Annotated in this window: 83 protein-coding genes, 1 tRNA gene and 9 pseudogenes; 59 read left to right on the top strand and 34 right to left on the bottom strand. The window is 58.9% G+C overall.

Annotated elements, in window-relative coordinates; all coding sequences use genetic code 11:
- From KQH55_RS06875 to KQH55_RS06850, 7 genes and pseudogenes are all read left to right on the top strand, one after another.
- A pseudogene (locus KQH55_RS06875) lies at nt 1-12,136 on the top strand (amino acid adenylation domain-containing protein); the annotation flags it as partial.
- Nucleotides 12,123-12,910 (top strand): annotated as a pseudogene (locus tag KQH55_RS06870) (IS5 family transposase). The pseudogenes KQH55_RS06875 and KQH55_RS06870, both read left to right, overlap by 14 nt.
- Before the next feature lie 6 nt (nt 12,911-12,916).
- Nucleotides 12,917-13,111, top strand: a pseudogene (locus tag KQH55_RS06865) (HU family DNA-binding protein); the annotation flags it as partial.
- 246 nt (nt 13,112-13,357) lie between these two features.
- A pseudogene (locus KQH55_RS16520) lies at nt 13,358-13,420 on the top strand (DUF29 domain-containing protein); the annotation flags it as partial.
- A 59-nt stretch (nt 13,421-13,479) separates the two neighbouring features.
- On the top strand, nt 13,480-13,626 hold the full coding sequence (locus tag KQH55_RS16670; RefSeq protein WP_306666074.1) for a DUF29 family protein: 147 nt from the start codon (nt 13,480-13,482) through the stop codon (nt 13,624-13,626).
- Between the two features lie 474 nt (nt 13,627-14,100).
- Nucleotides 14,101-14,176: transfer RNA gene (locus tag KQH55_RS06855), tRNA-Val, on the top strand.
- A 361-nt stretch (nt 14,177-14,537) separates the two neighbouring features.
- On the top strand, nt 14,538-16,454 hold the full coding sequence (locus tag KQH55_RS06850; RefSeq protein ID WP_235090465.1) for a SurA N-terminal domain-containing protein: 1,917 nt from the start codon (nt 14,538-14,540) through the stop codon (nt 16,452-16,454).
- A gap of 52 nt (nt 16,455-16,506) precedes the next feature.
- Here KQH55_RS06850 and KQH55_RS06845 read toward each other — a convergent pair whose 3' ends face one another.
- A complete protein-coding gene (locus tag KQH55_RS06845) occupies nt 16,507-16,839 on the bottom strand; it encodes a hypothetical protein (RefSeq protein ID WP_076787034.1) in 333 nt (110 codons plus the stop codon).
- Between the two features lie 165 nt (nt 16,840-17,004).
- On the opposite strand from KQH55_RS06845, the pseudogene KQH55_RS06840 reads away from it, so the two are divergent.
- From KQH55_RS06840 to KQH55_RS06830, 3 genes and pseudogenes are all read left to right on the top strand, one after another.
- Nucleotides 17,005-17,461, top strand: a pseudogene (locus KQH55_RS06840) (ABC transporter ATP-binding protein); the annotation flags it as partial.
- A pseudogene (locus tag KQH55_RS06835) lies at nt 17,449-17,727 on the top strand (type II toxin-antitoxin system RelE/ParE family toxin). The pseudogenes KQH55_RS06840 and KQH55_RS06835, both read left to right, overlap by 13 nt.
- An 11-nt stretch (nt 17,728-17,738) precedes the next feature.
- The gene (locus KQH55_RS06830; RefSeq protein ID WP_076795310.1) at nt 17,739-18,050 is read left to right on the top strand and encodes a HigA family addiction module antitoxin; all 312 of its coding nucleotides are present in this window, start codon (nt 17,739-17,741) and stop codon (nt 18,048-18,050) included.
- A gap of 606 nt (nt 18,051-18,656) precedes the next feature.
- Here the strand turns inward: KQH55_RS06830 and pgi are convergent.
- The 3 genes from pgi to KQH55_RS06815 form a co-directional block, all read right to left on the bottom strand.
- The gene (pgi, locus tag KQH55_RS06825) at nt 18,657-20,282 is read right to left on the bottom strand and encodes a glucose-6-phosphate isomerase (protein ID WP_076795307.1); all 1,626 of its coding nucleotides are present in this window, start codon (nt 20,280-20,282) and stop codon (nt 18,657-18,659) included.
- Between the two features lie 146 nt (nt 20,283-20,428).
- Nucleotides 20,429-22,021, bottom strand: a complete 1,593-nt coding sequence (locus KQH55_RS06820; protein WP_076795305.1) for an NAD(P)H-hydrate dehydratase — start codon at nt 22,019-22,021, stop codon at nt 20,429-20,431.
- A gap of 343 nt (nt 22,022-22,364) precedes the next feature.
- Nucleotides 22,365-22,508 (bottom strand): hypothetical protein, encoded by a 144-nt coding sequence (locus tag KQH55_RS06815; protein WP_170872404.1) that lies wholly within the window; start codon nt 22,506-22,508, stop codon nt 22,365-22,367.
- A 236-nt stretch (nt 22,509-22,744) separates the two neighbouring features.
- On the opposite strand from KQH55_RS06815, the gene purL reads away from it, so the two are divergent.
- A complete protein-coding gene (gene purL / locus KQH55_RS06810) occupies nt 22,745-26,800 on the top strand; it encodes a phosphoribosylformylglycinamidine synthase (protein ID WP_076795297.1) in 4,056 nt (1,351 codons plus the stop codon).
- 144 nt (nt 26,801-26,944) lie between these two features.
- On the opposite strand, the gene KQH55_RS06805 is transcribed toward purL, so the two are convergent.
- The 5 genes from KQH55_RS06805 to KQH55_RS06785 all read right to left on the bottom strand — a co-directional run bounded on the left by KQH55_RS06805 (nt 26,945) and on the right by KQH55_RS06785 (nt 30,767).
- The gene (locus KQH55_RS06805; RefSeq protein ID WP_076787049.1) at nt 26,945-27,724 is read right to left on the bottom strand and encodes a peptidylprolyl isomerase; all 780 of its coding nucleotides are present in this window, start codon (nt 27,722-27,724) and stop codon (nt 26,945-26,947) included.
- Between the two features lie 9 nt (nt 27,725-27,733).
- Entirely contained in the window at nt 27,734-28,042 is a 309-nt protein-coding gene (locus KQH55_RS06800) for a BolA family transcriptional regulator (protein WP_076787051.1), read from the bottom strand.
- A gap of 4 nt (nt 28,043-28,046) precedes the next feature.
- The gene (locus KQH55_RS06795) at nt 28,047-28,577 is read right to left on the bottom strand and encodes a septation protein A (RefSeq protein WP_076787053.1); all 531 of its coding nucleotides are present in this window, start codon (nt 28,575-28,577) and stop codon (nt 28,047-28,049) included.
- Between the two features lie 30 nt (nt 28,578-28,607).
- A complete protein-coding gene (gene msrB, locus KQH55_RS06790; RefSeq protein ID WP_235090470.1) occupies nt 28,608-28,949 on the bottom strand; it encodes a peptide-methionine (R)-S-oxide reductase MsrB in 342 nt (113 codons plus the stop codon).
- 267 nt (nt 28,950-29,216) lie between these two features.
- Nucleotides 29,217-30,767 (bottom strand): YdiU family protein, encoded by a 1,551-nt coding sequence (locus KQH55_RS06785; protein WP_076787055.1) that lies wholly within the window; start codon nt 30,765-30,767, stop codon nt 29,217-29,219.
- 440 nt (nt 30,768-31,207) lie between these two features.
- Between KQH55_RS06785 and KQH55_RS06780 the strand changes: the two genes are divergently transcribed.
- From KQH55_RS06780 to KQH55_RS06770, 3 genes and pseudogenes are all read left to right on the top strand, one after another.
- Nucleotides 31,208-31,510: a Dabb family protein gene (locus KQH55_RS06780; protein WP_076787874.1), complete on the top strand. Its 303-nt coding sequence runs from the start codon at nt 31,208-31,210 to the stop codon at nt 31,508-31,510.
- Entirely contained in the window at nt 31,500-32,006 is a 507-nt protein-coding gene (locus KQH55_RS06775) for a PaaI family thioesterase (protein WP_235090464.1), read from the top strand. The genes KQH55_RS06780 and KQH55_RS06775 overlap by 11 nt, the downstream gene beginning before the upstream one ends.
- A 22-nt stretch (nt 32,007-32,028) precedes the next feature.
- A pseudogene (locus tag KQH55_RS06770) lies at nt 32,029-33,040 on the top strand (NADP-dependent oxidoreductase).
- A gap of 99 nt (nt 33,041-33,139) precedes the next feature.
- Here the strand turns inward: KQH55_RS06770 and KQH55_RS06765 are convergent.
- From KQH55_RS06765 to KQH55_RS06735, 7 genes are all read right to left on the bottom strand, one after another.
- On the bottom strand, nt 33,140-34,117 hold the full coding sequence (locus KQH55_RS06765) for a folate-binding protein YgfZ (protein WP_235090469.1): 978 nt from the start codon (nt 34,115-34,117) through the stop codon (nt 33,140-33,142).
- Between the two features lie 234 nt (nt 34,118-34,351).
- Nucleotides 34,352-35,404 carry an integrase gene (locus tag KQH55_RS06760; RefSeq protein WP_170872402.1) on the bottom strand — a complete coding sequence of 351 codons (1,053 nt, stop codon included), beginning with the start codon at nt 35,402-35,404 and terminating at the stop codon, nt 34,352-34,354.
- Nucleotides 35,404-35,664: a DUF4224 domain-containing protein gene (locus KQH55_RS06755; RefSeq protein ID WP_235090463.1), complete on the bottom strand. Its 261-nt coding sequence runs from the start codon at nt 35,662-35,664 to the stop codon at nt 35,404-35,406. The genes KQH55_RS06760 and KQH55_RS06755 overlap by 1 nt, the downstream gene beginning before the upstream one ends.
- The gene (locus KQH55_RS06750; RefSeq protein ID WP_235090462.1) at nt 35,661-35,891 is read right to left on the bottom strand and encodes a hypothetical protein; all 231 of its coding nucleotides are present in this window, start codon (nt 35,889-35,891) and stop codon (nt 35,661-35,663) included. The genes KQH55_RS06755 and KQH55_RS06750 overlap by 4 nt, the downstream gene beginning before the upstream one ends.
- A 59-nt stretch (nt 35,892-35,950) precedes the next feature.
- A complete protein-coding gene (locus KQH55_RS06745) occupies nt 35,951-36,457 on the bottom strand; it encodes a siphovirus Gp157 family protein (RefSeq protein WP_235090461.1) in 507 nt (168 codons plus the stop codon).
- 9 nt (nt 36,458-36,466) lie between these two features.
- On the bottom strand, nt 36,467-37,096 hold the full coding sequence (locus KQH55_RS06740) for a hypothetical protein (RefSeq protein WP_235090460.1): 630 nt from the start codon (nt 37,094-37,096) through the stop codon (nt 36,467-36,469).
- Nucleotides 37,097-37,109: 13 nt separating this feature from the next.
- On the bottom strand, nt 37,110-37,757 hold the full coding sequence (locus tag KQH55_RS06735) for an AAA family ATPase (protein ID WP_235090459.1): 648 nt from the start codon (nt 37,755-37,757) through the stop codon (nt 37,110-37,112).
- Nucleotides 37,758-37,962: 205 nt separating this feature from the next.
- Between KQH55_RS06735 and KQH55_RS06730 the strand changes: the two genes are divergently transcribed.
- Nucleotides 37,963-38,346, top strand: a complete 384-nt coding sequence (locus KQH55_RS06730; RefSeq protein ID WP_076787068.1) for a DUF1640 domain-containing protein — start codon at nt 37,963-37,965, stop codon at nt 38,344-38,346.
- A gap of 225 nt (nt 38,347-38,571) precedes the next feature.
- On the opposite strand, the gene KQH55_RS06725 is transcribed toward KQH55_RS06730, so the two are convergent.
- The 3 genes from KQH55_RS06725 to KQH55_RS06715 form a co-directional block, all read right to left on the bottom strand.
- Nucleotides 38,572-38,916 carry a hypothetical protein gene (locus KQH55_RS06725; RefSeq protein ID WP_235090458.1) on the bottom strand — a complete coding sequence of 115 codons (345 nt, stop codon included), beginning with the start codon at nt 38,914-38,916 and terminating at the stop codon, nt 38,572-38,574.
- A 383-nt stretch (nt 38,917-39,299) separates the two neighbouring features.
- Nucleotides 39,300-39,677: a hypothetical protein gene (locus KQH55_RS06720; protein WP_235090457.1), complete on the bottom strand. Its 378-nt coding sequence runs from the start codon at nt 39,675-39,677 to the stop codon at nt 39,300-39,302.
- Nucleotides 39,678-40,166: 489 nt separating this feature from the next.
- Nucleotides 40,167-40,586: a hypothetical protein gene (locus KQH55_RS06715; RefSeq protein WP_235090456.1), complete on the bottom strand. Its 420-nt coding sequence runs from the start codon at nt 40,584-40,586 to the stop codon at nt 40,167-40,169.
- Nucleotides 40,587-40,753: 167 nt separating this feature from the next.
- Between KQH55_RS06715 and KQH55_RS06710 the strand changes: the two genes are divergently transcribed.
- From KQH55_RS06710 to KQH55_RS16510, 6 genes are all read left to right on the top strand, one after another.
- A complete protein-coding gene (locus KQH55_RS06710; protein ID WP_235090455.1) occupies nt 40,754-41,155 on the top strand; it encodes a hypothetical protein in 402 nt (133 codons plus the stop codon).
- Nucleotides 41,156-41,317: 162 nt separating this feature from the next.
- Nucleotides 41,318-42,196 carry a hypothetical protein gene (locus KQH55_RS06705; protein ID WP_235090454.1) on the top strand — a complete coding sequence of 293 codons (879 nt, stop codon included), beginning with the start codon at nt 41,318-41,320 and terminating at the stop codon, nt 42,194-42,196.
- Nucleotides 42,183-42,845 carry a hypothetical protein gene (locus KQH55_RS06700; RefSeq protein ID WP_235090453.1) on the top strand — a complete coding sequence of 221 codons (663 nt, stop codon included), beginning with the start codon at nt 42,183-42,185 and terminating at the stop codon, nt 42,843-42,845. Before KQH55_RS06705 ends, KQH55_RS06700 begins: the two co-directional genes overlap by 14 nt.
- Before the next feature lie 72 nt (nt 42,846-42,917).
- Nucleotides 42,918-43,352 carry a hypothetical protein gene (locus KQH55_RS06695; RefSeq protein WP_235090452.1) on the top strand — a complete coding sequence of 145 codons (435 nt, stop codon included), beginning with the start codon at nt 42,918-42,920 and terminating at the stop codon, nt 43,350-43,352.
- 15 nt (nt 43,353-43,367) lie between these two features.
- Complete coding sequence (locus KQH55_RS06690; RefSeq protein ID WP_235090451.1) at nt 43,368-44,462, top strand: ImmA/IrrE family metallo-endopeptidase; 1,095 nt, start codon at nt 43,368-43,370, stop codon at nt 44,460-44,462.
- Nucleotides 44,463-44,873: 411 nt separating this feature from the next.
- Nucleotides 44,874-45,008 carry a hypothetical protein gene (locus KQH55_RS16510; protein ID WP_255763089.1) on the top strand — a complete coding sequence of 45 codons (135 nt, stop codon included), beginning with the start codon at nt 44,874-44,876 and terminating at the stop codon, nt 45,006-45,008.
- Between the two features lie 158 nt (nt 45,009-45,166).
- Here KQH55_RS16510 and KQH55_RS06685 read toward each other — a convergent pair whose 3' ends face one another.
- Both KQH55_RS06685 and KQH55_RS06680 read right to left on the bottom strand, forming a co-directional pair.
- On the bottom strand, nt 45,167-45,580 hold the full coding sequence (locus tag KQH55_RS06685) for a type II toxin-antitoxin system HicB family antitoxin (RefSeq protein WP_235090450.1): 414 nt from the start codon (nt 45,578-45,580) through the stop codon (nt 45,167-45,169).
- A gap of 24 nt (nt 45,581-45,604) precedes the next feature.
- Nucleotides 45,605-45,676: a type II toxin-antitoxin system HicA family toxin gene (locus KQH55_RS06680; RefSeq protein ID WP_235090468.1), complete on the bottom strand. Its 72-nt coding sequence runs from the start codon at nt 45,674-45,676 to the stop codon at nt 45,605-45,607.
- Nucleotides 45,677-46,018: 342 nt separating this feature from the next.
- On the opposite strand from KQH55_RS06680, the gene KQH55_RS06675 reads away from it, so the two are divergent.
- Nucleotides 46,019-46,246: a hypothetical protein gene (locus KQH55_RS06675; RefSeq protein ID WP_235090449.1), complete on the top strand. Its 228-nt coding sequence runs from the start codon at nt 46,019-46,021 to the stop codon at nt 46,244-46,246.
- 474 nt (nt 46,247-46,720) lie between these two features.
- Here the strand turns inward: KQH55_RS06675 and KQH55_RS06670 are convergent, their stop codons facing one another.
- Complete coding sequence (locus tag KQH55_RS06670) at nt 46,721-46,822, bottom strand: BrnA antitoxin family protein (protein ID WP_235090448.1); 102 nt, start codon at nt 46,820-46,822, stop codon at nt 46,721-46,723.
- A 144-nt stretch (nt 46,823-46,966) separates the two neighbouring features.
- Here KQH55_RS06670 and KQH55_RS06665 point away from each other — a divergent pair, with 144 nt between their 5' ends.
- The 14 genes from KQH55_RS06665 (at nt 46,967) to KQH55_RS06600 (ending at nt 60,335) form a co-directional block, all read left to right on the top strand.
- A complete protein-coding gene (locus tag KQH55_RS06665; protein WP_235090447.1) occupies nt 46,967-47,290 on the top strand; it encodes a DUF5681 domain-containing protein in 324 nt (107 codons plus the stop codon).
- Nucleotides 47,287-48,537, top strand: a complete 1,251-nt coding sequence (locus KQH55_RS06660) for a PBSX family phage terminase large subunit (protein ID WP_235090446.1) — start codon at nt 47,287-47,289, stop codon at nt 48,535-48,537. The genes KQH55_RS06665 and KQH55_RS06660 overlap by 4 nt, the downstream gene beginning before the upstream one ends.
- Nucleotides 48,537-50,687, top strand: coding sequence for a hypothetical protein (locus KQH55_RS06655; RefSeq protein ID WP_235090445.1), 2,151 nt, complete (start codon nt 48,537-48,539; stop codon nt 50,685-50,687). The genes KQH55_RS06660 and KQH55_RS06655 overlap by 1 nt, the downstream gene beginning before the upstream one ends.
- A gap of 25 nt (nt 50,688-50,712) precedes the next feature.
- A complete protein-coding gene (locus tag KQH55_RS06650; protein ID WP_235090444.1) occupies nt 50,713-50,880 on the top strand; it encodes a hypothetical protein in 168 nt (55 codons plus the stop codon).
- A 96-nt stretch (nt 50,881-50,976) separates the two neighbouring features.
- Nucleotides 50,977-51,870: a hypothetical protein gene (locus KQH55_RS06645; protein ID WP_235090443.1), complete on the top strand. Its 894-nt coding sequence runs from the start codon at nt 50,977-50,979 to the stop codon at nt 51,868-51,870.
- Between the two features lie 18 nt (nt 51,871-51,888).
- On the top strand, nt 51,889-52,839 hold the full coding sequence (locus KQH55_RS06640) for a DUF5309 family protein (protein WP_235090442.1): 951 nt from the start codon (nt 51,889-51,891) through the stop codon (nt 52,837-52,839).
- A 3-nt stretch (nt 52,840-52,842) separates the two neighbouring features.
- Entirely contained in the window at nt 52,843-53,121 is a 279-nt protein-coding gene (locus tag KQH55_RS06635) for a hypothetical protein (RefSeq protein WP_235090441.1), read from the top strand.
- Nucleotides 53,118-53,705: a hypothetical protein gene (locus KQH55_RS06630; protein WP_235090440.1), complete on the top strand. Its 588-nt coding sequence runs from the start codon at nt 53,118-53,120 to the stop codon at nt 53,703-53,705. The genes KQH55_RS06635 and KQH55_RS06630 overlap by 4 nt, the downstream gene beginning before the upstream one ends.
- Before the next feature lies 1 nt (nt 53,706).
- A complete protein-coding gene (locus tag KQH55_RS06625; RefSeq protein ID WP_235090439.1) occupies nt 53,707-55,155 on the top strand; it encodes a hypothetical protein in 1,449 nt (482 codons plus the stop codon).
- A complete protein-coding gene (locus tag KQH55_RS06620; RefSeq protein WP_235090438.1) occupies nt 55,152-55,472 on the top strand; it encodes a hypothetical protein in 321 nt (106 codons plus the stop codon). Before KQH55_RS06625 ends, KQH55_RS06620 begins: the two co-directional genes overlap by 4 nt.
- A complete protein-coding gene (locus KQH55_RS06615) occupies nt 55,454-55,873 on the top strand; it encodes a hypothetical protein (RefSeq protein WP_235090437.1) in 420 nt (139 codons plus the stop codon). The genes KQH55_RS06620 and KQH55_RS06615 overlap by 19 nt, the downstream gene beginning before the upstream one ends.
- The gene (locus KQH55_RS06610) at nt 55,870-56,925 is read left to right on the top strand and encodes a hypothetical protein (RefSeq protein ID WP_235090436.1); all 1,056 of its coding nucleotides are present in this window, start codon (nt 55,870-55,872) and stop codon (nt 56,923-56,925) included. The genes KQH55_RS06615 and KQH55_RS06610 overlap by 4 nt, the downstream gene beginning before the upstream one ends.
- 10 nt (nt 56,926-56,935) lie before the next feature.
- Nucleotides 56,936-58,186 carry a hypothetical protein gene (locus KQH55_RS06605; RefSeq protein WP_235090435.1) on the top strand — a complete coding sequence of 417 codons (1,251 nt, stop codon included), beginning with the start codon at nt 56,936-56,938 and terminating at the stop codon, nt 58,184-58,186.
- Nucleotides 58,176-60,335: a lytic transglycosylase domain-containing protein gene (locus tag KQH55_RS06600; RefSeq protein ID WP_235090434.1), complete on the top strand. Its 2,160-nt coding sequence runs from the start codon at nt 58,176-58,178 to the stop codon at nt 60,333-60,335. Before KQH55_RS06605 ends, KQH55_RS06600 begins: the two co-directional genes overlap by 11 nt.
- On the opposite strand, the gene KQH55_RS06595 is transcribed toward KQH55_RS06600, so the two are convergent.
- A complete protein-coding gene (locus KQH55_RS06595; protein ID WP_235090433.1) occupies nt 60,313-60,549 on the bottom strand; it encodes a hypothetical protein in 237 nt (78 codons plus the stop codon). The genes KQH55_RS06600 and KQH55_RS06595 overlap by 23 nt on opposite strands.
- Nucleotides 60,550-60,599: 50 nt before the next feature.
- On the opposite strand from KQH55_RS06595, the gene KQH55_RS06590 reads away from it, so the two are divergent.
- Complete coding sequence (locus KQH55_RS06590) at nt 60,600-61,457, top strand: phage tail protein (protein WP_235090432.1); 858 nt, start codon at nt 60,600-60,602, stop codon at nt 61,455-61,457.
- A 297-nt stretch (nt 61,458-61,754) separates the two neighbouring features.
- On the opposite strand, the gene KQH55_RS06585 is transcribed toward KQH55_RS06590, so the two are convergent.
- Nucleotides 61,755-62,480 carry a bifunctional 2-polyprenyl-6-hydroxyphenol methylase/3-demethylubiquinol 3-O-methyltransferase UbiG gene (locus KQH55_RS06585; RefSeq protein ID WP_235090431.1) on the bottom strand — a complete coding sequence of 242 codons (726 nt, stop codon included), beginning with the start codon at nt 62,478-62,480 and terminating at the stop codon, nt 61,755-61,757.
- Nucleotides 62,481-62,632: 152 nt separating this feature from the next.
- Here KQH55_RS06585 and KQH55_RS16505 point away from each other — a divergent pair, with 152 nt between their 5' ends.
- Nucleotides 62,633-62,764, top strand: a complete 132-nt coding sequence (locus KQH55_RS16505; protein WP_255763088.1) for a hypothetical protein — start codon at nt 62,633-62,635, stop codon at nt 62,762-62,764.
- Nucleotides 62,765-63,239: 475 nt separating this feature from the next.
- On the opposite strand, the gene KQH55_RS06580 is transcribed toward KQH55_RS16505, so the two are convergent.
- Both KQH55_RS06580 and KQH55_RS06575 read right to left on the bottom strand, forming a co-directional pair.
- On the bottom strand, nt 63,240-63,539 hold the full coding sequence (locus KQH55_RS06580) for an addiction module antidote protein (RefSeq protein ID WP_235090430.1): 300 nt from the start codon (nt 63,537-63,539) through the stop codon (nt 63,240-63,242).
- Nucleotides 63,511-63,780, bottom strand: coding sequence for a type II toxin-antitoxin system RelE/ParE family toxin (locus KQH55_RS06575; protein ID WP_235090467.1), 270 nt, complete (start codon nt 63,778-63,780; stop codon nt 63,511-63,513). Before KQH55_RS06575 ends, KQH55_RS06580 begins: the two co-directional genes overlap by 29 nt.
- Nucleotides 63,781-63,934: 154 nt before the next feature.
- Here KQH55_RS06575 and KQH55_RS06570 point away from each other — a divergent pair, with 154 nt between their 5' ends.
- Together KQH55_RS06570 and KQH55_RS06565 are read left to right on the top strand one after the other, a co-directional pair.
- The gene (locus KQH55_RS06570) at nt 63,935-64,360 is read left to right on the top strand and encodes a glycoside hydrolase family protein (RefSeq protein ID WP_076795191.1); all 426 of its coding nucleotides are present in this window, start codon (nt 63,935-63,937) and stop codon (nt 64,358-64,360) included.
- Nucleotides 64,360-64,671, top strand: coding sequence for a holin (locus KQH55_RS06565; protein ID WP_076795188.1), 312 nt, complete (start codon nt 64,360-64,362; stop codon nt 64,669-64,671). Before KQH55_RS06570 ends, KQH55_RS06565 begins: the two co-directional genes overlap by 1 nt.
- Nucleotides 64,672-64,839: 168 nt before the next feature.
- Here KQH55_RS06565 and KQH55_RS06560 read toward each other — a convergent pair whose 3' ends face one another.
- Nucleotides 64,840-65,235: a type II toxin-antitoxin system death-on-curing family toxin gene (locus KQH55_RS06560; RefSeq protein ID WP_076795185.1), complete on the bottom strand. Its 396-nt coding sequence runs from the start codon at nt 65,233-65,235 to the stop codon at nt 64,840-64,842.
- 3 nt (nt 65,236-65,238) lie between these two features.
- Nucleotides 65,239-65,439 carry a hypothetical protein gene (locus KQH55_RS06555; protein ID WP_076795182.1) on the bottom strand — a complete coding sequence of 67 codons (201 nt, stop codon included), beginning with the start codon at nt 65,437-65,439 and terminating at the stop codon, nt 65,239-65,241.
- Nucleotides 65,440-65,501: 62 nt separating this feature from the next.
- On the opposite strand from KQH55_RS06555, the gene KQH55_RS06550 reads away from it, so the two are divergent.
- Entirely contained in the window at nt 65,502-66,029 is a 528-nt protein-coding gene (locus KQH55_RS06550) for a lysis system i-spanin subunit Rz (protein ID WP_235090429.1), read from the top strand.
- A gap of 6 nt (nt 66,030-66,035) precedes the next feature.
- On the opposite strand, the gene KQH55_RS06545 is transcribed toward KQH55_RS06550, so the two are convergent.
- Nucleotides 66,036-66,326 carry a BrnA antitoxin family protein gene (locus tag KQH55_RS06545; protein ID WP_076795177.1) on the bottom strand — a complete coding sequence of 97 codons (291 nt, stop codon included), beginning with the start codon at nt 66,324-66,326 and terminating at the stop codon, nt 66,036-66,038.
- A complete protein-coding gene (locus tag KQH55_RS06540) occupies nt 66,313-66,582 on the bottom strand; it encodes a BrnT family toxin (RefSeq protein WP_076795174.1) in 270 nt (89 codons plus the stop codon). The genes KQH55_RS06545 and KQH55_RS06540 overlap by 14 nt, the downstream gene beginning before the upstream one ends.
- A 373-nt stretch (nt 66,583-66,955) precedes the next feature.
- Between KQH55_RS06540 and KQH55_RS06535 the strand changes: the two genes are divergently transcribed.
- From KQH55_RS06535 to KQH55_RS06475, 12 genes and pseudogenes are all read left to right on the top strand, one after another.
- Entirely contained in the window at nt 66,956-67,258 is a 303-nt protein-coding gene (locus tag KQH55_RS06535) for a type II toxin-antitoxin system HigB family toxin (RefSeq protein WP_076795172.1), read from the top strand.
- A gap of 4 nt (nt 67,259-67,262) precedes the next feature.
- Complete coding sequence (locus tag KQH55_RS06530) at nt 67,263-67,628, top strand: type II toxin-antitoxin system HigA family antitoxin (RefSeq protein WP_076795169.1); 366 nt, start codon at nt 67,263-67,265, stop codon at nt 67,626-67,628.
- A 652-nt stretch (nt 67,629-68,280) separates the two neighbouring features.
- Nucleotides 68,281-69,369 carry an endolytic transglycosylase MltG gene (gene mltG, locus KQH55_RS06520; protein ID WP_076784851.1) on the top strand — a complete coding sequence of 363 codons (1,089 nt, stop codon included), beginning with the start codon at nt 68,281-68,283 and terminating at the stop codon, nt 69,367-69,369.
- 1 nt (nt 69,370) lies between these two features.
- On the top strand, nt 69,371-70,027 hold the full coding sequence (gene tmk, locus KQH55_RS06515; RefSeq protein WP_083703665.1) for a dTMP kinase: 657 nt from the start codon (nt 69,371-69,373) through the stop codon (nt 70,025-70,027).
- A gap of 10 nt (nt 70,028-70,037) precedes the next feature.
- Nucleotides 70,038-71,117: a DNA polymerase III subunit delta' gene (locus KQH55_RS06510; protein ID WP_235090428.1), complete on the top strand. Its 1,080-nt coding sequence runs from the start codon at nt 70,038-70,040 to the stop codon at nt 71,115-71,117.
- Nucleotides 71,114-71,622: pseudogene (locus KQH55_RS06505) on the top strand (N-acetyltransferase family protein). Before KQH55_RS06510 ends, KQH55_RS06505 begins: the two are co-directional and overlap by 4 nt.
- A 38-nt stretch (nt 71,623-71,660) precedes the next feature.
- On the top strand, nt 71,661-72,443 hold the full coding sequence (locus tag KQH55_RS06500) for a TatD family hydrolase (RefSeq protein ID WP_076784853.1): 783 nt from the start codon (nt 71,661-71,663) through the stop codon (nt 72,441-72,443).
- Nucleotides 72,444-72,492: 49 nt separating this feature from the next.
- On the top strand, nt 72,493-73,302 hold the full coding sequence (locus KQH55_RS06495) for an ankyrin repeat domain-containing protein (RefSeq protein ID WP_370642952.1): 810 nt from the start codon (nt 72,493-72,495) through the stop codon (nt 73,300-73,302).
- 69 nt (nt 73,303-73,371) lie between these two features.
- Nucleotides 73,372-73,725, top strand: coding sequence for a Rap1a/Tai family immunity protein (locus KQH55_RS06490; RefSeq protein ID WP_370642954.1), 354 nt, complete (start codon nt 73,372-73,374; stop codon nt 73,723-73,725).
- A gap of 10 nt (nt 73,726-73,735) precedes the next feature.
- Nucleotides 73,736-74,917: a mechanosensitive ion channel family protein gene (locus KQH55_RS06485; RefSeq protein ID WP_139336936.1), complete on the top strand. Its 1,182-nt coding sequence runs from the start codon at nt 73,736-73,738 to the stop codon at nt 74,915-74,917.
- An 80-nt stretch (nt 74,918-74,997) separates the two neighbouring features.
- Nucleotides 74,998-76,398, top strand: coding sequence for an alpha,alpha-trehalose-phosphate synthase (UDP-forming) (gene otsA / locus KQH55_RS06480; protein WP_076784857.1), 1,401 nt, complete (start codon nt 74,998-75,000; stop codon nt 76,396-76,398).
- 159 nt (nt 76,399-76,557) lie between these two features.
- The gene (locus KQH55_RS06475; protein WP_076797191.1) at nt 76,558-77,658 is read left to right on the top strand and encodes a glycosyltransferase family 4 protein; all 1,101 of its coding nucleotides are present in this window, start codon (nt 76,558-76,560) and stop codon (nt 77,656-77,658) included.
- Between the two features lie 89 nt (nt 77,659-77,747).
- Here the strand turns inward: KQH55_RS06475 and KQH55_RS06470 are convergent, their stop codons facing one another.
- From KQH55_RS06470 to KQH55_RS06460, 3 genes are all read right to left on the bottom strand, one after another.
- Nucleotides 77,748-77,894 (bottom strand): DUF3096 domain-containing protein, encoded by a 147-nt coding sequence (locus KQH55_RS06470; RefSeq protein WP_076784859.1) that lies wholly within the window; start codon nt 77,892-77,894, stop codon nt 77,748-77,750.
- Between the two features lie 13 nt (nt 77,895-77,907).
- Entirely contained in the window at nt 77,908-78,498 is a 591-nt protein-coding gene (locus KQH55_RS06465) for a YSC84-related protein (RefSeq protein WP_076784860.1), read from the bottom strand.
- Nucleotides 78,499-78,632: 134 nt separating this feature from the next.
- Nucleotides 78,633-79,169 (bottom strand): hypothetical protein, encoded by a 537-nt coding sequence (locus KQH55_RS06460; RefSeq protein WP_076795164.1) that lies wholly within the window; start codon nt 79,167-79,169, stop codon nt 78,633-78,635.
- 567 nt (nt 79,170-79,736) lie between these two features.
- Between KQH55_RS06460 and KQH55_RS06455 the strand changes: the two genes are divergently transcribed.
- The 6 genes and pseudogenes from KQH55_RS06455 to KQH55_RS06430 all read left to right on the top strand — a co-directional run.
- On the top strand, nt 79,737-80,207 hold the full coding sequence (locus KQH55_RS06455) for a response regulator (protein ID WP_170872392.1): 471 nt from the start codon (nt 79,737-79,739) through the stop codon (nt 80,205-80,207).
- A gap of 218 nt (nt 80,208-80,425) precedes the next feature.
- The gene (locus KQH55_RS06450; protein ID WP_235090427.1) at nt 80,426-81,415 is read left to right on the top strand and encodes a LacI family DNA-binding transcriptional regulator; all 990 of its coding nucleotides are present in this window, start codon (nt 80,426-80,428) and stop codon (nt 81,413-81,415) included.
- Nucleotides 81,412-81,750 (top strand): PfkB family carbohydrate kinase, encoded by a 339-nt coding sequence (locus KQH55_RS06445; protein ID WP_076784864.1) that lies wholly within the window; start codon nt 81,412-81,414, stop codon nt 81,748-81,750. Before KQH55_RS06450 ends, KQH55_RS06445 begins: the two co-directional genes overlap by 4 nt.
- A 229-nt stretch (nt 81,751-81,979) precedes the next feature.
- Entirely contained in the window at nt 81,980-83,902 is a 1,923-nt protein-coding gene (locus KQH55_RS06440; protein WP_076795161.1) for a PrkA family serine protein kinase, read from the top strand.
- A gap of 146 nt (nt 83,903-84,048) precedes the next feature.
- A complete protein-coding gene (locus KQH55_RS06435) occupies nt 84,049-85,317 on the top strand; it encodes a YeaH/YhbH family protein (protein ID WP_076797189.1) in 1,269 nt (422 codons plus the stop codon).
- A 104-nt stretch (nt 85,318-85,421) separates the two neighbouring features.
- Nucleotides 85,422-86,936, top strand: a pseudogene (locus tag KQH55_RS06430) (SpoVR family protein); the annotation flags it as partial.
- 86 nt (nt 86,937-87,022) lie between these two features.
- On the opposite strand, the gene KQH55_RS06425 reads toward KQH55_RS06430, so the two are convergent.
- Nucleotides 87,023-87,436, bottom strand: a complete 414-nt coding sequence (locus KQH55_RS06425; protein ID WP_139336937.1) for a hypothetical protein — start codon at nt 87,434-87,436, stop codon at nt 87,023-87,025.
- Nucleotides 87,437-87,839 lie beyond the last annotated feature (403 nt).

The following is an 87,839-nucleotide window of genomic DNA, read 5'->3' as shown; positions in this document are numbered from 1 at the left end:
CGAGTGGAATGCGACGCAGCGGGACTACCCGTCGTACTTATGCATCCACCAGTTATTCGAAGCGCAGGTCGAGCGCACGCCCGAGGCAGTGGCACTGGTGTATGAAGATCAAACGTTTAGCTATGCGCAGCTGAATGCCCGGGCCAATCGCCTCGCGCACCAGCTGATCGGGTGGGGCGTCAAGCCGGACACGCGCGTGGCGATCTGCATGCAGCGTAGTGCCGCGCTGGTCGTGGGGCTGTTGGCGATTTTGAAAGCCGGCGGCGCGTATGTGCCGCTCGATCCGAGCTACCCAGGCGAGCGCTTGGCGCATATTCTGGCGGATGCGGCACCCAGCATTGTGCTGGCTGATGCGGCCGGGCGCGCTGCATTGGGCGAGGCGGTGCTCGCGTCCTGCACGGTGCTCGATCCGGCCACCCTGCCGGCATTGCCGGACACGAATCCGTCGGTAGCCGAGCTCACCGCCCAGCATCTGGCGTATGTGATTTATACGTCGGGCTCGACCGGTATACCTAAGGGGGTAATGGTGCCGCATCGTGCGATTGCGCGGCTGGTCATCAACAATGGCTATGTTGACATCCGCACCGATGATCATGTGGCGTTCGCAGCGAACCCGGCCTTCGACGCGAGCACGTTTGAAGTGTGGGCACCGCTGTTAAATGGCGCCACTGTCGTCCTATTCGATAGGGACGCGGTGCTGAATCCCCAACGTCTAGAGGAGACACTGACACGATACAGGGTGACCACACTTTTTCTGACAACGGTGTTATTCAATCAGCTGGTTCCTTTGATGGCCCCGGCTTTGGCGCGATTGAAATATTTGCTCTGTGGTGGAGAACAAGAGAACCCTGAGCGCTTCGCGCAGCTGCTAAAGCATGACGGGCCGAAGCATTTGATCCACTGCTACGGGCCGACCGAGAATACGACTTTTTCAACGACTTATGAGGTCACTGAGCTTGGCGATCGATCTGAACGTTTACCGATTGGCCGGCCGATTGCGAACACGCGCGTTTATCTGCTCGATGCGCACGGCCAGCCGGCGCCACTGGGTGCAGTCGGTGAGTTGTATATTGGTGGCGCCGGGGTGGCACGCGGCTATCTGAATCGCCCGGAGCTAACCGCTGAGCGCTTTGTGCCGGATCCATTCTCAGATGAAGCGGATGCGCGGCTGTATAAGACTGGTGACCTGGCGTGTTATTTACCGGACGGCAATCTGGAGTTTGTGGGGCGCAACGATGAGCAAGTGAAGATTCGCGGCTTTCGCATTGAGCCGGGCGAGATTGCAGCGTGCTTAACGGCGCATCCGCAGGTGCGCGACGCGGTGGTGCTGGCAATCGGTGAAGGCTCGGATAAACGTCTGGTCGCGTATGTGGTGGCTGATCCGGATGAGGGTTTAGCCAGTACCTTGCGCGCACAGGTGGCGGCGAGGCTGCCTGAGTATATGGTGCCCAGTGCGTTTGTGCGGCTCGATGCGTTTCCGCTGACACCGAACGGCAAGCTGGATCGGCGTGCACTGCCTGAGCCGGACGCTGACGCGCTGGTGTATCAAGCATATGAAGCGCCGCAAGGCGAGCTCGAGACGACGCTCGCGGCGATCTGGGCCGAGCTATTGGGTGTCGAACGTGTGGGTCGGTACGACAGCTTCTTTGCGCTCGGGGGTCACTCGCTGCTGGCGGTGCGGTTGATTGAGCGCCTGCGGCGTCGGGGAGTCGGGTTATCCGTGCGCGCGCTGTTCGACACGCCGGTGCTTAGCGCGCTGGCGCAGACGTTGGGTCAGCGCCGTGACGTGGTGGTGCCTGCGAACGCGATCACGCCCGACACCACGGCGATTACGCCGTCGATGCTGCCGCTCATTGAGCTAACGCAAGCGGACATTGATAAGATTGTCGAGCAGGTGCCCGGTGGTGTGGCCAATATCCAGGACATTTATGCACTGTCGCCACTGCAAGACGGGCTGCTGTTTCACCATCTGTTGGCCACCGAGGGTGATCCGTATTTGTTGATCGTGCAGCTGGCGTTTGACACGCGCGAGCGGCTTGACCAGTATCTGCACGCGCTGCAGCAGGTAATCGATCGGCACGATATTTTGCGCACCGCGTTTGTCTGGGAAGGGCTGTCCATGCCCGCGCAAGTGGTATGGCGCCACGCACGGCTGCCGGTCACCGAGCCGACGTTGGACGCCGCGGACGGGCCGATCGCCGAGCAATTGGCGCGGCGCTTTGATCCGCGTCACACACGCTTGGATCTGACGCAAGCGCCGCTGCTGCACGGTGCGATCGCCCAGGATAGTGAAGGTCGCTGGTTGCTCACGCAGCGGCTGCACCATTTGATTGGCGATCATTCAACGCTGAAAGTGATGCACGCGGAGGTGCAGGCGTTCATCGAGGGGCGAGGCGACACATTGCCGCCGGCGCAGCCGTTCCGCCAGCTGGTCGCGCAGGCGCGCCTGGGTGTCAGTCAGGCTGAGCATGAGCGTTTCTTTACTGAGCAGCTCGCGGACATCGACGAGCCGACGTTTCCGTTTGGCCTGACGGACGTGCATCGAGACGGCGCACAGGTTGCCGAAACGCACCGGATGTTGCCGCAAGCGCTAAACGACCGACTACGGAAGCAGGCTAAGCGGCTGGGCGTGAGTCTGGCGAGCCTGTGCCATCTGGCGTGGGCGCAGGTGCTCGCGCGCGCCAGTGGCCAACCACGCGTGGTGTTTGGCACCGTGCTGTTTGGGCGGATGCAAGCGGGAGACGGTGCCGACAGTGCGATGGGCTTGTTTATCAATACACTGCCGCTGCGGGTGGACTTGGCCGATAGTGTGGAAGCGGCGGTGCGCGCCACGCATGCGCGGCTCGCTGCGTTGCTTGAGCATGAGCATGCGTCGCTGGCACTGGCACAGCACTGCAGTGGTGTGCCAGCCGGCACGCCACTGTTTAGCGCGCTGCTAAATTATCGGCACAACGCGCCGGGTTCAAGCGAGCGTGGCATTCTCCCCGGTGTGGAGCTGCTGTACACCGAAGAGCGTGACAATTATCCGATCGGGCTGTCGGTGGAGGACGATGGGCAGTCGTTGGGCCTGACGGCACAAATCGTTGAGCCACAGGAACCTGCCCGACTGTGTGCGTATATGCAGCAGGCGCTGCAAAGCTTAGCCGACGCGCTCAAGGCGACACCTGACACCGCAGTGCAGCAGTTGCAGGTGCTGCCCAAGGCGGAGCGCGAGCTGCTGCTTGATACATGGAATGCGACGCAGCAGGACTATCCGGCACACTGGTGCGTGCATCAGCTATTCGAAGCGCAGGTCGAGCGCACCCCCGAAGCGTCGGCGTTGGTGTTTGAAGATCAGACGTTTAGCTATGCGCAACTGAACGCCCGGGCCAATTGCCTCGCGCATCGGCTCATTGAATTGGGCGTCAAGCCGGATGCTCGAGTGGCGCTCTGTGTTGAGCGCTCGCCGGCGATGGTCGTGGGGCTGTTGGCGATTTTAAAGGCCGGCGGTGCGTATGTGCCGCTCGATCCGAGCTATCCGAGTGAGCGCTTGGCGCATATTCTGGCCGATGCGGCCCCGAGCATTGTGCTCGCCGATGCAGCCGGGCGCGCTGCGTTGGACGAGGCGGCGCTGGCCGAGTGCACGGTGCTCGATCCGGCCACCCTGCCAGCGTTGCCGGACACGAATCCGTCGGTGGTGGACCTGACGGCCCGGCATCTGGCGTATGTGATCTATACGTCCGGCTCGACCGGTACACCCAAGGGCGTAATGGTGGAGCATTGAAGTGTCGTGAACCTTGTTCAAGCTGTGATCGGTTATTTCGATATTGGCCCCTTCAGCCGGATCTTGCAGTTTGCTTCGCTCGGTTTTGATGTCAATGTTTCCGAGACATTCATCGCATTAAATCGTGGGGCAAGCTTATATTTACCGCCCGATACAGCGCGCCATGATCGCACTGAACTGTGGCGTTATTTGGAAAAGCACGCGATCACATACGCGGACATTCCCCCCGCACTGCTGCAGGCAGGCGACGATTTACCTCATTTAAACACCCCTCTGACGCTAATTTTAGGCGGTGAAGCTCCCAGTACGACGCTACTTCGAAATTTGGTCCGTCAAGGCGCGGTGGTTTTCAATGCATACGGCCCAACCGAAACGACTATCTGCTCCACTGTTTGGCGTGGCTCACAAGATTTCAATGGCGAAGTGGTTCCGATTGGCCGGCCATTAGACAACACGCGAATTTATCTACTGGATGCACACGGTCAGCCGGTACCACTGGGTGCAGTCGGTGAGTTATATATTGGTGGCGTAGGGATAGCACGCGGTTATCTAAACCGCCCGGAGTTGACCGCCGAGCGCTTCGTCACAGACCCGTTTTGCGACGTTGAAAACGCCCGCATGTACAAAACTGGCGATGTAGCGCGTTATTTACCGGACGGCAATCTGGAGTTTGTGGGGCGCAACGATGAGCAAGTGAAGATCCGCGGCTTTCGCATTGAGCCGGGCGAGATTGCAGCGTGCTTAACGGCACACCCGCAGGTGCGTGATGCGGTGGTGCTGGCAACCGGTGAGGGCGCGGATAAGCGGCTCGTTGCCTATGTGCAAGCCGAAGCGGACAAGCAACTCGCGAGCACACTGCGCGCGCAGGTGGCGGCGAGCCTGCCCGAGTATATGGTGCCCAATGCTTTTGTGCGGCTCGATGCGTTTCCGCTGACACCGAACGGCAAGCTGGATCGCCGAGCGTTGCCTGCACCGGATGATGCGGCGCTCGCGCATCAAGCGTATGAAGCGCCACAAGGCGAACTCGAGACGACACTCGCGGCGATCTGGGCCGAACTATTGGGTGTCGAACGCGTGGGGCGGCGCGACAGTTTCTTTGCGCTCGGGGGCCACTCGCTACTCGCGGTGCGGTTGATGAACCGGGTCAGAGCGCTGGGCGCTGACGTGCCGCTGGCGACGTTGTTCGCGACGCCCACGTTGGCCGCGTTTGCCGCGGCGCTCGAAGCCCACTTGCAGCAAGGCACCGATGCGCTGCCCGAGATCATGCCGGTGTCGCGTGAAGGCGGTTTGCCGCTGTCGTTCGCGCAGCAGCGGCTGTGGTTCCTCGCGCAGCTCGATGGGGTTAGTGACACATATCATATTCCGCTGGCGCTGCATGTGCGCGGGCCGCTTGATCGGGCCGCATGGCAACAGGCATTAGATGCGCTGTTTGCCCGTCATGAAGCGCTGCGCTCGACGTTTGTGAGCGTTGACTGTCAGCCGCAGGTGCGGCTGCTGCCGGCAGACACGGGCGTGCCGCTGCGCTGGCATGACCTGCGCGGCGTACCAAACGCGCCGGCGAAACTGGCCCGCTTGCGTCACGAAGCCGCGTACGCGCCGTTCGATCTGGCGCGCGGCCCGTTGATTCACGCGTGCGGCATTCAATTGGCCGACGACGAACATGTGGTGCTGCTCACCCAGCACCATATTGTGTCGGATGGCTGGTCGGTCGGGGTGCTCACGCGCGAGTTAAACGCGCTGTACGCGGCGAGCGTCGGGGCGCAAGCCGATCCGTTGCCGCCGCTGGCGGTTCAGTATCCGGACTATGCAGCGTGGCAACGGCAGTGGCTCACGGGCGAGCGGCTGCAGGCGCAAAGCGACTATTGGCGCGCGACGCTGGCCGACGCACCTGTGCTGCTGACACTCCCGACCGACCGGCCGCGCCCGGCACAACAGTTGTTTGCCGGTGCGCAGGTGCCAGTGCACATTGATGCGGCCACGACGCAAGCGCTCAAGCGCTTAAGCGCGGAGCATGGCACGACGCTATTTATGACGGTGCTTGCCGCATGGAGTGCGGTACTCGCGCGCCTGTCGGGTCAATGTGATGTGGTCATCGGCACGCCCAGCGCTAATCGTAACCATCGCCAGATCGAGCCGTTGATTGGTTTTTTTGTCAATACGCTGGCGTTGCGTGTGAATTTGGAGGGCGAGCCGACGACGGCACAACTGCTCGAGCGCGTGCGGCGCACGACGCTGGACGCGCAAGCACACCAGGATTTGCCATTCGAGCAAGTAGTCGAGATCGTGCAGCCGCCGCGTCGGCTCGATCATACGCCGTTGTTCCAGGTGATGTTGGCGTGGCAGAACAATGAGCCAGGCGAGTGGCGCCTACCTGGGCTCACGGCCATGCCGGCTGAGCTGGAGTATGACGCAGTGAGGTTTGATCTCGAACTGAACTTATCTGAGGCAGGCGAGGAGATCATCGGCAGCTTAGGGTATGCGACGGCGTTGTTCGACCGATCCACGATTGAGCGGCACGTTGGGTATCTGCAGACGATGCTGCAGGCGATGGCCACCCATACGCGGCAACCGGTGTCAACGTTTGAGTTGCTGTCACCGGATGAGCGTCAGTTGCTGCTGCAGACATGGAATGCGACGCAGCAGGCGTATCCGTTGCACTGGTGCGTGCACCAGCTCTTCGAAGCGCAGGTCGAGCGCACGCCCGAGGCGACGGCGCTGGTGTTTGAGGACCAAACGTTGAGCTATGCGCAGCTGAATGCACAAGCCAATCGCCTCGCGCATCAGTTGATCGAGCTGGGTGTCAAGCCCGATGCGCGGGTAGCGATCTGCGTTGAGCGTAGTGCCGCGCTGGTCGTGGGGCTGCTGGCGATCTTGAAAGCCGGGGGGGCGTATGTGCCGCTGGACCCGAGCTATCCGAGTGAGCGCTTGGCGCACATCCTCGCCGATGCAGCACCGGCGATTGTGCTCGCCGATGCGGCCGGGTGCGCTGTGTTGGGCGACGCGGCGCTCGCCGAGTGTACGGTGCTCGATCCGACCATCCTGCCGGCGTTGCCGGATACGAATCCGTCGGTGGCGGGCCTAACGGCCAGGCATCTGGCGTATGTGATCTATACGTCCGGCTCCACCGGTACCCCGAAGGGCGTGATGGTCGAGCATCGGAGCGTGATGAACCTTGCTCTAGCGCAGATCGTCTGTTTTGGAGTGCAGCCAACCAGCCGCATTGTGCAGTTTGCCTCGTTCAGCTTTGATGCGAGTGCATTTGAAATCTTGATGGCCTTTGGCAGCGGTGCAGCATTGTATCTGTCACCCGAGATAGCTCGGCAGGATCGGCAGGCTCTGTGGGACTATTTGGCAAGCCATGCGATTACGCACGCAACTTTACCGCCTGCCCTGCTTCAACATGGCGCAGGTTTGCCCAGCCTCGGTCCGTCCTTGACGCTGATTCTGGCAGGCGAAGCGCCCAGTGCAACGTTGGTTCAAGACTTGGCCGAGCAGGGCACGGTCTTGAATGCCTACGGCCCCACGGAGACGACTGTTTGTGCCACAGCATGGCGTGGTACACGTGAGTTCAGCGGCGCGGTCTCGATTGGCCGGCCGATTGCGAACACGCGCGTTTATCTGTTGGACGCGCACGGGCAGCCGGTGCCACTGGGTGCGGTCGGCGAGCTGTATATTGGTGGCGCCGGGGTGGCACGTGGCTATCTAAACCGCCCGGCGCTGACCGCCGAGCGCTTTGTGCCGGATCCGTTCTCAGAGGACGCCGATGCGCGGCTGTATAAGACCGGAGATTTGGCGCGGTATTTACCGGACGGCAACCTAGAATTCTTGGGACGCAACGATGAGCAAGTGAAGATTCGCGGCTTTCGGATTGAACCGGGAGAGATCGAAGCGTGCTTAACGGCGCATCCGCAGGTGCGTGATGCGGTAGTGTTGGCGTTGGGCGAAGGTCAGGATAAACGGCTGGTCGCGTATGTGGTGGCCGATCCCGATGACGCGCTAGCGAGCACGCTGCGCGCGCAGGTGGCGGCAGCATTGCCCGAATATATGGTGCCCAGTGCATTTGTGCGGCTCGACGCGTTTCCGCTGACGCCCAACGGCAAGCTGGATCGGCGTGCACTGCCTGAGCCGGACGCTGACGCGCTCGCGCATCAAGCGTATGAAGCGCCACAAGGCGAATTGGAGACCACGCTCGCGGCGATTTGGACGGAGCTACTCGGGGTAGAGCGTGTGGGTCGGCACGACAGCTTCTTTGTGCTCGGGGGCCACTCGCTGCTGGCGGTGCAACTCATTGAGCGCCTGCGGCGTCGGGGAGTCGGGTTATCCGTGCGCGCGCTATTCGACACGCCGACTCTCAGCGCATTGGCGCAGACGTTGGGCCAGCACCGTGACGTGGCGGTGCCTGCGAACGCAATTACGCCCGACACCACTGCGATTACGCCGTCGATGCTGCCGCTCATTGAGCTGACGCAAGCGGACATTGACCAGATTGTCGAGCAGGTGCCCGGTGGCGTAGCCAATATCCAAGACATTTATGCGCTGTCGCCACTGCAAGACGGGCTGCTGTTTCACCATCTACTCGCGCGCGACGGCGATCCGTATCTGCTGATCGAGCAGCTGGCCTTTGACACGCGCGAGCGGCTTGACCAGTATCTGCACGCGCTGCAGCAGGTGATCGATCGGCACGATATTTTGCGCACCGCGTTCGTGTGGGAAGGCGTGTCCACGCCCGCGCAGGTGGTATGGCGCCACGCGCAGTTGCCGGTCACCGAGCTGACGTTGGACGCCGCTGATGGGCCGATCGAAGAACAATTGGCGCGGCGCTTTGATCCGCGTCACACGCGCTTGGACCTGACGCAAGCGCCGCTGCTGCACTGTGCAATCGCGCAAGATACCGAGGGTCGCTGGCTGCTCACGCAGCGGCTGCACCATTTGATTAGCGATCACTCGACGCTGGAAGTGATGCACGCGGAGGTGTACGCGTTCATCGAAGGTCGAGGCGACACGCTGCCGCCGGCGTGGCCGTTCCGCCATCTAGTCGCGCAAGCCAGGCTAGGCGTGAGTGAAGCCGAGTATACGCGCTTTTTTACCGAGCTGCTCGCTGACGTGGAGCCGACCCTGCCGTTTGGGCTCGCGCAGGTACAGGGCGACGGCAGTGAAGTGAGCGAGTCACACTGGATGCTGCCGTCGGCTTTGAACGATCGGCTGCGTGCGCATGCGCGGCGCCTAGGCGTGAGTTTAGCGAGTCTGTGCCATCTGGCGTGGGCACAGGTGCTCGCCCGCGCGAGCGGCCAACAACGCGTGGTATTTGGCACCGTGCTGTTCGGGCGCATGCAAGCGGGCGACGGCGCAGATCGGGCGCTGGGGTTATTCTTGAATGTCCTACCGCTGCGCGTGGACCTGGATGGTAGCGTGGAGTCGAGTGTATATGCCACGCACGCTCAACTGGCGGCATTGCTCGAACATGAACATACGCCACTGGTGCGCGCGCTGCGTTGTAGTGGCGTGCCCGCCGGCTCGCCACTCTTTAGTGCGTTGTTAAATTACCGTCACAATACTCTCTCGACAGATAGCAGCGAAATATTGGCTGGCGTCCAATTTTTGAGGGCACAAGAGCGAAGCAACTATCCACTGATATTGTCGGTGGAAGATTACGGTACCGCGCTCGGACTGACCGTGCAGATCGTACAACCTGGCAATCCTGATCGAGTTTGCGGTTACATGCAGCAGGTACTCGAGAGCTTGGCCGAGGCACTGGATTGCATGCCCAATCAGCCCGCTCAGCAGTTAAAGTGGCTGCCTAACACCGAGCGCGAACAATTGCTTCGGACATGGAACGCGACACAGCAAGCGTACCCAGCTCACCAGTGCGTTCACCAACTGTTTGAAGTACAGGTAAAGCGTACGCCAGAGGCGACGGCGCTGGTCTATGAAGGCCAGATGCTAAGTTATGCGCAGCTTAATGCACGGGCTAACCGCCTGGCGCACCAACTCATTGAGTTGGGTGTGAGGCCCGATGCGAGGGTGGCGATCTGTGTGGCACGGAGTCCCGCAATGGTGGTGGGGCTGCTGGCGGTCCTGAAAGCGGGCGGCGCGTATGTGCCACTAGATCCAGCCTATCCGAGCGAGCGGCTCGCGCATATCCTATACGATGTGGCACCAGAAATCGTGCTAGCTGACGCGGCGGGCCGGGCCGCTCTAGGTGACGCAGCACTCGCGTCCCACACGGTGCTTGACCCGAACTCATTGGCGGAACAGGCGGACACGAATCCTTTGGTGCCGGAGCTGACGTCCCGTCATCTTGCGTATGTGATCTACACGTCCGGCTCCACCGGCGCTCCGAAGGGCGTAATGGTTGAACATCGCGGCGTGATGAACCTTGTGCACGCGCAGATTGCCCGCTTCGATGTGCGCGCGACCAGCCGCGTATTGCAGTTTGCCTCACTCAGTTTCGATGCGAGTATCTCCGAGATTCTGATGGCGTCTGGCAGCGGTGCGACATTGTATTTGCCGCCCAATACAGCCCGTTGGGATCAGCGCGAGCTTTGGACTTATTTGGCAAGCCACGCGATCACGCACGTGACGTTGCCACCCGCGATGCTTCAACAGGGCAAGGCACTGCCTATCTTAAGTACGCCCTTGACGCTGATTCTCGCGGGTGAAGCTCCTGATGCGGCATTAGTACAGCATTTAAGCCAATACTACACCGTCTTCAATGCGTATGGCCCGACAGAAGCAACCGTTTGCGCCACCGTATGGCGTGGTGCACGTGACTTCAGCGGTGAAGCCTCGATTGGCCGGCCGATTGCGAACACGCGCGTTTATCTGCTCGATGCGCAGAGCCAGCCGGTGCCACTAGGTGCGGTTGGCGAGCTGTATCTTGGTGGTGCGGGGGTCGCGCGCGGTTATTTGAACCGCCCAGAGCTGACGGCCGAGCGCTTTGTGCCGGATCCGTTCTCCGATGACGCGGGTGCACGGCTGTATAAGACTGGGGATTTAGCGCGTTATTTACCGGACGGCAATCTGGAGTTTGTGGGGCGCAACGATGAGCAAGTGAAGATTCGCGGCTTTCGGATTGAACCGAGGGAGATCGAAGCGTGCTTAACGGCGCACCCGCAGGTGCGTGATGCGGTGGTGGTAGCAACCGGTGAGGGCTCGGCTAAGCGGCTGGTGGCGTATGTGCAGGCCGAAGCGGACGAGCCACTGGCGAGCACGCTGCGTGCGCATGTGGCCGCAACATTGCCCGAGTATATGGTGCCCAGCGCATTTGTGCGGCTGGACGCGTTTCCGCTGACGCCCAACGGCAAGCTGGATCGGCGGGCGCTGCCCGCACCGGATGACGACGCGCTGGCGCACCAAGCGTATGAAGCGCCGCAAGGCGAGCTCGAGACGACGCTCGCGGCGATCTGGGCCGAGCTATTGGGCGTCGAACGTGTGGGCCGGCACGACAGCTTCTTTGCACTCGGAGGCCACTCGCTGCTGGCCATGCGCCTGATCAATCGCGTACGCACAGCGTTAGGAGTTGATCTTGCCATTCGCACGCTGTTTGAGGCATCCACCCTCGCAGGCTTAGCACGCCATTTAGTTAAGCATGACGGGATGCAAGGAGACTCGTTTTCCGTTCTACTTCCTCTTAAGCCCACAGGCAGCCGTCCTGCTCTTTTCTGCATTCATCCCGGATTTGGTTTGAGCTGGAGCTATATGGGTCTGTCCAGTTACCTTCCCCCGGATCAGCCCCTTTATGGCTTGCAGGCTCGCGGGTTCGATGGAACAAGCCCGCTTGCATCGACCCTTGACGAGATGGTGTCAGACTATCTTGAACAAATGCGCCGTGTTCAACCCAAAGGGCCTTACTGCTTATTAGGATGGAGCTTCGGCGGCAATGTGGCGCATAGCATGGCTGTTCGACTTGAACACCAAGGCGAAGAAGTAGCGTTGCTGGCGTTACTGGATAGTACCCCTTTTGCGGGAAAAGCTTTCGAAGAGCAAGGAAATCAATTTGACCAGGCGATGGTGAGAGAGGTGTTTGCCGCCCACTATGGCAACGAATTAGTTTCGGCGATGGATAAGCATTTATTGGAAAACACCGAGAAAATTGGAAAGAATAATGGGCGTATCGTAAGAGATTATTCTCCATCGCGGTACGGTGGGGATGCGCTATTGTTTCGAGCCACGGTAGCAGAGGCGGGAGGTGAAACGCTCGTCACGCCTGATGCGTGGAAACCGTATGTTCTCGGGGATATAGAGGTTCATGACGTTTACTGTCGCCACGGAGAAATGCTTAAGCCAGAGTCAACGGCCATTATTGGTTCCATCCTAGAGCGTGTTATGCACTTTCAGCAAGTCTCAGAGTGGAATCGAGATGGAGAAACGTAGAGCCTATCCTAACGACGTGACGGACGAAGAATGGCGCTTCGCTGCTCCGTATTTAACGTTGATGGGGCCAGATGCACCGCAAAGACGGTATGAATTGCGCGAGTTGTTCAACGCGCTGCGTTGGCTAGCTCGTGCGGGCGCTGCGTGGCGTATGCTGCCGACGAACTTTCCGCCATGGGAAGCGGTGTATCAGCAAACTCAACGCTGGCTGCGAACGGGCGGCTTCGAAGCGATAGTTCAGGATTTGCGTTCGGTGCTGCGTGTTGCGCAGGGTCGCCAAGGTCAGCCCAGTGCGGTGGTCCTGGACGGGCGTATGTTGCAGTCGAGCTGCGAGCGTGGCCCACGCGCAGGCTACGATGGTTACAAGCGCAAACGGGCAAGCAACGTGCATATGGCCGTCGATACGCTCGGGCATTGGCTGGCGATTCATGTCACGCCGGTCAATGAGCAAGCGCGCGCGCAGGTTCCGCTGTTGGCACAAGCGGGGCAACTTGTGAGCGGGCAGAGCGTGAAGCTTACCTTTGCCGACCAAGGTTATATAGGAGAAGAGCCTGCGCAAGCCGCGCAGGATGAAGGCATCGAATTGAGGCAAAGAAGGGCTTTATCTTGCTACCGCGCCGATGGGTCGTCGAGCGCAGTTTCGAATGGCTCAATCGCTTTCGAAGGCTCGCTCGCGACGACGAGCGTTTGCCTGAAACGCTCGTCGGCCTGCATTTCGTCGTCTTTGCCATACTCATGCTCGTTCATGCCGCACCTATCCTGCAAAGTGCATAACACGCTCTAAAGAAGGGCGGCAGCGTTACACTCGCTGGCTTCGACGCGTTTGCAGTGGGCAAGCACACCGCTCGCACGGGACGCAATCCCCGCACCGGTGCCGTTATCAACATCAAGGCGACCAAAATGCCCAAATTTCGGCCAGGGAAAGCGCTGAAAGATGCAATTGACCGTGATTTTTTCTTCCTCGCAAGAGTCTAGCGGACATGGGCTCCAATTCTGCTTCGCTAGTCCGCGAGCTTTCTGCGCCGCCGCATGCGTGCTTGGACTCATTAAAGGCCCTATGGCAGGTTGAGAGATAAGAAACTTGATCGACACAACACATCATTCATTGCTCGCTGCCAGAAAGCTTCCTGACGTTGTCGAAGTTGCTTATCTGTGCCGCACTTCTGGAGCGAGCAAGGCAACGAGGGCCAGTGACAACGGTGGACGCCAGCGACCGAAGGTCTGGCTCACCTGCTCAAGTGGCAGTATCAGTCGGGCCGACGGGGTTCAAGCTGGCAACGCACAATCAAGGAGCAACGGCGGGCATTGGACGCCGCGCTAAACGATACTCCTAGCCTTAAGCTTTGTCCAATCACAACTGGATTACTCGGACGTGGGCTGATGCGGTTTCCAAGGCCGTTGAGGAGACCGGCTTGGATGTGTTCCCTGACGCCTGCCCGTGGTCGATGGATCAGGTGCTGTCCGTGTCGTTCTATCCTGATCAACTGTAATAGATAAGTGCGCGCTTGGTGCAACTGCGTCAACGTACGCTCATGCGGCGGACACGGCACATCCGCTGCTGTTCAGGGGAAGGTGTTTCCGCCGGCTTCCAGCGGTCCATTACAGGCCTGACGTGGCCCCTGCACCTGCCGCCCGAACCACGCCACGCGCCCGATGACAGCGAACTTCCACTGATCATTCGCGTTCTCTATCGGCACCTCATACGGCGGGTAGTCCGCGTTCGCGCAGATGACCCGACGATAAGGGCCGTGCAAGCGTTGCAGCTGCTTCACAAGTACCTGGCGTCCGCCCGAATAACGTAATGCCGTCCTGCGGCGACGTAAGCGCAAGATGGATGAGAGCGTCGTGCAGAACAGGATACAAGGAATCGCCGTATCCGTAGCCCCCCTTAAACGCTGCAAAACGCTGGTAAAGCGCTGAAAGATGCGTTAAACTAGCGTACTTTGTTGGACGCGACGTCGAACGGGTGCTTAGCTCAGTTGGTAGAGCGGCGCCCTTACAAGGCGTAGGTCGGGGGTTCGAACCCCTCAGCACCCACCATTCCGTTTCGCAAAGCCGTCCAACTCAGTCCGAGGAAGTCTGCTGTCGTCCTGAAACCCGCATGGCTATGGTTCTGCGGGTTTTTGTTTTCGTATCTGTTGCTGCTAGTGTTGTATCTGCCGGCACGGTAGCGGAATCTGGTGCAATGCGTGACGGCTCACGTGGTTCCTCTCAAGCTTCACACTGTCACTGTCATCGAGCATTGCCCCGCGTGGGTTGTGCCGTACTGCCGCGCCCGTTTCAACGGACGGAGTCAGACGCTTTGCCGCCCACGCGATTTGCCCGCTCGCCGCGGTAAGGTAATATCGAGCGTTTATTGATTGTCGGCCTTGCCGGCTGCGTAACGTACTCAACCGATCTCATGCTCGACTTCTTTCGTAACCACAAGCGCCTGATGATGTTCCTGCTGGTGATCCTCATTGTGCCAGGGCTCGGCTTCGTCGGCGTTCAGGGCTTTCGTAACTTCTTTGACGACAGCGCGGACGTCGCGAGCGTCGCCGGCCGCAAGATTACCCGGGCCGAATACGAGGGCGCCATGCGCGAGCAGCTCGATCGCGCGCGCCAGGTACTGGGCGCAAGCTTTGATGCCAAGGCAATCGATACACCGGAAATACGCCGTGCGATCCTCGACAGTCTGGTGCAGCAGCGCGTGCTGGCCAAAGCGACCGAAGATCTGCATCTGAGCGCGTCTGACCAAGCAGTGCTGCGCGCGGAGCAGAGCATCCCGGCGATTGCCTCGTTGCGCAAGCCCGACGGCACATATGACGTAGACCAGTACAAGCAATTGCTGGCAATGCAGGGCATGACGCCGGAATCGTTCGATGAGCGTGTACGCTACCAATTGGCGAGCCGCCAGTTGCCGGACGGCATCCAAGCAAGCGCGTTCGCGCCCAAGGCCCTCGCGCAGCAGCTGGCGAGCCTGTCGGAACAGAGCCGTGAGGTGCAAGGCCTGGCACTGCATGCGACCGACTATGCAGGCAAGGTGCAACCGAGCGACGTCCAGCTCAAGCAATACTACGATGCGCACCACGATGCGTTCGCGACGCCAGAGCGCGCGACCGTTGAGTATCTGACGCTGTCGGCCGATGCGCTTGCGCAGCGCGCGCAGCCGAGCGAGGCGGACCTGAAGAAGTACTACGATGACAACGCGACAAAGTTTAAGACGCCCGGCGAAGTGCGCGCCAGCCACATCCTGATCGCAGTCGCCGCCAGTGCAAGCAAGGCGGAGCGCGACAAGGCGCGGCAGAAGGCTGAGTCGATTTTCGCTCAGGTTACCGCGCATCCGGAGCAGTTTGCCAAGCTGGCGCAACAGAATTCGGACGACCCCGGTTCCAAGGACAAGGGCGGCGACCTCGGCTTTTTTGGGCCGGGCATGATGGTCAAACCGTTCTCCGACGCCGCCTTCAAGCTGAAAAAGGATCAGGTCAGCGGCATCGTGCAAAGCGATTTTGGCTATCACATCATCAAGGTGACGGACATTAAGCCGGAACAGATCAAGCCGTTTGGCGAAGTCAAGGCGACGATTGCGGCCGAGTTGAAGACCGAACAGGCCACCAAGGCCTATGCGGAACAAGCCGATGCGTTCACGAACATCGTCTACGAGCAAGCTAACAGCCTGAAGCCGGCTGCGGACAAATTCAAGCTGACGATCCAGACCGCGACATTAACGCGGGAAGGTAATCCTGCATTGCCACCGACTAGCCCGCTAAACAATCCAAAGCTGCTCGCCGCCGTGTTCGCTGACGACTCCGTCAAGGCCAAGCACAACACACCGGCGATCGATGTCGGCAACAATACGCTCGTATCGGCGCGCGTGGTGGACTACCAGCCAGCCTCCGTTCAACCGTACGACGCGGTCGCTGCGCAGGTGCGGCAAAAGGTGGTCGCGCAGCTGTCGGCAGACAAGGCTCGCGAGCAAGGTGAAGCGAAACTGGCCGACGTTCGGAAATCGGCATCCACGGCCGGATTCTCGGCAGTCACCAAAGTGACGCGGGCCGATACCCAAGGAGTACCGCCGCAAGCGGTTGCCGCGATATTTAAAGTCGATCCGCAAAAGCTGCCCGCTTACGTCGGCGTTGATCTGGGTGATGCCGGCTACGCGATTTACCGCGTGAACACGGTGAATATGCCGTCCAGCATCGACCCGCAACGCTTAAGCGGCGCGCAGCTGCAAATCGGCCAAGTGCTCGGCGACGCCGAATGGACCAGCTATGTCGATGCGCTGCGCGCCCGCTCGCGGGTGAAGCTGTACGGCACGCCGGTCGCGGCGAATCAGTGACGCCGCGCAGCAGCGACCGCTGCACCAGCGGCTGCTGCTGCATGGCGCGCCGCTACAGGCAGCCGTTCACGTCAGCCGTTGCGCCCGGATAACCGATGCCGCGGATGCCGACCCACGACCCCTTGCCGGACGGGTCGGGTTGGATGACCACCGCGGCGCCTCCAGGACGTTCCCCCGGCAGCAGCACGTCGAACGCCTGATCGTCCGCGAGCCTGTTCTGTAGCGTAACGGGCTGCTGCGACTGATCGGCCCATTTCTGCGACACGCATTGCGCGACTTGTTGAGGCGAGCGGGCACTCTTGCCAACCGGTTGCACGCCCGCCGGCGGTTGAGCCGCACAAGCGGCAACGGCGACCGACACGGCGAGAATCGGCAAGTGTTTCATGTTTACTCCTTATAAAAGCGCTCAGCGTCGGACCATTCGAGGACGGTGGCATCGGATTGAACGGCTGAGCAGTCATCCCGTCCGATCGATGAGCCATGCTTCCCAGCCGGCATGAAGTCACCGCCCCGCGGTGCTATTGCAATCCGCATGCCCGCACTGGCTGACAGTCAGCTTGATGAGGACGCGTGTACCGCACTGCGCAGAGGGCATGCCGGATTTGTGTTCCAGTCGTTCCAGTTGATGCCGCACCTGAGCGCGTCGGAGAACATGATGTTGCCGCTGGAGTTGACCGGCGCCGCGCAACCTCGTGATGTGGCGCGGCGCGCGCATTCGCTATTCGAGCATGTTGGCCTTGCGGCGCGGGTCCACCATTATCCGAAGCACCTGTCGGGCGGGGAGCAGCAGCGCGTCGCGCTGGCGCGCGTTCGTGATCGAACCGGACATCCTGTTCGCCGATGAGCCTACCGGCAGCCTCGACGCGGCCAACGGGCGTGCGGTAATCGACCTGCTGTTCGAGCTGAATCGCGCAAGCGGCGCAACGCTGGTGCTCGTGACACACGATACGGAGCTTGCGCAGCGCTGTGACGCAATCTTGGCACTCGAAGCAGGGTGGCTCGTCTAGATTTGCACAAAGGGTTGCGCGACTTCTTTGAGAAAGGCAGCAAAGCCGGCATCCAGCCGCACCACGCTGCACGGCTCGCCCGTCAGCTACGCCAGCTCGACGATGCAGCCGGACCTGACGACATGAACGTGCCGGGCTGAAAGTTGCATCCGCTGCATGGTGACCTTGAAGGACATTTTTCGGTATGGGTCAATGGCAACTGGCGGATGACGTTTCGCTTCGAAGGTGCCAATGCCGTGCTGGTTGATTACCAGGACTATCATTAGGAGTTGTTTTCATGAGCCGTATGTTCAATCCGCCACACCCCGGCGACACGCTGCGCGAGGACGTGCTGCCGGCGCTTGGCCTGACGGTCACACAGGCTGCGCAGCAGCTCGGCGTCACGCGTTCCGCGCTCTCGCGTGTGCTCAACAAGCACGCTGCGATCTCGCCCGAAATGGCGCTGCGTATCGAGGCATGGCTCGGCGTCGAGCGCGGCGGCCGCGCCGATGTGTGGCTGGCCGGACAGGCCGCCTATGACCTCTGGCAGGCGCGTCATAACAGTGGCAAGCTGCACGTCAAGCATGCCCCGGCCGAACCTACTCGTTGACGGAGAGTGAAACGATAGGGTAGGGGATGTTTTTGGAGGGTATCCAGGTTGGGAAGAGCGTCGTTTCCAGCGTGTTGATGCGCGTTGAAATCGGCGTCGAACACGCGTCCGCGCCTTCACTCAGCCCTATCGGTTGCCGACAGGCCATTTCGGCGTAACGGCGGCACACGAGGCTTGACATCGTTGATCACGGTCGCGATGGCTTGACGCTTCCCGCCTGCGCCGGACAATCCAATGGACGGCACGTGACGATTTGCCAGTTTCGCGAACGGGCTGCTGGCTATGCCGGTGGCAGCGGGTGCAACCAGTTTCGCTGACCGTGGCTGGGCCGGTTCCGTGGCAACGTTAGCCGCCATTTCAGTGCTCCAAAGTAACTTGCCTGAAATACGCCAGTGGTCTATCAGCCCGCTCCTTTTAAGTCCATTGCGTTGATGGTATGCAACGCCCGCCTGCATCGCGGGGACCAGCCGACGCGATTGGTCCCTAAACGAAGCTGTGGGGTGTGTTAATGATAGTCGGATCGCCCAGCAGCGACGCTGATTAATAAGACTTTGGGTCGAAAAGCCTGGATGCCGCACCAGCGCACCGGCATACGATGACGCTTTTTCAGGATCGGAGCTTCGCACGTGCGCGGGCAATCAACGCGCTGGTGGACGAGTCGTGCTTGCGCGGATCGACCGACGACGCGGAGACCAGGTCCGCCTCGACGACCTTGCCGAGCATCTTGCCCAGTTCAACGCCCCATTGGTCGAACGGGTTAATGTTCCACACGGTGGCCTGCACGAGTGTCTTGTGCTCGTACAGCGCGATCAGGGCCCCGAGCGATTGCGGATTCAACTCGTCGAGCAAGATTGTGTTTGTCGGCCGATTGCCCGGGAAAACGATGTGCGGCACGAGTGCTGTCTGATCAGGCCCGGCGATGCGTTCCGCTTCCGACTGCGTGCGCCCCAGCATCAGCGCTTCGCCTTGCGCAAAACAATTCGCCAGCAGTTTTTCGTGATGACCGGGCAGGGGATGCTCGGGCGTGAGCGATACAATGAAGTCGATGGGCACGATCGTTGGCCCTTGGTGCAACATTTGGAAGAACGCGTGCTGGCCGTTCGTGCCAGGTTCGCCCCAGGTCACCGCCGAAGTCGGGTAATCGACGAAATGCCCATCCAGCGTCACGGACTTGCCGTTGCTCTCCATCTCCAATTGCTGCAGGTACGCCGGCAGGAAGTGCAGCGCCTCCGAATAGGGCGCGACAACGTAGCTTTGTGAGCCGAAGAAATTGCGGTACCAGACGCCGAGCAGCCCGAGCAACACCGGCAGGTTGCGCTCCAATGGCGCGTGGCGAAAATGCTCATCCATTAGATGAGCGCCCGCGAGCAATCGATCGAAGTGTTCGGGGCCGATCGCGATCATCACTGACAATCCGACTGCCGACCACAGCGAATAACGTCCGCCGACCCAGTCCCACATCTCGAACACGTTGTCGGGTGCAATGCCAAAACGCACCACTTCCTGCGGGTTCGCCGACACGCCGATAAAATGCCGAGCCAACTGGTCCGGTGCACAGCCGCTACGCAGGAACCAGTCGCGCAGTGAGCGCGCGTTGGTCATCGTCTCCAACGTTGTGAATGTCTTCGATACGACAATCGCCAATGTCTGTTCGGGATCGATCTGTTCCAGCACGCGCTGCAGGTCAACACCGTCGACATTGGACACGTAATGTGTGCGGATTTTCGGTGTTGCGAGGTGATGCAATGCGTGCGCAACCATCTTCGGACCCAGATCCGAGCCTCCGATGCCGATATTGACGACGTGTCGAATCGGCTTGCCGGTGTGGCCCACCCATTGGCCGTTGCGCACCCGCTCAGCAAAAGCCGCCATTTTCGTGCGCTCTGCCTTGATCTGCGCGGCGTACGGCGCATTCGCGTCCGAGGTCCGCAAAGCCGTGTGCAATGCGGCGCGGCGCTCGGTCGGGTTCACGATCTCGCCGACGAACATCGCGTCGCGTCGCGCCTGCACACCCGTTTCGCGAGCGAGCTGGACGAGGAACGCGATCGTCTCGTCGGTCACGCGGTTCTTCGAGAAATCCAGCGTCAGCCCGCCGCCGCTGACGGTAAAGCGCTCCGCCCGCGTGGGCGCCGGATCGTTCGCGGGGGCGAACCAGTCGCGCATATGAGCATCGCGAATCGATTCATAGTGGGCGGCAAGGGCGGACCAGGCGGGAAGCGAATTCAGGCTCATAGACGTTGCTTGTCTCTGTGACGAAAGGAAAGCCGCCGCCGGTGCGCATGGTGGCGCGTGCCGGCGCGGGCGCTTGTGGATCTGACGCGTTGGCACCAAGTATAACGATGCACGACGACATCTTGGAGTCGTCCGTTCGGCCGCGTTCAATGTGTGTAGAAGCGGGTATTGAGCAGCCGTCGTACCCGCGGTGCAAGCTCGCTAGCGGTGCACCCGGCCGGCCCATCGCCGTCCGCGCACAATGATTCGGCCGCTGCGCCGTGCAAGTAAACCGCCGTGAGTGCGGCTTCGTACGGCGGCATGCGTTGCGCGGCAAATGCGCTGATCATCCCGCACAGCACGTCACCGGTGCCCCCGGTCGCCAGCGCAGCATTGCCGGTCGGGTTGATCGCCAGCGGCCGACGGCCCGGACCCCACGCGTCGGCAATTACAGTGCCGTTTCCCTTCAGGACCACCACCGCGTTCAGCCGCTCGGCCAAGCGCCGAGCCGCGCCGAACCGGTCACGCTGCACGCTCGCTGCCTCCACATTGAGCAGTCGCGCTGCCTCCAGCGGATGCGGTGTGATGATCGCCGCCGCCTGCCGCTGTGCGAGCCGGGCCGCCAGGCTAGCGTCGTGGGCGAGCAGATTCAGTGCGTCGGCGTCCACGACGATCGGCACGTTCAATGACAGGACGTCGGCGAGCACGCGCGCCGCGCGTTCGTCCCGCCCCATCCCTGGCCCGACGGCCAGTGCGCTCGCCGCATCCAAAGCCAGCGTGTGGATGGGGCTGAGCATCAGTTCCGGATGGACGGGATCATAGGACGGTACGCCATCACCCAGCAAGCCGACATGGATCTTGCCGGCACCACAATACAGGGCAGCCCGCGCGGCCAGGATGGGGGCGCCGCACATGCCTGTTGCGCCGCCGATCACGGCCAGCGTGCCGAACGTGCCCTTGTGCGACGCCAACGCGCGCTCGGGCAGCCGCGACGCGAACAGCGCCGGTGCGTTGAGCATCGATACGCCTGACGGCGGCATGCCTGCTGGCATCGTGAGCGCGGCGGTCAACTCCAGTGGTGCAATACGCACGCGTCCCGCCAGATCTGGCCCGTGTGCGGTATACAACCCTGGTTTGGCGCCAATGAACGTTAAGGTGTCGGTGGCGCGCACCGCAGTGCCGCCATGGGCCACGTTGCCGGTATCGCTGTCCAACCCGCTCGGCACATCGAGCGCTAGCACACGCACACGTTGGCGCGCATGCTCGGACAGCAACGCGGCGATGCGCGCGAAATCGCCCTCTAACGGCCGGCCCAGGCCGATGCCGAACAACCCGTCGAGCGCCCAATCAAACCCCTGCAGCGTATCCGGAATCGTCGTACTGATCGGCACACCAGCTTCGCGCGCGCGTTGCAACGCCCAGCGCGCGTCGTCCGGGACCACCTCGCACGGCATGCATACCTGCACGCGCACGCCGGCGCGATGCAACTCGCACGCGGTGACCAATGCATCGCCGCCGTTGTTGCCGGGCCCCACTGCAATCCACGCGGCGCGCACCGGCACTTCGTCGTAGAGCAGCACGGACGCGGCTGCATGGCCAGCACGCGCCATCAACGTGTGGGTGGGCAGAGAACGGGTAGCCTGCGCCTCGATTAGGCGCAGCGAAGCCACGTCGTACAGCGGTACCGCGCGCTCGCGCGCATCGATTAACGATGCAGCGCGCACGCTGTGCCCGGCGGCGGGCAGAACAGGATCAGTCATGCGAGGCCTTCAATGAGCGACGAAGGGGGCAGGCGCCGACGCGCGGGCGCACGAGCCGGCCGTCGATGGTGCTAGCCGGCGAGTCGCCCAGGCGAGGGCGCCGCCAGCGACGCAACCGGCAAAGCCGGCGATTCCCCCGACACCAGGTCTGCTATCACTGTAACAGAGCGAGGCGACAGGGCTGTGCGCGCAATCGACGAACACTCGCGGGTGGGCCGTCGCGCCGACCAGCAGCAGTCCGTCGGGCGACAGCAGCACCATATCGCTCCAGTTCAGCGCCGCGCAAATGCGCGCGGCGCTTGGGATCCACCGATGCGCGGCCCTGTTCGAGCAGTGAGATCGCCTATTCCGTGAAGGCCGCGGGTGGCATTGCGTCTGCGTGGCGCCCGCTGCGCAGCAGCAGCGCACCGGCGATCCGCACGCGCTCGCCGAGTCGCATGATCGTGATCTGGCGCGTTACGTCGATGACCGAGACTGGGGCGCGCATTCCGGGTATGCAATCGGCGCAGTCAGCGCGTGGATCCGTGCGCTGGCGGGGCCGGCGCACCGCGCGAAGGCGCGCAATCATAGCATTGGCGCTGCCGGCCGCGAGCGCTGTCGCGGTCGGCGGGCGCAGCGCGGTATAATTGCGGTTTCCCCCAGCGCGTGGCGCCATGCCGCCCGGCATACCGCGCAGCGTGCTTTGGTCGACAAGACGATCAGCAACCTTCGATGCAACGCCCCATGGCTCACTTCTCGTGCTTCCCCGGCGCTTCGGCACTGTCCGATTTCCGTCAGAACCGCCTCTTGCAAACACTGCAGGCCATCGAACCGGCCGTGGTCGGCGTGCGTGCGCGCTACGTTCATTTCGTTTATGCGTCTGCTGGGCTCGGCGATGCCGACACGGCGCGGCTCGCCGCGTTGCTCGAGTACGGCGAGCCGGCGCCGGCTGATGATGGCGGCGAAACCTTCTTGGTGATTCCGCGGCTTGGCACGATTTCGCCATGGGCGTCGAAGGCCACCGATATCGCCCGGCACTGCGGGCTGGACAACGTGCACCGCATCGAGCGCGGCATTGAGTACGCGGTGACGCTCAAGAGCGGCCTGTCCGGGCTGCTCGGCACGAAAAAGACGTTGAGCGGCGCGGCGCGGGCCCAGGTCGCAGCGGTGCTGCATGATCGGATGACCGAAAGCGTGGTGGCCACCCGTGACGAGGCGTGCCAGCTGTTCGACACGCTGCCCGGCAAGCCGCTGCAGTCGGTGGACGTGATCGGTCAGGGACGGGCCGCGCTGGCGGCGGCCAATGCCGAACTCGGACTCGCGCTTGCCAACGACGAGATTGACTATCTAGTCGACGCGTTCACGAAGCTCGCGCGCAACCCAACGGACGTGGAACTGATGATGTTCGCGCAGGCCAACAGCGAGCATTGCCGGCACAAGATCTTCAACGCGCAGTGGACGATCGACGGCCAATCGCAGGACATGTCGCTATTCCAGATGATCAAGAATACGCACCGGCTCAGCGGCCAACGCACGATCGTCGCGTATTCGGACAACGCTGCGGTGATGGAGGGTGGCCTCGCACAGCGCTGGTTCGCCAGCGGCGACACGCAGCGCTATGCGCCAATGGAGGCGCTGACGCACACGCTGATGAAAGTCGAGACGCATAACCACCCGACGGCGATTTCGCCGTTCCCGGGGGCGGCGACGGGCGCCGGCGGCGAGATTCGCGACGAGGGTGCGACCGGACGCGGCGCGCGGCCCAAGGCCGGGCTGACCGGCTTCTCGGTGTCCAATCTGGAGTTGCCGGACGCCATCGAGACATGGGAAAACGCGCGCGACGCCGCGCAGCCGCTCGCCGAGCGTTGTCCCGATGACGCCGCCGGCCGCTATGGCCGGCCCGAGCGCATTGCGTCGCCGCTGCAGATCATGATCGATGGGCCGATCGGCGGCGCCGCGTTCAACAATGAGTTCGGCCGACCCAATCTGGGCGGTTATTTCCGCGTCTACGAGCAGAACATCGGCGGGCGCGTACGCGGCTATCACAAGCCGATCATGATCGCTGGCGGCATCGGCAATATCTCGCACGCGCATACGCACAAGCACGACGTACCGGCCGGCGCGCTGCTGGTGCAGATCGGCGGTCCCGGCATGCGCATCGGCATGGGCGGTGGCGCAGCCAGTTCAATGGCCACCGGGGCCAACACCGCCGAACTCGATTTCGATTCGGTGCAGCGAGGCAACCCGGAGATCCAGCGCCGCGCGCAGGAAGTCATTAACGCGTGCTGGCAACGCGGGGACGACAATCCGATCCTGTCGATTCACGACGTCGGCGCGGGCGGCTTGTCCAATGCGTTTCCGGAAATCGTCGACGGTGCCGGCAAGGGAGCTCGCTTCGAATTGCGACGCGTGCCGCTCGAGGAGAGCGGGTTGTCGCCGCGCGAGATCTGGTCGAACGAGGCGCAGGAGCGGTACGTGCTCGCGATTGCGGCCGATGGTCTGCCCGCGTTCGAGGCGATCTGCCGGCGTGAACGCTGCCCGATGGCGGTGGTCGGTGTTGCGACTGACGAACGTCAGTTGCAATTGATCGACGATGCTGTGGCCGATGCCGCCGACCCGGCGCGCATGCCGGTTGACATGCCAATGGACGTGCTGCTCGGCAAGGCGCCGCGGATGCATCGCGACGTCACGCGCGTGCATCGCACGTTTGCGCCGGTGGAGGTCACCGGCTTGAGCCTGTCGGACGTGGCCGCGCAGGTACTGAGGCATCCGACTGTCGCCAGCAAGTCCTTTCTGATCACGATTGGCGACCGCACGGTTGGCGGCCTGTCCGTGCGCGACCAGATGGTCGGCCCTTGGCAGGTGCCGGTGGCCGACTGTGCGATTACCGCGATGGACTATGCCGGGTTCCGTGGCGAAGCGATGACCATGGCAGAGCGCACGCCGCTCGCGGTGATCGATGCACCGGCCTCGGGACGTATGGCTGTCGGCGAAGCGATCACGAACATTGCTGCCGCGCCAATTGCGTCGCTGGATCGTCTAAAACTGTCGGCGAACTGGATGGCCGCATGCGGCAGTGCCGGCGAGGACGCCGCGTTGTTCGACACCGTCAAGGCGATTGGCATGGAGTTGTGCCCGGCGCTGGGCATCGACATTCCGGTCGGCAAGGACTCGTTGTCAATGCGCACGCAGTGGCGCGAGGACGGCGTCGACAAGGAGGTCGTCGCGCCGGTGTCGCTGATCGTTTCCGCATTCGCGCCCGTGGAGGACGTACGCAGCCATCTGACGCCGCAGTTGCGCAACGTGGCCGATGTCGGCGACTCGGTGCTAATCCTGATTGATCTGGGTCGCGGGCGCAACCGTCTCGGCGGCAGCATCCTCGCACAGGTCACGCAGCAGGTCGGCGACAGTGTGCCGGACGTGGACGATGCACCGGACTTGAAGCGCTTCTTCGACGCGATTCAGTTGCTCAACCGCGACGGCCGGCTGCTCGCGTATCACGACCGCTCCGATGGCGGCCTATTTGCGACGGTGGCGGAGATGGCTTTTGCTGGTCATGTCGGCGTGTCATTGAACGTGGATATGCTCACGCTCGAGCAGGGACACGAGTTCGACTATGGTGATGCAAAGGACTGGGCGCGCCAGACAGCCGGACGCCGCGACGACCTGACGCTGCGCGCGTTGTTCTGCGAAGAGCTAGGCGCGGTGCTGCAGGTGCGCGCCGTCGAGCGCGATGGCGTGCTGGCGACGCTGCGCGAATTCGGTCTATCGGGCGCGAGCCACGTGATTGGCAAGTTGAACGAGCGCGACGTGATTGAGATCTATCGCGACGCGAAGAAGATCTACGAGGCGCCCCGTACCGAACTGCACCGAATCTGGAGCGAAGTCAGTTGGCGCATTTCGCGGCTGCGCGACAATCCCGCGTGCGCGGACGCCGAGTATGAGGCGTTGAGCGATGCGTCGGATCCGGGCATCGTGCCGCACCTGACGTTCGACCCGCAAGAGGACGTCGCGGCGCCGTTCATCTCGAGTGGCAAGCGGCCACGCGTGGCCATCTTGCGCGAACAAGGGGTGAACTCGCATCTGGAAACTGCTTACGCGTTCCACCGCGCCGGCTTCGACGCGCACGACGTGCATATGAGCGATCTGATCGAGGGGCGCGCCGATCTGGCGCAATTTGCCGGTGCGGTAGCGTGCGGCGGGTTCTCATACGGCGACGTACTGGGCGCCGGCGAGGGCTGGGCGAAGACGATTCGCTTCAATGCACGCTTGTCGGACATGTTTGCCGCGTTCTTTGCGCGTCCCGATACGTTTGCGCTCGGCATCTGCAATGGCTGCCAGATGATGAGCAGCCTCGCGTCGATGATTCCTGGCGCGCAAGCATGGCCGCGTTTCGTGCGCAACCGCTCCGAGAAGTTCGAGGCACGCTTTTCGTTTGTGCAAATCGAAAAATCGCCTTCGATTTTCTTCGCCGGGCTCGAGGGCTCCCGCCTGCCTGTCGCTGTGGCGCACGGCGAAGGCTATGCGGACTTTTCGCAACAAGGAGATCTGTCGAGCGTACAGGTCGCGATGCGCTATATTGACCATCACGGCGTGATAACCGAGCGTTACCCGTTCAACCCGAACGGCTCGCCGCAAGGCATTACGTCGGTGACTACGCCGGACGGTCGTTTTACCGTCCTCATGCCGCACACCGAGCGCGTACACCGAACCGTGCAAATGAGCTGGCATCCGCAAGAGTGGGGCGAGGCAAGCCCGTGGCTGCGGCTGTACCGTAATGCGCGGCGCTGGATCGGTTGATTGGACGCGCATCGTGCCGGCCACCTTTATCGCGGCGTTGGATAAGCCAATCGTTGGATAAGCCAATGGCCGCCTGCTGGGCGGCCATTGGTAAGCTGGGACGCGCCACCACCCAGTATGAGGGTGGCGGCAACCTCACTCATACTACTGAATCTTCGCGTGCTGGCGTAGTTCGGCGTTGAATTGCTGCAGCTTTTCCTGTGTCAGTTGCTGCGCCACTTGCGTCTTGACCTGGTCCAGCGGGGGCGGCTGGATCGCCCGCGAGTCGTCGAGCCGGATAATATGCCAGCCAAACTGCGTATGGACGGGGGCCGGCGTCACTTCGCCCTTTTTCAGCTTACCCGCTGCGTCCGCGAACTCGGGAACATAGCTTTGCGGGTTCGCCCAGTCTAAATCTCCACCGTTCTTGGCCGAGCCCGGATCCTTCGAATATTGCTTCGCAAGCTCCTCGAAGCTTGCACCCGCCTTGATTTTGGCGATTAGATCCTTCGCCTGCTGCTCGTCCGGCACCAGGATGTGATGCAAGTGCAGCTCGTTACCACCGGCCTGCTTGATCAACTGCTCATAGCGCGCCTTGATTTCGTCGTCGCTCGGCTTGTTGTTCTTCAGGAAATCCTCAATCAGCGCGCGGATCACGACGCTCTGGTCGGCCAGCGCAATCTGCGCCTTCACGTCGGGCCGGTTCGCGATGCCGCGCCGCAGCGCTTCCTTCATCAGCAACTCGCGATTGACCAGTTCCTCGCGGACCATCACCTGCAGCTGCGGCGAGTCCTGTTGCCCTTGGCGCGTCAGCTCCTTGACCAGCGCGTCGGCGTGCGCCTTCGGTATTGGTGTGCCATTAACTACGGCAATGTTCTGGGCAAATGCGGGTGCCGCTACGCAACCTGCGAGCGCTGCCCACAAGCGGGCTTTTCTCAAGATCATCAGAACGTCCTAACGGGGAGACGAATGGAATTCTTCTGGCGTGTATGCATTGATCGACAGCGCGTGGATACCGCGCTGCATCGCATCAGAGAGCGCATCATACACTAGCCGGTGCCGCGCCACCCGGGTATGGCCGTCGAACGCGGCCGAAACGACGGTCACTGTATAGTGACCGCCGGCAACCGCGCCGGCGTGTCCGGCATGTTGTGCGCTGTCGTCGCGGATCTCCAGTGTAAGCGGCGACAGGGCGGCGCCTAGGCGCGCGCGGATCAGCGCGATGCGCTGCTCGGCCGAGGCGGTCAAGAATACATCGGTCATCAGCTTATTCTTCCTTCATGTGCCGGGCGAGCCACAGACTCTGCGCGACGATGAACACGAGCATCGCGCCAGTCGTGCCAAACAGCTTGAAGTCGACCCAGGTATCGGTCGAGAACCGGTACGCGACAAACAAGTTGGCGGTGCCCAGTGCCGCGAAGAACAGCGCCCAGGCGACGTTGAGTTGGTCCCAGATCGGCGAGGGCAGTTTGATTTGCGCGCTCACTGCTTTCTGAATCAGATTCTTGCGCAGCACAAATTGCGAAAACAGCATCGCCAGCGAAAATGCCCAGTACAGCACGGTCGGTTTCCACTTGATAAACGTGTCGTTATGCAGCACCAGGGTCGCGCCGCCAAATACGACAACGATCGCCAGGCTCACCCACAGCATCGGATCGACGCGCCGATGGCGAAACGCCGACCACGTGACCTGCACTAGCACGGCGGCGATCGCCACGCCGGTTGCGACATAGATGTTCCAAACTTTGAATGCAACGAAAAAAAGCGCGATGGGCAGCAGGTCAAACAGGAGTTTCATGGTGGCGGGATCTGGCAAACGGGCATCGGTTTAGCTGGGATCGAATTGTAACGCAGCCGAGTTGATGCAATAGCGCAACCCGGTCGGCGCGGGGCCATCGTTGAACACGTGCCCGAGGTGCGCGTCGCACACGTTGCAGCGCACCTCGATGCGCAGCATGCCATGCGAGCGGTCCGTCTTCTCGATAATGACCTCGCCATGGATTGGCTTGAAGTAGCTGGGCCAGCCGCAGCCTGCATCGAACTTCGTCGACGATTCGAACAGCGGCGTGCCACAGCAAACGCAATGATAGACGCCGCGTTCCCAGTGATCCCAGTACGCGCCGGTAAACGGGCGCTCGGTCGCCGCGCGGCGGGTGACCTCGAAAGCCATCGGCGCGAGTTGCTCGCGCCACTCGGCATCGGACTTGCGCACCGTATGTTGTGCCGCCGCCGCGAGCGGCTCGCCTGCCGCCGCGCTACACGAGACCGGGTGCGCCGGGTCTGTCGGACCGGAAGGGTTGCGGATATCAGCCATGATGGAATGCCTCCTGCTAATGAACGAGTGTGGACACACTTGTTGGCGACGACCATGCGAATCGTGCCGCCGTCACCCGTGCGGCTGCCGTAGCGATGGTCGTGTGCATCACACGGCAGCCGCTCAGGACGAACAACTCACCGAAAGCGACGCGGCCCAATCCGGCGGCAGGGCCGCGTAGGCTTCATACTCGAGTTGCTCGTCGAACGGGTGCGACAAGACCTGCAATAGCCGCGCAATTTCGGTGAAATCCTTTTCGTTCGCTGCGCGGACCGCCTGTTCAGCCAAATGGTTGCGTAGAACGTATTTCGGATTGACGCGGTTCATCGCCGCGCGACGCGTCGCATCGTCTGCGGGCTCGGTTTTCAGCCGCTGTCGATAAGCGGCTGCCCATGCATCGAACGCAGCACGATCGACGAACAAGTCCCGCACGGGTGCGTCACCGGAAGCATCGTGCCGGCGCACACCGGCCATGCGCCGAAAGGTCAATGTGAAGTCGGCGTGATTCGCGTGCATAAGCGCCAACAGACGATTAATCAATGCGACATCGTCCGGTTCGGCCGTGGTCAGTCCAAGTTTGGCACGGAAACGTGCCTCCAGTGCTGGGCCGAAGTGGGCTTGGTATTCCTGCAGCGCATCGCGTGCATCCACGATCGCACGCTCATCCCCGGCCGTGCCCCGGTGCGCGCCGATCAGTGGCAAGAGCGCCTGCGCCAGACACATCAAATTCCAGCGGCCCACGTGCGGCTGTTGCTGGTACGCATATCGCCCAGACGTGTCGGAGTGGTTGCAGATATGGTTTGCGTCGAAGCCGTCGATGAAGCCGAACGGCCCATAGTCAATCGTTAGTCCAATGATCGACATGTTGTCCGTATTCATTACGCCATGGCAGAAACCCACGGCTTGCCAATGCGCTATCAACGCGGCCGTGCGCTCGCAGACGGCCGCCAGCAATGCGAGGTAGGGATCCTGCACATCGCGGCAGAACGGGAATGCATGCTCGATCACATGGTCTGCGAGCCGACGCAACGCTTCCACTTGCCCAGTCGAATAGAAGTGCTCGAAATGGCCAAACCGAATGAATGTGGGCGCGACACGCGTCGTGACTGCCGCCGTTTCCACCGTCTCGCGATAGACTGGTGCGTCTGAGCCGATCACACACAACGCGCGCGTGGTCGGAACGCCGAGAAAGTGCATCGCCTCCGAGCACAGGAATTCGCGGATCGAAGAGCGCAGCACCGCCCGACCATCGCCCATGCGTGAGTAGGGGGTCCGGCCACCGCCCTTAATCTGTATTTCCTGGGGCTGTCCGCGATGCTCGGTCTCGCCGAGCGTCAACGCGCGTCCGTCGCCGAGTTGGCCGGCCCAGACGCCGAACTGGTGGCCGGAATACACGCTGGCGAAGGGCAACGCCGCGTGCTCCAGGTATCGCGTCAGATTACCGCAGAAGTAGTCAGCGAATGCGGGGTCGGTCAGTGCTGCGGCACTCAGGCCGAGTTCATGCGCGAGGTCGGTGGAAACAGCGACCACATACGGATCGGGCAACGGCGCGGCGCTTTGCCGCGTGAGGAACTGCGTGCCAAGCTGGGAGAACGCGCCGGGCCGATTCGGATCGATTGCGCCCGCGAATGCCGGCTGTTTGTGAACAACGGTGTCACTTTGGGAAAACGCCATGAGCGCTCCGGTGTCGTATCAGCTTCTATTGTAAATCGTCTGTCGTTGGCTTGCCGATCCTTAGCGAGCCGTGTGAGCATGGCAATGCCGTAGTCCACGATTGTACTGATGGACCGAAATGCATCAGAAGACGACACGATGCGCACCTTTACTCGCTAGATGAAGGGTAGTTAGTTCAGGTAGCGGATAATTCGTTGTGGGTCTCGTCGTTGATCGCGCATGCAGTGCGGCATTTCAGCGATGTCAAGATTGTGTTCCAACGCATCGACGGGCCGCCCATGCACGATGGCTGCCACGCGGCCGCCGCATGGCGGCATGCGACAGAATCGCCGATCAGAGGCAAAATGGCGGGCTTGCTGGTTCACCCCACGACGCGATGATCGCCGCGTCGCGATGCAATGCAAGTTCAAATTGTCGGATCAGCGGCCAAGGAGGCAGATGTGCTGAAACATATTGTCATGTGGAAATTGAAGGAGCAAGCCGAAGGTGCGGATCGCGCAACGAACGCAGTCCGACTGAAAGCGATGCTTGAAGGCTGTCGAAACATCGTGTCCGGCATGCGCCGCTTCGAGGTCGGCATCGCGACGCCGGGGCTCGAGGCGACCTATGACGTGGTGCTCGTGTCCGAGTTCGATGACAAGGCCGCGCTTGAGGCCTATGCAGTCCATCCCGAGCACGAGAAAATCAAGGCGTTTGTTGCGAGTGTACGCGACGCGCGGCAGTGCATCGACTATGAAGCCTAATACCGCGCCCGTGGCGAACGATACACCGCCGGCCGCAGTGCAAGCGCTGAGCAGTCCATTCGTCGACCATCTGGGCGTACGGCTCGTCCATGCGGCGCACGGGCACAGCGAGGTGGTGCTGCCACTCACGGCGTTGCACCTGAATACATGGGACGTCGCGCACGGCGGCGTGACGATGACGCTGCTCGACGTGGGCCTGGCACTGGCCGCGCGCTCGTTGAGTAGCGGCGCGGGCGTGGTCACCGTCGAGATGAAGACCAACTTCATGCAACCCGGACGCGGCGAACTTCGGGCCCGGGCGCGGGTGCTGCACCGCTCCGCGACAATGGCTTATTGTGAGGGTGAGGTGCATGATAGCGACGGACGCTTCGTCGCCAAGGCGCTGGGCACGTTCAAGTACCTGAGCGCATTAGCCGTAGGTCGCGAGATCACCCACCAGCGGGTGGTACCGCAACCGGCTGTGCCGGACGCCGACCCGGCGCCGACGCACGACTGACGTTCACCCCCAGGACGGAGATATGAGTGCATCGAATCAAGCAGCAGTGAATCACCAGATTTGGCTAGTGTCGCGTCCGGCCGCAGAGCCGTCGCACGACAATTTCCGGCTCGTGCAAATGCCGCTGGAGCCACTCGCGCCTGGCCAGGTTCGCGTCCGCAATCATTACCCGTCCCTCGATCCGTACATGCGCGGCCGCAGGAGCGACGCGAAATCGTATGCGCCGCCGCAGCCGTTGGAGCAAGTCATGCTCGGCGGCACGGTCGGTGAGGTCGTGGAATCGACCCATCCGCAATGGCACGTCGATGACAAGGGGCTGGCGAAGTTTGGCTGGCAGGAATATGGCACGTCAGATGGCACTGACATGGAAAAGATCGACGACACGCGCGTGCCATTGTCCGCCTATCTCGGCCCGGTCGGCATGCCGGGCGTCACCGCCTGGTACGGGCTGAACCGGATCATTGCGCCCCGGCCGGGCAGCACAGTAGTGGTCAGCGCGGCCAGTGTTGCGGTCGGCAGTGTCCTCGGCCAGTTGGCCAAGCTGAGCGGCGCGCGCGGTCGGCATCGCAGGAGGCGCAGACAAGTGCCGCTACGTCGTCGAGACGCTCGGCTTCGATGCGTGCATTGACTATAAGGCAGCCGATTGGTACCAGGACTTGCAACGCGCGACGCCGGATGGTGTCGATGGCTGCTTTGAAAACGTTGGCGGCGTGGTGTTCGACGCAACGCTTACGCGGATGAATCCATTCGGCCGCATCGCGCTATGCGGGATGATCGCGGGCTACAACGGCGAGTCCGCGCCGCTCAAGCATCCGGCGCTGATCGTCACGCAGCGGCTGTGCGTGCAGGACTTCATCGTCTCGGAGCACCTCGACGTATGGCCGCAGGCGCTGCGCGAACTTGGCGAATGGGTGGCCGCCCAATGCTTACACTATCGCGAAAGCATCGCAGAAGGCCTGGACAGTGCGGTGGATGCCTTCATCGGCTTATTCAAAGGCCGCAATTTTGGCAAGCAGCTGGTTAAGCTGGTCTAAGCGCGCGCCAGGCACGGATACGGCGTGGGCGCGCACGCAGTTGGCGTCTCATTGGCGCCTGACGCGGATCGCAGTCCGTTTGCCTCTGCGTCGGACCGCTCAAGGCGCTTGCGTCGGCAGCGGGTACGGCAGCGGTAAAAACGCCAGCGTTGGGCCGTGCGGAGAGCCGACGTGGATCGAGCCGGTATCGAGTGCGCCAAGCTTAAGCTGGACCAGGCAATCGACACCGCCTTCGGGAGCCGCAGCGGCATTGACTACCATCCCGCACGGCTGGCTAGGGTCCTCCGAATGAAACACCTCGACGCCGGCGTGCGCCTGCGCGGCGTGTGCCAGCACCGTGCGGCGCTTGATCGTGCCGCGATACTGAGAACGGGCGACCACTTCCTGCCCCGGATAGCAGCCCTTGCGGAAGTTGACGCCACCGACTAGTTCGAAATTTATCATCTGCGGCACGAACTGCTCGCTCGTCGCGGCATTCACACGCGGCTCGCCCGCGCGGATGTCAAGCCAGTCCCACAGTGCGGGATCGGCCCGTCGCGCGCGATGCGTCGCATCCAGTGCGGCAAACTTCGCGTCGACCGCGGCCCTCGGCCCGACCCATAGGAAACGTGGCGCGCCGTTCGCATCCGGCACGCGGATCAACTCCCCGCAGGCCGTATCAATCTTTACGTGTACACCGTCGGGCAACGCCTCGAAGTACTGCGATAGCGCGGCACGGGCGTCGCCGGCAAAGCCGACCACGGCGAGACCGTCGGTAGCGTTGATCAGCCGCGCCTTGGCGCGCAGCACGAACATCGACAATCGCTTTTGAAGCGGCACGGCCAGGTCTGCGGAAACCAGCATGCGCACTGCGTCGCCAGCACGCCAGACCAGCAGGGTGGCGAGCAGCCGCCCTTTGGACGAGCAGAAGCCGGCTAGCCGCACACTGCCTGCTTCTAGCGTTTGAATATCGTTGGTCAGTTGGCCGTGCAGGAAACTGGCTGCGTCGTCACCGTGCACGTCTATCACGCTGAACTGGTCGAGCACCATATAAGCGCCTCGTTCAGCGTGAAGCGCGGTAAACGCGTCGGTGTCCATGCGCGCCAGCGCGTCGGCGTCCCGACCGGCATCGCCATCACCTGGCCCAGTAGCTTTAGAGGATGTGTTCATGTTCAAGCTGCGTTGTCAATTCTGACTTTGGCTTAGGCAAGCAAGTATTATATGCTTTCTGGCTATATTGGCGATGCCCGCCAATGGCACACCCGGCAAGGCTTTCAGCCATTCCGGATTAGATGCCTTGTGCCATAGAATAGGCCGTGTGCCATAGATTGATTATCGTAGCGGTCTGACGCGCTCAGGTTTGCGGCGATAAATCCGTTCTGTAACCTTGCCGTCAGCGTGTGCTAACAAGCGGCGGGCGTGCTCTAACGTCTGTGCATCACTGGCGCACTTCGCGCGCAGATCATGTTCAGTGAATCGCTCTTTGATTTTTGTGACCCTGAGGACCTTGTTCATAAAGTTGTGCCACATCCCGTCCCATCCCCTGGCGAGTCCGTTTTCTTCGTTGTAATAGCACGCGCCCCGGCCTGTGCAGAAGAGCCACGGTGCAACATGGACCGGACGCGCGGCCTTGGCTGCGGCAACCGCAGCACGTAGCTCATCGGACCACTCAATGATTAGCTGCTTTCCGGTGGAGCTTTTGGTCTTGCCGGGTGTCACATGAATGCCATCTTCCTTGAGACTGGATTCCGTAATACGCAACAGGTCGCCGCGTCGCAGGCCGGTAAGAAGCTTAATTCGGATATACGCCTGGATCGCACGAACGCTTCCTGATTTCCGGCGCGCAGGCAGCGACAGGCACTCGATGATTTCCCAGTCTTCAATGTACCGGTCACGTGGCTTTTCGCCTTTGAGACGCACTTCGCCCTTGAACGGGTGCCGATCAAGATAGCCCCACTCAACGGCTTTCGTGTACGCGTGCGACAGCACTGCGACTTCGCGCCGGGCAGCGACTTTTGCTATCCGCTTATCGAGATATTGATAGACGTGCCTTGGTTTCAGCGATGCGAGGGGCACGTTGCCCAACACCGCGCGTAGCCGCTTCAGCGCGACAGCATTGTTTGTCTGCGTGGTGACCTTTTTTGTAGGCACGACTTGGAGCGCGTAGCGCTCAAGCAGATCGCCGATCGTTCTGGCATCGTCAATGTGCTTGATGCGTTCCGCCCATGTACGATAGGCTTCGGGTAATGTCTTGCCAAGCTGGAAAGACTGCTTACCATCCCAAGCAGCTTCGTGCCCCGTGGGTACACGGTAATAATATGCACCGTGCAAAAATCGCCAGCGCTTTGGAAGTCCCTTGTTTTCTTTGTTCCTTGGTTTAGGCATTACGCAGCGCTCCAGTTCGCATCAATATCACGGTCGTCGCGGAGCGTGACACATGCGACGCCGAGGATTTGTTCGACGTGAAGGCGCGACACGATGAGGCGTCCGTCTGCTCGAACCTTGTGTTCGATGCCCATCATGCGCAGGGTTGTTTCCTGTGCGGAACGCTTGCTGCGACCGGACAATTCGACCAGTTCGTCCTGGGTGAGAAACATGGGTCTTGGCAGGGTTTGGGGGGTGTGGATGGCATTGCTGTTTTTCATATCACGCTTTTTCTCCAACCCATGCCAGGTTTTTTATCGCCCACTGCCTTTTTTTGTTTCCTCCAGCCGGGCGAGAAGTGGTTTGTCAGATAGCGCCCGCAGACACATGCGAACGAGATAAGCACACGAATGCGCAAGAGTTTCACGCCAGGCTCTTCAATAAATTGATCATTGATAAGTTCGAATTTCTTGACAATGGTCATGCCTTCACCGTTTGGGCTGTTCATGGTGCCAATTCTCCTTGGGTAGACGGACGGTTGTTTCACCAAAGCATGAGACATCTGCGTTACGGCTTGATTTCGAGGCGTTGGCTGTATTCGATCCGACAGCCCGGCACGTCGCCCCCGTCTTTGATTGCTCGTGCGATCAACTTCTTGTCTGGCTTTGGCGGTGGAGGTGGCGGATCTGTCATGTACGCCATTGGAACCTGGCGCTCGTCATCGATGACGACCTTGGCAGGGTTCTCACGCACGGCAAGCTTGAAGTACGGGCATTCGAGCTTTTGCACGCCGCTCATTAGCATGTTTTGCAGCAGATATGCTCTGATTCGCTCTGCACGTTTCGCATAGGTTTGCGCACGCGTCTGCATTTGTTCAATCGCGGTTTGAATCTGCTCCGCCGACGCTTCGAGGTTGCGAATCACGAACGCAACGTTTTGAGCTTTGGTGATTAAATCCCCGCTGATTGATTCAAGCGTGTCTGCTACGGTTTGCTCATCGAGATCGAGTTCCACCAGCCTATCGGCCGCTTGTCGGTACTCACTGGCAATTTGGTATAAGGTCAGGTCACTCACGCCAACTCCTCAAAAGGGAATGTCGTCATCCATGCCCGACGAACTGTTGGCATCAGGTATAGGGCCGCCTGGCTGAGAAGCTTGCCCTACAACGCGCTTCAACGGACGATGGCGAAGCGCCTGGATCATCTTCGAGAGTTGCGTCGGCTCAACCTTTTTGTCGAGGATTTCTCCAGCCATCAATCCGCTTGAGGCCTCAAAAAAGGCGGCGGGCACGACTTTGGTTCCGATGCTTCCGTCCTTTTTTAGATAGTCCTCGGTTTCAAACAAAATGCCTACTTGCTTGTTCATGAGATCCTTGAACACCTCGGCGTCAAACTCCTGAACGCTGTTCGTTTCCCGGTCCCACTTCTTCACGGTGGCGTGAGAGGGAGTGATGCTTTTGATATGCAGGCACGCCATCAGCGCTTGTAACTGCTTGAAGCCGAACAGTGGTTCGCCTTGTGCTTTCATGGTCCAAAGCGTGAAATTTGCGCTCAAGCGTTCTGGTGTCTCGAATGCAAAGTCGATGCCACAGGTGCCTTTGGCGCTCGTTACATCTTCTGCGCGGGTGAATATCCCAACATACTTTCCAATGTCAGTGATACGTACGATGCGTTCATCGGCTTGACGTGCTACGTTTGTGTCTAGTGCATACATGATGTGTTTCCGTTCAGGCGGTTTCGTTCAGTTCGTAGAAGGCGGTGATGGCGTGATCGACCGCTGACAGGTCATTCGGAATGCGCTCGGATTCGAACAATCCCATCGGACTTTTAACGGTGTCGCGTCCGTTGTTACGTGTGGTGAAGGTGTATTCGCTATCGGTCACGTCGGTGCGTAGAACGATTGTGAACATCCCTTCGATCGTAATCTTCTCGTCCAACATCTTTCCGATCGTCTTGATCTTCGTGGTGCCTGACTGATCTTCTTCGGTATGGCTGAGCACATAAACGCGCACGTCATCGGGCAGCATGCCGGCAGCGCAGAGTACATCCCATGCGTGGCGGCCAATCTCGGTGAACTTGTCAAATCCCCGTTCGTCGCTGCGGCGCATGAATTCGTTGGCAAGCATGTACTGGAAGTCGTCCAGCACAATGACCTTGCGTCTGGTATGCTGCATGATCGTGATAATCTTTTGGGATTGATCCGATACGAGGATGTTGCCCGCCTTGTCCTTCGTGTGATAAGCCCATCCTGCTGCACGAAAAGGCAGCGGCTTACGGATAGTCTGGATCAAGAGGGTGTGTGCCGGGTCCATCTTGCAGAGGGAGGTGGACTTTCCGGTTCCGCTCTGACCGAGAATCAGCGTTGCGATGCTCATCTTTGACTCCTTGCGATTCGTGCCATTGAAGAAATTCTTGTAACTCTTGTTGCTGCCGGTAGTCGGGGCCGTGATCAGTGATCATGTGTTTCTCATGTCAAAGACGACAGGGTTCGGGATGCCCGTGCGTCTCCGGACGCCACAAGGAAGGGGACAGATTTGTGCTATGCTGTGTGGTATCTAGCTCGTTTTCTGACATTTCGCCATGGCCGCCATCGCCTTCGACACACTGAAATTTGCCAACCGGCTCAAGACCGCCGGCGTGCCGCCCGCGCAGGCTGAAGCGGAGGCCGAGGTGTTTGCGGATATCTTTGAAGCCAATTTCGACGCGTTGGCGACCAAGGCTGATCTGCGTGAACTCGAAATGCGCTTGGATGCCAAGGTGGACAAGGGATTCGCGGAAGTCAGGGGCGAGATTGATAAAAGATTTGCGGAATTCAGGGGCGAACTTGATAAAAGATTCGCGGAAGTCAGGGGCGAACTTGATAAAAGGTTTGCGGAAGCCAAAGGCGAAGCGTTGCTCCTTAAATGGATGCTCGGTGTGACGGTTGCTAGCACGACGTCTCTCCTAATCAGATCGTTCTTCTGAAGAAGTAACCTTTTTGCTCAAACGGCATGAGGCGCACGCTGTTACCTGTCGAGATTCACAACAATCAATACGCCTAGCGTGATTGCAAAGCATGCGAGCGCGACGGCTCTATCCGACATTCCGGACCGAAGAAGAATCCGATCCCACAGCGGCGGGGTGATGTCCTTGGCATCGTTTAGGCCGGTAAGGCGCTTGTTTTCGGTGCAAGTCCTGGTCTTGTGCATCTCAGCGCTCCGTTTCTAATTTTCCGACGTCGCAGATAGCTTCTGTTTCTGCATCCTCGCGCATCGCGTCCAGCACAATGCTCTTGACCATTGCGCCAAATTGAGCGTCGCTCATCAGCCATGTGTTGCGCAGCGCTTCACCGTGCTTCGACTGCATTGCGCTGTGCATACCGCCGACGATATCGTCATACGTCAGCCTGCTGACCTTACGTGCGAACTTCTCTTTGGCGATGGACGCAATGAGTTCGTCACGCTCCGTCTCGGCGTCCGTATGGTCGTCCATCTCGGCTTTCTCTCGGGCGTAGTAGTAATCCCGAAGCTGGTCTATATCTGCATAGAGGGTCATAGCTGCCTCCTTTACCTATTGGTAAGTTCTGCACATCGAAGGAACAGTGATCAATAAACGCTATATGGTATGCACTGCTAATCTTGTGTCGCTCGGCTTGAAACTTAGGTGCTTGTTGTGTTCAGTGAATGATGCTGTGCATACCGCTGAAAAGTCAGAATTTCCGCATAAGCGGTGGGATAAACAGCGGTTGGCTGGCTCACTCGCCTCTCCGTAAAGTAACGACGATTGAATTTTAGGCTAGGCTAAAGTTTGCGTCAAGAATTTTTTAGGTATAGCAAAAGCCCGCTCAAGGCGGGCTTGCGAGGCTTAGTTCGGGGAAGGTTTCGTTGTGCGAGGGCTGCGCCGGAACGGAATGATTTGAGCGGTCAGCGGAGGAGCCCTTATCTGACCATCCTGTCCTCCCTCATCATCTGGGCTTCGTTCCAATCGTCTATCGTATCCCGAATGAATCTTGTGATACGCGCCTTCTCGCGTACAGGAAGCGCCTCGAATTCTTCTCGATTGATACCCTCGAATGGCCATTTATCGCCGCGCCGCATAGGCAACCTGCCGAAAACAACCCACTCCGGCCGTACGTCTAGGACTTCACAAACGGTTAAAAGGTTATCCGCCCGTATGTCCTTCGCTGGGCTGATGTTTCCGGCTGCAATCCAAGCAGAGAAGGTTGGAGCCGATACCTTGGCCTTCTTTGCTGCGGCATTCGCTGACAACCCGCTCTGCCGGAGCGCTAAAGCAAGGCGTTTGTTCCAAGTTTCCATAAGGGAAGCCTAAACCCTAGCGGGTAAGGTGTACCTTGAATTTTGTTTTAAGTGCGCCTAAAATCTATCACTGGCCCCAACAACCTCGATATAGATCGGATGGACTTTCTTGCCAACGCTGTCATCGACCGCCTCGGAGGTACTAGTGCGACGGCAAAACTATGTGCGTGCACTCCACCCTCAGTGCACCAATGGCGTACCAGAGGCATTCCAAAACCCCGCCTACAATTTCTGCGTCTTGCGCGCCCGGATGTATTTGAAGCGCTTGAGAAAACTGCTACGTCCACTAACTTAGTACTTCACGCAAATTGACCTATCTGGGCGATTGACGGTGGTATGCACGAAATTATTGCGTCTTGCAACATTTCGTGACTAACTTACTGGTTGCCGTGGCCGAAAAGCGCGTGATGAAGAGAGCTCGTCGGTTCAGCCGTTCCAACCGGTTGCCGCGGTTTTTCCAGCGTCGAGCAGTGTTGAGCATATGGAACATCAGAGGAGCAAATGACCCAACTCGATCCGACCTTGGAGGATGGATTTGACGTTTCTCTCGTGGAAGCAACGTTGACAGATGAAGTGCGGCGGCTCCAGCTCGCGCTCTGTCAGTTCGGCCGCCGGCTTCAAGGCGTAAGCAAAGACATTCCCGCCGGGCACGATTTCTCGAAGCTCGTAACGAGCACGTTCGGTTTGTTGGGTTTCCAGCTCGCGTACGCGGTTGGTCAGATCTACAATCCGAGCGTCTTTCTCGATGATGGCCGCGAGTACCTCGGAGAGGCTGAGTTGTGTTTGAAGGAGTTGTTTCGTGAGTTGAGCCTTGACGGTCGCGACTACTTGTGTATCGCGAAAGTCGGTCCAAGACCTTACCAAAGTCACGATGCTGTTGAAGCTGACGAGTAAGGAATTCACGTCCATGCGAGCCTCGTTGTGTATGGGTTGGAGGGGGTAGAGACTTCGATTTTCGCACAGCGGTGGCTCGCGTCCTTTTCCATGAGCAAGTCGAAATCGTTCATGCCATACCAAAAACTTTAGTTGAAACAACGACACAACACGAGACAAACAATTTGCCGCGAGATACATCGATGCAGCGAGAACTCAACTTAAAGCCGGAAATGCAGCGCGTGGACATACGCTGCATCGATGCGCAGCCGTCAATGACAGCGGCCATCCGCTTGTGTCAGCAACTCTCCGGCTTGGACGACAAAAAGATCGTCGGAAAGCAGGGCATTGTTGCCGACGTGGCGCAGTGGTCACGCATCACCAGAAGCGGTCGACATTATTTCCCCCAGGACAAGCTAAATGCCTTCATGGATCTGTGCAACAACGAGGCACCGCTGATCTGGTTGGCACGGTCGCGGGGCTACGAACTCACGCCGCTTGAAACGGAGATGGAACGTCGGTTGCGCCTGGAGCGCGAAAAAACCGACGAACTCGAGCGTGAAAACATGCTGCTCAAGAAGCTGCTGACGGGGAGGGCGGAGTGAAAAAGGCCTATCGCACACTGATTGTATCGCAAGCGCTTACCGTCGCTTGCGTGGTCAACCTCTCCGGCTGGTGCCCGTTGCAAGCGCACACACGGCACCATGTTTAAACAGGCAGGACTGACGGCATAAGCGTCGCACACAAACGGTTGAATGGAGCTAAGCATGGCCCGTGCACGAAACATCAAGCCCGGCATTATGGAAAACGAGGATTTAGCCGAGTTGGACCCGTTTGCCCGACTTCTTTTCATTTATCTGTGGATGCTGGCGGACCGCGAAGGTCGTCTTGAAGACCGCCCAAAGAAAATCAAAGTGAAAGCGTTACCGTATGACGATGTGGACGCGGATGCACTGCTTAATAGTTTGCAGTCCAAGGGTTTCATTCTGCGGTACACCGTCTCTGGCGTCGGATACATTCAAATTCTGTCTTTTTTGAAGCATCAGAAGCCGCACTCGAACGAAACGCCGAGTGAGATACCACCTTGGAGCCAAGAACTTGCTACCAAGGTAGAAAGTCCTTGTGACCTTGGGGAGAAGGGCTGTAAACCCAAGCAACAAGCACTTGGCCCTTGTATCTCTGATTCTCTGATTGACGGATTGACTGATTGTCTGATCCCTAGCAAAATCCTTTTGCCCCCGACTGCGTCGGAGGCGCCCTCAAAAAAGCTTAAAGCGGAAAAGCCGCTTGTGCCGACAACCGAGATCTGGCGCGCGTACGCGACTGCCTACCAGCGCAGGTACGGCGCGTTGCCAGTGCGCAACGCAAAGGTCAACGGCCAGCTATCGCAGCTGTTGCAGCGCCTTGGCAAGGACGAAGCGCCAGGCGTCGCCGCTTGGTACGTGGACAGCAACAAGCGTTACTACGTGCAAAAGATGCACCCGGTGGACTGCCTGCTGGCCGATGCCGAAGCGTTGAGAACGGAGTGGGTGACAAATCGCAGGGTGACCGAGACACAGGCACGCGAGGCGGATCGGTTGCAGGCGACGGGCGATATGTGGGCGCGAATCCTACGGGATGCGGAGGCGGTTAATGGCGACAGCTGACTTGATTCAGGCGGTGGCGGCCACGGCCGAGTTGTGCGGCACGAGTCTAAGCGAGGCGGCGGCCAAGATGCTGGTGGCTGATCTGGCCGCGTTTGATGAGCAAGCAGTGATTGTCGCGCTATCGAAATGCCGGCGTGAGCTAAAAGGCCGGCTAACGCTCTCGGAGATCCTTTCACGGATTGACGATGGCCGTCCGGGGCCACAGGAGGCGTGGGCGATGTTGCCACGTGACCTCAACGCGACGGTGGTGATCACCGATGAGATGGCGCAGGCTTGGGGCCTGGTGCGCAGCCTTCTGAGCGAAGGGGAATGGGTGGCGGCTCGTATGGCGTTCCTGGAGGCGTACACGAGGCTGGTAACGGACGCGCGCCACGCAGCCAAGCCTGTCAGGTGGTTCGCCTCGCTGGGGTACGACAAGGAAGAACAACAGGCGGTTATCACGCGTGCGGTTGAGACGGGCCGTTTAACGCCCGAGCACGCCAAGGCGCTACTGCCCGGGCCCGTAGACGGACCGATGAGCCAGTTCCTGCTGACCGGAAATGCAGCCCCGTTGCTTGAGGCACAATCGCCAGCGAACCGGGCTGCTGCGCTGGATAACCTCGGCGAAATAAAGAAGATTATCGCCCGCGTCTGTGGAGCGAAAGCATGAACGGCAACAGGGAACTGTACCGGCCCGTGCATCCCATATTGCAGGCAATAAGGGTAACGTAAGTGGGAAAGCATGAACGGAGATAACCAGGCGCTACATGAGTTTTGCTTGCGTTGGGTTGAGTGGAGCAGGACACGGCGGCTTTATGCACCATTGCGGCCAAAAAATATTTTGCTACGGCTTAGAGAACCGGCAGGGCTGGGCGATGAGCGTGATGCGGAACTGGATGCGGCGCTAAATTTATTCAACGTGGCGTTGATAGCATACCCGGAAGGGCGATCCAAACAAGCGTTCATGGCGTTCTATCTGGGCCGGGTCCGCCCGGTTAAGCGAGCAGCCTATGAACTGGGTTATTCGCGCATGGGTTTTTTCAAAGCCGTGCGCCGGGTGCGGGAGAACGTGTATGCGGCCTCACGCCGCTTAACGAGCGAACTACGTATCGGTGTTTTGGGCGATGCTTCGGCTGGGCCTATGGACGTGCCTGTTGAGCGCCGTGTCGGCACGTAATGAATAGGGAATGTGATGTTTTTTAACCCGAAGAGGCTGACGTTTGCCCGTATGCGGCGCGGCTGGACAAAGGCGCGCCTTGCCAAAGAGTTGGGCCTTCAGGTGCGCTCTATTCAGGGGTATGAGTCTGGCGAGTACGCGCCGGAGCCGGAGAGACTAGCGCAAATGAGCACGCTTCTTCGATTTCCGGTCGAGTTCTTTGCGGGCGACGACCTGCCATCGATCGAGCCTGACACGGCCAGTTTTCGCTCGATGTCGAAGATGTCGGCAACGCTGCGGAACACGGCTCTTGGCGCCGGTGTCACTGCGTTCTTGCTGAATGATTGGATTGAAGAACGATTCCACCTTCCTGAAGCAGACCTTCCCGACCTGGGCGATCTATCACCGGAGGATGCTGCCGCGACTCTGCGTAGAGTATGGGGCCTTGGTGAAGCGCCGATAGGAAGCATGATTTGTCTGCTTGAGGTCAAGGGGATTCGGGTTTATTCCTTAGCCATGGAGGCAAAGGAGGTTGATGCATTCAGCGTATGGCATCGTGGAAAGCCTTTCGTATTTTTGAACACCTTTAAGTCGGCAGAGCATGGCCGGTTTGACGCTGCTCACGAACTAGGCCATCTGATCCGCGACAGACACAGCATGCTGCATGGAGGGGCGCATAGCCCAGAGATGGAGCGTGAGGCAAACGCCTTTGCTTCGGCGTTTTTGATGCCGCCGGCAAATGTTTGCGGGCGCGGCACGGCAGTGCTGACACTAGACAGGCTGCTGCGGCTTAAGCAGGTTTGGGGCGTGTCGTTAGCCGCGCTGGCTTATCGTATGAATCAGTTGGGCTTTTTTTCGGAGTGGACGTATCGAAACCTTTGCATCCAGATAGCAAGGAACGGCTATAGGACTTCCGAGCCCAACCCCATGCGGCCCGAGTCTTCGCAGATACTACGTAAGGTCTTCAATGCGCTTCGCTCGGAGGGGATCACGCATGGCATGCTAGCCAAGGAGTTGTGCATCATGCAGGAAGACATTGACAATTTGACATTTGGCTTGGCCTTGTCCAGCGTTTCTCCCACCGCCGGGAGGAGCACAGCGAATCGCGGCAATCGCCGCGTATTGAGTTGAACACTTAAGTAAACTTTTTAGTTTACTTAATAAAAGTTTACATTTTTCCCAGTTTTTTGTATCATTTTTGAAAGGCTGGATTTTAACGTCCAGACGAAACAACGCGTTGAAAGGCGTGATTTTTAAGCCCTGAGCCGGGTCAATCGGCCAGGGCTTTTTTCATTGACCGACTCATCGGCCATCCAGACCGACAGGTCACCGGCCAGGACAAGCCGGCGAGTGTCCGTAACAACCCCGGCAGTGCGTCAAGCGCTGATTCTTACGGCAAGGACGCACCGCTGACCCGGCGTGAAGGGTATGAACATGTAGTAATAACCGAAAAGTCGTCGTAAAAGCGAAAGCCCCGAACCGTTCGCAGCGGTCGGGGCTTTCTTGCATCAACCCTCTGGAACAAGCAGAAGGAAGGCATGAATGAATTCTAGCAAACTCATCAAGGAGTTGCGGATGATGTTGAAAGAAATGCCAGCGCAAAGATTTTGGGCGCTATGGATTGTGGCGCTGTGCTTTGGTATTGGCTATATCGTGCAAGCGATCCGTTGGTGGTGATGTTTGGCAGACGCAGATCATGCCGCAAGAGATGTCACCCAATCGCTTTGAGGCAATCCGGCGTTTGAAGTAGATATGACCATGAATAGTGCAAGGACAGCGTGGTAAGCCGTTTGCCAAAGGGCAAACAGGCATTCCCAAAGGCCGCCCGAAGCGTACTATCGGCGCATGGATCGACGCTCGCCATCCTGCATCTCATGCTCTGCCGCAAGCGCAAGGAAAGCGGAGCGCGACAGCTTCCGTTCTTGTGCAGCGGAATCAATTTTTTGCACCAAGCGCTCAGGCAAGCTGATATTGAGCCGAATTGCTTTGGTACTGATTTTGGAAAGGTCGATGTCGAATAACATCCAAACGCCGCCCTCGTATTCGGGATGGTGCGCCAGTTCTTCGAGCGGTGACGGTTCCGGAATTGGCCCTTTCTCGCTGTCAAAATGCGCTTCGACTGCCTCTTGGACGGCAGCCGGCAGGTCGGCCCAGTTGTCGGCCGCAGCGAAGCAGCCTGGAAAATCCGGGAATGTGACACCGTGGGCATGCTTGGCGTCGCCCACATGGACATAGAGTGGATAGAGCATTGTTTTCCTCTCAAAAACCGCCGGTCACTTCAAGCCAGCCTGTTTCAGGATACTGCGCACGGTGCCCATCGGAAGGTCTTTCTTCGGGTGAGACACTGTAACCTTACTGAGCTGAACACTTAAGTAAAATTTTTAGTTTACTTAATAAAAGTTTACATTTTCCCCAATTTTTTGTATCGTTTGTGAGAGGCTGGATTCTAACGTCCAGACGAAACAACGCGTTGAAATGTGCGATTTTTAAGCGCTGCCCTAGCATGAAGGGTATTAATAAGGGATAAGCAGGCAACGGTATGCAAGTGTGTCACTGATTGTAAAATTCTTTAATTTTTCGAGGTGGTGGGCTACGTGGTCGGCTAGTTTTATGAGCCTGGATCGTCATGATAGGCATTCGGAAGAATCTCCGATGACCCGCTACATCTATACACAACAGGGAAATGCATGCGCTGGACTGACCTGAACGGATTACGTCAAGAAGCTATCGAAGAGGCAGAAGAATTTAAACGGACGTTTCCAGATGCGTATCATTATTGCTGGCCACGCCGTTTTTTGTTGCTGCTGAGAGAGTATGAATCGGTGCAGAAGGATGCAAAGCGGCACAAGCGGCTTTGCGACGAACATGCCCGCCGCTACTCAACTCGCCGTTATCCGACTTTCCGGACAATTTGAAGATCGGAAAGAGTAAGCAACTCTTTTACGCCATTGCCTTCCCCGCTCCAGTACTGTTTTGCATGTCGCATAATGCGGGGTAGGAAAGCCTCGTTAGGGGTTGTGCGGCATGCGTCACTGTACAGGTCGAAGTCTGCGACGTGGCATGGCGCCGAGGGGTCAACAAATTCGACCTCGTAAAGGAGCGCATCGTCCCCAAAGCATCGCCTGCTAAGTGCGTCAGTTTTGTTCAGGAAGACGAAAGCGGATTCTAGCCGACTGGGTTTCAACGGAAAGTGGCGGAGCCGATAATTTTCAAGAGCTAACTCGATTGCAAGCTTCCAGCCATTCGTCGCGTGTGTGGTGATTTGCTTATATTGTGCAATCATACGGCCGTGGTTGCCAGTCTGAACAATGTCCATAGCGTTGAACTTTGCTCGGCACCAAAAGAAATAAGTTTGCATGTTTTCTAGGATTGTAGTGCAGCGCTGGTTTTCATGCTTTGTGCGCTTTCAGCCAGCCGCTCAAGGCTGCATCGATCCGCGTTTGCCAGCTGCTTCCATAGGCTTTGAAACCGGTAACGACATCATGCGACAAACACAATCGGCTTTCAGAAGCCGAATAAGGTGGGTGCTATTCATGTGTGTAATTATACACATTGCGCGCTGGCGTACAACTCCGGCCGGTCATCCATAAACCACCCGGATTGTGAACCCAGCGACAGGCTTACTTGAAGCCAATATGACTTTTAACAGCGCAAGAACAGCAAAAAAACAGCGGGGCAAGCCGTTCGAGAAGGGACAAACCGGCAACCCGAAAGGCCGTCCTAAACGCACGCAGGAAGAATTGGACCTGATCGCCGCGTGCAAAGCCAAAACGCCCGACGCGCTTGAGGTGATCGAATCGATCATGTTGGGAGGCGAGAACGAGCGCAACCGATTGTCGGCTGCGCTGGCGATTATTGAGCGGGGTTATGGCAAGCCGGTACAGGGTGTGGAACTAGGGGGCGCGGGCGGCGGGCCGGTCGATTGGAACTTCCAAGTCACCTTCGTCAAGCCGCAATGAATGTCGAATTACCGGAGAAGCTGGCTTTTCTGTTCGAGCCGCTGCGCTACAAGGTAGCCTACGGCGGACGAGGCAGCGCAAAAAGCTGGTCATTTGCCCGTGCGTTGCTCATTGACGCAGCGCGTCAGCCGCTGCGCATTGGCTGCTTCCGAGAAGTGCAAAAGGCGATCAAAGAATCGGTGCATAAGCTGCTGGCCGACCAAATCCCGCTATTGGGGCTGGGCGGCTATTTCGACGTGTTGGCGACGACCATTCGTGGCCGCAACGGCAGTGAGTTCATTTTCTCCGGCTTGGCCGATCATACGGTCGAGTCGATCAAATCCTATGAGGGACTGGATCGCGCATGGATAGAGGAAGCGCAAACGGTTAGCGAGCGCTCCTGGTCGATTTTGGTGCCGACGATCCGCAAGGCGGGCAGCGAGATCTGGGTGACATATAACCCGGAGTTGGAAACTGACCCGACACATCAAAGGTTCGTCATGAATCCGCCCCCGAATTGCCGGGCTGTATTGGTCAACTATACGGATAACCCCTGGTTTCACGAGACCGAATTGGAGGCGGAGAGGCAGCATTGCCGGCGCACGGATCCGGAAGGCTACAAGAACATCTGGGAGGGGCAGTGCAAGCCGGCGATGAGCGGCGCAATCTACTACAACGAAATTGCTGCGGCTGGAGCCCAGGGCCATATCTGCGATGTACCCTACGACCCGATGCTCAAGGTGCAAGTCGTTTTCGATTTGGGCTGGAACGATGCGATGGCAATTTCGCTCGTGCAGTGCCATCTGTCGCAGTTGCGCGTCATCGACTACATTGAAGACAGCCACAAGACGCTTGATTACTACTCGGCTGAACTGCGCAAGCGCCACTTCAATTGGGGCAAAGTCTATTTGCCGCACGATGGGCGTAGCAAGGATTTTAAAAGCGGCAAATCGGCGGAAGATGTGATGCGGGCGCTCGGTTGGGACGTGGAGATTACGCCGAACATGAGTGTCGAAGAAGGTATTCGGCTCACGCGCATGACGTTTCCGCGCTTGTACTTTGATCAAGCCAAGACACAGCGTTTAGTCCAGTGCTTAAAGCGCTATCGGCGAGGCGTCAACCAGCACACCGGCGAGCCCGGCGCGCCGCTGCATGACGCGTTCAGCCACGGCGCCGATAACGTGCGCTATATCGCGGTGAATGCTGAGCGCTTTACCAATGAAGATTGGGGCGGAGCACTGAACTACCCGCCTATTTACTATTCGTAATGACAAAGCGAACCGAGCGTATGACCGAAGACGACTTGCGTCAGATTGTCGATCGCCACATCCAAGACAGTCAAGATTGGGTGGACGGCACCATTGGCGCTGAACGCAAAAAGGCGATGCAATACTATCTCGCGCAACCGGTGGGCGATCTGGCGCCTCCGGCACTACCGGAACGGTCCCGGTTTGTGTCGACCGATGTGGCCGATACGGTGGAGTGGATTCTACCGGCGCTAATGGAAATCTTTACCGCCGGTGACGATGTGGTGGAGTTTGTGGCGCGCCGTGCCGACGATGAGCCGGCCGCGCAACAGATGACCGAGGTCGCCAACTACGTCTTTTATCAGCAAAACCCGGGCTGGCAAGTATTGCTGACGTGGTTCAAGGATGCGTTGCTGCAAAAGAGTGGCATTGTCAAAGTCTGGTGGGATGACACACCGGAGCAGGTGCGCGAGGAATACCGGGATCTGACCGATAAACAACTGACGATGTTGCTCAGCGACAGCACTGTTGAGCCGATCGAGCATACCACCTATGTGGATCCCGATGCATTGCAGGCAGCACAGCCGTCCATGACGCAAGACGCGGCGATGCCAGCGTCGGAAGCTGTGCCCGTTTCCCCGCAAGCGCTGCCGCAATTGCATCGCGTTGTCGTGGTGCGCACCACACAGCGGGGCCAAGTGCGCATTGAAGCAGTGCCACCCGAAGAGTTTTTGATCGCACGCGATGCTAAACAGATCACAGACGGGTTTTGCGCGCATCGTGTGCAACGTACGCTCAGCGAGTTGCGTCAGCAAGGATATGCTCATATTGAGGATATCGCTTCGGACGACACGGCGCAGCTTTCCCAGGATGGGCAGCCTGACGCTGTGCGACCTGACGACGGCGCAAACGGTGACGAGGCAATGCGTAAGGTATGGTTGACCGAATGTTATCTGCGGGTCGATTACGATGGCGATGGCGATGGCATGGCCGAATGGCGTAAGGTCGTGCGCGCGGGCAATGCATTGCTGGAAAACGTCGAGTGCGACGGGCCGCCGTTTGTGTCGCTGTGCCCCGTGCCGTTGCCGCACCGATTTTTTGGCACGTGTCCAGCCGAACAGGCGATGACGGCGCAAAGCTTAAAGACGCACATCGTGCGTGGGCTAATCGACAACATGCGCGTCCAGCTCAATAGCCGCACGTGGGTGGAAAGAGGTAAGGTGGATCTGGAGGATTTGCTCAACTGCCAGCTCAACGGCATCGTACGCGTGGACCACGCCAACGCGATAGGCAAGTTGCAAGAAGGCATGACCGATGCGTCAAGCGCCTACCAGCTGCTGCACTATGCGGACGAGGCTAAGCAGGACCGCACGGGCGTGACCAAATACACGCAAGGCAGCGATGCGGATACGCTGAACAAAACCGCGCGTGGCATTGAACACATCACAGCCCGCTCGGACCAGCGGATCAAACTGATTGCCCGGATTTTTGCTGAAACCGGGATGAAAACGTTGTTTTTGCTGATTCAGAAGCTGCTAAGCCAATACCAGGACCGGGCAATGGTACTCAGGTTGCGAGGCAGTTGGGTCGATGTGGATCCGCGCGCGTGGAAAAATCAGTACGACATGGTGGTGAATGTGGGATTAGGCACTGGCGACAAGACGCAGGTGGTTGAAAAGCTCACTCAGCTAGGGCTGGCTCAGCAGCAAGGGCTGGCGATCGGCATCGCCACGCCACAGAATCTGTACGAGACCGGCGTCAAGCTCACGCATGCGTTGGGCTACAAGAATGCGGAGTCTTTTTGGACGGACCCGAGCAAGCAACCGCCGGCACCAGCCCAGCCACCGCCCGATCCGCTGTTACTGGACGTGCAACTGAAAGCGCAAACTGCCCAGCAAAAGCTTGCGTTTGAGCGCGAGAAATTCTATGCGGATCTGGCGGTCAAGCGCGAAGCCATCTATATGCGCGCCGGCATCGACCCTTATCAGGAAGCGGCGAACTATGCCACGACGTTGGCCAGTGGAGACATGATCAATGGCGCTCACCGAACAGATCGAGCAGGGCCGTCAGGCTCAGGAAATATTGAACCACCCGCTGACACAGGAAGCGTTCCAGACGCTGCGGAATCGATACCTCCAGCAGTGGGAACACAGCCCGGCGCGGGAGCGTGAAGACAGAGAAAAACTGTGGTTAATGATGCAGTTGCTCAACGCTGTGGAAAACCACTTTCGGCAAGTCGTGGAAACAGGACAACTTGCGCGGCATACGCTCGAGCAGCAGACGCTGCTGGCAAAGGCTCGCCGTGGGCTGAACGCTGTGTTGGGCGCAAACACGTCGAGCCAGTTCATCAACCCCGACGCATGATGAGGTTGAGCACTGTCCAACGGAATACCGGCAAGACAGTCGCTGTGCCCTTTGAACAGCCCGCTGATGCGGGCTTTATTTTTGGAGCGTATAAACATGAACGAAACCGACGCAGTTCAACAATCGGATACGGCTGAATTAGCAAAAGTCGCTGAACATTTAAGTTCAGATAGTAGCCAGGATAAGGCAGCAGATCATCCTGAGCAGGCCACTGACAAAGTCGTACAACCGGAAGAGACGAACGAGCCAATTTTTACGCTCGAAGTCGATGGCGAAAAACGCGAGGTCAAGCAAAGTGAGCTATTGGCCGACGCACAAAAGTACCTATCAGCAAGCAAACGCCTTGAAGAGGCTCAGGCGCTGCGCCAGCAGGTGGAAACCGAGCGGAAACAACTGCCGCACGAGCGTGTGCAACTGCAACAAGCGATTCAACATTACACGTCGCAGCTCGCCGCGTTTATGCAACAGGTTCAGCCTAACTGGGAACAGTTGCTACAAAATGACACGGCTGGATATGTTAGACAGCGCCATATGTGGGACACGCATCTGGCTGAATTGCAGCGCGCGCAGCAAGCGCAAAGCCAACTTGAGCAACAGCAGCAAGCCGAACAGGCGCAGCAGCTTCAAGCGTGGGCGCTCGAAGAGCGCCAAAAGTTGCTCGATGCATTGCCCGAATGGCAAGACCCGAAGAAGAAAGACGCGGAGATTGATGCGCTCAATGCGTACTTGCGCGATGTGGGTTTTTCCGAGCAAGAACGCTACAGCATTGTCGATCATCGAATCATTCTGACCGCCCGCAAAGCAATGTTGTATGACCAGTTGCTCAAGTCGCAAAACGCTGCATTGCAACGCGTGCAGCGTGCCGCACCCCGTGTCGAGCGGCCTGGTACCCCGAATACAAGCGCACCGGCCGACGCGGCGCGCAAGGCGGCAGAAGCGCGATTTTCGCAGGATCCCTCCGTAGACAATCTTGCGGCTTTTATTCACTGACCCTTGGAGAAGCACACTATGGCTAACAACACCTATACCACGTACCAGGCGATTGGCAATCGCGAAGACCTAATCGATAAAATTTTTAGCGTTGCGCCAACCGACACGCCGTTCATTTCGGCCATCGGCCGAACGTCGGCAAAAGCGGTTCACCATGAATGGCAGCGCGATACGCTGCGCAAGCCAAATAAAGCCAATGCCGCGCAGGAGGGCGCACCGGCCGCTTATACGCAACAAACACCAACGCAGCGTCTGGGAAATCGCACACAAATCATCCAAGATACGCTGAGCATATCCGGCACCCAAAGTGCGGTCCGGCACGCTGGAGGCTCGGAAGAGCAGCGCCTTAAAGCCAAAAAGATGGTCGAACTCAAAAAAGACATCGAGGCCGCAGCGATTGCCAATACAGCGCAGGTGGCTGGCAATGGCGCCGGCGTTCGCCAGATGTGCGGCCTGGCCGGCTGGATCGCCACGAACAACAACTTGGGCAAAGGGGGCGTGGCGCCCGATCCCATTAAAAACGTGGCGCCGAAGGTAGGCGAAAAGCGAGACTTCTCGGAAGAATTACTTCAAGACGCGATCCTGCAAGCGTACACGCAAGGCGGGGATGTGACGATGGCCATCATGCGGCCAAGGCTGAAACAACAAGCGTCAGCCTTTGAGGGCAATGCCCAACGAGTAGTCGATGTCGGGTCCAATGTGCGTGCCGCGACGATGAATGTCGCTTATACGTTTTACGGCTCGGACTTCGGCGTGGTGAAACTGGTGCCCAATCGCGTGATGGCTGATGGCGTTGACGATAACGTCTACGGCATTGATCCGAAGATGTGGAAGCTTGCGTTTCTGCGCGGCTTTCATTCCGAAGAACTGGCCAAAACCGGTGATGCACGCAACTTTCAGATTCTGTGCGAGGTGACACTTGAAGCGTGCGAAGAGCGCTCCTCGTTCGCGATTCGGGACCTCAACTAAGTAATGCACACCCAGATTCATGTCACCGATAACGGGCTGGTCGTCGAGCGGCGCGAGCGCTTCGATGGCCTCGTCGATACATGCAAGGCGCTGCACAATAGTGGCCTGCATGGCGACAAGAACATGCCCCTGTATGCGCACGTGCCAGCTGTGTTCATCGAGGATTACTTGAACCGCACCGGCATTACATTTGCCGAGTTCATGGCCGAGCAGTCGCACATCAAGCGGTTCCTGAACGACCCGGCGCTTGCGTATTTCCGAGTCTCGACCAAACGAGTATGAGTATCAAGACATACAAGGACTTGAAAGCAGCTCTCGCCCGGTGGCTTAAGCGTACGAATTTGGGTGAGCATATCCCGGACTTTATCGAGTTGGCGGAGGCTCGCTTAAACCGTATATTACGGGTGCGTCAGATGCAGGCGACTGCCACTTGCATGACGGACCAGCGCCAAATCGCGCTGCCGGAAGACTACCTGGAAACAGTTGTTGTGACTGTGGACGGCCGCAGACTCGACTTCGTGCAGCGCCATCTCGTGGGCGATAATGAACCACGCTATCAGAAGCACTTTTCCATTGCGGGCAGTTGCTTGCGCGTGCATGTGCCGCCGCAAACGCTTTATAAAATAAGCTTGCTGTACTACGAGCGCTTACGGCCGTTGACTGAAAAATGCCCGTCCAATTGGCTGCTGTCCAACGGACCGGATATTTATCTTTACGCGTCACTGCTTGAGGCGGAGCCCTACATCAAGAACGACCAACGCATCCCTATTTGGCGGGAAGCGCTGACCATTGCGCTGTCCGACATCCAAGCCAATGATGAGCGCGGCCGTTTCTCGGGCGCGCCGCTAATGATACAGGCGGGTTGAAATGCCCGACTTTATTGGTTTCGCACCAGACCTGGACCCGACAACGCCTGGTGTGATTGTGGATTGCGCGATGCTCATTCCATCGATGCGGGGTATGCGAGCCGCGCCCAGTGCGGTGGACGTGGGTATGCCACCGTTGCCTGGGCCCGCGCTGGGCGGTGCCACGCTTGTCAAACTCGACGGCACCGCGCGCATGGTGGTAGGCACGGCCAGCTGCTTGTATGAGGAGGCTTCGGGCAGATGGGTCGATATCACGCGCAAAAGCGGCCCCTACTTGACCCCGGGCAGCGGCATATGGCGTTTCGCGCAGTTTGGCAACGTCACGCTCGCGACTAACAAGGCGGACCGATTGCAACAGAGCCAGACGGGTGAGTTTGAGGATATTTCTGGTGCGCCCAAAGCAGCGATTGTCGAGGCGGTGGCCGGGTTCGTGCTGCTCTTCAATACGGCCGACCCAATCTACGGTGTGCGCCCAGATGGCTGGTGGTGCAGCGCGTTGTACGATCATACGATTTGGACACCGAGCCAGGCGACGCAATGCGCGAACGGACGCATCATCGACACACCCGGGCAAATCAATGCCGCTCGTGGACTAGGGCCGGATATCGTAGTCTACAAAGACGACTCGATGTACTACGGCACTTATCAAGGCCCGCCGATTGTCTGGGCGATGAATTTGATTTCCAATCAGATTGGCGCGCCTTGCCAAGAAGCCGTCGTTTCGATTGGCACCGCCCATATTTTTATGGGCAACGATAACTTTTACCTATTTGATGGCACGCGTCCGACACCGATCGGCGACGCCGTCAAACAGTGGTTTTTCAAAGACCGCAGCCCATGGCATAAGCAAACGGTGCGCAGCGTACACGATCGCGTCAATACCTGTATCTATTGGTATTACGTGAGCAATCGCAGTCAGGGCGACATCGACAGCTGCCTAGTCTACCACTATAAAACGGGGCAATGGGGACGGGCCAATCGCGCCATCGAGTGCGGCATCGATTTTGTGAGTGGAAAGATTACATGGTCTTCGCTCGGGGAAATCGCCCGCACTTGGCATGATTTGCCGAAAGTGACATGGGACTCGCACTTCTGGACGAACGTGGCATTGCATCCGTCGATCATCGACACCACGCACACCGTGCGGACACTGACGGGCGTGGCGCAGGCTTCATCATTGGTGACAGGCGATTTTGGTGACGACACACACTATTCGCTGTTGCAATCGGTGCGGCTGCGATGCGCTCAGGACCCTGCTTGCGCGACGATGAGCACACAGCACCGGCAGACGCTAGGCAGTGATTTCATACCGGGCGCGCATAGCCACTATGTCGATGGCAAGTTCGATGTCGATGTGTCCGCACGCTATCACCGCGCGCGGATGACGTTTCAGGGCGACACAGAACTAATCGGCTATACCCCTGAACTGATACCGGATGGTGATGCATGAGAATTCAACGGCCACAACTGCCCGTACCGCCCGCGAAAGACACCTTTAGCGTGGATCTAGTCTTTAAGCTCAAGCAAATCATCGCGAGCATTATCGACCAACTCAATCGGTTGACTGAGGGGCACATTGCAGCAGTAACCAACGCTCAGCTTGAGCCGCCCAATAGCGATTTCTATCAAGTGGGAGACTACGTGCGAAACAGCTATCCAGTGGAGCAGGGCACACGTGGCGTGCGGTATGTGGTGAAAGGCTGGATCTGTGTGGCAGACGGCGCGCATCGCACATTTGTGGAGGATCGGTGCTTAACCGGAAACTGACCTTTGTGCCGCCTGAACATCTAGCGCGCGAATGGCCGGCACTGCGTACGCCACTCGCTGCAATGCACGCCGCCGACGGTTGGCTACCCGAGGATGTGTACTGCGCGATCAAATTAGGGGGCGCAAGTTTGTATCTGCTTGAAGTGGACGGCAAGCGCCAAGGGTTTGTGGTGCTGCGCGTGATTCACGAGATTGATGGTCCACGGCTGCACATCTGGGTGCTGTATGCCGACACTCGCGTCGATGTGATGGCCCTATTTTCTGACGACATCGATGCGATTGCGCGGGCGGCCGGTGCCTCAAAGGTGACGTTTGGCACGACCCGCTGCGGCTGGCAACGCGTCGCGCCGCGCTATGGATTCAAGAGACGGGAAACACTTTATGAAAGGAACGTGCAATGAGTAGTGGCGGTGGAGGCGGGGGAAGCCAGACGACCCGCACAGAATTGCCTAGCTATGCGCAGCCTTATGCGCAGCAGATTCTGGCGCGGGGCGGGGCGTTGTCACACCAGCCAATGCCGCACTACACCGGACCACGTGTGGCGACTCTCACGCATGCGCAACAGCATGCGATGGACGGAATCAACCATCTGGCCGGGTTACCCAGTCCAGCGCTCATGGCGGCCAGTGACGCGATAACAGGGGCAGCTCGTCACGCGGGCCAGCCGTACACGGTATCGAATCCCTATATTGGGCAAACCGTTCACGCGCTGTCCAATCCGTATGCGACGATGGAAAATCCCTACCTTGACACGCAGGTAAAGAAGGCGCAGAGCGATATCGTCAACCAGTACACGAGTGCCGTTGCGCCGCAGACGATGGCGCAGTTTCGCAATGCCGGTGCGTTCGGCGGCTCGGCAATGCAGCAGGTTCAGGATCAGCAAAACCGTCAGCTGGCCGATGCGCTTGGCAACGCTGGCACACAGTTGCGCGGCCAAGCATATGCAAATACGCAGCAGGTGGCGCAACAGCAAGCGGCACTCGGGACACACGCGGCGTTAGCCAATCAAGCGAATAACCTAGCTTACACGCAGGCCAACAACGCACTGAACAGCCAGAACCGCCAACATGCGCAGATCAACGCGCTCAATGCTGCATCACTCGCACCTGCACTGAACGCAGCGAACTACTATGGCTACGGGCAACAGCTTGCCGCAGGCAATATGGCACAGCGTCAGGCGCAAAACGAATTGGACAGCCAATACCAGCGCTGGCACGAGCACGCCTATTCGCCTTATCAGCAGCTGGGCGTATTGCAAAGCGCACTGGCCGGTGCGCTGGGCTCGGGCGCGCAGGGCGTGACAACCTCGGCGCAAAGCCGAGGCAGCCCGGTGATGGGGGCGCTGGGGGGCGCAGCGTCAGGTGCAGCAATCGGCAGTATCGTGCCGGGTATTGGCACGGCGCTAGGCGCAGGCGTGGGCGGCGGCCTGGGTTTGTTGGGATCGATTCTTTAAAGGGGACGTGATGGCGCTTTCAGGAATTTTGAGCGGTCTGTCTCAAAACGGCCAGTTTACGCCGGCCGCACAGGGATTGCTTGCAGCGGGCCTTGGCATCCTTGCGCACAATCGTGGGCTCACGAGCGGCGCACCGGCGCTGGGCTTGGGCGGGATGACGGGCCTGAATACTTATCAAACGGCTCAGCAGCAACAGATGCAGCAGCAGTGGCAGGCGGCGCAATTGCAACAGCACACCGATGCGGCGAAACAACGTCACGACCTTGCCAACCGACTGCTCCAAGAGCCTAGCCAGAATACGTTAGGCTCATCGCCTTATCAGCGGCAGGCGATCGCCGCTGACTTGGCGTTCAACCAAGGCAAAGGGGTAGCGAGTCTGCTCAAGCCTGACATCGGTTTTATCGGCGGGGTAGCGGTGGACAAAAACCGGGTCCAGCCGGGATTTTCGGTGCCCACAATCGCGCAAAACGGACAAGCGAGTCAATTAATGCCGGATCCGAACGCGCCTGGTGGATGGCGTGTTCAGGCACCGCAGGGCGCGCTGCAAACGTACAGTCAATATCGACACGCGGATGAAATGGCGAAAGCGGGACTCGATCCGATGAAGGTGGCCGGCCCCGGTGGACACGAATACTATGTGCCCAGATCTACGGTGGCGACCGAAGGACAGTCTGGCGCGTTGATGGCGAGCCGCAATCCGGCCGACATCCAATACGAAACCGATACCGCGAAGGCGACGGCTGAGCAGGCTAAGCAAATCCAGAGTGCGGGCTTTAATGCCGGGATCAAGATTGACCGGTATCAACAGCTGGGCAAACTGCTCAAAGAGGCGGAGCTGAGCAAAAAGGGCTTCGAGTTGGCCGAACTGGTTAATCAATATGGCCTGTTGCCAACCCGGCTCGATAAAAATATCGGCAATGCGCAGGCCGCGCAAGCCATCGCGAATCAAATGGCGCTCGAATTGCGCGATCCGTCGCAAGGCGCGGGCATGCCGGGCGCGTTGTCCGACTCGGACCGGCAATTCCTAATGTCCATGGTACCGAGTCTACAGAATACGCCTGAAGGCCGCCATCAAATGATCGGCATGGCGGTGGCGATCCAGCAACGTCAGCAGCAAATCGCGGCCATGGCACGCCAATGGCAAGCCAAAGGTGGGCGTCTAGATCATGCAGATAAAAATGGCCTGACGTTCTTTGACTACCTGCAAGATTGGTCAAGCCGTCATCCTTTGTTCGGCCACCGAGATGGCGATGCCCAATGATTTGCGCCGCTTGGCGATCCAAGAGGCGCACAGACACGGTATCGATCCACGCCTGATTATACCGATGATCGGCCAGGAAAGCGCTTGGAACCCAGACGCGCTGAGCAAGAAGGGAGCCGGTGGCATCATGCAGTTAATGCCTGCTACGGCCCGAGACTTGGGACTGTCTGAAGCGGATCGGTTCAATCCTCACAAAGCGATTCCGGCCGGCATTCACTACTTCAAGCAACAACTCAAGGCGTTCGGCTCGCCCGCACTTGCGTATGCGGCCTATAACGCGGGACCGGCGAACGTACGCCGCTATGGTGGCGTTCCGCCGTTTCGGGAAACGCAGCATTATGTGAACAAGCTAATGGCTCATTCAATGAACCCGTCCAACACATTTGACGGTGCGTCGATTTTTGGACCCGTACCGCGGCAGGAACAGAACGCACCGTTCGATGGCAGCGCGATTTTTCAGCAAGCGTCAGCCCCTTCAGGTGGTGTGCCTACGTCGCAGTCAAGCCAACAATTAACACAACAGCCAGCACAGCAGCCGGTATCCGAGAATCCACTGGGCGCATTCGCCAAAGGTGCAGTGCGCGGCGTGCGAGATTTGGTCGACGGCGGTGCGTATTTGCTTCCTAAAGGCATGCAGCAACTCACGAGCCTCGGTAGCTTCACACCTAACAAGTTATCCGATTTTTTCGGCTCCGAAGCGCAGCGCGTGTCCGATATCAATCGAGCGGCGGAAAACCAATACCAGCAAGACGCACAAGGTAGCGCGACGGCGGGGGCAGGCCGGGTCGTCGGCAATATCGTGACTTCGTTTGTTCCTGGGGTTGGCGTAGGAAGAGTGGCCCAAGGTACGTCAGTGCTAGGCAAATTAGGGCAAGCGGCGAAGACCGGCGCAAAATTGAGCGTGCTGCAAAATACCAGGACGCAGGACGACTCCGTCTTATCCAACGCGGCGTTTGGCGTCGCAGCCGGCACGCTTGGGCAGGGGCTGGCCAGCGGTATCGGCCGTATTGTGCGCCCGGTGCAAACGGCTTTGACGCCGCAAGCGCAGCGTCTCGCTCAGGTGGCGCAGCGAAACGGAATTAATTTAACGCTGGCGCAACGCACGGCAAACAAGCCGCTGGCAGTGGTCGATGCGGTGATGGAGAACCTGCCACTGACAGCCGGTGTGCGTGCAGCGGAAAAACAAGCGCAGCAAACCGCGTTTAACCGTGCGGTGGGCCGCACGTTCGGCACGCAGGCCGATGAATTGACGCCACCGGTGATCGGCGAGGCACGCAACCGGATCGGGCAGCGGTTCAGCGGCCTCGCCCAGCGCAACACAGTCAATCAGCAGGCAGCGAATCAACTGGTCGATGATCTGGCGTCGATTTCGCGTGACATTACGCGCTATGGCGTGTCGGACACGCAGCGTGTGGTAAGCAACGTGATCGACGATGTGTTGGCTAAGGTTGAGTCACGCACTGGGACGATGTCTGGCCAAGCGTACCGTGAACTGGACAGCCAGTTGGGCAGGCTCGCTCGGAATGCATCCAGCGGCGATGTGCGTCATTATGTGGGGCAAGTGCGTGAGTCGCTGCGCCGTGCGATGGATCAGAGCATCAACGACGCAGACCGGAAAGCGTGGCAACGGGCACGGCAGCAGTACGCTAATCTAATGACGGTTGCCCCGGTGGTGGCCGTCAACCCGTCGGGTAACGTTTCGGCGCAGGCGTTACTGCGCGCGGTCAACAGTGCGAACAAGTCGGCCAAGTTCACGGGTGGCGGAAAACTGGGTGAGCTTGCTCGGGTGGGCAAAGCGTTTATTGCTGAAAGCGTCCCGAACTCGGGCACTGCGCAGCGCGCTTATATGCAAAACTTGCTCACGAACGGCCTATTTGGTGCGGGAGCCGGCTATGCCGGTGGTGGAGACACGCAGGGTGCGGCGATCGGCGCGTTGGCCGGGCTTGCAGGCCCCAGGGCTATTCAATTGATGCTGGGTTCACCGGCGGTTCAAGCCTATATGACGCGAGGCTTACTGGGTGTACCTGGCGCTGGCGTGCTCGCTGGCACGACGCAAAAAGCGATCGGCGGCGGGCGGCTTGGCGTATTGGGCGACAGTTTGTTTGAACGGGCGATTCGCCAGCGCGCTAAGGACCGATCCGACCGGTGACAAGAAAGCGAATGAAAAGAATCAGCGCAGCCGGCCAGCCCGTGGTGAGGGTCACCAGATACCAGGTGCTCGGGTAATTCTGGTGGCCCAGATACGAAACACCCACGAGCCAGCACACGCAAATCCACCATAGTGCGGAAGAAGTGCGCTTCACGGGCGCATTGGACCGCACTTCCTTGACTGGGACATCCACCACGTTGTCGTCATTTTGCATAGAGCCACCTCTTGGGATAGCGCGAAACTTCAACATGAGCAAGGTAACATATGCCCATTCCACAAACGATAGATGAACTCGATACCAACCCGAATAACAACTCACCGCAAGGCAACGAGACGGTGGGGCCATTTGCGAATGGTTATATTCAGACGCTTGGCGCGTTTATTAAACAGCTAGCAAATGGCAAACTCAAGCCCACCAGCGCGGTGGACATGAATGCACAAAAGATCACCAACCTTGCCAGGGGAAGCGCGGAAACTGATACCGTGACTTTCGGGCAAATATGCGAAGCTGCACCGTCTGGGCAGATTGGCTATTTCTTCCGTACTTCTGCCCCGACCGGTTGGTTGGCGGCGGATGGGTCTATGGTGTCTCGTACCGCCTACTCGGCCCTGTGGGAAGCGATGGGGTGTCCCGACACTGGCGATGGCAGCACGACGTTCACGTTGCCGGACCTGCGCGGCTACTTTCTGCGTGGGTTAGACTTGGGGGCGGACCGAGACCCCGGCAGGACCTTGGGCAGTGTACAGGACAGTCAGAATAAGGCACACACCCATGAGGCGTCGGCTAGCGCGGAGGGTAATCACGTTCACTCGGCATGGGCTGATGGACAGGGTAACCATAACCACCACGTCAACGATCCAGGCCACGCGCATGGCCTGACGGGGCATGATGTTCGCTTTTCGTTGGATGACTGCCACGGGAAATTGCTTACTGGCGGCGGCGTCACGATGAACACCACTGCCTCTGGGACCGGTATTTGGCTCAACGATGCTGGCCATCACAGCCACAGCATTGGCATCGGCGAGGGTGGAAATCACGCTCACACGATCAGAATAGAGGGCGATGGCGGTGAAGAAGCACGTCCGGCTAACGTTGCGCTGTTAGTGTGTATCAAGATGTGAATGCCCCTGGGCATGCCCATCGGTACGACCAAGCTCAACATAAAGCTGCACAAAGCGGCGATACTACATGGTGCTTCCACGCCAATGGAGGGGCACATACAGGCATCGCCCACACTGGAATCCGGCTGAACGCATCGCATACTGGCATCAGCATCGGTTACAGCCAAGCCAATCTCAAGTTGGGCAACGCCGGCGTTGGCGTCGCACACGAAAACAGACCACCGTACTATGCGCTGTGTTTCGTTGAATGTCAGTGCATATGATGCAGAAAACCGTCTTGCTGGTCGAGCAATTTGGTTAAGTTTGCTTCTTAAATAAAAGAATTTGAGAGCGACCGAACATGAGCTTGAATCTCGTCAACAAACCATGCACAGAGTTCACACCTGGATATGTTTCCTTCGGTGTTCCCTTGACGACTTTCTTCGTCCACAAGTAGGAAAATGGCTTCAGGGCAAGATAAAGCGGAAACAGCACCTTTCGCTTTGCTCGGTCAACGCGTATCTCCTTTAAACTGCAACCTTGTGAGCCGAATATGTAAATGAGGTGAAGTGGCGTAAACGGATTGACGTGTCCACGATCGATCGGCGTCCCATTGGTTTGACGCATGCCTTTCGCATCAAACTGGAAAAAAGTTCCGGTAAACAGAAACTGAAGTCGAGAATGCAGGTTCGTGATATTGGGAGTGGAAATGATGATCGTGCCTCCCGGAGCTGTCACGCGAACCAACTCTTGAGCAAGTCCAACAGGATTGATGACATGTTCAATCCCCTCCAGACATGTCACCACATCAAACTCGCCATTTTTGAACGGTAAAGGCGCCTCCATGTTTGCATTGACAAATCCCTCTTTTCCATGGATATCGACTTTCACGACGGTATGCCCCAACTGTTCTAGCGCTTGCGCGAAGACGCCCAATCCAGCAGGAACGTCGAGAACTCTCGACGGGGATATGTTTTTCTTAAAGTAATCAAGTATTTGATACATATAGCCAGTCAGATAGGACCCGTAAACTCGATGTTTCATAAGCTTCATTTTTTGTTAAACACATGCTGCCGGGAGGAAGACAGTACTGGCAACCATACAATCATAAGGCTTCAAACCATTCCAGCCAATCCTCTCTACGAATCCGACCTACGCCGATTTTTTTCGTTCACCAGTCTCGAACTGGAATGCCTATGACCGAAACACTCGATATGCCAGTGCTTCTGTCAAAACTGAGCCGCGACGAAGGGTGGCGTTTGGAACCCTACCTGGGTACGGGTGGCAAAACCACCGCCGGTGTCGGACGAAATTTAACATATGTCTGAATCAGTAAGGAATGAGTGCGACTTGCTGCTGGAAAACGATGTGATGCACTCGGTGACATGGCTCGACCATCACCTGCCTTGGTGGCGAAGTCTCGATGCGGTACGCCAGCGTGTCATTATCACAATATAGCCTTTACCATGGGCGGCATGTTAGGGCTTGTTCAAAGGGCCTATGCCGAACGCACTGAACTGGCGGAGGGGATGAGCCGCAGCAAGAAAAGGACTCCGATTTCCACCATCACCCCAGCGGAATCCTAGGCGCAAGACAAAGCATATTGGCACCGACGCCATCGTCGTGCGGAAGGTGCTTGTCTTAAGGCCAATGGAGAAGGATATGAGCTGCGCGACCATCGCAGCCAATCCGATCCGTAGACTATGGACAAAGATGGAAAACGATACCGAGAACGGTCGGGCTGTCTAATGCGCAAGCAGCCTGAGCTGTCTTTGTGTCTGCGTAAGCCAGTCAACCGACTTGTCACGCGCTGGCCTTCTCAGGCTCAACCGAGAGCCTTACACCAAGCGCATGCAATAGCTTGACGATTGTCTCGTAACGCGGCTTTGATCCTGGTGACAGTGTTTTGTATATGCTCTCACGGCCTAGTCCTGCTGTCTCTGCGATCTTCGCAATACCGCGAGCTTTCGCAATATCTGAAATTGCCGCCGTGAGTAGATCAGGATCGCCTTCCGCGATAGCGGCATTGAGATAGGCCGCGATCATCTCCTCGCTGTCCAGGTGTTCCGACACATCAAAACGTGAAATCTTGATTTTGCTCATGTCTGGTCCTTGATCGCTTTCCACATGGCTTTCGCGCGTTTGATATCGGCCTTTTGCGTTGACTTTCGCCACCGCAAAGCAGCAAGTATGTTACGCGCCCTTCACGCGCAAAGTAGACTCGGTAACCCTGCCCGACGTTGCTCTTCATTTCTGATACGCCGTCGTCCAACACCTTGTACTCACCGAAGTTTCCTTGCTCCGCTCGCCTGATCCGCAGGTAGATCGCGGCACGCGCCGTCAAGTCTGTGAGACCGTCAACCCATGCGCTGAATTCTTCGGTAGCGGTGATGGTATTTATGCAAGCATAGTATCCAATTGGATACAAATAGCAAGAGAATTTTGACTATCAGCCGCTCGTGCGGCTTTTTTGTTTACTGCCTTGAACTGGAACGCACATGAGAGAAACATTCGACATGCCGACGCTTCTGTCGGAATTGAGCCGCGACGAAGGGCGGCGTTTGAAGCCTTACCTGGATACGGTCGGCAAAACCACGATTGGCGTTGGCCGCAATCTGACTGATGTCGGGATTGCTGAGAGCGAATGCGACTTGCTGCTGGAAAACGATGTGATGCACTCGGTGACATGGCTCGACCATCACCTGCCTTGGTGGCGAAGTCTCGATGCGGTACGCCAGCGCGTGCTCATCAATATGGCCTTCAACCTGGGCGGCAAGCTGCTTACGTTTGCGGACACGCTGGCTGCAATGCAGCGCGGTGATTATGCGAAGGCGGCCAACGGCATGCTCGCATCAAAGTGGGCCACACAAGTCGGCGCTCGCGCATGCCGTCTTGCGACCATGATGCGCACCGGAGCAAGTTGATGCAACTCGATGAACACGAAAAGAATGTACTGGCGTTGGCCGTCATCGGCGCAATACTCGGGCTGGGCAAGCTGCTTGCCGATGGCGAGCGGGTCAGGCCGCGACTGGTGGTTGGCCGTGCCATTGTTGGTGCGGGACTGTCGATGAGTGCTGGGGCAGTCTTGACGGCATTCCCCGACTTATCCCCGACAGGGCTAGTGGGCACCGCGTCGCTGTTTGGCATCCTGGGTCAAAACGCGCTTGAGGCGGTCGTCCAAAAATTCGTCGGGCGAATGCCGGCCGGACAAGGTAAAGGCTCAGATACACAGTAACCCCAGCGTCAACCGCCACCTCGTTGCTTCTAATAGACATGGTTTGCCGTACACTGTGCTTAAATATACAGCGTTTTGAGCGCGGCATCGGGTGCTGTCAAGACGATCTTGAGTTTTTGGCAAACTCGTGCAGCACAGCGGTTTCCCGGTTGGTGAAATTGACTTAGGCTAGAGGAAACCGAAGTAGAGGGCGAGGAGGTATCCGCTCATTTGCTCGTGGTCAATCGTGCCTTCGGCAACGCCGACCATAATTTCGGCCAGATCGGCATCCGCCTGTTCAGAAACTGTGGGGATCGAATAGCCGTTATAGTCGAGGAATGCAACTGCGCAACTGAGAGCGGTACGCTTGTTACCGTCATTAAATACGTGACCGCGCGCAATGGCGATTGCATACATAGCCGCAATCGCAAATGGGTCATCCATGCCTTCGTAGTAGATACGATTTTCGACACGAGCCAGTACAGCATCGACTGCGCCGGGGCCACCGCCAGAGAATCCGGGTAGTCCCCCCTCGACATGCAGGATCTTGTCGTGGACCGCAATCACATATTCGGCGCTTAGCACGGGTCAGCGATCCTTGAGGATTTTTAAGGCATGGGCGTGAACCTTCATTACGTGATCGATGGATTCCTGGACTTTCCGGCGGTCTTCGGGTGTCTTCATCGCTTCGGTCATGTCAACGATTGGACGTTTAGGCATTTGCGCATAACGACGCCGAGCCTGCTCGATTTGCTCCGCGCTGAAGCGTCCGATTGATTTCCTCTCCATAGGGCCTGCCTCTTTAAGCTATCAGCGAATTATTTATTTTACTCGTGATTTGGATCATGCACATGAAGCTATTCTGGGCACTCCTTGCCGTCGCTGCAATGCTCTGCGGCGCAGCGGTCAATTTTTACTTCCGCGTCCAGCTTGCGCAGGCGCATGCCCGAGCCGCAGCTGTTCGCGAGCGGCACGCCCTCGACCTGAAAGCCATTTCCGATGCCGCTCTGGCTGCTGAACGCAAAGCATTGCAGAACCGCAAAATCGCAACGGAAAAAATCGAAGCGCTCAATGCACAACTGACAAAGGAACGCCAAGCCCATGAAACCGACAGCCGCCGTTACCGTGCTGCTCTTGCCGTTGGTGCTGAGCGGCTGCGTGTCGCCGTCGCAAACTGTTCAACCCGTGGCGATGATCTGTCCGGAACTGCCGGCACCGCCAGGGTGGGCGATGGAGCCACCGCCTACGCAGACCTCGACGCAGCGGTTGCAGAGCGCGTTTTCGCCGTCGCCGCCGACGACCAGCGCGAAATAGACAAGCTTCGTGCGCTACAGCGCTACGTATGTACGGTGCGGCCCGGGACTATCGGTTGTCAGTGAACAGCACTATCGAGACAACGGATGCTCCGAGATGAACTGTCGCAGAGCTGCATCAATGCGCGTCTGCCAACCTTCGCCGGTTGCGCGGAATTGTGTCACTACATCACGCGACAAACGAATAGTAATGCGCTCTTTCGTGACTTCCGCCTTCGGGCGGCCGATGCGAGCAGATGGCCGTGCAGCTTTCCACTCGTCGTCGGTCAGTGGCACCGCATCGGGGTCAGATATAGCCGCAGCGGTGATGGCTGCATCTTCCTCTGGGGTGGGGAAAATTGTTCCGGGTTTAAGCTTGGGCATAACGTTTCACCTCTCTGAGGTTGGCTTTCCGCAGACTGATGATGCGGCGAATTCCATCGCGGTCAACAAACACTACATTGAACAGGCGCTTACCAATGTAGCCTAAACCAATCATCCGGTTTTCACCGTAGGCTTTCCGTTGGTCAGGCCATATCACAGCGCTATCCCACTCGAATGCCTTTGCGTCGGCGAGAGACACACCGCCGTGCTTCTCAATGTTCTTTGCGTCTTTAGCGAGGTCGAATGAGATTTCCATGACATTTATTGTGCATACAATAATTTAGTATGTCAAGGATTTTTTGTGCCGACAATATTGGATGATCTGACCTTCGGTCTAGCATCTAACTCGAACTCTAAACCGAGGAGAAGATCAATTCAGTAACCCCATTTTGAGGCAATGCACACCGGATCCGCTGGCTAGCTGGCGAGTTGCGCAATGCGTTTTCGCTGGTGCGGCCGACGACCAGCGAGAGATAGACAAGCTTCGCCCGCTATTTGCTTTAGTAAACAAACTCGCATAATAAATAAAATCTATCGTCGTTCTTCCACCAATAGGTGTAACATCATGACACAAGAATGGCCTTTACCCAGGGCTTGCAGGAGTCCCAAAATGGGACTATGATGACTTCATGCGTATCGTTGCGAAGAAAAATTTGGCTGCTTTCTGTGAAAAACACCCGGCTGCCAAGCAAGCATTGTTGGCATGGCATGAAGAGGCCCGTAGCGCCATATGGACATCGCCGCAAGATATTAAGGAACGTTACGCGTCAGTCAGCTTCGTTGGGCGTAACCGGGTTGTGTTCAACATCAAAGGAAACGCTTATCGTCTGATTGTGGCCGTCGCCTACCGCCTAGGCGTGGTTTACATCAAATTTGTCGGTACTCACGCCGAATACGACAAAATCGATGCCTTAACGGTGGAACTGGAGTAACAAAATGGAAATTCGTCCGATTCACACTGAGCAGGATTACAGTGAAGCACTGAAAGCTATTGCCGCGCTGGTGGATGCTGATCCTGCGCCCAACACCCCGGAAGGCGACCAGTTGGAAATTTTATCGGCCTTGGTCGAGAACTACGAGGCCAAGCACTTTCCACTGGAATTACCGGATCCGATTGAGGCGATCAAATTTCGCATGGAACAAGGCAATTTGTCGGTGGCTGACATGCAACCCTACTTTGGTAGTACAAGTCGAGTGTATGAAGTGCTAAACCGTACTCGCAACCTTAGCCTGAACATGATTAGGCGCTTGCATCACGGGCTGCACATTCCTGCTGAAGCACTGATTGGAAAGCCCTGCTGATATCCGAATTTTGTTCCGCAACGCTAAAGCCGCCCTAAGTAGGACAAGGGTTTGCGGGCCATGATCCAATTCCGGTGCAGTGTGTTTTCGCCGTCGCGGCCGACGACCAGCGAGAGATAGACAGGCTCGTGCGCTTCAAGGTTACGTGTGCGCGGTGAGACCGGAGACAGCGGATTGCGGCAAGCACCAGCCGTGATGTATAAATTGCACACGACCATATCAAGTCGGCGCGATCCGTGAAAGCCATTCCTGAGGAACCGATATAACCCCAAGTCGATTGGCTTGCGATGCCCCTGTTCCCACTCCTGAAGGGTGCGCACGGAAACGCCGAGTACCGTAGCAAACTAAGTTTGCGACAGACCGACGACGCGGACACCGCCGCTCTTCCCGCTACCTTGACGCTTCCAGCGCACTTTCCGGCCGTAAGCTTGGAGGCTTCCTGCTCTACCATTGAGCTACACTCGCTACTGCCTCGGATTATGCTGAAACCCTGTGCCATAGGCAAAAATCTGCTGTATACAAATCAATGACTTACACGCTCATCGTAAACGCGCCAAAGGTACAGGTATAACGGCTGGATTCGCCTACTGTGGCGGGAGACCGCCAAATTTAGCAACTGTATTATATTGAGTCTTGCTCAACCCTGTTTCGCATGTCCCTGTTCAAGAAAGTGCTGTTCGCCACGGCGGCGGTCGCGACAGTCGCCGTCGTCGCGGCGTGTGGCGCCGTTTGGTATTGGGCTCGCACGCCCCTTCAGATCACGCCTTCGCCACTTGATGTCACGATCAAGCCGCGCAGCAGCCTGCGCAGCGTCGCCGTCCAATTGCGCCGCGGCGGCGTGCCGGTCGAGCCGCGCTTGTTCGTGCTAATGGCCCGCGTGCTGGGCCTGTCCTCGCAATTGAAATCCGGCAATTACGCGTTCTCGACCGGGGTCACGCCATACGGCGTGTTGCAGAAGGTGGCGCGCGGCGACGTCAACCAATACGTCGTTACGATCATCGAGGGTTGGACGTTTCGCCGCATGCGCGACGAGATCAACGCGCACCCGGCGTTGCGCCATGATTCCGCCGCGCTCAGCGACGCGCAATTGATGCGCGCGATTCTGGCCGACATTGCACCCACCGACCCACGCGCGGCGGGCACGTCGCCGGCATCGCCGCCCGCACGCCGCATGCCGGCGCTGCGAGGCGCGCCTGCGCAGGAACCCGAGGGCCTGTTCTTCCCAGATACGTACCTGTTCGACAAGAACACCAGCGACCTAGACATTTACCGCCGTGCATACCAGTTGATGCATCTGCGGGTGCAGCAGGCATGGGAGGGCCGCGCGCTGGGGCTGCCCTATGCGACGCCCTACGATGCGCTGAAAATGGCCTCGATTGTCGAGAAGGAGACCGGCCGCGCGCAAGACCGGCCGCTGGTGGCTGCGGTACTTGTCAACCGATTACGTCTGTCGATGCCATTGCAAACCGATCCGACTGTAATCTACGGGCTTGGCACATCGTACGCTGGCCGGTTGCGCAAGCAGGACTTGCAGACTGACACCCCGTACAATACCTATATGCGCGGCGGGCTTCCGCCCACGCCGATCGCGCTACCCGGCAACGCGTCGCTGGAAGCCGCGCTGCACCCGGCTGCCAGCAGCGCGTTGTATTTCGTCGCGCGCGGCGACGGCAGCAGTCATTTTTCCGACAATCTCGGCGATCACAACAAGGCCGTCGACAAGTACATCAGGGGCCAGTGACATGATGGATATCACGACCAGCCGCCACGACGGGCCCCGGCCGCGCGGCAAATTCATTACGTTTGAAGGGATCGATGGCGCTGGCAAGACGACTCATCTGACGTGGTTTTGCGACCGGCTGTCCGAGCGCGCCGCGCGGCAGGGTGCCAGTGTCATCGTCACACGCGAGCCGGGTGGCACGCCGCTGGGCGAGACGCTGCGGGAAATCCTGTTGCGCCAACCGATGCATTTGGAAACGGAGACATTACTGATGTTTGCGGCGCGTCGCGAGCATATCGCCGCGGTGATCGAGCCGACGCTCGCCCGTGGCGACTGGGTGCTGTCCGATCGCTTCACGGATGCGACATTTGCCTACCAGGGCGGCGGGCGCGGCTTGTCGATCGACAAGCTGCAGGTGCTCGAGCACTGGGTGCAGGCCGGGCTGCAACCGGATCGCACCGTGCTGTTCGACGTGCCGACCGATACCGCCAGTGCAAGGCGTGGCGGGGCTCGCGCACCCGATAAGTTCGAGAGCGAGTCGAACGAATTCTTCGCGCACACCCGTGCCGAATACCTGCGCCGCGCCGCGCAGGCACCAGCGCGGTTTGCGATCGTCGATGCGACATGTTCGATCGCCGAAGTGCGCGAACAGCTCGAAGCTATTCTCCTCACTCTTTGATCGATAGAAAATGCCGTATCCATGGCAATACGACGACTGGACGCGTATCCAGGCACTGCGCGAACATTGGCCTCACGCGTTGTTGTTGTACGGGCAGGCCGGCATCGGCAAGGTGGATTTCGCTTGCGAGCTTGCGCAGAGCTTGTTGTGCGAACAGCCTCGTGATGACGCACGCGCGTGCGGGCAGTGCGCCGCATGCACCTGGTTCCTGCAACGCAATCATCCGGATTTCAGGCTCGTCTGCCCCGAGGCCGTCGCCGCCGAGGCCACGCCGCTGCAAGCGAGCAGCGATATCGGCAAGAATGCCAACGGTGAGCGCACGGGCGACGACGATGGCGCAAGTGCTGGCGCAGGCGGCAAGAAATCCAAGGCGCCGAGCAAGGAGATCAGAATCGAGCAGGTCAGGGCGCTACTCGATTTCTGCTGCATTGGCTCGCACCGCGGCGGTCGGCGCGTGGTGGTACTGTTCCCGGCCGAGGCGCTGAACGTGGCGGCAGCCAACGCACTGCTCAAGACGCTGGAGGAGCCGCCGTCCGGCGTGGTGTTCCTGCTCGTGAGCGCGAACGTGGAGCGTTTGCTGCCGACCATCGTGAGCCGCTGCAGACAATGGCCGCTGGCGATGCCCGACGCGGCGAGTGCCTCGGATTGGCTCCGTAGCCAGTCCATTGACGATCCGGCGGGGGTACTCGCAGAAGCCGGCGGCGCGCCATTGGCCGCGCTGGCCGTTGCCCGCGACGAGCACGCGCCGCTCAAGCGCTTTACGCTTGAGCAACTTGCGGCCGGCCCGGCGTGCGACCCATTCGCCTGCGGCGAAGCCCTGCAAAAGGCGCCGGGGCCGTCGGTACTCGGCTGGCTGCAACGATGGCTCTATGACGTGCTAGCCATGCAGATGAGCGGCGAGCCACGCTACTTCCCAGCGCACCGCAACGCGCTCGAGTATGTTGCACAAAGTGCCACGTCTTTGCAGGTCGCCCAGTGCCTGAAGCGGATCACGCAACAACGGGCCGTCGAGCAGCATCCGCTGAATGGCCGACTGGTTTTCGAAGAGCTGTTTATCCATTATCGGAGCATGTTCGGGAGCAACCCATGACGCACATGCCCTATCGCGTCGCTACACGCGCCGATCTGCCGACGGTCATCGCGATTTATAATTCGACGGTTTCCCCCAGGCAAGTGACTGCGGACCTGAAGCCTGTCAGTGTCGATAGCCGGCACGACTGGTTCGATGCATATGCTCCAGATAGGCGCTCGCTGTGGGTCGTGGAGCGCGACGGCAGGGTAGTCGTATGGGTGAGCTTTTCTGACTTCTATGGCCGTCCAGCCTACCGCCACACGGCCGAAGTGAGCCTCTACCTGCACGCGTCGGTACGCGGGCAAGGGCTTGGATCACATTGCTGTCTGCGGCGCTCGAGCATGTGCCCTCGTTGGGCGTGCACACGGTGCTCGGTTTCCTCTTTGGCCACAACGAGCCCAGCCTGCGTTTGTTCCGCCGTTACGGCTTCGATGATTGGGGCCGGTTGCCGCGGATCGCGACACTGGATGGCATCGAGCGCGACGTGGTCATTGTCGGGCGCCGGCTCACCGCTGGCGCGTAAAGTCAGTTTCAATAGCGCGGCGGCGCCGCGGGGTACCGATGTTTATCGATTCACACTGCCACATCAACTTCGACGGAATGGCCGAGCGCCTGCCGGACGTGCTCGAGCAGATGCGCGTCAGTGCGGTGACTCATGCGCTGTGCGTCAGCGTCGATCTCGAGACGTTCCCGTCCGTGCTGGCGATTGCCCATGCGCATTCACATATCTTCGCGTCAGTGGGCGTGCATCCGGATCACGAGCACGCGCGCGAGCCGGACGTTGCCGAATTGGTCTCGCTCGCGCAGGACTCGAAGGTTGTTGCGATTGGTGAAACCGGATTGGATTACTATCGGCTCGAAGGCCGCACACTGGACGACATGGCATGGCAGCGGCAACGGTTCCGCACACATATCCAAGCTGCGCGCGCTGCCGACAAGCCATTGATCGTCCACACGCGTGCCGCCGCACAGGATACGCTGCGGATCATGCAGGAAGAGGGCGCAGCCGCAGTCGGCGGCGTGATGCATTGTTTCACCGAAACGTGGGATGTTGCGCAGGCGGCGCTCGAGCAAAATTTTTTTATTTCGCTGTCGGGCATTGTGACATTCAAGAACGCGACGCAAATCCAGGAGGTCGCTCGCAAAGTGCCGCTCGAACGCTTGTTGATCGAAACAGACTCGCCTTACCTGGCGCCTGTGCCGTACCGGGGCAAGCCCAATGAACCTGCGTATGTCAGCCATGTCGGACGTTTCGTCGCGCAGCTGCGTGGCATCGACGTGGAGCAACTTGGCGCGGCGACGTCGGCCAACTTTTTTCGGCTGTTCCGCAGCGCAAAATGTTGAGATCTAATTTTCTATAATTGATAAATTAGACAAATAACTCATGTCATGTATGAATAATTTCGCTGGGTTTTCCGATGTCATTCGCTCATCGTTTACCGCCGCCCGGGTATTGCACCGTTGCTCAGCGCGCTGGCTGGCTGGGGCATGGCTCACGTGCGCATTGACGATGGGGATAGGGGCCGCGATCCCGTCAACAGCGCAAGCGAGCCCGGCCGACGCGATGATCAAGGCGGTGAAGTTCGACGATGTCGACGCGGTGCGCAAGCTGCTCGCCGCCGGTATCGATCCGAACCTGGTCGATGCTGGCGGCATGCCGATGCTGGTACTCGCCGCGCGAGAAAAGTCCGAAAAGGTCGCCGCGCTGTTGGCGGACCAACCGAAGACTGACCTGGGGAAGCTGGATCGTGCTGGCGAGAACGCGATGATGTTGGCCGCGCTCAACGGCGAGACTGAGCTGGTCAAGCAGCTGATCGAGAAGGGGGCCGAAGTCAACAAGTCGGGCTGGACACCGCTGCATTACGCAGCGACGACCGGCCAGGATGAGGTCGTCAAGCTGCTGATCGATCATTCCGCATACATTGATGCCGCATCGCCGAACGGCACCACGCCGCTGATGATGGCCGCGCGCGGCGGCCATATCACGACCGTGAAGCTGCTGCTTGACGAGGGCGCCGACCTGACGTTGAAGAACCAGTTGGAATTGACCGCGATCGATTTTGCGAAACAATACAACCAGAAAGACATCGCGGACAGCCTAGCCGCGCGACTGGAGAAAATACAAGTGCAACAAAGACAAAAGGATTCACGCCCGCCTGCCACGGCCGGTGGCAGTGCAGGTAACGCAGGCAGTACAAAATAACCCGGCCCGGCACGGCGGTACGCCGTGCCGGATCTTGACTACAACATAAGGAACACCATGCTACGGACATTGCTCCGCGCCATCGCAATGTTTGCGATCAGTGTGCCGATGAACGCTTACGCGTTCACCGGCGCAGACCTGGACCGTCTGTGCCAGCGCACTGATGTGAAATCGCGCGTGTCGTGCGAAGCCTACATCGAAGGTGCAGCGGATGGTGTGTTCAATACGATCGAAGCCATTGGCGGTACGACAGGGCCGCGTGTAGGGCAGTACTTTTGCTTGCCCGATAACGTGAAAGCGGCGGAGTTGACTGACGCGGTGCGCAAGTATTTGGCAAATACGCCAAACGCAAAGGACTACAACGCCAGTACGGTCGTCGCACTGGGGTTGGGCAAGAGCTATCCATGCTCAACAGGCAAGTGATGGAGCGCTGGTGAGCTGGCTTGAACCGATCAGCAACATTGCTGCTTCGCCGCTGCATTCGTGGACCGGCCTGATCGTCGTTGCCGTGATCGCGGTGGTGTGCGTGCGCGCCGGGCACTGGGTCGGCGCCCGGATCATGCGTCGCGTGACGCGGCCCTATCCGATCTTGGCTGTCGTGACGGGGGCGATCGAGTGGCCATCGCTTTACGCGCTGGCGATGCTGGCTATCGAACTGGTGCTGCACGAGGCGCCGGACGAGTTGGCGTTGATCCGCGTCGCGCGCGATGTTGGTGGCCTGACGTTGATCGGCATGCTGACGCTGTTGGCCGTACGTTCGGTTGCCGGCGTAGGCAATGCAATCGTCGCCGCGAACCCGTTGGACACGGCCGACAACCTGCATGCGCGACGCATCCACACGCAGACGCGCGTGCTTGCTCGGTCGGTGATGACGCTGATCGTGATGCTCGGCATCGCGTCGATGTTGATGATGTTTCCCAACGTGCGGCAGGTCGGCACGAGCCTGCTCGCGTCGGCGGGCGTCGCCGGTCTGGTCGCCGGTATCGCGGCGCGACCAGTGCTGGGCAATATGATCGCTGGGTTGCAGATTGCGCTGTCCCAGCCGATCCGACTTGACGACGTGGTGGTGATCCAAGGCGAGTGGGGACGGATTGAGGAAATCACGGGTACCTATGTCGCCGTTCGAATTTGGGATCAGCGGCGGCTGATCGTGCCACTGCAATGGTTGATAGAAAATCCGTTCACGAACTGGACCCGCAGCAGTTCGCAGATCATCGGCACGGTATTCCTGTTTGTCGACTACAAGATGCCGTTGCCGCCGTTGCGCGAGGAACTGTCACGTATCGTCAGCAATGCCCCGGAATGGGATGGGCGTGTCCAAGTATTGCAAGTTACCGACGCGACCGATCGCGCGATGCAATTGCGGGTACTGGTCAGCTCGAGCGATTCGGGCCTGAATTGGGATTTGCGTTGCCGCGTACGAGAAGGATTGATTGCCTTCATCCAGCGCTATTATCCAGAGTGCCTGCCGAAGATGCGGGCGGATCTGTCCACTGAACGTGAACGTGCACTGCAGGCCGAACCGCAGCCGATGCACGAGGCCACGCCACCGGAAGCGTCCAAGACCGCCGCCCATACGGAGGCCGACCCGGTGGCGATGCGCCGGGACGATTGACGCGCATTGAGTGAACCGCAGCGGCGCGCTATCGGTCATAACCGACATGTCCCATTCAGCAACTGACGGAGAATAAGCGAATGAGCCGACTGGTCGTAGTGTCGAATCGCGTCGCAACCCCCACTGAGAGCAAGGGATCCGCCGGTGGACTCGCCGTCGGCGTGTTCGGCGCGCTGAAGGATACGGGAGGGGTCTGGTTCGGCTGGAGTGGCGACGTAGTCGGCGAAACGGTCGCAAACGCTACGCCGACGCTCGTAGAGGACGGCAAGGTCACGTTCGCAACCGTCGGGCTGACGCGCAAAGACTACGATCAATACTATCGCGGTTTTTCGAATGCGACGCTGTGGCCTGTTTTCCACTATCGCAATGACCTGGCCGTCTACGACCGCGCAGATTATGCAGGGTACCTGCGCGTGAACCGGTGGCTTGCGCAGAAGCTACTGCCTTTGCTGCGGCCTGACGATGTGATCTGGGTCCACGATTATCACTTGATCCCATTCGGCGATGCGCTGCGCCAGCTTGGGGTGCAGAACCGGATCGGCTTTTTTCTGCATATCCCGTTTCCATCGCCGCAGATTCTGCTGAACATCCCGCCGCACGACGAACTGGTGCGCGTGCTGTGCAGCTATGACGTGGTGGGTTTCCAAACCGCGGTCGATCTGCGCGCCTTCGCCGATTATGTCGAGCGACACGCGCAGGGCAAAGTGTGGGACAACGGCCGGATCGAGGCATACGGGCGCGTATTGCACGGCGCTGCCTACCCGATCGGTGTTTTCCCCGATGACATCGCTGAGCAAGCGCGTCGCCACGAGAGCCGGCAACACGTGCTGGAACTAAAGCAAAGCTTGGAAGGGCGCAAGCTGATTATGAGCGTGGACCGGCTCGATTACTCGAAGGGGCTTGTCGAGCGCTTCCGGGCATTCGAGCAATTGCTAGAGCGTGCGCCGCACTGGCGCGGCAATGTCACGCTCGTTCAGGTGGCCCCGCCCACGCGCTCGGACGTTCAGTCGTATCAGGAAATTAGGCAGAGCCTCGAATATGAGGCCGGCCGGATCAACGGCCGGTTTTCCGGCCTGGACTACACGCCGATCCGATATTTAAACCAGCGCTATGACCGTTGGAAGCTGATGTCGCTATTTCGCGAGTCACAAATCGGCCTGGTCACGCCACTGCGTGACGGAATGAACCTGGTGGCCAAGGAGTATGTTGCCGCCCAAAATCCGGACGATCCTGGCGTGCTGGTCCTATCGCGCTTTGCCGGCGCGGCGCTGGAGCTGCCCGGGGCACTGATCACCAACCCGTACGATATTATCGGTATGTCCGAGGCCCTTGAGCATGCGTTGGCGATGCCACTGGTGGAGCGACAAGAGCGCTACCAGACCAACATGCAACATCTGCGCGATAATGACCTGGGCGTCTGGCGCGACACCTTCATCGCCGATTTGCGCGGGCACGCACGCGCGGTGCCGGGGCAGCATTGACCGGCCACCGCGCTGATGTTTCCACGGCAGGCGCCCGTGCTGCGGCAGCTGCGTGGTGAAACAGGGTGCAAACGTGCACGTGCAGTGTGTCATACTGGCACGCCCGGTTGCAGGCCCGATGACCGCATCACCGCGGAAATTTCTAAATCGGAGACAAGCATGAGGATTGCCCAGATCGCGCCACTTACCGAGTCGGTGCCGCCTAAGCTGTATGGTGGCACGGAGCGCGTCGTCTCGTATATCACCGAAGCGCTGGTCGATCTCGGCCACGATGTGACGCTGTTCGCCAGCGCAGACTCGGACACTCGGGCCAAGCTTGTGCCGGTCTGGCCGCGGGCGCTGCGACTCGATCCCGCTATTCGCGATCGGATCGCTCCGCATATGCTGTTGATGGAACGGGTGCGGCAGCAAGCGAGAGAATTCGACGTGCTGCATTTTCACCTGGACTACTACTCGTTTTCGCTGTTCGGCCGCCAGGACACGCCCTTTATCACTACGCTGCATGGGCGGCTGGACCTGCCGGAACAACAGCCGATCTTCGACACTTTCTCGAACGCAGCGGTCGTATCGATCTCGGACGCACAGCGCGAGCCGCTGCCGCAGGCGAAGTGGCTGACGACCGTCTACCACGGCCTGCCCGAGATGCTGTACACGCCACAGCCCGTGCAGCCACAGTACCTAGCGTTCCTTGGCCGGATATCGCCGGAAAAACGTGTCGATATCGCGATCCGGATCGCCGGATTCTGCGGCATGAAGATCCGCATCGCCGCCAAAGTCGACGCCGCCGACCAGCAGTATTTCGAGCGCGACATACGGCCATTGTTGGCGTTGCCGCACGTCGAGTTCATTGGGGAAATCGCTGACGAGCAAAAAGCGCACTTCCTGTCTGGCGCACACGCACTACTGTTTCCGATCGACTGGCCCGAGCCGTTCGGTCTGGTGATGATCGAGGCGATGGCCTGCGGCACACCGGTCATCGCGTTCAACCGGGGTTCGGTGTCAGAGGTGATCGACGAAGCGCAGTCTGGCTTCATCGTAGAGGACGAAATCAGTGCGGTTGCGGCGGTCAACCGCGTTGGCACGTTGTCGCGTGAACGCGTGAGAGCGTGCTTCGAGCGACGCTTCACGTCGCGCCGCATGGCGCAGCAGTATCTAGAAGCCTACCATACGGTCGTACGCGCGCAGCGGCGCGCGCGCTTCAAAGTTATCGATCGCGCAGCGCCGACCAAACTACACAGCCCGGTGGACGCGGCAAGCTGACGCCGCCACGTCGCTTTGCGTGACGAGCCGCCGGCCCCGCGCGGGCAACCTGGCCCCACCAGGGGCCATGCGTTGAGCTACCGTCCGTGTCAATGCAGCTTGTCACCGAACAAGCCAAACAGGCCGATAATGATCAGATACAACGCGATAATGATATTCAATAGTCGCGGTATCAACAGGATCAGAATGTCGGCGACCAGCGCCACCACCGGGCCCGCTGTCACGGTCAGGCTCATGAGCGCGCGCGGCTTAGAGCTTCAGTTTCGTCACCTTCGTGCCTTCCAACGACACGCCGGCCATCAGGCCCGCATTCGTCAGCACGAACGCCTGCACCGGCGCGGTGGCCGTGGTGGTATCGATTTTGCCGTTCACGCCGACTTTCAGCACCGCGACGGTCGCATCGGCGCCCACGGCCCAGCCTTCGCTGTTGCGGAACTTGTCCAGTGAGTCCTGCGTCATGAACAGGAAAACCAGCGCCTTGGATTGCGCACCGGCCTGCAAGCCGAACGAGCCCGTTGCGGTACTGTAATAGCCAGCCGTCTCTTCACCGACACGCAGCGCACCTTCGCCATACTGGCCCCCGACAATGAAGGCTGCGGACACGACGGACGGGAACACCAGCACGCCACGGGACTTCGCGACCAGCTCCCGCGAACCGTTGGCGGTGGTATAGAGGCGTGCCAACGTTTCATTGACCGAAGTATTGATGCTCTGGCGCTTGGCTGCGTTGCCGGATGCCCTCGACGCAGAAGTCTGGGTGGTCGTCGTGCAACCGGTGAGCGCGAGGCCGCCTGATGCGAGTAGGGCGGAGGTCGTCACTATGAACTTTCTTCTTTCCATCTCATTCTCCTAGGTTGCTTTCGGGGAACTGCCACGACACTGAAGCATGGAGCGGGCCAACTGCGTAATGGTTCCCCAAATAACCCGGACGGTTGCCCAATTGCTCGATACAGGGCCCTCAATGCGAGTGTGTCTCAACTGTCGATTCCATCGAGCCTGGTGTTGGCGTCAGGTCCGGCACGGCAGGGCGGGGCAGGCGCCGGTGTGCCAGACAACTCGGATGAGGCCGTCGGTGTGCGCCCCGGCCGCTTAGGCGAGGGGCGTCGCAACGCCAAGCGCACGAATACGACAACTAGGCCGACAGCGAAGACAAACGACGAGGGCACGACCCAATAGCCGAAGATGGCCTGGCTCAGGTACGACAGCAGCGTGCGCCGGCGTCTCGCATAGTCGTCCTGCGCTGCCTGCAATGCCGACGCATGCGCCGACACAATCGCGGCCGGGCATCCGGCCGCCCGGGCCTGCTCCGCGGTCCCGGCGCAACGGCCAGCCGCGTCCATGGCACGCTCGGGCGCGCTGAGTTTCCAATTGCCGAGCGCGCGTTGCAGATCGGTGCGATTGTAGGCCATCTCGACCTGGATCTCGTGAATTGTAATCAGCGCGACGGGCACCGCCCATACGAACGTGGCGATCAGCCAACGCCTGATCCAGCGGTTCGGTCTCCATGCCATCATGCGCCTCCGTCCGCCATTGGTGTGTGGTCACGAAACAACGGCGTCTGCAGCGATCAGCTGGCCATTCGGCTTAAACAGGCCGCCGTATCCCGATCATAGAGAATTCGACGGCGCTGCACACGGTGCACCGCACCACGAGCGGCCGCATCGACCGCGATGCGATCCTGAGGCGGCGTGCGTCAGCTGTCGGCTTGGCATCTAGGCAACCTTTCGTGGGGACCTTGCGCGGCGAGCCGGCGGTGCGTGGCATGCTTTATGTGCAACAATGGCGCGTTGTACCAGTCTGTGTCGGTCAATATTGCAAAAGTTCGACCGGTAAGTTCTGCAAAGCCGGTGTAAAGGTGCCCTATCGCGCGCCTCGGCCGACGACCACAGGGGCATCCCGGCGCGGCGCGTAAGTCGTCATTGGTACACGCAGCGCGATGGCAGGCGAATGCCCCAACACAGATTGCGGTAATTGCCTTCACGTTGGAACAGCGTTTGCTTCCTTAACGACCGCCGTGCTGCATGGCACTCTGTAGTGCAGCATTCCTACTGTTCATTTGTCTAACGTCCGATTTCACAATGGCATCGCAGCCTGTCCAGCCCTCTAGTTCCGTGTCATCCGCCACGGCCGCGGCCGGTGGGGCCCTTGCCCGACATGGTTTGCGCGTGCTCGTGGTCGACGACGCCGAAGACGCGTGCGAGGGGCTGGCATTGCTGCTGCAAATCGAGGGTTTCCAGGTCGAGGCGACGCTCGACGGTCCCACCGCAGTGGAATGCGCCACGCATTTCGCCCCACATATCGTGCTGCTCGACTTGGCGATGCCGCGCATGAGTGGTTACGACGTCGCGCGCCGGCTGCGCGAGCATCCGTCGACACGTGACGCGCTGATCATCGCGTTGACGGGGCTGAGCGAGTTCGACGACATCGCTCGCAGCCGCGCGGCCGGTTTCAACCACCATCAGGTCAAGCCGGTGGACGTCGATACGCTGCTGTCGCTGATCGATCACCACTTCGCTACCCACGCGTCGCAGCGCTCCGGTCGTCAATGAGCGGTGGCGGAACCGAGCTAGGATGAATATGCCCGGGCGACGCGCCGGCTCCCCTCCATACCATCACAGCTCGAAATAACGTCGCTTTGCGCAACACTGTTTCCTCGGCAACGACATGTCGACGTTGACACATCGACCCGCGGCTTTGACGACGCGCTGGCGGACGAGGGCACCGTATGTTAGGTATCGGCGCTTTCAAACCTCAAGAGTAACTGGCAATGACGACGATCAAGGACGTGGCGGCACTTGCAGGCGTGTCGTTTACCACCGTTTCGCATGTGGTGAATAATTCCCGTCCGGTCAGTGCCGATGTGCGGGCAAAGGTCGAGCATGCGATCAGGCAACTGAATTATGTGCCGTCGGCGGTTGCCCGTTCACTGAAGGCGCGTTCCACGGCGACGATCGGGCTGGTCATTCCAAACGGCACGAATCCGTACTTTGCCGAGTTGGCGCGCGGCATCGAAGACCACTGCGAAAGAACCGGATATTGTGTCTTTTTATGCAATTCGGATGACGATCCGACCAAGCAACGCAATTATCTGCGAGTGTTACAGGAAAAGCGCATCGATGGGCTGATTGTCGCGTCGGCCGGCGCGGACAGCGTGCTGGCGTCCGCTGGCGTACCGATCGTAGTGGTGGACCGGGAAATCGAGGGCCCGAGCGCCGATCTGGTGCAGATCGACCATGAGCGCGGCGCGTATCTAGCCACCTGCCACCTGCTGGAACTCGGCCACGTACGCATCGGTTGCATCACCGGGCCGGTGCAGATGGCGGTCAGCGCGATGCGCGTCCAGGGCTTTCTACGCGCGATGGCCGAGCGTGGCATTGAGATTGTCAAGGACGGCATCGTCGAGGGCGGTTTCACGATCCCAGGCGGCTATGTGGCCGCAAGCCGGCTGCTCGACCGCGTGAAGCCCAGCGCCATCTTTGCCAGCAACGACATAATGGGCATGGGCGCATTGCGAGCGGCGGCCAAGCGCAAGATCCAGGTGCCGGAGGAGTTGTCGATTATCGGATTCGACGATATCGAGTTATCCCGCTATGTTTACCCGGCGCTGTCCACCGTAGGCCAGTCGATTTTGCAGCTTGGCGAGGCGGCGGCGCAGACCTTGTTCGAGCGTATCAGTGGCAATGTGCAAGGGGGTCCACAACGGCGCGTCGTCACGCCACAGTTGGCGGTGCGCGAGTCCACTGCGGCGGCCCTATGACGAGCGTACAACGGCCACATACGTGCACCGGCCGTGTTACCGCGGTCGGCAGCTTAAACGTGGACCTGGCGGTGCGCACCGCGTCTTCCGTTTCTGGCGAAACGCTGAGTGGACACAACTTCGCGTTGATTTCGGGCGGCAAGGGCGCTAACCAGACCGTCGTCGCCACTCGGCTTGGGGCACAGGCGTCGATGATCGGCCGCGTCGGCGATGATCCCAACAGTGGGTCGTTGGTCAACGCGCTTTGGGCCGAAGGCATCGATTGTTCGGCGGGTCAGCTCAGCCCACCGCTGCGACTGGCCAGGGTTGAAAGCAAGCCAATACCGATGTCATGATAACGTTGCACAGCGAACGGTGCGGGATCAATATTGTAGGGCTTCGGTGTATGGCGCGCCAGCGGTTAAATTATCTTAGCAAACACTACGTGCGGTTGGTGAAATTCTCCCGAAATAGGATTAGGATGAGTCTAAGGGCATGCCGGTCGACCGGCCCGAGCGCGTGATACGACGCGTGCACCGCGGCGCTTGACCGGCAGCTCTCGTTGAATATCGGCGAGGAGGTGGTATGGATATTTACAACAGTTTCGCGACCCGCTTCGAAAAGACGAGAGAGGAAGAGTTCTCGTTAGAAGAGTATCTCGAACTGTGCAAGAACAATCCTGCCGCGTACGCCACGGCTGGCGAACGCATGTTGATGGCGATCGGGGAGCCGGAACACGTCGATACCCGCAATGATCCGAGGTTGTCGCGTGTTTTTGCCAACAAAGTCATCAAGATTTACCCGGCATTCCGTGAGTTCTATGGCATGGAAGAGGTAATCGAGCAGGTCGTCGCCTATTTCCGCCATTCTGCACAGGGGCTCGAGGAAAAGAAACAGATCCTGTATCTACTTGGGCCGGTCGGCGGCGGTAAATCGTCGATCGCGGAGCGTTTGAAGCAATTAATGGAGCGAGTGCCGTTCTACTCGATTAAAGGCTCGCCGGTCAACGAATCACCGCTCGGCTTGTTCGACTACGACGAGGATGGCCCGATCCTTGAAGAGCAGTATGGAATACCTCGCCGCTACCTGAAAAGTATCCTGTCTCCGTGGGCCGTCAAGCGCCTACACGAGTACAACGGCGATATCCGCCGGTTCCGCGTGGTCAAGCGCTATCCATCGGTGCTGCGTCAGATTGGAATTGCGAAGACCGAGCCGGGTGACGAGAACAACCAGGACATCTCATCGCTGGTCGGCAAGGTCGATATCCGCAAGCTGGAGCAGTATGCGCAGGACGATGCCGACGCGTACAGCTACTCGGGGGGACTGTGCCTGGCCAACCAGGGCCTGCTCGAGTTCGTCGAAATGTTCAAGGCTCCGATTAAGGTGCTGCACCCGTTACTGACCGCCACGCAGGAAGGCAACTTCAAGGGTACGGAGGGCTTCGGCGCGATTCCGTTCGACGGTATTATCCTTGCGCACTCGAACGAATCGGAATGGAAAGCATTCCGGAACAACAAGAATAACGAGGCGCTGCTCGATCGGATTTTCGTGATCAAGGTGCCGTACTGCCTACGCTACTCGGAAGAGATCAAGATTTATGACAAGTTGATCCGGAACTCGTCGCTCGGTTCCGCTGTTTGTGCACCGGGCACGCTGAAGATGATGGCGCAGTTCGCCGTGCTAACTCGCTTGCAGGAGCCGGAAAACTCCAGTCTGTTTTCTAAGATGCTGGTCTATGACGGCGAAAACCTGAAGGACACCGATCCGAAGGCGAAGTCGTACCAAGAGTATCGCGACTACGCTGGCGTTGACGAAGGCATGACAGGCATCTCGACACGCTTCGCGTTCAAGATCCTGTCGCGGGTGTTCAATTTCGACACGGCTGAGGTTGCCGCCAACCCGGTACACCTGATGTACGTGCTCGAGCAGCAGATCGAGCGCGAGCAGTTCCCACCGGAAATTGAACAAAAGTACTTATCGTTCGTCAAGGAGCTTCTGGCGTCGCGCTACGCGGAGTTCATCGGCAAAGAGATCCAGACTGCCTATCTGGAATCGTATTCCGAATACGGCCAAAACATTTTCGACCGCTATGTGACTTATGCGGACTTCTGGATCCAGGATCAAGAGTTCCGGGATCACGACACCGGCGAGAGCTTCGATCGCGCGGCGTTGAACGCGGAATTGGAGAAAATCGAAAAGCCGGCGGGAATCAGTAATCCAAAAGATTTCCGCAACGAGATTGTCAACTTTGTCCTGCGTGCGCGTGCAGCTAATGGTGGCAAGAATCCGGCGTGGATCAGCTACGAAAAGCTGCGTGTTGTGATCGAGAAGAAAATGTTCTCCAACACGGAGGAACTTCTGCCGGTTATTTCATTCAACGCGAAGGGCTCCGCCGAGGAGCAACGCAAGCATGAGGACTTCGTCAACCGGATGGTCGCCAAGGGTTACACGCCTAAGCAGGTCCGCCTGCTGTGCGACTGGTATCTACGCGTGCGCAAGTCTTCCTAACAGCAAGCGTGCATAGCGTATTGGCGCCATAAGCAACGCGGCGTCTTGTGTACCGGGGCGGTGCCGGCGCGGCGGCGAACATCACCGCGCGCGTCGCCGCGCCGCGTGCGCGGGTTGCGCCTTTCACGACAGCGGGGGACGGCAACGTGCTTCATCAGATCATCGACCGCAGACTTGCCGGCAAGAATAAGAGTATTGCGAATCGCGAACGCTTCTTGCGACGGGTCAAGCACTATATCCGCGAAGCGGTGTCCGAGGCCGTGCGCGACCGCAGCATCAAGGACATCCAGAGTACGAAGAGCATCACGATTCCGAAGAAGGATATCGGCGAGCCGATGTTCCATCATGCACCGGGCGGGCGGCGCGAAATCGTCCATCCAGGCAACGCGGACTACGTGAAAGGCGACAAAATTCCGCGCCCGCCCGGCGGTGGGGGGAGTGGGAGCGGAGGACAGGCGAGCAACGAAGGCGAGGGGCAGGACGACTTCGTGTTCGAGTTGTCTCGCGAGGAATTCATGCAGTATTTCTTCGACGACCTGGAACTGCCACGATTGGTTAAGACACACCTGATGGCGGTGCCAAGTTGGAAGAACCAGCGTGCCGGCTGGGCGACCGAAGGCACGCCGAACAACATCGACGTCGTGCGCTCATTGCGCAGTGCGCTGAGTCGGCGCATCGCGCTTGGTGCGCCGTTGGTCAACCAGCTGCGCGAACTCGAGGCGCAACTGGACGAGTTGAAGGACGACCCGGGCGATCGCCGGGCCGAGATCAAACGGCTCGAGGATGAAATCCATCACCTGAAGGGACGCATCTGGCGGATACCGTTCATTGACCCATTCGACCTGCGCTACGTGAATCGCGTCAAGCAACCCACTCCGTCCAGCCAGGCAGTCATGTTTTGCTTGATGGACGTTTCCGGTTCGATGGACGAACAGCGCAAGGACTTGGCCAAGCGCTTCTTCATCCTGCTATACCTGTTTCTGACGCGTAACTATGAAAAGATCGAGGTGGTGTTCATCCGGCACCACACGCGTGCGGAAGAGGTCAACGAGGATACTTTTTTTCACTCGACCGAAAGCGGTGGCACCGTGGTCTCCAGTGCGTTGGAGCTAATGAAGAAGATCATTGACGAGCGCTATTCGCCGACAGAATGGAATATTTATGGCGCACAGGCATCCGATGGCGACAATTGGACGGACGATTCGCCAAAATGCCGTAAGCTGCTGGAAAACGACATCCTGCCAAAAACGCGGTACTTTGCGTATATCCAGGTAGCCCAGGAAGTGCAGAACCTATGGTTCGAATACAGCCAGCTGGCTGACGCAGTACCTCATTTCACGATGAAAAAGGTCGATGACGCGGCGGACATCTATCCAGTGTTTCGCGAATTGTTCGAAAAACAGGTGGCCGCATGAACTCCAAACCAAAATCTCGCCAGCCGGGCGAGGAACGTGTCGCGATGCTCGGTGACGATGCTAGCGGGGATACCCGCATGCGACCGAGCGACCATGGCAATGGTCGCCGGCCATTGCCGAGTCCGTCGGACTGGACCTTCGAGCTAATTGAACGCTATGACGCTGAAATTGCGCGCGTGGCAGAGCACTATAAACTTGACACCTATCCGATCCAGCTGGAATTGATCAGCGCCGAGCAGATGATGGACGCGTATGCGTCGGTCGGCATGCCGGTCAATTACCGGCACTGGTCTTTCGGCAAGCACTTTCTTGCGACCGAGAAAAGCTACCGGCGCGGCCAGATGGGACTAGCATACGAAATCGTCATCAATTCGAATCCCTGCATCGCCTATCTGATGGAAGAAAACACGATGACGATGCAAGCACTGGTGATCGCGCATGCGGCCTACGGCCACAACTCGTTTTTTAAAGGCAATTATCTATTTCGGCTGTGGACCGACGCTCACGCGATCATCGACTACCTGGTCTATGCCAAGCACTACATTGCCGAATGCGAGGAGCGCTACGGCCTGGACCGCGTCGAGGAGTTGCTCGATTCATGCCATGCGCTGATGAACTACGGCGTGGACCGCTATAAGCGTCCTCAAAAGTTGTCGCTACAGCGGGAACTGGAGCGGCAACGCGAGCGCGAGGCGTATTTGCAGACGCAAGTCAACGAATTATGGCGCACACTGCCAGCGCGCTCCAAGCCCGAAACCGTGGACGACGCGGATGAAACCCGCTATCCGCCCGAGCCGCAGGAAAACCTGTTGTATTTCGCCGAAAAGAATGCCCCGCTATTGGAGCCATGGGAACGCGAAGTCATACGAATCGTGCGCAAGATCGGGCAGTACTTCTATCCGCAACGGCAAACCCAGGTGATGAATGAAGGGTGGGCCTGCTTCTGGCACTACACACTGCTCAATACGCTGTACAACGAAGGCAAGCTGGCTGACGGCTTCATGCTCGAATTTCTGCATTCGCACAGCAATGTCGTCTACCAGCCACCGGTGACCAAACCGTATTACAGCGGGATCAACCCGTATGCGCTGGGGTTTTCGATGATGACGGACATTCGCCGCATCTGTGAGCAGCCAACCGACGAGGACCGGCGCTGGTTTCCCGACTTGGCGGGCAGCTCGTGGCTCGAGGCACTCGACTATGCGATGCGCAACTTCAAAGATGAAAGCTTCGTTGCCCAATATTTGTCGCCGTCATTGATCCGGGACATGCGGCTGTTCTCGATCCTGGACGACGATTCGAAAGAGGCTCTGGAAGTCTCCGCGATCCATGATGAAAGCGGCTACCAATACGTCCGGCAGGCGCTGTCGCGCCAGTATGATATCCATCACCGTGAGCCAAATATCCAAGTATGGTCAGTGAATACACGAGGTGATCGCAGTCTCACGCTGCGTCACTTCATGACCGACCATCGACATCTGGGCAGCGACACCGAAGAGGTGCTCAAACACATGGCGCGGCTGTGGCAGTTTAACGTGCACCTGGAAAGTGTCGACGAGAACGGCACGGTGCGCCGGCGCTACGAATGTCCTTACGTCGCGCCAGCGGTGCGGATCTAGGGTCGGGCGGCATCGCTGCGCGAATCGGCGTGCGGCTGCAGCAGTTTCAACGGCTAGCAACAAATCCCCGGCAGGGAAGTCGCTTTCTAAGCGTCATTAAGGTTCATCAACGTATCATAGCGTGGTAACGGCTTATTGTGTGGGTCGACCGTTTTACCGTACGTTGCCCGTAAGGCATTAAATGCGGCGTAACCTTCGCGGGCGTAAGGGTTGTGTGGATCCTTCCGCCAAGCGTTGATAGTAGGCTGATTCTTCGGCGTCAACTCGGAATTTATTACATCATCCAGCGTTCCTCGGCCTGGCTCTTCTGCAGCCCATTTCACAAAATGGCGCAAGTGGCTTGCGTACTTCGCTGCCTTGGGGTCGGAACAAAGCTGAAGAAATGTACCGATCAATTCTTTAGACCTTGTGAGAGGCTGCTTCGGCCTGAAGTCCAGCATCGAAAAAGTGGGCCCTCCCGTACTGACTTCTGCAGTCGCAATTTTAGCGGCCAGCCACATGGTCGGGTCTTCAGTGTGATTCTTATCGGACGCGCGCTTAGTGGTTCGTTCTAGCACCAACGCGCCGTTCTGACTCGACGATTTCAGCGCAAATCGACCCGACTGCTTAATGGCGGACCGAGTGGAGTCAGCGCTTTTCTTTCTTTTGGTAACGCGGCCGTCTTGACCTCCAAGCGTGTCTAGCCGCGCATGGGACTGTAAGTTGCTAGGCTGTACGTCGGCGCCTTTCTGTTTTTCTTCGTGAGCGCATGGTGGGACACTCCCCGAATTCAGCAAGTCACTGATACGCATTTTTCCTCCCAAGGGCAGGCCTGTATGCGTATTTCAGCGATCATGGACGGTCGAATCAGGCTGATGGTGGACGGCGTTTCAGCGTGATCATGGACAGTTTGGGTGAGCGCGA

Source organism: Mycetohabitans sp. B3 (assembly GCF_021498065.1).
In the GTDB taxonomy this organism is placed as follows: Bacteria; Pseudomonadota; Gammaproteobacteria; order Burkholderiales; family Burkholderiaceae; genus Mycetohabitans.
Note: the sequence above shows the minus strand (reverse complement) of the source record. Positions and strands in the feature narration are given on the sequence as shown.

Bases quoted from the DNA above. Each gene is read 5' to 3' on its own strand.
- KQH55_RS06565 (WP_076795188.1), top strand. From the start codon at position 64,360: ATGCAACTCGATGAACACGAAAAGAATGTACTGGCGTTGGCCGTCATC.
- KQH55_RS06700 (WP_235090453.1), top strand. From the start codon at position 42,183: ATGGCGACAGCTGACTTGATTCAGGCGGTGGCGGCCACGGCCGAGTTG.
- KQH55_RS06650 (WP_235090444.1), top strand. From the start codon at position 50,713: ATGCAGTTGCTCAACGCTGTGGAAAACCACTTTCGGCAAGTCGTGGAA.
- KQH55_RS06685 (WP_235090450.1), bottom strand. From the start codon at position 45,580: ATGCTCTATCCACTCTATGTCCATGTGGGCGACGCCAAGCATGCCCAC.
- KQH55_RS06605 (WP_235090435.1), top strand. From the start codon at position 56,936: ATGGCGCTTTCAGGAATTTTGAGCGGTCTGTCTCAAAACGGCCAGTTT.
- KQH55_RS06620 (WP_235090438.1), top strand. From the start codon at position 55,152: ATGAGAATTCAACGGCCACAACTGCCCGTACCGCCCGCGAAAGACACC.
- KQH55_RS06830 (WP_076795310.1), top strand. From the start codon at position 17,739: ATGAGCCGTATGTTCAATCCGCCACACCCCGGCGACACGCTGCGCGAG.
- KQH55_RS06445 (WP_076784864.1), top strand. From the start codon at position 81,412: ATGACGAGCGTACAACGGCCACATACGTGCACCGGCCGTGTTACCGCG.
- KQH55_RS16505 (WP_255763088.1), top strand. From the start codon at position 62,633: ATGACCGAAACACTCGATATGCCAGTGCTTCTGTCAAAACTGAGCCGC.
- KQH55_RS06495 (WP_370642952.1), top strand. From the start codon at position 72,493: ATGAATAATTTCGCTGGGTTTTCCGATGTCATTCGCTCATCGTTTACC.
- KQH55_RS06450 (WP_235090427.1), top strand. From the start codon at position 80,426: ATGACGACGATCAAGGACGTGGCGGCACTTGCAGGCGTGTCGTTTACC.
- KQH55_RS06640 (WP_235090442.1), top strand. From the start codon at position 51,889: ATGGCTAACAACACCTATACCACGTACCAGGCGATTGGCAATCGCGAA.
- KQH55_RS06730 (WP_076787068.1), top strand. From the start codon at position 37,963: ATGGCCGCCATCGCCTTCGACACACTGAAATTTGCCAACCGGCTCAAG.
- KQH55_RS06535 (WP_076795172.1), top strand. From the start codon at position 66,956: ATGCGTATCGTTGCGAAGAAAAATTTGGCTGCTTTCTGTGAAAAACAC.
- KQH55_RS06725 (WP_235090458.1), bottom strand. From the start codon at position 38,916: ATGACCCTCTATGCAGATATAGACCAGCTTCGGGATTACTACTACGCC.
- KQH55_RS06530 (WP_076795169.1), top strand. From the start codon at position 67,263: ATGGAAATTCGTCCGATTCACACTGAGCAGGATTACAGTGAAGCACTG.
- KQH55_RS06760 (WP_170872402.1), bottom strand. From the start codon at position 35,404: ATGCCTAAACCAAGGAACAAAGAAAACAAGGGACTTCCAAAGCGCTGG.
- KQH55_RS06750 (WP_235090462.1), bottom strand. From the start codon at position 35,891: ATGAACAGCCCAAACGGTGAAGGCATGACCATTGTCAAGAAATTCGAA.
- KQH55_RS06440 (WP_076795161.1), top strand. From the start codon at position 81,980: ATGGATATTTACAACAGTTTCGCGACCCGCTTCGAAAAGACGAGAGAG.
- KQH55_RS06545 (WP_076795177.1), bottom strand. From the start codon at position 66,326: ATGCCCAAGCTTAAACCCGGAACAATTTTCCCCACCCCAGAGGAAGAT.
- KQH55_RS06610 (WP_235090436.1), top strand. From the start codon at position 55,870: ATGAGTAGTGGCGGTGGAGGCGGGGGAAGCCAGACGACCCGCACAGAA.
- KQH55_RS06850 (WP_235090465.1), top strand. From the start codon at position 14,538: ATGCTCGACTTCTTTCGTAACCACAAGCGCCTGATGATGTTCCTGCTG.
- KQH55_RS06425 (WP_139336937.1), bottom strand. From the start codon at position 87,436: ATGTGGCTGGCCGCTAAAATTGCGACTGCAGAAGTCAGTACGGGAGGG.
- KQH55_RS06585 (WP_235090431.1), bottom strand. From the start codon at position 62,480: ATGAAACATCGAGTTTACGGGTCCTATCTGACTGGCTATATGTATCAA.
- KQH55_RS06475 (WP_076797191.1), top strand. From the start codon at position 76,558: ATGAGGATTGCCCAGATCGCGCCACTTACCGAGTCGGTGCCGCCTAAG.
- KQH55_RS06630 (WP_235090440.1), top strand. From the start codon at position 53,118: ATGAGTATCAAGACATACAAGGACTTGAAAGCAGCTCTCGCCCGGTGG.
- KQH55_RS06660 (WP_235090446.1), top strand. From the start codon at position 47,287: ATGAATGTCGAATTACCGGAGAAGCTGGCTTTTCTGTTCGAGCCGCTG.
- KQH55_RS06455 (WP_170872392.1), top strand. From the start codon at position 79,737: ATGGCATCGCAGCCTGTCCAGCCCTCTAGTTCCGTGTCATCCGCCACG.
- KQH55_RS06720 (WP_235090457.1), bottom strand. From the start codon at position 39,677: ATGGAAACTTGGAACAAACGCCTTGCTTTAGCGCTCCGGCAGAGCGGG.
- KQH55_RS06695 (WP_235090452.1), top strand. From the start codon at position 42,918: ATGAACGGAGATAACCAGGCGCTACATGAGTTTTGCTTGCGTTGGGTT.
- KQH55_RS06550 (WP_235090429.1), top strand. From the start codon at position 65,502: ATGAAGCTATTCTGGGCACTCCTTGCCGTCGCTGCAATGCTCTGCGGC.
- KQH55_RS06690 (WP_235090451.1), top strand. From the start codon at position 43,368: ATGTTTTTTAACCCGAAGAGGCTGACGTTTGCCCGTATGCGGCGCGGC.
- KQH55_RS06820 (WP_076795305.1), bottom strand. From the start codon at position 22,021: ATGACTGATCCTGTTCTGCCCGCCGCCGGGCACAGCGTGCGCGCTGCA.
- KQH55_RS06540 (WP_076795174.1), bottom strand. From the start codon at position 66,582: ATGGAAATCTCATTCGACCTCGCTAAAGACGCAAAGAACATTGAGAAG.
- KQH55_RS06590 (WP_235090432.1), top strand. From the start codon at position 60,600: ATGCCCATTCCACAAACGATAGATGAACTCGATACCAACCCGAATAAC.
- KQH55_RS06705 (WP_235090454.1), top strand. From the start codon at position 41,318: ATGGCCCGTGCACGAAACATCAAGCCCGGCATTATGGAAAACGAGGAT.
- KQH55_RS06570 (WP_076795191.1), top strand. From the start codon at position 63,935: ATGAGAGAAACATTCGACATGCCGACGCTTCTGTCGGAATTGAGCCGC.
- KQH55_RS06795 (WP_076787053.1), bottom strand. From the start codon at position 28,577: ATGAAACTCCTGTTTGACCTGCTGCCCATCGCGCTTTTTTTCGTTGCA.
- KQH55_RS06740 (WP_235090460.1), bottom strand. From the start codon at position 37,096: ATGTATGCACTAGACACAAACGTAGCACGTCAAGCCGATGAACGCATC.
- KQH55_RS06635 (WP_235090441.1), top strand. From the start codon at position 52,843: ATGCACACCCAGATTCATGTCACCGATAACGGGCTGGTCGTCGAGCGG.
- msrB (WP_235090470.1), bottom strand. From the start codon at position 28,949: ATGGCTTTCGAGGTCACCCGCCGCGCGGCGACCGAGCGCCCGTTTACC.
- KQH55_RS06655 (WP_235090445.1), top strand. From the start codon at position 48,537: ATGACAAAGCGAACCGAGCGTATGACCGAAGACGACTTGCGTCAGATT.
- KQH55_RS06645 (WP_235090443.1), top strand. From the start codon at position 50,977: ATGAACGAAACCGACGCAGTTCAACAATCGGATACGGCTGAATTAGCA.
- KQH55_RS06600 (WP_235090434.1), top strand. From the start codon at position 58,176: ATGCCCAATGATTTGCGCCGCTTGGCGATCCAAGAGGCGCACAGACAC.
- KQH55_RS06800 (WP_076787051.1), bottom strand. From the start codon at position 28,042: ATGACCGATGTATTCTTGACCGCCTCGGCCGAGCAGCGCATCGCGCTG.
- KQH55_RS06735 (WP_235090459.1), bottom strand. From the start codon at position 37,757: ATGAGCATCGCAACGCTGATTCTCGGTCAGAGCGGAACCGGAAAGTCC.
- tmk (WP_083703665.1), top strand. From the start codon at position 69,371: ATGATGGATATCACGACCAGCCGCCACGACGGGCCCCGGCCGCGCGGC.
- KQH55_RS06815 (WP_170872404.1), bottom strand. From the start codon at position 22,508: ATGCGCGCCCCAGTCTCGGTCATCGACGTAACGCGCCAGATCACGATC.
- KQH55_RS06710 (WP_235090455.1), top strand. From the start codon at position 40,754: ATGCAGCGAGAACTCAACTTAAAGCCGGAAATGCAGCGCGTGGACATA.
- mltG (WP_076784851.1), top strand. From the start codon at position 68,281: ATGTCCCTGTTCAAGAAAGTGCTGTTCGCCACGGCGGCGGTCGCGACA.
- KQH55_RS06510 (WP_235090428.1), top strand. From the start codon at position 70,038: ATGCCGTATCCATGGCAATACGACGACTGGACGCGTATCCAGGCACTG.
- KQH55_RS06715 (WP_235090456.1), bottom strand. From the start codon at position 40,586: ATGGACGTGAATTCCTTACTCGTCAGCTTCAACAGCATCGTGACTTTG.
- KQH55_RS06595 (WP_235090433.1), bottom strand. From the start codon at position 60,549: ATGCAAAATGACGACAACGTGGTGGATGTCCCAGTCAAGGAAGTGCGG.
- KQH55_RS06625 (WP_235090439.1), top strand. From the start codon at position 53,707: ATGCCCGACTTTATTGGTTTCGCACCAGACCTGGACCCGACAACGCCT.
- KQH55_RS06765 (WP_235090469.1), bottom strand. From the start codon at position 34,117: ATGGACACCGACGCGTTTACCGCGCTTCACGCTGAACGAGGCGCTTAT.
- KQH55_RS06470 (WP_076784859.1), bottom strand. From the start codon at position 77,894: ATGAGCCTGACCGTGACAGCGGGCCCGGTGGTGGCGCTGGTCGCCGAC.
- pgi (WP_076795307.1), bottom strand. From the start codon at position 20,282: ATGAGCCTGAATTCGCTTCCCGCCTGGTCCGCCCTTGCCGCCCACTAT.
- otsA (WP_076784857.1), top strand. From the start codon at position 74,998: ATGAGCCGACTGGTCGTAGTGTCGAATCGCGTCGCAACCCCCACTGAG.
- KQH55_RS06785 (WP_076787055.1), bottom strand. From the start codon at position 30,767: ATGGCGTTTTCCCAAAGTGACACCGTTGTTCACAAACAGCCGGCATTC.
- KQH55_RS06460 (WP_076795164.1), bottom strand. From the start codon at position 79,169: ATGGCATGGAGACCGAACCGCTGGATCAGGCGTTGGCTGATCGCCACG.
- KQH55_RS06755 (WP_235090463.1), bottom strand. From the start codon at position 35,664: ATGAAAAACAGCAATGCCATCCACACCCCCCAAACCCTGCCAAGACCC.
- KQH55_RS06675 (WP_235090449.1), top strand. From the start codon at position 46,019: ATGCGCTGGACTGACCTGAACGGATTACGTCAAGAAGCTATCGAAGAG.
- KQH55_RS06805 (WP_076787049.1), bottom strand. From the start codon at position 27,724: ATGATCTTGAGAAAAGCCCGCTTGTGGGCAGCGCTCGCAGGTTGCGTA.
- KQH55_RS06775 (WP_235090464.1), top strand. From the start codon at position 31,500: ATGAAGCCTAATACCGCGCCCGTGGCGAACGATACACCGCCGGCCGCA.
- KQH55_RS06500 (WP_076784853.1), top strand. From the start codon at position 71,661: ATGTTTATCGATTCACACTGCCACATCAACTTCGACGGAATGGCCGAG.
- KQH55_RS06665 (WP_235090447.1), top strand. From the start codon at position 46,967: ATGACTTTTAACAGCGCAAGAACAGCAAAAAAACAGCGGGGCAAGCCG.
- KQH55_RS06580 (WP_235090430.1), bottom strand. From the start codon at position 63,539: ATGAGCAAAATCAAGATTTCACGTTTTGATGTGTCGGAACACCTGGAC.
- KQH55_RS06465 (WP_076784860.1), bottom strand. From the start codon at position 78,498: ATGGAAAGAAGAAAGTTCATAGTGACGACCTCCGCCCTACTCGCATCA.
- KQH55_RS06555 (WP_076795182.1), bottom strand. From the start codon at position 65,439: ATGGAGAGGAAATCAATCGGACGCTTCAGCGCGGAGCAAATCGAGCAG.
- KQH55_RS16510 (WP_255763089.1), top strand. From the start codon at position 44,874: ATGAATTCTAGCAAACTCATCAAGGAGTTGCGGATGATGTTGAAAGAA.
- purL (WP_076795297.1), top strand. From the start codon at position 22,745: ATGGCTCACTTCTCGTGCTTCCCCGGCGCTTCGGCACTGTCCGATTTC.
- KQH55_RS06845 (WP_076787034.1), bottom strand. From the start codon at position 16,839: ATGAAACACTTGCCGATTCTCGCCGTGTCGGTCGCCGTTGCCGCTTGT.